This window comes from Nocardia sichangensis, assembly GCF_047200615.1.
Lineage (GTDB): Bacteria > Actinomycetota > Actinomycetes > Mycobacteriales > Mycobacteriaceae > Nocardia > Nocardia sichangensis.
The window spans coordinates 57,672-161,066 of record NZ_JBJZOK010000020.1; the positions used below are offsets into that span (position 1 = coordinate 57,672).

Sequence of the window (103,395 nt, forward strand, 5' to 3'; positions counted from 1 at the left end):
GACCGCGTGTCCGCTGCGCGAACTCGCGCGAACGCATTCCGAAGTGGTCTGCGGCGTGCACCTCGGGCTGCTCGAAGACGTCCTCCGCCGGGGCGGCGCGCAGGGGACCATCGACGTGCGGATGCATCCGTTCGTGGAGCCGGAGCTGTGCGTGGCCCGTCTGGAACTCATCGCGGCGCAGCGCGCCGAGGCCCAGGAGACCGCGAAGGTGCCCGGCGGTGACGCCGAGGCGTTCACCACGCCGTCAGGCCGTGTGGCCCCACAGCTGCGTAACGCCGATCCCAACATCGCCAAGCAGTCGGCGCAGCAGTGGTAGCCCGATGCCGATGACGCTGGACGGGTCGCCATCGATGCGGTCGACGAACCAGCCGCCGAGCCCGTCGAGGGTGAACGCGCCCGCCACCTGGAGCGGCTCGCCGGTCGCGATGTAGGCGTCCAGCTCGTCCGGCTCGGGCTTGGCGAAATGCACGGTGGTGCTGCTGCAGTCGACCGCTTCGGCGATGATCCCGCCGTCCCGCATCCGCAGCACGCAGTGCCCGGTGACGAGATCGGCGCTGCGTCCGGCCATGTCGCCCCAGCGCGCGCGGGCGACCTCGGGGGTGTGCGGCTTGCCCTGCAACTCGCCGTCCACGAGCAGCATGGAATCACAGGCCACCACAACGCAGTCGGCGGCGAACTCCGGAACCGCGGTGGCGACGGCCGCCGCTTTGGCGCGCGCCAACTCCACCACGACCCCCTGCGGAGGGGTGCCCTCGGGGAGGGCGGCGGCCACCGCGTCCTCGTCCACGGCGGAGACCCGGACGATCGGGTCGATGCCCGCCGAGCGGAGCACCTCCCGGCGGGCCGGGGACGCGGAGGCCAGGATCAGCCGCGTCACCCGCGCAGGTGGGACAGCTGTGGGAAGGAGTACGGGGAGAACGGGGAGGCGCCGCGATGCATCAGCGTCGGGTGGCCCCACAGGTCGGGCGGGCCTGCGGGCCCGCCCGGCGCGGCGCTGTTCGCGGCGGCGGACAGGACGCACACCAGCGCGGCGAGTTCCTCGTCGGTCGGCGAGCCCTTCACGACACGGAAGAACGGCTCCGGGGTGGCCTCTGCGGATTGCGCTGTCGCGGTCGAACCGGTGGACGCACCGGCCTCGTCTGCGATCGGGTCGACTGTGAGATCCAGTTCGACGGCGCTCAACACATCTTCTTCTGCCACGGTCGTCACAGTGCCAGGTCCTCTCTTCGCCCTTATCAGCGGAACTGATCAGGCTGTTCCCGTTTTCCGACAAGTTATGGATGAAGCAATCGTCCTCGGACGCACTCTTTGCTTCTCTGCAACAAGCCGGTACACGCCAGCGTAAGTGTTACCGAGGCCGATGCCCCACCCTTTGTGCGCGGCCTATCGAGGGTATCGCTCGATCACAGCGGGATGTTGCCGTGTTTCTTCGGCGGCAGGGTGACCATCTTGCGTTCGAGCAGTCGCAGCGCGGAGACGATCTGGCCGCGGGTGTGCGACGGCGGAATGACCGCGTCCACGTAGCCTCGTTCGGCGGCGACGTACGGGTTCACGAGTGTGTCCTCGTACTCGTTCTGGAGCTCGAGCCGCAGCGCATCGACGTCTCCGCCGTCTTTGGCGGCCTGCTGGAGCTGCTTGCGGTAGACGAAGCCGACGGCGCCCGAAGCGCCCATGACGGCGATCTGGGCGGTCGGCCAGGCGAGGTTCACATCGGCGCCCATGTGCTTGGAACCCATGACGTCGTAGGCGCCGCCGTAGGCCTTGCGCGTGATGATCGTGATTTTGCCCACAGTGGCCTCACCGTAGGCGTAGAGCAGCTTCGCGCCGCGCCGGATGATGCCGTTGTACTCCTGCCCGGTGCCGGGCAGGAAGCCGGGCACGTCGACCAGGGTGATGATCGGGATGTTGAACGCGTCGCAGGTGCGCACGAAGCGCGCGGCCTTCTCCGACGCGTCGATGTCCAGGCAGCCCGCGAACTGGGTGGGCTGGTTGGCCACGATGCCGACGCTGCGGCCGTCGATCCGGCCGAAGCCGACGATGATGTTCATCGCGCGCTCGGCCTGCACCTCGAGGAACTCGTCGTCGTCGAGCAGGCGACGGATCACGTCGTGCATGTCGTAGGGCTGGTTCGGCGAGTCCGGGATGATCGTGTCGAGCTCGAGGTCCTCGTCGGTGAGCGAGTCCTCGATCGCGCCGTCGATCGGGTCGGTGGCCGGGAAGCGCGGCGCCTCGGCCCGGTTGTTGCTCGGCAGGTAGGACAGCAGGTCCTTGACGTAGTCCAGGGCGTCCTGTTCGCCGGAGGCGACGTAGTGCGCCACACCGGACTTGGTCATGTGCGTGTGCGCGCCGCCCAAGTCCTCCATGGTGACGTCCTCGCCCGTGACGGTCTTGATGACGTCCGGGCCGGTGACGAACATCTGGCTGGTGCCGTCGACCATCACGACGAAGTCGGTCAGCGCGGGGGAGTACACGTGGCCACCGGCGGCCGGGCCCATGATCAGCGAGATCTGCGGGATCACGCCGGAGGCCTGGATGTTGCGGTGGAAGATCTCGCCGTAGAGACCGAGCGAGACCACGCCCTCCTGGATGCGCGCGCCAGCGCCCTCGTTGATGCCGATCAGGGGGCGGCCGGTCTTCAGGGCCAGATCCATCACCTTGACGATCTTCTCGCCGTAGACCTCGCCGAGGCTGCCGCCGAACACCGTGACGTCCTGGCTGAAGATGCACACGTCGCGGCCGTCGATGGTGCCGTAACCGGTCACCACGCCGTCGCCGAGCGGGCGGTTGTGCTCCAGGCCGAAGTTCACGCTGCGGTGGCGGGCCAGGGCGTCGAGTTCGACGAAGGAGCCTTCGTCCAGCAGGGCGAGGATGCGCTCGCGGGCGGTCATCTTGCCCTTCGCGTGCACCTTGTCGACCGCGGCCTCACCCATCGGGTGCTTCGCCTCTTCCAGCCGATTCCGCAGGTCAGCCAGCTTCCCGGCGGTGGTGTGGATATCGGGGGAACCCGCGGGACCTGATGCGGGCTGCTGCTGGACACTCGTCATGGCATCGGAGTGTAACCAGTACCAGTGCGTCTCTCTAACCCAGACGGGGGCTACCGGCGAGTAGAAAACCGCAGCTAGATCAATTTTCGGACGCAAACTTCCTGGTCGGTAGCGACGTTGGGGAGGCGGAAAATGAGTATCGCCCACCGGTCGGGTCCGGATAGCCTGAGGGCGAAACATTTTCGGCTCAGGGGAGGAGCGCGTCATGTGGGAATGGGGTAGGACTTTCGCCGAATACGCTGCCGCCGCGGCGTGGACACGGACCACGGAGACGGCTCCGAAGTACGGCGAGCCCGAGTGCTGGACCGAGACCACCGAGGGCGAGCCGGAGAACGACCGCGCGGGCATGGCGGCGCGCGACCCGCTCGTCTCCTGGTACGACCTGGCCGGGTAGCGCCCGCGCGGCGAGTAGCCTGCCGGTGTGCAGAGGCCACCGTTGGATGCAGAGCAGTTGCGGCGCAGTGCCGTCGACTCGCCGGAACTGTCGTTCTTCTCGCGGATCGACGTGGTCGAGTCGACCGGGTCCACGAACGCGGATCTGATCGCGCTGGCGGCCGATCCGGACGCCGACCACGTCGTTCTGCTGGCGGAAACCCAAGTGCAGGGCCGTGGCAGGCACGCGAGGACCTGGGTCAGCCCGCCCCGGGCGCAACTGGCGATGTCGGTGCTGGTGCGTCTGCCCGGGATCGGCCCCGCCTCGCTCGCCTGGCTGGCGCTGCTCACCGGCGTCGCCGTGGTCGACGCGCTGCGGACCACGGCGGGCGTCGCCGCGGAACTCAAGTGGCCCAACGACGTGCTGATCGACGGACGCAAGGTCGCGGGCATCCTGGCCGAGGTCGCGGCGAGCGGGGGCGGCGCGCCCGCCGTCGTGATCGGGCTCGGGCTCAACGTGAGCCTGACCGAAGAGGAACTGCCGGTGCCGCACGCCACGTCGCTGACCATCGCGGGTGCGCGGCAGACCGACCGCACGGTGCTCGTGCGGTCGCTGTTGACCGAGTTCGCCCGTCGCTTCACCGCGTGGCGCGACGCGGATTGGGCGACCGACGAACTGGCCGCCGCCTACCGCGAGCGGTGCGCCACCATCGGCACGGAGGTCCGCGCCGAACTACCCGGCGGCCGACAGCTCACCGGCATCGCCGAGGGCGTCGACGACTACGGCCGCCTGCTCATCGGTGGCGAAGCGGTGTCCGCGGGCGATGTCACGCATCTGCGCGCCCAGTACTGACCGCCTCTCCGGGCGGCCTCAGACGTGCTGGGCGACGTCGCGCGCGGCGTCCCGGGCGAGTGCGCGATCGCGCTGCTCCTCGAACTTGATCACGTCTTTGGCCAGCTGCTCCACGAACGTGCCCAGTTCGTCGCGCGCCTGCTCGCCGCGCGGCCCGAAGTCTGAGCGGTCGAAGACGTTCCACTGTTTGAGCACCGGCTCGATGACCTCTTCCAGGTGCTGGCGCAGGTCGTAGATGCCGTGCTTGGCCATCAGCACGCCGTAGCGGCGGAAGTTGGGCATCCCGGCGCCTGGCATCAGGAAGTTCGTGATGATCCTGGTGATCGCGGGCAGCGCCTGGTCGGGCACCAGGTCCAGCGCCGCGCCGCACAGGGAGCGATAGAAGATCATGTGCAGGTTCTCGTCGGCGGCGATGCGCTGGAGCAGGCGATCGGCGACGGCGTCGTTGCATGCCTTGCCGGTGTTGCGATGCGACACACGGGTGGCCAGTTCCTGGAAGGTGACGTAGGCGACGCTCGCCAGGAACCCGCCCCACCCGTCCGGCGATCGGACCCCGTTGCTCATGTGGATCATCCGGGCCTCCTCCAGGGCGACCGGATCGACGGCGCGGGTGACGACCAGGTAGTCCCGCATGGCGATGCCGTGGCGGTTCTCCTCGGCGGTCCAGCGGTCGACCCAGGTGCCCCACGGTCCGTCCTCGGAGAAGTTCTGCGCGATCTCCCGGTGGTAGGAGGGCAGGTTGTCCTCGGTGAGCAGGTTGGTGATCATCGCGACCCGGGCGACCTCACTGAGGTGCGATTGCTCCGGTTGCCAATCCACGCCGCCAAGGGCGGCGAAGTTGCGGCCCTGGCTCCACGGCACATAATCGTGCGGGTTCCAGTCTTTCGCCATGGACAGGTGCCGATTCAGGTTCTCTTCGGCGACGGGTTCGAGTTCGGCCAGGATCTGCAGCGGGGTCAGGTCTTTGGTCACGCGTTCCTCCACGGTCGGAATCGGCGATGATGGTGAGCCGGGCGTTGCGCGATACAGAGAGCCACTGCGCGGAAATAGTCACACGCAGGGTGCCGATTGTGCAGCATGACGCGCTGCGGTGTCAGCCGTTCGGGCATCTTGACGCGGTACTGTTCCTACATGGGTTATCCCGAGGATGTGCTGGCGCCCGACGAACGGTTGCTGCTGCATCGCCACCCGCATTGGAAGATGCTCTTCTGGCCGATCGTGACGCTGATCGTCGCCACCGCTCTCGCGGGTTTCACAGGGGGACTCATTTCGCAGAAGGCCACGGGCACCACCGCCTCGGCGCTGCTCATCACGGTGCTCGTGGTGTATGTGGCGATTCTGCTATGGCGTTGCGCCGTACCGGTTATCAGCTGGAAGTCGACGCATTTCATCGTCACCGACCGGCGGGTGCTGGTGCGCCAGGGCGTCATCACCCACAGCGGCATCGACATCCCGATGAGCCGGATCTCCAGCGTGCAGTTCCGGCATGGGCTGTTCGATCGGTTGCTCGGCACCGGGACGTTGATCATCGAGTCGTCCTCCTCGGAGCCGCTGGAATACGACGACATCCCCGCGGTCCAGCAGGTGCATTCGCTGCTCTACCACCAAGTGTTCGAGGTCGAACGCCATCGGGACGGGCGTGACGAGCGCTGGGACGACCGCCGCAGCTACCGGTGAGCCCGTAACCTGGGCGTATGACCGCTGTACTGCTGGCCGAGGACGACGATGCCATCGCGGCCCCGTTGTCGCGCGCGCTCGGCCGCGAGGGCTACTCGGTGACTGTCGAGAGTTTCGGCCCCGCCGTGCTGCAGCGGGCTCTGGAAGGCGGGCACGACCTGCTCATTCTCGATCTCGGCCTACCCGGCATGGACGGGCTGGAGGTCTGCCGTCAGGTGCGCGCCCGCGGCGCGGATCTGGCCGTGCTGATGCTCACCGCGCGCACCGACGAGGTGGATTTCGTGGTGGGGCTGGACGCGGGCGCCGACGACTACGTCGGCAAGCCGTTCCGGCTCGCCGAGTTGCTCGCCCGGGTGCGAGCGCTGTTGCGGCGCAGCGGAATCGGCGACGACACGGTCGAGGTGGGCGGCATCCGCCTGGAGCCGGCCGCCCGGCGCGTACTGGTCAACGGCGTCGAAATCGGTTTGGCCAACAAGGAATACGAGCTGCTCAAGGTGCTGATCGACCGGGCCGGTCAGGTGGTGGCGCGCGAGACCATCCTGCGCGAGGTGTGGGGCGACGCGGAGTTGCGCGGTTCCAAGACGTTGGACATGCACATGTCCTGGCTGCGCCGCAAGATCGGGGACGAGGGCCCCATGGCCGAGCGGCGCATCGTCACCGTCCGCGGTGTCGGATTCCGGCTGAACACCGACTGACGTGCGCCGCCGGATCTTGCGTTCCATGCTCACCGTGCTGACCCTCACCACGGTGGTGCTCGGCGTGCCGCTGATCTACACGGCGTGGTTGTGGGTGGAGGACATCACGCGCAACGACCTGCAGAACCGGCTGGACCGGATCGCGACGGAGATCATCGCGCAGGAACGCGACGGCACGGTGTCCGGCGAGCTGGACATCCGGTCCGTGGCGCCGTTGGTGCCGGAGAACGGCAGGCTCACCATCGTCTACCCGTCGCAGCGGGACAACGCCGTCCGCCGCGACGTGGGGGTGGCCGACGTGTCCGACCCGCTGGTCGAGTCGCTTTCGATGGGCAAGTCCGCTTCGCTGCGCCTGGAGGTGCCGTCCGCGCCGATGCACGCCATGCAGCGCCAGGCGGTCGCGGTGGTCGCGCTGGCGGTGCTCGCCTCGCTCGGCGCGGCGGTCTCGGTCGCGGTGGTCACCGCCCGGCGGGTGGCCGATCCGCTGCGGGACGTGGCGGCGCGCGCGGCCCGGCTGGCGATGGGGGATTTCCGGCCCGATCCGCGCAGGCACGGCATCGCGGAACTGGATCGCGTATCCGACGTGCTCGACTCGGCGACGGTGGAGATCGCCGGACGACTCCAGCGCGAACACGCCCTGGTGGCGGACGTCTCGCATCAGCTGCGCAGCAGGCTGACCGCCGTGCGGTTGCGCCTGGACGAGTTGTCCGCGCATGCCGACCCGGAGGTGGTGCACGAGGCCGAGGAGGCGATGGCTCAGGTCGATCGGCTCACCGATGCGATCGACGACCTGGTCCGCGCCTCCCGCGACGAGGACGCGGCCGACCGCGATCCGGTGCCCGTGATGGACGAACTGCGCGGTGTCGTCGCCGAATGGAAACACCCGTTCACCGAGGCGGGACGGTCGCTGACGCTCACCGGCGACGAGTCGTTGCGCGCCCCGATCACGGGTTCGCGGTTGCGTGAGGCGGTGACGGTGCTGGTGGACAACGCGCTCATGCACGGCGGCGGGACCTGCACGGTGTCGGTGCGCTCGGTGCGGCCGGGAGCCGATCGCGAGCCGCTGGTGTGTGTCGAGGTGGCTGACGAGGGCCACGGAGTGCGCGACGAGCTGGCGCCGCACATCTTCGACCGCGGTTTCTCCGCGGGCGGTTCCACCGGTGTCGGGCTGGCGCTCGCGCGGGCGCTGGTCGAGGCCGACGGCGGACGGCTGGAATTACAGCGGCGCAGGCCCGCGCTGTTCGCGGTGTTCCTCGGGTCGAAGGCCCGTCCGGCCAACTCGGTGGTGCCCGAGCCGAGGTGACTCAGCCGCGGCCGAGTTCCTCTTCCACGAGGTCGACGAATTCCGCTTCGAGTTCGCTCATTTCGTCGGGGAAGACCCAGCGGCGCATCGACCAGAAACGGAACGCCATCTGCAGCAGATTGCCGATGATGAACGCGCTGATGAAGTCGGCGACGTTCTCGACCGTGAAGCTCACGTTGGGCTGGCGCAGGTCGAAGACGTAGCTGGAAATCCACAGCGGGGTGAAGGCGAGGACGACGCCGACGCCGCTGACGGCGAAGAACAGCAGCGCTTCGTGATGACGTTCCCGCCCGCCGCGATTCTTGAACGACCATTCCCGGTTCAGGATGTAGGAAGCGATCACGGCGATGACGCCGGAAATGATCTTGGCCGTGACCGGTTTCTCCGCGAGCACCGTCCACTTGAGTATGTAGAAGATGCCGCTGTCGATCACGAACGTGGTCGCGCCGACGATCGCGAACTTGATCAATTCCCGCTGCCGGTACGCGATATCTTGCAGCGGCTTGGGGAGGACGCTGACCACGTCGTCGACGAATGACACAAGACCGGAGTGTACCGGTAGCTGTCATTTGCGCCGGACATGACAATATTGTCCGACGTGAGCGCACGTTCCTTCGATCCTTCGGCCATGCCCACCGTCACCATGATCGGCGGCGGCCAGTTGGCGCGCATGACCCACCAGGCGGCGATCGCGCTGGGCCAGCGGCTGCGCGTGCTCGCCGAGAACCCCGAGGACCCGGCCGCCCAGGTCAGCCCCGAGGTGGTGCTCGGCAGCCATACCGACCTGACCGCACTGCGCAAAGCGGCGGTCGGCTCGCACGCGCTGACCTTCGACCACGAGCACGTGCCGACCGAGCACCTGGAGGCGCTGGTCGCCGAGGGCGTCAACGTGCAGCCGCCGCCGCGGGCGCTGGTCTACGCGCAGGACAAGTTGGCGATGCGCACCAAGCTGAGCGCGTTGGGGCTGCCCGTGCCCGCGTTCACGCCGGTGACCTCGGTCGAGGACGCGGTGCGCTTCGGCGACGAGCACGGCTGGCGGATCGTGCTGAAAGCGGTACGCGGCGGCTACGACGGGCGTGGCGTCTGGATGCCGGAGTCCGCCGACGCGGCCGCGGCGATCGTCGCCGACCAGCTCGCCCGCGGCGTCCAGCTGCTGGCGGAGGCGAAGATCGACCTGAAACGGGAGCTGTCGGCGATGGTGGCCCGTTCGCCGTTCGGGCAGGCGGCGACCTGGCCGGTAGTGGAGACGGTGCAGCGGAAGGGGCAGTGTGCGGTCGTCATCGCGCCCGCGCCCGAGTTGCCGGAGGACACGGCGGCCGCGGCGGAGACGATGGCGCTGAATCTCGCCAAGGAACTCGGCGTCGTCGGCGTCATGGCGGTGGAGCTGTTCGAGACCACCGACGGCGAGCTGCTGGTGAACGAGCTGGCCATGCGCCCGCACAACTCCGGGCACTGGGGCATGGACGGCGCCCGCACCGGGCAGTTCGAGCAGCATTTGCGCGCCGTGCTCGACTACCCGCTCGGCGACACCGCGCCGCTGGCTCCGGTGACCGTGATGGCGAACATTCTCGGCGCGCCGCAGGCCCCGGCGATGTCGATGGACGAGCGGCTGCACCACCTGTTCGCCAGGATCCCTGAGGCGAAGGTGCACCTGTACGGCAAGGGCGAGCGTCCCGACCGCAAGATCGGGCACGTCAACATCCTCGGCGACGACGTGGCCGAGGTCAGGGAGAAGGCCGAGCGGGCGGCGCACTGGATGTCGCACGCGATCTGGACCGACGGATGGGATCCGCATGAGTGAGGAACTGGCCATCGCCCCCGCGGTCGGCCTGATCATGGGCAGCGACTCGGACTGGCCGACGATGGAGGCCGCCGCGGAGGCGCTGGCCGAATTCGGGATCCGTTTCGAGGTGGGCGTCGTCTCGGCGCACCGCACGCCGCAGCGCATGCTCGACTACGCGCGTTCCGCGGCGGGGCGCGGGTTGAAGGTCATCATCGCCGGCGCGGGCGGCGCTGCCCACCTGCCCGGCATGGTCGCCTCGGCCACTCCGCTGCCGGTGATCGGCGTGCCGGTGCCGCTCAAATACCTCGACGGCATGGACTCGCTGCTGTCCATCGTCCAGATGCCCGCCGGCGTGCCGGTCGCCACCGTCTCCATCGGCGGCGCCCGCAACGCGGGCCTGCTCGCCGCCCGCATCCTCGCCGCCCACGACCCGTCCCTGCGCACCCGCATGGAACAGTTCCAGGCCGGGCTCGAGCAGATGGTGCTGGAAAAGGACGACGCGCTGCGCACCAAACTTCTGGGCTGAGCGGCGCACGGTCAGCGGTCGCGCCTGCCTGCACGCAAACTTGCGACCGCTTCCACCAATCCGGCGTTCTCCAAGGACGTCCAGCACGTCTTCAGTGGTCTCCGGTGGGTTGGTGCGTGAATCGGCGATCTGCTGGATGCACGCCCAGACCACACGGTCGTCCAGATCGATCTGGTCGAGCACGAAATCATCGGGACTTTTCGCCTCGATGTGCCAGGGTTCCAGCGCGTCATCCGGAAAGTCCGCCAGGTTGGAAGTCACGATGACTTGTGCCCGAGCAGCGATGGCGGCTGCGAGGACATGCCGATCATCTGGGTCGGGGAGCTTCACCGCGTCGATCAGTGGTTCGTATCCGTAGATGCGGCAATCCGGCACGGCATCGTTTATCAATGTGCGCAGTCGGGTCAGCCGGTCCGCCGGAATGTCCGGCCGTTTCGCAGCTAGGTTGTTCAGCGCCTCGTCCAGGATGCGATCAGTCCACTTCGCCTGCACGGCACCCGATCGCGCAAGGCGGATGAGTAGATCCCGCAGTGTGTTGCCATACAGCACATTGGCGTCGTAGACCACAACGAAAGCCATGGTCAGATGCCGAGATCTCGGCCGAGTTCCGCCAATTCATCCATCGCGGCTCTGCTCTTGGCCTCGGCTCGCCGCTGGTACTGCTTCAAGTCGTCGTATCGGATCCGACGGTGCCGCCCGACCCGGCGAAAGGGAATCTCGCCTGTTTCCAACAGCGTCACGACGTAGGGGCGCGACACGTTCAGCATGTCCGCCGCCTGCTGCGTAGTGAGTTCGGCATGCGAGGGCACGACGGTGACACCACGTCCCTCGGCCGCCTGCGCCAGGATGAATGCCAACATGCTCACGGCCTGGCGGGGCAGTACCAAGGCGTCATCGCCCGGATGCTCAGGGGCCACCTGGATGGTTTGCTCGCCGGGGTGCCGCATCAGATAGTCCTTGATCCGGCGCATGGCCCGAGCTGCGACATCGGCATCGATCGCTCCTGGCTCGGCGCGCTTTGCGTCTCGGATGTTCGCCACGCTGATCACCTCCTAACCGCAGTATACGAATTAAACAAAATATTCGAAACGTTCCCCGGCATCGCAACCGAGTCGCTGGCCGGTGCCGCGGATCCGCGGCCAGCCCCCGCGATGCTGGTGCGCACCCCGCGGCGCTTGAATAGTGATCTACGTCACATGGTGTCAGGAATGTTCGGGGCTGCGGTGTCTTGTTTTCGAGCCTCTCGGAGCGAAGGAGACACCATGAGCAAGAAGATCGACGTGGTCGTGATCGGTGGCGGGTATGCCGGTGTGATGGCGGCGAACCGGCTGACGCAGCGCGATGACGTCGCGGTGACCGTGATCAATCCGCGCTCGGCGTTCGTTCCCCGGCTGCGTCTGCATCAGCTGGTGGGCGGGACGCACGATGCGGTCGTCGACTACACCGAAGTGCTGGCCGAGGGGGTCCGGCTGGTGGTCGACAGCGTGACACGGATCGACGCGGCCGGGCGCAGCGTGACGTTGGCCGAGGGGGGCACGGTCGGCTATGACTACCTGGTCTACGCGGTGGGTAGCGGCAGCGCGGGCTCGCGGGTGCCGGGCGTGGACGAGTTCGCTTATCCGATTGCCACTTTGGAGGCGGCGCAGCGGTTGCGGTCGGTGCTTTACGACACGCCGACGACGGCGGCGGTGACGGTCGTCGGGGGTGGTCCGACGGGCATCGAGACCGCTGCGGAGCTGGCGGAGCAGGGTCGCGCGGTCACGTTGGTGTGCGGCGGCGTGGTCGGCCCGTACCTGCACCCGAGGGCCCGGCGGACTGCCCGGAAGTACCTCGCCAAGTTGGGGATCACCGTGCTCGAAGGCCCTGATGCGGCGGTCACGGCGGTGACGCGGGATGCCGTGGAACTCGGTGACGGCCGCACATTGGCGAGTCGGGTGACCATCTGGGCCACCGGGTTCGGTGTGCCGGATCTGGCCGTCACCAGCGGACTGAGCACCGACGCTACGGGACGGCTGCGCACCGACGAGACGTTGACCAGCGTCGACGACGAGCGCATCGTCGCGGCCGGGGATTCGGCGGCGCCGTCCGATCTGCCGTTCCGGATGAGCGCCTATGCCGCGGGGTGCCTTGGCGCCCATGCCGCCGACACGGTGCTGAACCGGATCGCGGGTGAGAGGCCTGCGCCGATCGACCTCTCTTTCCCCGCGATGTGCATCAGTTTCGGCCGGGGCGCGGGAATCTTCCAGCTCGGCCACAAGGACGACACCGCGATGCCGCTCTACTTCAGTGGACTCGCGGGCAAGAAGTTGAAGGAATTCTCCTGCGCCGCCAGTGTCGAGCACCTGGTGAACGAAGCGCGCAAGCCCGGCTCGCATCACTGGCCCAAGGACGGCAAGCACCGGCCCCAGCTGCTGCGGGAGCAGCGCGGCGGCGCGCCGGTCGCCGCCGAACCGGCTGTGTAGCAGCGCCGGTGGTCTCCGGTCGACTACTTCGCCCGCACGGGGTGTGGCAGCGCTGTTCTCGCCGTCGCCGCCGCACCCGCCCGGCCGTCGGCGCATCGCCGGATGCGAGCGCATCGTCCGGTGTGCGCCGGACTGGGCATCGACGATCCAGCGAGTCGGATCGAAACGTCTGAGCAACAGAAGAGGACCTCATGGAAGCAGCCAGTGGAGCCGATGAGAAACGGTGGACCGACCAGAAGGCAGAAGGCCGGGACGGCGGCGACCACACCGCCGCGACGGCGACCGAGACGTTCCTCGCCCACCGCAACCTGCTGTTCACCGTCGCCTACGAAATGCTGGGATCGGTGGCCGACGCCGACGACGTCTTGCAGGAGACTTGGTTGCGCTGGGTCGGCGTCGACGCGGCGCACGTCACCGAGCCGCGCGCCTACCTGGTCCGGATCACCACCCGGCAAGCGCTCAACCGGCTGCGCTCGGTGAAGCGCCGCAGGGAGGCATACGTGGGCTCCTGGCTGCCGGAGCCGCTGCTCACCGCACCGGATGTGGCCGCAGACGTCGAGCTCGCCGAAAGCGTGTCGATGGCGCTGATGCTCGTGCTCGAGACATTGACCCCGACCGAACGGGCGGTGTTCGTGCTGCGCGAAGCTTTCGGGTTCGGCTACGACGAGATCGCGGCCGCGGTCGACAAGACGCCCGCCGCCGTCCACCAGATCGCCCACCGCGCCCGTCGCCACGTGGAAGCTCGCCGTCCACGCCGCTCGGTCACGGCGCGCCAGGCCGAGGCGGCTGCCGAGGCGTTCCGGCGCGCGCTCGAGACTCGCGACGTGCAAGGACTGCTCGCCGTGCTCGCCCCCGACGTCGTCGCCATCAGCGACGGCGGAGGTATCAAACAGGCCACGCCACGGCCGGTCTTCGGCGCCGAAAAGGTGGCGCGCTTCATCGTCGGCGGCCTCACCAAGCACGATGTCGCGCTCACCGTCGAATCGACCACGGTCAACGGCAGCCCCGCACTGGCTCTGCGCATGGACGGCGAACTGGACGGCGTCCTCGCGATGCGCGTCGAGGACACCCGTATCACCGGCCTCTACTACGTGCGCAACCCGCAGAAACTGACCCACGTCGATTCGCAGACCCCGCTCACCCTGCGATGAACACCGACCCCACCGTTCGAGGAGTAGACATGACCACGCTGGCACCGCTCGCCGACACTTTCCCGTCGCGATGGCCGACGGTGGCCGGAGCGGTTGCCCTGCTCACGGCGATCGTCAGCGTGCTGCTCGTCGCCTTCGCCTGGCCGTCGGCGCGGTCGTCGGTACACGATGTGCCGATCGCCGTCGCCGGTCCGGCCACCGCGGTCGCTCAGGTCCGCACGGCACTCGAGCAACGGCTGCCGGGCGGCTTCGAGATCACCGAGGTCCCCGACATCGCGGCCGCGGAAACGCTGATTCGCGACCGGCGGGTGTACGGGGCGATCGCCGTCGGCTCCGGTGCTCCCGAGGTCATCGTCGCCTCCGCCGCGAGCACCGCGGTCGCCCAGACCTTGCAGGGCATCGCGAGCAGCCTCGCGCAGGAGGGCAAGCCCGGCACGGCGGCCCGCGACCTCGCCGCCCTGCCCGCCGACGACCCGCGCGGCGCTGGCTTGTCGGCAGGCGCCCTGCCTCTGGTCATGGGCGGTCTGCTGGCCGCGGTCCTGCTGACCCGGCTCGTGCGCGGCACCGCCCGTCGGCTCACCGGAGCGCTCGCCTTCGCGGTCACCGGCGGCCTGGCCGTCGCCGCGATCCTGCAGTTCTGGCTCGGCTCGCTCAGCGGCTCCTACCTCGCCAACTCCGGCGCCGTCGCTTTGTCCATCGCGGCCACCGCTGCGGCCGTCCTGGGGCTGGAGGCGCTGCTCGGATACGCCGGGATCGGAATCGGCGCCGTGCTCATGATGCTCATCGGTAACCCGCTCTCGGGTACCGCGACCGCACCCGAAATGCTGCCCGGCTGGTCCGGCGCGCTCGGCCAGCTGCTGCCGCCCGGTGCCGGTGGCCGGTTGCTGCGATCCACTGCCTTCTTCGACGGTCGAGGGGCCACCCACGCCGTCCTCGTCCTGCTGGCCTGGCTCACGCTCGGCGTCACGCTGTGCCTGGTCAGCGGGCTGCGCGCACGCCGTGCCGGCACCGGCGCGGCGGGACTTCGGGGTGCCGCAACACCGGCCGACATGTCGGCGACCCTCGGCAGCTGACCGGACGAAGGGGCATGCTTCCGCACGCTGATCGGGCTGTGCGCGGACGAACAGGGTGTTCGCACCCAGCGCACCCAGCAGGGGCAGCCCGGCGACGCGATCGGCCGGGAATCCAGCACGGCAGCGTTGCGGCAACGCGCGTCGCACGCCCTGGTCACCGCGACGATCGCGGCAACGCCGGTTGGGAGCACGGTCGGTCTCGCCGAGCCGCGGCAACTGCGGTCGAGCCCCGTCGACCTGGTGATACGGCGGCGGACCGCGAAAGCTTCCGGTGTCGGGGACTCGCGCTCTCGGCCGCTGACTACGGTGTGAGGTCGTGACTACAGGGGATATCGCTCGAACGCGGGGAGGCGACGACACCGCGCATTTTCGGCTCACGGTGGTGGATCAGGCGCTGCGGTTGTTCGCCGAGAAGGGGTATGAGGCGACGACCGTCGACGAGATCGCGGAGGCGGCGGGCATCTCCCGGCGCACGTTCTTCCGGCAGTTCCGGTCGAAAGAGGACGTGATCTTCGCCGACCACGAGTCCCAGCTGGCGCAAGCGGAGGAGTTTCTGGCCGCGTCGCGAGAGGATCCGTGGGAGGCGGTGTGCTCGGCGGTGGTGCAGGTGTTCGAGCGGTTCACGCAGTGGCGGGAGATCGCGGCCCGGCGTTACCAGGTGGTCCGGCGGGTGCCCGCGCTGCGGGAGCGCGAGATCGTCACGGTGTTCCGCTATGAACGGTTGTTCACCGACTACCTGCGTGAGCGGCTGCCCGACGTCCCCGATCTGGCCCGGGTGCAGTTCACCGCCGCGGTGACGGCGACGCACAACTACCTGCTGCGCCGCATGGTGCGCGGCGAGTCGGACGCGGGCGCCGCGGACCTGCGGATGGAACTGGCCGCCATCCCGCGCGGCGCCGGGCGTACCGCGAGCGCGGACGAGCTGGTCGTGGCGGTGTTTCCCCGTGACGTCGCGCCGAAGCAGATCGCGGACCTACTGGTCCGCAAACTCGGCAACCTGTGAACCGGATCTAAGTGCGACCGATCTGACACTGAGTGCCACGTCATCTCCCCACGTAAGCCGCATCCATATGGGTATACTCGACTCATAGATGGCACTGAGTGCCGAGATGCTGCTTTTGTTCGACGGAAAGCGGCGCCGACCACCGACGATCAGGAGTGAAGGCCCCATGGCGGGAAACCCCGATTTCGACCTGTTCAAGCTCGAGGACTTCCACGACGAACTACGCGAGGCGATCCGCGCCCTCGCGGAGAAGGAGATCGCCCCGCACGCGAAGGACGTCGACGGCAACTCCCGCTTCCCGGAGGAGGCGCTGACCGCGCTCAACGCCTCCGGCTTCAACGCCGTGCACGTGCCAGAGGCCTACGGCGGCCAGGGCGCCGACTCGGTGGCCACCTGCATCGTGATCGAGGAGGTCGCGCGCGTCTGCGGTTCGTCCTCGCTGATCCCCGCCGTCAACAAGCTCGGCACCATGGGCCTGATCCTGAACGGCTCCGAGGAGCTGAAGCAGAAGGTGCTGCCGGACATCGTCAACGGCGAGATGGCCTCCTACGCGCTGTCCGAGCGCGAGGCGGGCTCCGACGCGGCAGGCATGCGCACCCGGGCCAAGCAGGAGGGTGACGACTGGATCATCAACGGCTCCAAGTGCTGGATCACCAACGGCGGCAAGTCCTCCTGGTACACCGTGATGGCGGTGACCGACGCGGACAAGGGCGCCAACGGCATCTCGGCCTTCCTGGTGCACAAGGACGACGAGGGCTTCGTGGTCGGCCCGCTGGAGCACAAGCTCGGCATCAAGGGCTCGCCCACCGCCGAGCTGTACTTCGAGAACTGCCGGGTGCCGGGTGACCGCATCGTCGGCGAGCCGGGCACCGGCTTCAAGACCGCGCTGCAGACCCTCGACCACACTCGCCCCACCATCGGCGCGCAGGCCGTCGGCCTGGCCCAGGGCGCGCTGGACGCGGCCATCGCCTACACCAAGGACCGTAAGCAGTTCGGCAAGTCGATCGCCGACTTCCAGAACACCCAGTTCATGCTCGCCGACATGGCGATGAAGATCGAGGCCGCCCGCCTCATGGTGTACACCTCGGCCGCCCGCGCCGAGCGCGGCGAGAAGAACCTCGGCTTCATCTCCGCCGCCGCCAAGTGCTTCGCCTCCGACGTCGCCATGGAAGTCACCACCAACGCCGTCCAGCTGTTCGGCGGCGCCGGCTACACCACCGACTTCCCGGTGGAGCGGATGATGCGCGACGCCAAGATCACCCAGATCTACGAGGGCACCAACCAGATCCAGCGCCTGGTGATGAGCCGCGCGCTGCTGAAGTGAGGTTCTTCTAGATCACCGGATGTTCGGGCGGAACTGAAATCGCATCTCAGGCCGTCTCCAGGCCGTCGAGGAGCACAGCCGCCCGAACATTCCGTCGATCGCATTCCGCGCCCGCTCGTAGCTCGACGGCACGAGATGGGTGTAGGTGCGCAACTTGAAACCCGAATCGTCGGGACGTCCTGATGCCTGCGCTTGGCCCGGAGTCAGCCCGATCCCAGGCGTGCCCCCTCTCTCTCGAAGCGATGCGGCCACGAGTGACACATGGTTGCGGCAAAACGCGAGTGACCTTCTCGCTGGTGTGCCACTCGTGGACGCGTGTCGCGGACTTCGCCGGGGCGATGGCGGTGGGGCGCTGTCAGGGCTCCAGGTAGAGGCGTTCGCACGGGAGCCTCGGGTAGTCGTCGGTGATGTCTGTGGATACTTCCACGGCGTCGTGCCAGTGTCGGGCGCGCCACTCCTGGACGAAAAGGCATGCGGCCGTTACGCAGGCGACGAAGTCCAGGCGGGCTCCGTGCCAGAACACCGACAGGTGCACATCCGGCTCTGACGGGATCGGGGAGACGGCGCGGTCAGGCATACGTGATCACCCGTCGACCGCGCGCGACCTTCGTGGCCACGCAATGGCGGATCGCGGCAACGACCACGCAGCCGGAGGGGCGAAAAGTCGTGTCCGGGCGTGACATCCACGCACGGAACTTGGTTCCTCGGTCTGCTGGGCTCGGTAACGCGATCATGCCGCCGTGGCGGATGATGGACACGTTCAAGCGGAACATCTCGGCGAACAGCGGCACGTCGTCCGGCAGGTCCGGCCGGATGATGAACGTCCACCGCTTCGACCGTGGATGCGACAGGATCGGCCCCAGCTCGTGGCCGTGGTCCTGCATCCACACCTTCACGTGCTGTCCCAGTACGGCGGGCATGGTTATGCCCCAGACCATTCCGGTCCGGACGATGATCCGCCCGATCTGGGGAGGGTCGACGACCGCGGGGAGTCCGCATACCTGCCGGTAGTAGTGACAGCGAGACAACGGCGTGTCTCCAAACGCTATGTGGCGCAACGAGACCTCTGCTTCATCGAAGGGGTTCAGGGTGCGCCCATAGCTCTGGTGATCCCTGGTCGGTAGCCGTGCGGGGAGCGAATTACTCTGCGGTGCGAGTGTTTCCGTCGTCCCCTGCCGGGCGCACGATCAGCGAACCACTGGACCTGTCCGATGAACTAGGTAAAGATGAGATCTCATCAGCTCGACCAGCACGTTTTTCATTCTGCAATGAGAATCGGCCCGGAGATGAGAATCCCGGGTCGCCCGGAGTGGACAGGAATCGCATGGCCGAAAGTGGTGGCTCGACCCTGCCTCGTCGTCAGCTGGGCAGGCATCTGCGAAACGGACGGGAAGCGGCGGGATTGACGTTGGCCGACGTCGGCGAACGGATGCAGTGGAGCGTCAGCACCGTGCAGCGGATGGAAGTCGGCAAGACCGAGCGCATTCGCACCGTCGATGTGGAGGCGCTGTGCAAGATCTACGACTTCACCGAGGAGTACACGAACGCACTGGTCGGGCTCGCGAAGCAGGCCAGCGTGAAGTCGTGGTGGCATGAGTTCGGCGACCTGATTCCCGAGAACTTCGATGTGTTCGTGGACCTGGAGGCCACCGCCCGGTCGCTGACCTGGTACGAACCGGAACTCGTGCCTGGGATCTTTCAAACACCCGCGTATGCGAGTGGGCTGATTCGTGCTGGCTACCCGAACGAGACACCGCTGGAACACGAGCGCCGGGTGCACCTCCGACGCAAGCGCCAATCGCTGATCACCCGCAAAACGAAACCCGTCACTGTGCATGCGATTCTTCGAGAGTCGGTGCTACGCGGGATGGTCGGTGATGAGCGCATCATGTCGGCCCAGCTCCGCCATCTGGTGGACCTCATGGGGCTGCCCAACGTCACGATCCGTGTGCTCCCGTTCTCGGCCGGATTTCCCATGGGTGTGGCCGTAGGGCCATTCGTGATCTTGAAGTCGGGGGGTGACAGCAAGCGACAGCCGAAGGAGCCTACAGTTGTCTACGTTGAGAGCTTCACGGGCGATTTGTACCTGGAGAAGCACAGCGCTGTGAACCGGTATCTCGATGCCTACCGGCGGTTCGAAAGCGCGGCGCTGGACCCGGAGCAGAGCAAGAACCTGCTCCGGCAGATAGCAAGGGAGTATGCACCGTGAATATCGACCTCTCCGAGGCGAAGTGGTTCAAGAGCAGCTACAGCGGAGCTGACAAAGCATGTGTCGAAGTGGCTTTTCTCTCGAGAGGCCACGTCGGCGTGCGAGACTCCAAGAACCCAACCGGTCCAGCACTGATGTTCTCGCAGGGCGAGTGGGACGCTTTCACCGCTGGGATAGCCCGCGGCTAATACATGTCTTTGAAGCGAGCGAACGCGCGGCGCTGGACCCGGATAGCGCTACAACCTGCTCCAACAGATAGCACGGGAGTACGAAGCCGTGAATACCAATCTCTCCGAGGCGAAGTGGTTCAAAAGCAGCCGTAGCCAGGCCGGTAAGGAGTGCGTGGAGGTTGCTTTTCTCGGCGAAGGCTTGGTCGGCGTACGCGACTCGAAGAACCCGACCGGCCCAGCGCTGGTCTTCACGCCCGGCGAGGGGAACACCTTCACCACTGGCATCACCGCCGGCGACTTCAAGCGACCCTGAACCACCATCAGCTCGCTGGCACAACTTCCGCGAGTGGCACATGGCTGTGGCAAAACGCGAGTAGATCTCTCGGTGGTGTGCCACTCGCGGGCGTATCTCGCGCCTACTTCACCAAGTCGGCGTATTCGCTGTGTTGGGTGATGTACTGCTCCACGTACCAGCAGGTGGGGATGACCGAGAAACCCGCTGTGCGGGAGTCTTTGAGGGCGTATTCGACGACTTGGGCGGCTACGCCTCGGCCTCGGAATTCGGGGAAGGTCAGGGTGTGGTGGAAGTCGCGGACCTTGGGGTTTTCGCGTTCGGCGTAGTCGGCGTACCCGGCTAGGGTGTCGTCGATGTAGATCTCGAAACGGGTATCGGCGACGTTGTGTTCGAGCCTGGTCGTCATGTCGGGGTAGAACTCCTTGTGCGTGGGGAATGTTCCGTCGCGGTGGTTACAGGATCGTGCCGGGGTTGAGGATGCCGTCGGGGTCGAGGGCGTCCTTGATGCGGCGGGTCAGGGCCATGACGTCGGGGCCGAGTTGGTCGGGCAGCCATGCCTTCTTCAATCGTCCGACGCCGTGTTCACCGGTGATGGTGCCGCCGAGGGCGATGGCGAGGTCCATGATCTCGCCGAAGGCGCGGTTCGCTCGCGCGGTGTGGTCGGCGTCGGTGGGGTCGTGCACGATCAGCGGGTGGGTGTTGCCGTCGCCCGCGTGCGCGATCACCGACACTGTGACCTCGTTGCGCTCGGCGATTTCGGCGACGCCGCTCACCAAGTCGCCGAGCCGGGGCAGCGGAACGCCGACGTCCTCGAGCAGCAGCGGCCCGAGCTTCTCCACGGCCGGGATCGCCAGACGTCGGGCGGCCGTGAACGCTTCACCCTCGGCCGGGTCCTCGGTGTGGAAAACCTCTGTCGCTCCTGCTTTCTCGCAGGCCGCCGCCATGATCTCGGCCTCGCGGTGGGCGAATTCGCCGGGGGCGTCGGAGCGCGCGACCAGCAGCGCGGCCGCCTTCCGGTCCAACCCCATCCGCAGCTCGTCCTCCACGGCGTTGATCGACACCGAGTCCATGAACTCGAGCATCGACGGCCGCAGTTCGCCGGTGATGGTCAGGATGGCCTCGGTGGCGGCGGTGAGCGTGGCGAAACTGGCGACGACCGTGCTCTGCGGCGGTTGGGCGGGCAGCAGCCGAAGCGTCAGCTCGGTGATCACGCCCAGCGTGCCCTCGCTGCCGACGAACAGCTTGGTCAGCGACAGCCCGGCCGAGTCCTTCAAACGCGGACCGCCGAGCCGCACGACGGTGCCGTCGGCGAGCACGACCTGCATGCCGAGCACGTAGTCTGTGGTGACGCCGTACTTCACACAGCACAGGCCGCCCGCGTTGGTCGCGGCGTTGCCGCCGATCGAGCAGATCTCGAACGACGACGGGTCCGGCGGATACCACAGCCCGTGCTCCGCGACCGCGCGCTTGACCTCGGCGTTCAGCAGGCCGGGCTGCACCACGGCGGTCCGGGTCACCGGGTCGACGGAGATTTCCCGCATCCGCTCGGTGGTCAGCACGATCGCTCCGTCGACGGCCGTCGCGCCGCCGGACAACCCGGACCCGGCACCGCGAGGAATCACCGGGACGCGATGCGCGCTGGCCCACCGCAGCGTCGCGGCCACGTCGTCGGTGCTGGTGGCGCGCACCACGGCCAGGGCGGTGCCCGCGCCGGGATCGCGCGCCCAGTCCTGGCGGTAGCTCGCCAGCAGGTCGACGTCGGTGAGCACCGCGCCGTCGGGGAGGGCGGCGATCAAGTCATGCAGGTCCACCACCTCACGCTAGCTCCCCGTGCCCGATATTTGCTGATCGGTCGACCGTGCGTGTGGCGAACGGAAGGCCTGGAATGTGATGTCAGCCGCCACAGTGGTATTACCGCCTACGGGAGACCAGAATGCCGACAGGGGCTTGACTGTTCGGGGCATCGAGTTCTCCTGGCGCCGCCACGTCGGGGCGCCGGCAGTCCATGCGGTTCGCCGCGGAGCACTTGGAGGGATGGAACGGATGCAGGGCGAGCAACCGAGTCGCCGGGAACTGGTCGCCGCGATGTTCTCCAGCGAGTTCGTCGAGGACGGTATAGACCCCGACGTGCTGCGCCGGGTGCACGCGGGCGAGCACGAGGAATGGCTGACCGCGCTGGACCGCTCCGGTGTCTTCGACAAGGAGACCCGCGCCGAGCTGGCCGATCTCTGGCGGCGCGAGCCCCGCGAGTTGCTGGAGGCGCTGCTGGCGGACGCGGACGATGTCGCGCGACGGCGATGCCTGGCGGCATGGGCGAGCCTGGACCACGCCGCGGACGACCCGGGCCAGGCGCAGATCGGCTGAGCCACCCCGCGGTCGCCGCCCGCTCATCTGCCGGACATCTGCCGCTGGCACGCTGGTCGCGTGCACGAGCTGTCCGAGACCGCCGACACCATCGCCGACCGGTTCACCCGCTGGTGCGAGTCGGTCGTGCACCGGCTGCCGTTCGGGCTGAACCGTCTCGTCCCGCCGACCTTCCTCGGCTTCGCGCTGATCAACAGCGGCACCTTCGCCGCCGACTTGGCGCTGCTCACCGTCCTGCACGGCTGGTTCGAACTGCCGGTGTGGTCGTCGGTGACGGTGGCATACGTGTGCGCGTTCGGGCTCAGCTTCGTGCTCAACCGCACGTTCAACTTCCATTCCCACGCGCCGGTCGGCAGGCAGGCCGCGGTGTACGTCGTGGTGGTGGTGGTCAACTACCTCGCGTTCATCCTGGGCATCGGCAGCGGGCTCACCGCGCTCGGCGTGGAGTACCACGTGTCCCGGTTGCTGGCGGGCGCGTGCGAGGCCGTCTACATGTACAGCGCCATGCGCTGGGTGGTCTTCCGCCGCGCGGTCGAGCCGGAACCGGAGCTGGCTCCCGACGCGATGTGAGGTGTCGGCGGTGGAGATGTGCTGCGGACACCTGTATCGCGACATGAGGAGGCCGCGACCCGGCTGAGTGGCCGCCTGTCTGGATGACTCGACCCCGATCTCGACCCTCGGCCGCCTGCAAGGAGAGCATGTTTATCGTCGTGTCGGACAGCGATCCCGAACTAGAGATCACGACGCCACCGGACTGATCAGCACTTCGGTGCGCGCCCCGTCGACGACGATCACGTCGTCGTCGGTCAGCGCCCAGTGCGCGACGCCTTCGGCGCGGTAGCGAGCCGCGAGTCGAGTGCAGTCGCCTTCGGGGTCGGTGGCCGAATCGATGTGCGGCACGATCCTGCGGTTCACCAAACCCAGTCCGTCCCACTGCGGTTCGACGCCGCAGGCCGGAGCGACCTCGGCCGGATCGTCCACCGCATCCAGGCCGTGCAGGTCCGGGGTCAGCACGCAGGCCCCGGCGCTGTAACCGGCGTAGACGAGCGCGTCGGCGGCGAGTAGCCGGGGCAGAACGCGATCCGCGCCGCTGCGGGCCAACTGCGCGCGCAACACGAACGTGTTTCCGCCGCGCACCCACACGAGCGGGAACTCCGCCAGCTTCCGTTCCAGCTCGGCTTCCCGGCGGACGTACTCGCGCAGGTCGAGCACCTCGGGCTGGTAGCCGAGTTTGCGCAGCGGCGCCAGGTCGCTGGTCACCGCACCCGCCCACGCCTGCGGCCAGGCGTCGCAGGCATTGGGGATCAGCGCGACCCGGCCGGGCGGCCCCGCGAGCGTGACGAGCCGGTCGTAGTGCGCGCCGAACCGGTAGCTGGACAGGAACAGTCGCACCGGCGGCTCAGATGGTGAAGGCCAGGTGGCGGACGAGGCGCTGCCCGAGCTCGTCGTCGCCCTCGACGGTGATCTCGCTCGAGTGCTCCTCGGCGCTGGTCCGACCGCCCCCGAGACGCACGAAAAGCCGAGAGTCCAAGCCGACCTCGACGGTGGCGGGTCCGTCGAACGCATCCACGTAGTTCGCCCGGCCCGCCACCTGAATGCGCAGGGTTCTGGCCAGCGGACCGGTCAGCGCGAAGGCGATCCGCGCGCCCTCCGGCGCTTCGCCCTTCTTCGCCACCACGCGCGGAATGCCGGCCGCGAACTCGTCGAAGGCCAATTCGCCGCGGGGACCGCCTTCCTCGACCCGCACCCCGAGCGCGTCGGCGATGTCGAGTTCGTGCATCCAGCAGTCGAACAACCGCACCCGCATGAACCTGCCGTAGGTCACCTGCCCGATCGGCGTGACCGTCTCCTTCTCCCATTCGGCGTCGCCCATGGCCGCGAGCGCCGCGCGCCTGCGGTCGATGACGTCGCGATAGAACGCGAGCAGGCGGGCCCCGGACAGCGGGCGCAGCCGGTCGACCCAGATCTCGTTGAGCACCGCGGTCTCGTTGCGCACGTAGGGCAGCGTGCGCACGTCGGTCTTGGCCTTGGTCGGATCGTGCGCGGGCGGCCGGTCACCCAGCAGGAAGGATTCGGTGCCGATGATGTGGGCGACGACGTCGAATACGCTCCAGCCCGGCAGCGACGACGGGGTGCGCCAGTGATCCTCGTCCAGCGGAGCGACCAGCGCGTCGATCGCCTCCCACTGCCGTGACAGCAGGTCGATCAGCGTGGCCCGATCGAACGTCTCGGTCATCCCTCGGTTTCCTTTTCCGGGCTTGTGCCCTCGTTGTCCAATGCCGCGATCCCTTCCCGGATGGCCGCGGCGGTGGATATCGGATCGTGCGGGCGGCGCAGGAGAAAGCCCTTCGCGAATCGCAGCGTGTCGCCGTGTCTGCGCGGGATCACGTGCAGGTGGACGTGCGGAACGGTCTGGAACGCCGCCGTTCCGTCGTTGAGCACCAGATTGGCGCCGTCGGCGGCGAGGCGGCTGCGCCGGATGGCCAGGGCGAGCCGATGACCGGTCCGGAAGATCTGCGCACCGAGCTCGGCGTCGAGGTCCTCCAACTCGGCGGCGTGCCGCTTCGGTATGACCAGCGTGTGCCCGCGGGCGACCGGCCGGACATCGAGAAACGCGCACAGCGTGTCGTCCTCGTACACTTTCGCCGCCGGTGCCTCGCCTGCCACGATGCGGCAGAAGACGCAGTCGTTCACACGCTGGACCATACGGCGTACGAGCCGAGCGGAACACCCCGGATCGCCGATCGGCATGACGCATGTCACTATGCCGCTGTGGGCCGGGCGTCCCACCAGGTGCCCAACCTCGAGGTTGGTAACGAACTTCTCCGTACGGTCTTGCCGTGTTCACCTGCGGAGACCACGATCACACAGCGAAAAGGAAAAACGGTGGACGCCGCTCGGCGGTCGGCGGCTCCCTCGGTGGCGACCGAGGAACTCCGGCGTCCTAGCGCGATCCGTCCGGCGTGTGTGATGGGCATCTCAGCTAGGCTCACGGCGGGCCAGGTACAGTTGCGAAGATTTGGGCGAACTTACTCATCGGTAACATCGTCCGGTCGTCTGCCCGTTGCCTGAAGCTCAGTAAGAGAAGGAAGTCTGACAAGTGGAGACAACGCAGAGCGTAGGCGATCTGTCGCCGCGCGGCGCGCGTGTCGGTGTCGTTCGCGAATCCAACGCGGGCGAGCGACGTGTCGCTTTGGTGCCGAAAATCATTCCGAGCCTGGTGAAACAGGGTGTGGAAGTTGTCGTCGAGCCCGGGGCCGGGAAAGGCGCGCTGATTCCCGACGAAGCCTATGTGGAGGCGGGTGCGTCGATCGGCGATCCGTGGTCGGCGGATGTGGTGGTGAAAGTCGCCCCGCCCAGTGACGCCGAGGTGGGCAAGCTGTCGTCGGGGCAGACGCTGATCGGTTTCCTCGCGCCGCGCAATGCCGAGAATCAGATCGGTGCGCTGAAGTCGGCGGGGGTGCAGGCGTTCGCGGTGGAGGCGATTCCGCGGATCTCGCGTGCGCAGGTGATGGACGCGTTGTCCTCGCAGGCGAATGTGGCGGGTTACAAGGCGGTGTTGCTGGCGGCGTCGGAGTCGACGCGGTTCTTCCCCATGTTGACCACGGCGGCGGGCACGGTGAAGCCGGCGACGGTGCTGGTGCTCGGTGTGGGTGTGGCCGGTCTGCAAGCGCTGGCCACCGCGAAGCGTCTTGGCGGACGGACCACCGGTTACGACGTGCGCCCCGAGGTGGCCGATCAGGTGCGGTCGGTGGGTGCGCAGTGGCTGGATCTGGGCATCGATGCCGCCGGTGAGGGCGGGTACGCCCGTGAACTCACCGACGAGGAGAAGGCGAAGCAGCAGCAGGCGCTCGAGGACGCGATCAAGGGCTTCGACGTGGTGATCACGACCGCGTTGGTGCCGGGCCGTCCCGCGCCCCGGTTGGTGACCGCGGCCGCGGTGGAGGGTATGAAGCCCGGCAGTGTGATCGTGGACCTGGCGGGAGAGACCGGCGGCAACTGCGAGCTGACCGAGCCGGGTGAGGTCGTGGTGAAGCACGAGGTGACCATCGCCTCGCCGTTGAATCTGCCCGCGACCATGCCCGAGCACGCTTCGGAGTTGTATTCGAAGAACATCGCGGCGTTGCTGGAGTTGATGCTGGTGGACGGCAAGCTCGCGCCCGACTTCAGCGACCAGGTGCTGGCGGATTCCTGCGTCACCCGTGAGCCGGACGCGCCCGAGGCGCCTGCCGAGGCGACGGGGGCAGCGGAGTCCGCCGAGGCAGCGGCTGTGTCGGAGCCGACCGAGGCGAAGGTGGAGAACTGATGTATACCGAACTTCTGGCGAATATCGCGATCCTGGTGTTGTCGGGGTTCGTGGGTTTCGCCGTGATCTCCAAAGTCCCGAACACGTTGCACACGCCGTTGATGTCGGGCACCAACGCTATTCACGGCATCGTGGTGCTCGGTGCGCTGGTCACCTTGGGCAACGTGCAGGATCCCTCGATCCTGACCCAGATCATCCTGTTCGTCGCGGTGGTGTTCGGAACCCTGAACGTCATCGGTGGTTTCGTGGTCACCGACCGCATGCTGGGCATGTTCAAGAGCAAGAAGCCCGCTGCTCAGAAGGCCGGTGAATGATGCATACCTTCGACAACGTGACCTATCTGGTCAACGGTCTCTACATCGTGGCGTTCTCGCTGTTCATCTACGGTCTGATGGGTTTGACCGGCCCGAAGACCGCGGTGCGCGGCAACTTGATCGCCGCGGTGGGCATGGTGATCGCGGTGATCGCGACGTTGATCTCGATCCGCCACACCAGCAACTGGATTCTGATCGTCGCCGGTCTGGTGGTCGGCGTCGTGCTGGGTGTGCCGCCGGCGAAGTACACGAAGATGACCGCGATGCCGCAGCTGGTGGCTGCGTTCAACGGTGTCGGCGGTGGCACGGTCGCGCTCATCGCGTGGTCGGAATTCATCAATTCCCAGGGTTTCTCGCATTTCGACGAGGAGCCGACGGTGCACATCGTGATCGGGTCGCTGTTCGCGGCGATCATCGGTTCGGTGTCGTTCTGGGGTTCGTTGATCGCGTTCGGCAAGTTGCAGGAGATCCTGCCCGGCCGCCCGATCGGGATCGGGAAGTTGCAGCAACCGTTGAACTTGTTGCTGCTGCTGGGTGCGGTGGCCGCGGCGGTGGTGATCGGTGTCGGCGCCACGGGTGAGGGGGTGTCGCAGCTGTGGATGATCGCGGTGCTGGTGCTCGCGGGTGTGCTGGGGTTGATGGTCGTGCTGCCGATCGGTGGCGCGGACATGCCGGTGGTGATCTCGCTGCTGAACGCGTTGACCGGTCTGTCGGCCGCCGCGGCGGGTTTGGCGTTGAACAACACCGCGATGATCGTGGCGGGCATGATCGTCGGCGCGTCGGGCACCATCCTGACCAACCTGATGGCCAAGGCGATGAACCGGTCCATTCCGGCGATCGTCGCGGGCGGCTTCGGTGGCGGCGGGACCGCGCCGGGCGCCGGTGATGGTGAGCAGAAGCAGGCCAAGGCCACCTCCGCCGCGGACGCCGCGATCCAGATGGCGTACGCCAACCAGGTGATCGTGGTCCCCGGCTACGGTATGGCGGTCGCGCAGGCGCAGCACGCGGTCAAGGAGATGGCTTCGCTGCTGGAGGCCAAGGGTGTGGAGGTCAAATACGCCATCCACCCGGTCGCCGGTCGCATGCCCGGCCACATGAACGTGCTGTTGGCCGAGGCGGAGGTGTCCTATGACGCGCTCAAGGAAATGGACGACATCAACGGCGAATTCAATCGCACCGACGTCGCCCTGGTGATCGGCGCCAACGACGTCACCAACCCGGCCGCCCGTGAGGACTCCTCGAGCCCGATCTACGGCATGCCCGTGCTCAACGTCGACCAGGCCAAGTCGGTGATCGTGCTCAAGCGCTCCATGAACAGTGGTTTCGCCGGAATCGACAACCCGCTGTTCTACGCCGACCACACCTCCATGCTGTTCGGCGACGCCAAGAAGTCCGTCGGAGCAGTCACCGAAGAACTCAAGGCCTTGTAGGCCAAGCGTTTCCGCGCAGTGCCCCCTCCGCTGTGGTGCGGAGGGGGCACTGTCGTAATTCGATGGACACCGTGCCCCGCCGCCCCGGATCATTCTCGAAGTGTCCGCACGTCATGAGTCTCTTCGGTTGATCGGTCCCGGGGAGCCCTCGGCCGATCCGGCCGAGCGGCTGCCGTGGACCGTCGTAGTCGATTCCACCTACTCCATCCGCGACGCGATCGATGCCCTCGCGCTCGGTCCGTTCCTGCGCGGCGATCATCCATGCGCGCGCACCGCGCAGCTGGAACGGGTGCGACCGGACGCACCGTTGCGTCCCGCCCGCGGCCGCGTGGTGCGCACCGTACGCGACAACGACAGCGGGGCCGCGCTGGTCGTGGGCCCCGGCTGGTCGCTGCGGTCGGTGCGCTGGTCGGGCGGCTCGGCGATGGTCGAGGTCACCGCCGTCACCGACGCGCTCGCGGACGAGTTGCTCGCCGAGGCCATCCGAAACGCGGCGGCGCCGCCGGAGGTGGGCGAGACCGTCGAGATGGGCTTCTGGCACATGCACAACCACGGTCCGCAGCGGCGTGCGCGCTCGATCACGGCGCCCGAGTGGTCGACGATCCGTGGCAACTACGCGGGGCAGGTCGCCACCGCGCTGGACCGCCTGATGACGCTCACCGCCGACGACGTACGCGGCAGACTGGTGCTGCTGCACGGACCGCCCGGCACCGGCAAGACCACCGCGCTGCGCGCACTGGCACGGGCCTGGGGCGGCTGGTGCCAGCTCGACTGCGTGCTCGATCCCGAGGTGATGTTCGGCAAGCCCGGCTATCTGATGGAGGTGGCCGCCGGTGTGGACAACGCCGAGGAGGGCGTGCCCCGCTGGCGGATGCTGGTGCTGGAAGACTGCGACGAGTTGATACGCGGAGAAGCGAAGGAAGCTGCCGGGCAGGGTCTCTCGCGGTTGCTGAACCTCACCGACGGCATGCTCGGCCAGGGCAGGGACGTGCTCGTCGCCATCACCACCAACGAGGATCTGTCCCGCCTGCATCCGGCGGTGACGCGGCCGGGCCGGTGCCTGGCGCGGATCGAGATCGGGCGGCTGTCCTCCGGCGAGGCGGCGGCTTGGCTGGATCGCGAGCGGCCGGGCGCGGCCACCGCGTTTCCGGACGGCGCGAGTTTGGCCGAACTCGTCTCGGCGCGCGACGGCGAGGCACGGATCGATGCCGTCGCTGTGGATGCGGTGAATCCAGGGCTGTACCTGTGAGAACTCTGGCGAACCGAAGCCTTTGCGCCGGTTGGCGAGTCGGTGCGGCGAACCGGGCGGTATCCCACACGGCGGTACGCGCACCGATCGGCTAGATTCCATGGGTTCGCCCGTCGCTTCTGTGCGCACGGAATCTAGCGAGACCCGGGGAGGGGATCCATGACCACACCACCGAATCAACCCTATCCAGGCCAGCCCGGCTATCCGCAGCAGCCGCCTGCCGGTGCGCCGCAGGGCTTTCCGGGCCAGCCGGGAAATCCCGGTCAGCCGCAGGGTTATCCCCAGCCCGGCTATCCCGGTCAGCCGCAGCCGGGCTACCCGCCGCAGGGTGGTTTCCCGCCGCAGCCGGGTTACCCCGGCGGCGCGTTCCCGCCGCCCGGACCCCCGCCCCGACAGAATCGGGGCGGGAGCGGTATCGGCAAGATCCTTGGCATACTCGGCGTCGTCCTGGTGATCGGATTGCTGATCGTGGGCGCTCGCACCGTGTTCCGCTCGGACGGCGAGAAGATCGAGATCGGTCAGTGCGCGAAGCTGTCGGGCACCACCGTCAAAGCCGAGTTCGAAACCAAGGAATGCTCCGACGCCGAAGCCAATTACGTGGTGGCGCAACGGCTCGACGGGGCGAACGCGGACTGCGCCACCAAGGATTACGCCAGCTACTACCAGACCGGCGGCGACGAGTACACGCTATGCCTGCGGCTGAACGTCAAGGAGGGCGACTGCATCGACGGCGGTTTCCTCGGCGCCAGCACCAAGGTGGCCTGCGGGTCGACGGCGGACTTCAAGATCGGCCGGATCGTGCGGGGCACCGCGGACAAGTCCGCGTGCGGAGCGAAGGCGACCGAGAACGACACCATCGTCTACCCCAAGCCCGAGCCGATCACCATGTGCCTGGCGCCGCCCAAGTAGCGGTTGGGGCTAGCTTGGAAACGATGACGAGCATCGGCGCGCGTTTGCTGCGGACCAGATGGTTCGTGCGCGCCGATCGCCGTGTTCCAGGCTCGGCTCGGCTTCCTGTTCGGCGGAGCCTGGACTTCGTGATCCGGTCAGCGTGGCGTGGCGACGACGCTCGCGTACGCGCAGCACAGCAGTACGGCGAGGATCGGCACGACCATCGCCGTGGTCAGCGACATCACGGCGGTGAGCCAGCCGATGACCGTGGGCCCGGCGAGCAAGCCGAGGTAGCCGACGCTGAACACCCGTGACATGTCGGTCGCGGCCGTGCGGGAGCCCAGATTCCCCGCCGCGCTGAAGATCTGCGGGATGCCTCCGGCGAGCCCGAGCCCGGTCAACGCCCAGCCGAGCAGCGTCAGCGGAATCCACGGCGAGACGACGATCACGGCCAGGCCGATGGCCGCGAGGAGCGAGCCGTAGCGCACCACCGCGACCCCGCCGAAGACGTGGCTGACCCGGTCGGTGGCGAACCGCCCGACCGTCATCGTGGTGGAGAAGGCGCCGAAGGCCAGGGCCGCGGTAGCGGCGTCGGCGTCCAGTTGGTCGCGCAGCTGCAGTGCGCTCCAGTCGGCGGCCACGCCTTCGGCCAAGAGCAGGGAAAAGGCGAGCACGGCCAGCGCGAGCACCTTTCGGCCGCGAGCGCGAGTATCGAGGGAGGTCGTGGCGGGAGCGCGCGATGACCGGTCTCGGTCGAGCCGGTCCGGCGACTGTGCGGTGGACGCCGCATCGGACCCTGTCGGCATGACGTCGTGCCCGGACGAATCGCCCTGACGCAGCGACACCGTCGCGTCGTGTTCCAGTGGTGCGGCGCCGAATTCGGTCGCTTGGACGGACGAGGCGACGCCGGGGGACTCCGCCGTTTCCGATGCCGTCTCCCGCAGCAAACGCGGCACCAGCGTCAGGACCAGAGCGACGCAGCCCACCGCGGCGACGACCAGGGTCACCCGCACATCCCAGCCCGCCCGGAGCGCGGCGGCTCCGAGCAGGGACCCGACCAGTCCACCGCCGGAGAACAACGCGTGGAAGGCGGCCATGATCGGACGCCGGTAGGCCCGTTCCACATGCACCGCTTGGGTGTTCATCGACACGTCCAGCGCTCCGTTGCCGAAACCGAAGCAGGCCAGCGCGAGCGCCAAGGTGAACGGCCCGGTGGCGAAGCCGGGGCCCACCACCGCGACCGACCCGAAGCACGCCGCGGCGCCGACCAACGTCCTGCTGCCGAACCGATCGGCGAGCGGACCCGCCAGTCGCATCCCGACGATGCCCGCGCCCGACATCAGCAGGATAAACATGCCCAGCGTCGATTTGGCGACCCCAGTGCGGTCGGTGACGACCGGAATGTGCACCACCCACATGGCGAGCAGGAAGCCGTTCAACGCGAAAACCGTGAATACCGCGGCACGCGCCACACGGAACTGACGATCGACCGTCGGGCTCAACACCATTTCGACGGTACCGAGAAAATCCCCACCCCGACCGGACTCGCTCGCGGAACCGGCCCAGGGCGCCGTTGACCTGGTCGTGCGGCCGTGCGGGACGCTCGACACTGCGCGTCACGTCCGCGAGCGAGTCCTTTTCACCATGTGAAACGCGTCACGATGCCGGGACATTCCGGATTCCGCTGACAGCCGTCGCCATGACGTAGTCGGCGAAATCCTTCGGGCTCCGGCCGAGCGCACGCCGCACTACCTCGGCGGGCTCGGCGTTGCGACCGTCGAGCATCGGCGCCGAACAGGCACGCCATGGCGGCGGGTAGCCCGGAATATCCGGCGCAGTCGAGACGGAACCTGGCGCACCGGCCTGTGGCCATGCGCGATCGTCTACTGTGGACGGGTGGATGCGCTCGCCAGTCTGCTCGAAGGCCCTCGCGCTCGCGGCGCGTTCCTGATGTGTTCGCTGCTGGATCCGCCGTGGTCGCTGCGTATCCAGGACGAGGCTCCGCTCACCGTGCTGTCGATGATTCGCGGCGGCGCGTGGATCGTCACCGACGAGGGCGCGCCGCGGCAGCTCGGCGCGGGGGACGTCGCGATCTTCCGTGGGCCCGCGCCGTACACGGTGGCCGACGACCCGGCGACCGAACCGCAGATCATCATCCATCCCGGTCAGGTGACGAAGACGCCACAGGGTGAAGTCCTCTGCGAGACACTGAGCCTCGGCGTCCGGCAGTGGGGAACCGACCCGGACGGCGCGACCTTGATGGTCACCGGAACCTACGAGTCCGCGGGCGCGGCCAGCCGTCGCCTGCTGCGCGCTCTCCCGCCGGTGCTGGTGTTGCGGCGCGGCGAGTTCGACAGTCGGGTGCTCGACCTACTGGTCGACGAGGTGATCAAGGACGAGCCCGCGCAGAGCGCGGTGCTGGACCGCCTGCTGGATCTGGTGCTGATCGCCGCGTTGCGCGCCTGGTTCTCCCGCGCCGACGCGCCCGGCTGGTACCACGCCTACGGTGACCCGCTGGTCGGCAAGGCTCTGCGCCTGTTGCAGCACAATCCGGCGCACGGGTGGACGGTCGCGGGCCTGGCCGAGGCGGTGGGGATGTCGCGGGCCGCGCTGGCGCGCCGGTTCACCGATCTGGTGGGTGAGCCGCCGATGGCGTTCCTCACCGAATGGCGGCTGGCGCTGGCCGCGGACCTGTTGCAGGAATCCGATGCCACCATCGAGGCCATCGCCCGTCAGGTCGGATACGGCAGCGCCTTCGCGCTGAGCACCGCGTTCAAACGGCACTTCGGGATCTCCCCGCGCGACCACCGGTTGGGCGTGACCGCCACTGAGCTATCGTCGGCCGGGTGACGCAGCAGTATCCGGTGCTCTGGCCGGTGCCGACCCGGTGGGCCGACAACGACCACTACGGGCACGTGAACAACGTGACCTACTACTCGTACTTCGACACCGCGGTCAACGCATGGTTGATGCACGCCACCGGAACCGACATCCGTGACCTGCCCGCGCTCGGCGTGGTCGCGCAGACCTCCTGCCAGTACCTCGGCTCGATCAGCTTCCCGGATCAGTTGCGGGTCGGCCTGCGCATCTCCCGGCTCGGCCGCTCCAGCATCACCTACGACCTGGCCATCTTCCGCGAGGCCGACGGCGCGCTGGAACTGGCCGCCACCGGTGTCTTCGTGCACGTCTACGTGGACGCCGAGACCCGCAAGCCGGTCGAGATCCCGGAGGTCATCCGCACCGCCGCGGCGGAACTCGTCACGGACTGACCGGCGGGCGCGTCACACGCGGCTGAGCAAGGTGAGCGGGTCCTCCAGGAATCCCGCGACAGTGGCCAGGAAGCGGGCGGCGAGTTCGCCGTCGACCATGCGATGGTCGAAGCTGACGCCCAGGGTGGTCACCCACCGGATCGCGATCTCGTCGCGCACCACCCACGGCCGCTTGCGAATCGAGCCGAGACACAGGATGGCGGCCTCGCCCGGATTGACCAGCGGGACTCCGGCGTCCACGCCGAAGACGCCGACGTTGGTGATGGTGAACGTGCCGCCGCGCAGCTCGGCGGGCGTCGCGCTGCCCGCGCGCGCGGTGTCGGCGAGCCAGCCGATCTCGCGGGTCAGGTCGCGCAGGCTCAGAGTCTGCGCCTCTTTGATGTTCGGTACCAGCAGCCCGCGCTCGGTGGCCACCGCGATACCCAGGTTGACGTAGTGCTTGGTGACGATTTCCTGAGCCGCTTCATCCCAGCAGGCGTTCATGCCGGGGAAGTCGGCGAGCGCGGCGAGCGCCGCCTCGGCGACGAGCGGCAGCGGCGTCAAGGCCAGGCCCGCGAAGGATTTCGTACTGCGTAGATGATCGAGTAGTTCCATCGAGGCGGTGCAGTCCGCGGTGACGAACGTGCTGGCCTGCGGGATGGTGCGCGCACTGGTCAGCATCGCCGCCGCGGTGCGTTTACGGATGCCGCTGACCGGGGTGCGCTCCTCGCGGGCGGACGGGCGCGCTCCGGCGTCCGCGACGGCGGGCGCGGTGGCCGGACGCGGCTGCGAGACTGGCACCGCGCCGCGCACGTCCTCGACGGTGACCGCGCCGCCTGGGCCGGAACCCGCGATGAACCACAGGTCCAGGCCGAGTTCGCGAGCCAGTTTCCGCGCGGCGGGTGTCGCCGCCGCCCGCGGCGCGCCGAGCACGGTGCCCGGTGGCTGTTCGTGAACCTCCTCCACCAGGCTCCCCGTGCCGTCGTACCGCGAGACGGCGGGTGCCTCTGCCTGGCTGTCCGCGTGGTCGGTCCGCGAATCGCCCTGCGCCTCTGCCTGGCTGTCGGCGTCGTCGGACCGCGAAACGCCGGGCTGTGCGGGAGGACGCCGCCGAGACGTCGCCTCCGCCTCAGGGCCGTAGCCGACCAAGACCGACGTGCGCCCCGTGTCGCTCGGCGTCTCTTCCGCTCCGGCCGCCTGTATGCGAATGAGCGGAGACCCGACCGCGACGGTGTCACCCGGCCGCGCCAGCAATTCGACCACGCGGCCCGCGAACGGCGACGGCAACGAGACGACCGCCTTGGCCGTCTCCACGTCGGCGATGGCCTGGTTCAGCTCGACCGTGTCGCCCTCGGCCACCGCCCACGACACCAGTTCGGCGTCGGTCAGCCCTTCGCCGAGGTCCGGCAGCCGGAATTCCAGCACGGACGCCGGAAGATCATGGCCGACCGAGTTTTCCACGCGGCACCTCTCACAACGGCGAGCCCGCCTCACGCGGCGAGGGAACGGTCGACCGCGTCGAGGATGCGGTCGGGGTCGGGCAGATGGTGCTTTTCGAGCTTAGCCGGGGGGTAGGGGATGTCGAATCCGCCGACGCGCAACACGGGCGCTTCCAGGTGATAGAAGCAGCGCTCGGTGACGCGGGCGGCGATCTCCGCGCCGAGCCCGGCGAATACCGGCGCCTCGTGCGTGACGATCAGCCGCCCGGTCTTCGCGACCGACTCCTCGACGGTGTCGAAGTCGATCGGCGAGAGGCTGCGCAGGTCGATCACCTCGAGCGCGTGTCCCTCCCGCGCGGCGATCTTCGCGGCCGTCAGCGCGGTCGCCACGGTCCCGCCGTAGGCGACGACGGTCGCGTCCGCGCCTGTCGTGCACACGCGCGCGCGATCCAGCGGCAGGCCGCCGTCGCGGTCGAGCGCGGCGAAATCGACGTCGGCCTTGTCCCAGTACCTGCGTTTGGGTTCGAAGAAGATCACCGGATCGTTCAGCGCGATCGCCGCGCGAATCATCGAGTACGCGTCGGCCGGGTTGCTCGGTGTCACGACGCGCAGCCCGGCGGTGTGCGCGAAATACGCCTCGGGTGATTCGGAGTGGTGCTCGACCGAACCGATGCCGCCGCCGAACGGGATGCGAATGGTCAACGGCGCGTTGACCTTTCCCTGGGTGCGGTAGTTGATCTTGGCCACGTGCGAGACGATCTGGTCGAACGCGGGATAGACGAATCCGTCGAACTGGATCTCGCACACCGGCCGGTAGCCGCGCAGCGCCATGCCGAAAGCCGTTCCGATGATGCCGGATTCGGCCAACGGCGTATCGATGACGCGATTGTCGCCGAAGTCCTTCTGCAACGTGTCGGTCACCCGGAACACTCCGCCGAGGCGCCCGATGTCCTCGCCCATCAGCAAGACCTTCGGATCGTCCTCCAGCGCGCGGCGCAGGCCGGTGTTGAGCGCGGCGGCGAAGGTGGTGATCATCGCGGGACTCCTTCTCCTCGTGCGGAGGGCCCGCCGGGATCGCCGGCCAGGTACTCCGCGTACGCCCTCCGCTGTTCGGTGATCAGCGGATGCGGGGTGGTGTAGACGTGCTCGAACAGTTCGCTCGGCGCGGGATCGGGCATGTCGATGGTCGCGCGGCGCACCACTGCCGCCATCTCGTCCGACCGCTGGGCAACCCGCGTGCCGAACGCGTCGTCCCAGTGGCCCTCGCGCTCGAGCAACCTGCGGATCCGGTCGATCGGATCGCGCCGCGCCCATTGCTCGGTCTCGGCGGCCGAACGGTAGCGGGTGGGATCGTCCGCCGTGGTGTGCGGACCCATCCGGTAGGTGAGCGCCTCGATGAACGACGGGCCGCCGCCGGTGCGCGCCCTGGCGATCGCCTGCCTGGTCACGGCGAGGACGGCGAGCACGTCGTTGCCGTCGACCTGCCTGCCCGGCATGCCGTAGCCGTACGCGCGGCGGGCGATCGGCGTCGCGCTCTGCACCCGCACCGGTGCGCTGATCGCCCACTGGTTGTTCTGGCAGAAGAACACCACGGGCGCGCTCCAGGTCGCGGCGAACCCGAGCGCTTCGGCCAGATCGCCCTGGCTGCTGGCGCCGTCGCCGAAGTAGGCGATGGTGGCTGTCTCCGCGCCGTCCATGTGCGCCGCGAACGCGTAGCCGGTGGCGTGCAGCCCTTGGGAGCCGACGACGATGTTGGGGTTGGTCATGTTCACCGCGTGCGGATCCCAGCAATGATGGGCGGCGCCGCGCCACAGCCGGGTGAGATCGGTGGGCGGCACGCCACGGCAGTAGGCGACCGCCGTTTCGCGGTAGCTGCAGAACACGTAGTCGTCGGGATGCAGCGCGTGCGCGGAGCCGACCTGGGCGGCCTCCTGCCCGAGCATGGGCGCCCACAGGCCGAGCTGACCTTGCCGTTGCAGCGCGGTGGCCTCGATGTCGATCCGACGGGCCACCACCATGTCCTCGTACAGCGCCCGCAGGTCGTCCGGCCCGATGTCGGCGACCAGCGCGGCGTGCTCGCGATCGAGGACGCGGCGACCGTCCGGCTGTACCAGTTGCACCGGATACTCGGATTTGCCCGGCATGAGTGATCGCCTCCTCGCCAGGTGTTCGACAGGTCGGATTGTGTCCTATCTCACAGCATCCACCCGAATGCGAACTGCGCAAGTGGTCGGCCGTCGGATGGGCAGAATGCTCAATTGCGACCCGCGCGGTGGTGTCATACTGCGTGGTATGACCAGAGAAACCGCCGGCGTGAGCCTGGACGCCACCGACGCCAGGCTGTTATTGGAACTGGTCGCCAATCCCCGGGCGACAGGTGTCGAGCTGGCTACTCGGCTCGGCCTGTCCCGCAACACCGTGCAGGCTCGATTGTCCCGCTGGGAGGCCGGTGGCGTGCTGGGCAGCTTCGAGCGGCGCGTCGAGCCGCGCGCGCTCGGCTATCCGCTCGCGGCGTTCGTCGCGGTCGTCGTGGACCAGCACCGGCTGGATTCGGTGGTGGACGAACTGGCCGAGGTGCCCGAGGTGACCGAGGTGTGCGGCATGACCGGACTCACCGATCTCACCGTGCGGGTGGTCGCGCAGGACGCCGACGACCTGTATCGCATCGCCGGGCAGATCCTCAAGATCCCCGGCGTCGAGCGGACGAACATGGCGCTGGTGATGCGCGAGCTGGTCGGTCCGCGTACCGCCCCATTGCTCGACCGCTTGGCGAAATCGGGCTGAATATCCTTGACCTCGAGTGCGATCGAGGTTTCAGGATGGCGGCATGACGCATGACGGAATGACCGTGATCGATACCATCCGGCTGCCGCTCGACGGGGCGAACGAGTACATCGTGCAGTGGCGCGAGCGCGCCGGTAAGGTCAGCCGGGCACCGGGCTTCCGTTCCGCCCGTATGCACCGCGCGACCTCCGCCGACGCGCCGCTGCCGTTGGTCATGGTTGCGGAGTGGGACAGCGTCGCCGCCAGGGACGCGGCGCTGCGCGACTCCGCGTTCCGCGCGTCGGCCCGAGCCGCCGGTGCCAAGGCCGAGGTCGTCGGCAGCGAGTACCGGGTCGCCGCCGAATATCGCTCCGCTGTGCACTCGGACGGACCCGGCATCACCTTCGTCAACGTCTTCGAACTGCCCGCCGAACACTTCGAGGAATTCCTGGCCCACTGGCGAACCAGGGCCGAGCTGATGAGCGCGGCCCCCGGCTTCCGCGACAATCGCCTGCATCGTGCGCTCGACCCCGCCGCGCGGTACACGGCGGTGAACGTGGCGCACTGGGACAGCGCCGCCGCGTGGCGCAGCGCGACGGAGAATCCGGCGTTTCAGCGGCGGCTCGCCGCCGCGCCCGGGTTCGCCACCGCGCATCCGCAGCTCTACGAGGTGGTCGCGGGCTTCCCGGCGGAAGACCGGTGATGTCCCGTTAGGGTGCGGGGATGGAGATTTCGGGCAAAGTTGCCATTGTCACGGGGGCGGGCGCGGGGATCGGGGCGGCATTGGCCGCCCGGCTCGTCGCCGCCGGTGCGCGCGTGGTGCTCGCCGACCTCGACAGTGCGAGCGCGGCGCGGGTCGCGGAGTCTCTCGGGGCGGATGCCGTCGCCGTCGGCGGAGACGTGGCCGACGAGGCGGTGATCCGCGCATTGATCGAGCGCGCCGAGGCGCAGTTCGGGCCGGTCGACCTGTACTTCGCGAACGCGGGCATCGGCGGCGGCGCGGGTCTGGACAGCACCGACGAGCAATGGGCGGCGGCGCTCGAGGTCAACGTGATGGCCCACGTCCGCGCCGCGCGGCTGCTCGTCCCCGGGTGGCTGTCCCGTGGTGGTGGTTATTTCGTCGGCACGGCGTCGGCGGCAGGGCTGCTCACCCAGCTCGGCTCGGCCCCCTACGCGGTGTCCAAGCACGCGGCCGTCGGTTTCGCGGAATGGCTGTCGGTCACCTACGGCGACCGCGGAGTGCGGGTGAGCTGCGTGTGCCCGATGGGTGTGGATACGCGGCTGCTGCGCGGCGGCCTCGTTCCGCCGGAGCACGCCGCCGAGGCGGAACTCGCGGTGAAGGCCGTCACCAGCGCGGGCGAGGTGCTGTCCCCGGAGGAGGTCGCCGAGATCGTGCTCGCCGGGGTGACCGACGAGCACTTCCTGATCCTGCCCCACCCCGAGGTGCTGAAGATGTACCGCCACAAGGGCTCCGACTACGACCGCTGGATCGTCGGCATGCGGCGCTTCCAGGCCGCGCTGCAGGCCTGAGCAGCTGCCTCGCCTTCGCTCGGCCCGGTGCGGGCTGTGGACGGACTGCGTCCGGCTGCGCCTTTTGAGCAGCTGCCTCGCCTTCGCTCGGCCCGATGCGGGCTGTGGACGGACTGCGTCCGGCTGCGCCTTTTGTGCAGCTGCCTCGCCTTCGCTCGGCCCGGCGACTAACGCAGCACTTTGCGCACCACGAGTCCCGCGAGTAAAGCCCAGAAGGCGGCGCCGATCCCCGCGAAGCCGACACCGGAGGCGGCGATCAGGAACGTCACCACGGCGGCTTCGCGGTGTTCGGAGCGCAGCGCCGCGCCGAGGGCCGCGCCCAGGGTCGCCAGCAGGGCCAGGCCGGCCACTGTTTCCAGGGTTCCGGCCGGGGCGGTCGCGATCAGCGTGACCACGGCGGCCGAGCCCAGCGCGAGCAGCAGGTACATCGCGCCCGCCGTGAATGCCGCGATCCAGCGCCGCTTCGGGTCCGGATGCGCCGCGGGGGCTGCCGCGAGCGCGGCGCTGATGGCGGCGAGATTGATCGTGTGCCCGCCCGCGGGCGCTCCGACGACGGTGCCGAGACCGGTGACCGTCATCGCCGCGCGCCAGGGCACCCGGTAGTCGAACGAGGCCAGCACCGCGGTGCCAGGGATGTTCTGCGAGGCCATGGTGACGATGTAGAGCGGGATCGCGACGCCGATCAGCGCCTGCCAGCTCCAGTGCGGCAGCGTCAGTTCCAGTCGCGGAGCCATCGCGCCGACGTCGAGATGACGGTGCTGCACGACGATGCTCACGCCGGCGGCTACCGCCGCGGTGACAAAGGCCGCGATCACCGCCCAACGCTGGGCATATCGTTGCAGCACGAGCCAGACCAGGATCACCGGCGCCACCACCGCCGGACTCGTCTGCACCGCCCGCACCGGCGCCAGGCACAGCGGCAGCAGAACTCCGGCCAGCATGGCCTGCGCTATCTCCACCGGGATCGCCGCGACCAGGGTGCCCAGCCGCTGCCAGAGTCCGGTGACGACGATCAGCACCCCCGTCACCACGAACGCTCCGATCGCGGCGGGCCAGCCTCCCGCCACCGCGCCCGTCCCGGCCAGCAGCGCCGCGCCCGGTGTGGACCAGGCCAGCGTGATCGGCATGCGGTAGCGGTAGCTCAGCGCCATCATGCCGATCGCCTGGGTGACGCACAGCGCCAGCAGACCCGACGCGGCCTGCGCGGAGCTCGCCCCGACCGCGGTCGATCCGCTCAGCACCACGGCGAACGAGCTGGTGAATCCGACCAGGGCCGTCACCACGCCCGCGCCGAGTGGCGGCGCCAGCCCCGCTCCCGCCCGTTCGGGTTCCCGCGTCGCGGTGGTCTCGGTGGTGGATACGTTCGACACCGGTCGGATATTGCCGCTGGTCACGGACGCGTGTCGCCTGCCAGTGCCCCGAAACTGGACTGACTCGAGCCGGTGTGCGGCACGGGCGAGAGTGTTCGGCGACATCGGCACATTCGGGTGCGTAGGGTGGGGAGTCGGTGCGCGAGGACGCGATTCGGGACGAGGAGCTGAGTTGAGCGCGGTACTGATCTCACCGGAGGAGCTTCGGGAAGCGTTGCCGGACAAGCGGCTTCGCCTACTGGATGTGCGATGGGCGCTGGGCGATCCGGACGGGCCGCAGCACTATCTCGCCGGCCACGTTCCCGGCGCGGTGTTCGTCGACCTGGAAACCGAGCTGGCCGCGCCGCCGTCACCCGCGCGCGGCAGGCATCCGCTGCCGGAGCCCGCGCAACTGGAGAAGTGCGCGCGCAGCTGGGGCCTGTGCGAGGGCGACCCGGTGGTGGTCTACGACGCCACCGGCGGCATGGCCGCCGCGCGCGCCTGGTGGCTGCTGCGCTGGGCGGGTGTCGCGGACGTGCGCATCCTCGACGGCGGGCTGCCCGCCTGGATCGACGCGGGCGGGTCCGTCGCGACCGGCGCGGAACCCGACCCCGAGCCGGGCGATGTCGAAGTGCGTCCCGGTCACCTGCCCGTGATCGACGCCGACGCGGCGGCCCGCTGGAAGGGCGTGCTACTGGACGCCAGGGCCAGCGAGCGCTTCCGCGGCGACGTGGAGCCGATCGACCCCCGCGCCGGGCACATCCCCGGCGCGCTGAGCGCTCCGACCGCCGACAATCTCGACGCGGACGGGCGCTTCCGCGCCGTCGCGGAACTGCGCGACCGCTTCGCCGATTTCGGATCCGGGCCGGTGGCCGTGTACTGCGGTTCCGGTGTGACAGCGGCGCACCAGGTCGCCGCGCTCGCCATCGCGGGCGTCGAGGCGGCCTTGTATCCCGGGTCGTGGTCGCAGTGGTCGAACGATCCGAAACGGCCGGTCGCGACCGGTAACTGACGCCTTACAGCCAGGCCCGGGCCAGGAGATCGTCGTCGACGACCTCGCTCGCCCGGGGCGGGAACCGGGTGGCCGCGATCGACTCGATATGCGATCCGTCGTGCCCGATCACCCACGAGCCGCCGCGCTCCTCGCATTCGGCGATCTTCGCGAAGGTGGTGAGCAGGAACGTGATCGCCTCGCGCGGGTCGGTGGTGCGGGCCAGCCGCTGGGATTCACCTGGGCGCGACAGGTCAAGCCACACCCCGCACTGCCCGTCGAGCCGCATGCCGACGATCTTGTCGGCATGCACGAAGGTGAATTTGCGCCGTTCCCACGTGGTCGTCGGTGTGAAGCTCTGCTCGAGAACCTGGAGCAGAATCGTCATGCTGCTTCCTCCGCTTCCTTGACACCAAGCTGCGGTTGTTCTGCGATGACCTGCGGATATTCCAGTATGTGCCGGTTGGGCGCAGAAATCCACAACGGTCCGGGCACGGTGTGCGCGGCCGTGTCGCACCCGCCTGCTTGGATGGGGTGATGCTGCACGGACTGTGGTCGCCGGGTGCCGGGTTGCTGCTCTGGCACGACTCGCCGGTCGCCGCGACGTCCGCCGAGCTTCCGGATCCGCTGGGCAGCGTGCTGCGCGCGTCGAAGTTCCGGCACCGGGCCGAGGTCCCGGTCGTCGAGCACGGGATCGCCGGGACCGAGCAGGTCCGCGCGCACGCGCTGGCCCCGGTCGCGGCAGCGGAGGCCCTCCGGCAGCGGTTGCCCGCCGACCTGGTGGCGGGGGATCTGCGGTATCTGGCGCATGTCGCGGGCGGCATCGAACGCTGGGTGCGCGCCGGGCGTGTCGTGCCGGACCTGCGCAGGGAGGACGGCCAGTGGTGGGTGCGCTGGCGGCTGGTCGGCGGGGAGCGGCAGCGGGCTTGGCTGGCCGAGCTGGCGGTCGCCATGCCGGAGGCGCTGCGGGTGGCCGGGCGTCCGGCAGCGCTGCTCGAGGACCTGGTCACCGAACTCACCGACCCGATCGCGCGGTCACTGGCCGACCTGCCGGACTCGCCGCATCCCCTGGTGGCCGCCCTGGTCGGCGACATTCCGCTGGACAACGGCAGCTATCAGGTCGCCGAGGTGCTCGAGGGCTGGCGGGCCAGCCTGACCGGTGACGAGCCGGAACTGGTGCTGCGTCTGCTGGAACCGGATGGCGAACTCGGTCTCGCCGACGAGTCGGTGGCGTTGTGGCGGCTGGAGGTGTGCCTGCGGCTCACCGGTGAGGCGCCCAGAACCGTTCCGCTGCACGAGGACCCGAATCTGGTCCGGATCGCGGTGGACAAGCTCGGCGCGGCCAAGCGGGCATATCCGAGGCTGCGTGACTTGCCGAGCGATCCGCGCAGCATGGATCTGCTGTTGCCCACCGAAGTGGTGCTCGACCTGGTCGCGCACGGCGTGCACGCCCTGCATGCGGTGGGGGTCCAACTGCTGCTCCCGCGCGCCTGGAGTGTCGCCGAGCCGAGCATGCGGTTGCGAGTGGAGAGCGCGGTGCCCGCCGCGGAGAGCACGGTCGGTCTGCCCGGCCTGGTGTCCTACCGCTGGGAACTCGCGCTCGGCGGCATGGTGCTGACCACGGCCGAGATGGAACGCCTGGTGCGCGCCAAATCCGATCTCGTCGAGTTGCGCGGTCAATGGGTGCAGGCCGATCACAAGGCGCTGGTCGCCGCGGCCAAGTACGTCGCCGCGCACGCCGACGACTCGCCGATCACCTTCGCGGACATGCTCGGCGAGATCGCGGTCTCCCGGGTGCCCCAGGTGCCGATCACCGAGGTCACCGCCTCGGGCTGGGCGGGGGACCTGCTCGACCGCGCTCGGCAGCCGGAAGCGGTCGCCGCGCCCGTCGGGTTGAAGGCCGAGCTGCGCCCCTACCAGGAACGCGGCCTGGCCTGGCTGGCGACCATGAGCCGGATGAGTTGCGGGGCGATCCTGGCCGACGACATGGGACTCGGCAAGACCGTCCAGGTGCTCGCCCTGCTGGTGCACGAGCGCGAGAACGCGACGTCCGAGCCGGCGCCGGGCCCGACCTTGCTGGTGTGCCCGATGTCGGTGGTCGGCAACTGGCAGCGCGAGGCCGAGCGGTTCGCACCCGACCTGCGGGTGTGGGTGCATCACGGCGCGGGCCGGCGGGTGGGCGCCGAACTCGACGAGACGGTCGCCGCCGCGGATCTGGTGATCACCACCTACGCTCTGCTGGCGCGCGACGCCGGGGAACTCGGCAGACAGCACTGGGACCGCGTCGTACTGGACGAAGCGCAGCACATCAAGAACGCGGGGACGCGGCAGGCGCGGGCGGCGCGGTCGCTGCGCGCGCGACATCGATTGGCGCTCACCGGCACGCCGGTGGAGAACCGGTTGGAAGAGCTGCGTTCCATCATGGATTTCGCGGTGCCGAAAGTGCTCGGCAGTCCGCCGTCCTTCCGCGCCCGCTTCGCGGTGCCCATCGAACGCGAGCGCGACCAGAACGCGATCAGTCGCCTGCGCTGGCTGACCCAGCCGTTCGTGCTGCGCCGGGTGAAGACCGACCCCACGGTGATCAGCGACCTGCCCGAGAAGCTGGAGATGACCGTGCGGGCCAACCTCACCGTCGAGCAGGCCTCGCTGTACCAGGCGGTCGTGGACGACATGCTGGCCAAGATCAAGGACGCGAAGGGCATGGCGCGCAAAGGCGCCGTGCTCGGTGCGCTCACCCGGCTCAAGCAGGTGTGCAACCATCCCGCGCATTTCCTGGGCGACGGGTCGAGTGTGCTGCACCGAGGGGCACATCGCTCCGGCAAGCTCGCCCTCGTCGAGGACGTGATGGACGCGGTGCTGGCCGACGGTGAGAAGGCGCTGCTGTTCACCCAATTCCGGGAATTCGGCGAGCTGGTCGCGCCCTATCTGGCCGAGCGGTTCGGCGCGGCGATCCCGTTCCTGCACGGCGGCGTGCCGAAGAAGAAGCGCGACGCGATGGTCACCGGCTTCCAGGCGCCGGACGGACCGCCGCTGATGTTGTTGTCGCTCAAGGCGGGTGGCACCGGGCTCAATCTCACCGCTGCCAATCACGTGGTCCACCTGGATCGCTGGTGGAATCCCGCGGTGGAGAACCAGGCCACCGACCGCGCCTTCCGGATCGGCCAGCAGCGCAACGTGCAGGTGCGCAAGCTGGTGTGCGTGGACACGATCGAGGAGCGGATCGACGAGATGATCAACGGCAAGCGGCAGCTCGCCGATCTGGCCGTCGGCGCGGGGGAGAACTGGATCACCGAACTGAGCACCGACGAATTGCGCGACTTGTTCGCCCTGGGTGCGGCGGCGGTGGGCGAATGAGTCCGTTCATCGACTACTCCGAGTACGGGAAGAAGCTGCCGGTGCGCGGCGGAGTGGAAGCCCGCAGCAGACGAGGCGGTTTCGGGCGCACCTGGTGGGGCAGGGCGCTGGTGGAATCGGTCGAGCGAATGGCGGAGCCGGGGCGGCTGGCGCGCGGTCGCAACTACGCCCGATCCGGCCAGGTGGTGAACTACCGGATCGAGCCGGGCGCGGTGACGGCGGAAGTGCAAGGCAGCCAACCGCGTCCGTTCACGGCGGTGTTCACCGTGCGCCCGGTGCGCGAGGACGAACTCGAATTGCTCATCGAAACCATTCGCTCGGCGCCGGGCATGCTCGCCGAGATCGCCTCGGGGGCGTTGCCCACCGGGCTGGGGCCGCTGCTGCTGCCGAGCACCGCGGCGGACCTGGATTTCACCTGCAGCTGCCCGGACCCGGGCTGGCCGTGCAAGCACGTGGCGGCGGTCTGCTACCTGCTGGCCGAGCGGCTCGACGAACACCCGCGCGAGATCCTGACCCTGCGCGGACTCGACCTGGACACGCTGATCGGGGGCATCGAGCGCGAGCCGAGACCCACCGTTTCCGACGATCCGTACGGTGAGCGCGTTTCGCTGCCGGACTTGCCCGCGGTCGAATTCCGGGCGGCGCCGGAGGATTTGGATCCGCTGCTGCTCCGTAAGGCGCTGCGGATGACTTCGGCGGACGAGACGGTCGCCGCGACCGGTCTGCGCGATCTCACCGCGCTCTATCGGCGGTTCGACCGCTGACGTTGGTTGGCACCCAGCATCGGGGCTGTCGGTTACCGCCGGTCTGTCGGGGCGGGATCGATACCGGCGGAGCGAAGGGACCGGAGACTTCCCGACGCCGGGTGCCGTTATTCAGTGTCGCGCCGCTCAACCCCGCGCGGAACTGCCCCAGCCACGCCCGGATGCTGCCCTTGCACCGCACTTGCCGCATCTCTCCCGGCGTGGCCCGATCGTCGCGGCTGGTCTCGCTTCGTCCAGAAAAGGCCGCCCACCTGCGTGAATCTTCTGTTATAGGCTGACAGCGTGGCAGGAAAGAGCCCAGCGGCCGGGTCGCCCCGCGACGACCTCGGTACTCCGGTGGATCTCCGCACACCCCCGCGCCGGGTAGTGTCGCTCGTTCCGTCGCTGACCGAGGCGGTGGCGCGCACTTGTCCGGAAGTCCTCGTCGCCGCCACGCAATGGTGCACGCACCCAGCCGATCTCGCGGTCGAGCGCGTCCGGGGGACCAAGAACCCGGATGTCCGCCGGATCGTCGAACTCGCCCCCGACCTGGTGCTGTGCAACAAGGAGGAGAACCGCCGCCTCGACGTGGAACGCCTGCGCGCGGCGGGAATTCCGGTGTGGGTTACCGAGATAGAGACCGTCGACGAGGCCATGGCCTCCCTGACCCGGCTCTGCGTGGAGGCGCTCGGCGTCGACTCGCCCGCCTGGCTCACCGAGGCCCGATCCGTTTGGGCCGCACCACCGCCCGAGCCGGCGCGCGCCGCCGTCATCCCGGTCTGGCGCGACCCGTGGATGGTGGTCGGACGGAACACCTTCACCGGCGACATCGCTCGCCGTTTGGGCCTGCGGCTGGTGCACGCCGATCGCCCCGACCGATATCCCCACGTCACACCGGCCGAATTGATCGAAGGCGTCGACCTCGCGGTACTTCCCGACGAACCCTATGTCTTCACCGAAACCGATGGGCCAGAAGCGTTTCCGGACATCCCGGTCGCGCTGGTGGAAGGCCGCGCCCTCACCTGGTACGGGCCGTCATTGGCGACCGCCCGCGATACCCTCACCGCACAACTGGCTCGGGCGGCTCAACCCAATTCGTAGTCGAACCAGATGTGGTGCGTGCCGTCGGCGTCCACGTGCAGGCCGCCCGTGCCCGTGATGCCCGCGAGGTCACCGGTGCCGCTGGCGGGCACGATCACGCAGAACTCGTTCGTGCGGTCGGCGCCGCGGGCACCGACAACCGGCTCAGTCGGCGATCCGGTACACCCGCTGCGCGGTGGTCCGGAAGACCTGCTCGAGTTCGGTCGGGCCGCCCCCGTGGCCGGTGACGGCGGTCGCGATGGCCTCGATGCTGTTCGCGATGCTGGTGACCGGCTTGTCCACCGGGAAGTTCGACCCCCAGATGAGACGGTCCGCGCCGAAGACGTCCACGGCGTGTTCGACCAGCGGACCGATCCGGTCGAGCAGCTGCGGCACCGGCGTCGGCGTGCCGCGCGGCGGGATCGGATGGCCGAGGATCGGCATCATCAGCCCGCTCACCTTCGCGACCACGTTCGGGCGCGCGGCCAGTGCGGCGAGATCGTCGCGCCACCGCACCAGCAACTGCCTGCGCAGCCCGGGATTGGTGCCGGTGTGCTTGCCCACCGCCCCGAAGATCCCCGCGGGCGTGCCGAGGTGGTTCAGCACGATCGGCACTTCGGGATAGCGTTCGGCCAGCGCGGTGACGTCGGGAATGGCATGCGAGTACACCCAGGCTTCGAACGACAGGCCGCGCTCGGCCAGCCGCGCGAAGCCGTCCAGGAATTTCTTGGTCGCGAGCTTGCCGGGCGCGTCGGTGAACGACCGAACACCGGGATCGGGATGGTGGGCGACCATGGTGCGGATACCGCGCAGTAGCGGCGAGGCGGCCGCGTGCGCGTCGAGGAGCTCCCCGAACCGGGGGTCGGCCGGATCGCCGCCCGCGAGGATCGCGCCGAGCCGTGGCGCCGCTTCCAGCGGCAGCCCGGCCACCCAGGCGGTTTCCCCGGCCTTCCCGAGCGGTCCGGGTTGCGACCATTCGACTTCGATGTGCGCGACCACCTCCACCGGCGCGTTCCCGGCGTCGGCGCGGTAGTCGAACGGAAGGTAGGGCCGCAGGTAGGCGACCGGGTCACCGACGAATTCCCGGTCCCGGCGCGGCGCGAGGCGCTTCGCGGCGTCCACCGGGACCGGCAACAGCCGGAACAGCTTCGCCAGGGCGCTGAAATCCCGGGGTGTGCCGAACGGATCCCACTGGTGGATGTGTGCGTCGATGATCCGGATTCCCGAGAGGTCCATGTCTGCCGTCCCCAACCGCGCCGAAGGTTTGCTCGGCGATTGTCACATGCCCGGCGCGCGGTGAGTTCGGAATCCGCGCCCGCCGAGTCGGCACGGCGGGTTCCGCCGGATCTGCGGGCGGACCCGGTCCGCGAGCGCGAACCGGGCCACCGGGGCATACGGCTGCTCGAAACCCGCGCGAGCGACCGGCTCAACACGGCGCGCAAAAGACTCACACGTTGCGGCGGTACTGACCTCCGACGGTGAAGAACGTGTCGGTGATCTGCTGCAACGTGCACACGCGGGCGGCGTCCATCAGCACCTCGAAAATGTTGTCGTCGGTGCGGGCGACCGCTTCGAGCCGGGCGAGCGCGGCATGGGCGGCGTCCCGGTTGCGCTGCTGGAACTCACGCACCCGGCGTAGCTGCGACTGCTTCTCCGCTTCGGTGCCGCGCGCCAGTTCCAGCTCCCGGTGCGGCTCCTCGTGGGAGTTGCGGAAGGTGTTCACCCCGATGATGGGCAGCGACCCGTCGTGCTTGCGCTGTTCGTAGCGCATCGACTCGTCCTGGATCTTGCCCCGCTGATAACCGGTCTCCATCGCGCCGAGCACGCCGCCGCGTTCGCTGATCCGCTCGAACTCGGTGAGCACCGCCTCCTCGACCAGATCGGTGAGCTCATCGATGAGGAAGCTGCCCTGTAGCGGGTTCTCGTTCATCGCGACGCCCCACTCCCGGTTGATGATCAGCTGGATGGCCAGCGCGCGCCGCACCGATTCCTCGGTCGGGGTGGTGACCGCCTCGTCGTAGGCGTTGGTGTGCAGGCTGTTGCAGTTGTCGTAGATCGCGATGAGCGCCTGCAACGTGGTGCGGATGTCGTTGAAGTTCATCTCCTGCGCGTGCAGCGACCGGCCGGAGGTCTGGATGTGGTACTTCAGCTTCTGCGACCGCTCGTTGGCGCCGTAGCGGTCCCGCATGGCCACGGCCCAGATGCGGCGGGCCACCCGGCCGATCACCGAATACTCCGGATCCATCCCGTTGGAGAAGAAGAAGGACAGGTTCGGCGCGAAGTCATCGATATGCATGCCGCGCGCGAGATACGCCTCCACATAGGTGAATCCGTTCGCCAGGGTGAAGGCCAGCTGGCTGATCGGGTTCGCGCCCGCCTCGGCGATGTGGTAGCCGGAGATCGACACCGAGTAGAAATTGCGTACGCCGTTGCGTACGAACCATTCCTGGATGTCGGCCATCATGCGCAGGCTGAATTCGGTGGAGAAGATGCAGGTGTTCTGGCCTTGGTCCTCCTTGAGGATGTCGGCCTGCACCGTGCCGCGCACCGTGGCCAGCGTGCGGGCTCGCAGGTCGGCCGCTTCGGCGTCGGTCGGCGGCCGTCCCTGCTCCGCGGTGAAGCGTTCCAGCGCCTGATCGATCGCGGTGTTGAGGAAGTAGGCCAGGATGGTCGGCGCCGGACCGTTGATCGTCATCGAGACCGAGGTGGTCGGCGCGGTCAGGTCGAAACCGTCGTAGAGCACTTCCATGTCGTCGAGCGAGGCGATCGACACGCCGGAGGTGCCGACCTTGCCGTAGATATCGGGCCGCTCGGCGGGATCGTGCCCGTAGAGTGTGACCGAATCGAATGCCGTGGACAGCCTTTTCGCCTCGGAGTGCTCGCTGAGCACCTTGAACCGGCGGTTGGTGCGGAACGGATCGCCCTCACCCGCGAACATCCGGGCCGGGTCCTCGTTGTCGCGTTTGAACGGGAACACTCCGGCGGTGAAGGGGAAGCGCCCCGGCAGATGCTCGGCGCGCAGGAAACGCAGCAGCTCACCGTGATCGGTGAAGCGGGGCAGGGCGACGCGCGGAATCGAGTTGCCCGACAGGGTCTCCCGGCGCAGCGGAGTGTGTATCTCCCGGTCCCGCACCCGGACCACCTGTTCTTCCCCGCGGTAGGACTCGGCGAGGGCGGGCCACTCGGCCAGCAGTGCGGCGTTCGCGGGGGTGAGGTCGGCGCGGGCGCGTTCGGTCAGTTCGGCCACGGCGGTGTCGTCCGGCAGTTCGAGCGCCACCTGCTCGAGTCGTTGCAGCCGTTGCGCGGCGACGACCTGCGCGGCGGTCTCGGCGTGGTAGTCGCGCACGGTCTCGGCGATCTCGGCCAGGTAGCGCACCCGTGCGGGCGGGATGAGCTGGGCGAACCTCGTGGACGCGCGGGTGTCCACCCGGGGCAGCGCGCCGGGCTCCAGCCGCAGGCCGTGGTTCGCGAGCAGGCCGGTCAGGTGCTGGTAGAGCGCCGTCACCCCGTCGTCGTTGAACGTCGCCGCGCTGGTGCCGAAGACCGGCATGTCCTGCGGCGCGGCGTGGAACTCCTCGCGGTTGCGGATCAGCTGCCTGGCCACGTCCCGCAGCGCGTCCGCGGCCCCGCGGCGCTCGAACTTGTTGATCGCCACCACGTCCGCGTAGTCCAGCATGTCGATCTTCTCCAGCTGGGAGGCGGCGCCGAACTCGGGCGTCATCACGTACATCGACACGTCGACGTGGTCGATCACCGCGGCGTCGCCCTGGCCGATGCCGGGCGTTTCGAGGATGACCAGGTCGTATCCCGCTGCCTTGCAGGCGGCCACGATGAGATCGATGTTGTCGGGCAGTTCGTGTCCGCCGCGGGTGGCCAGCGACCGGAAGAAGACGTGTTCGCCGTCGAGGGCGTTCATGCGGATGCGGTCGCCGAGCAGCGCGCCGCCCCCGCGTCGCCGGGTCGGGTCGACCGCGAGGATCGCGACCCGCACCTTGTCCTGCTGGTCCGAGCGCAGCCTGCGCACCAATTCGTCGGTGAGCGAGGACTTTCCGGAGCCGCCCGTCCCGGTGATGCCGAGCACCGGCACGGTTCGCGCCGCCGCGGTCTCGGCCAGTTTCCGCCGGTCGGCCTCCGGCAGCGCGTCCGCTTGCAGACAGGTGATGACGCGCGCCAGGGCGGCGCGCTCGCCCGCGAGCACCGCGTCGAGCACCGGCGGCTCGGCCGCGAGGTCGACGTCGCAGGCGCGGATGAGCTGATTGATCATGCCGGGCAGGCCGAGTCGCTGTCCGTCCTCGGGGGAGAAGATGGTCACGCCGGACGCGGCCAGTCGGGCGATCTCCTCCGCCACGATCACGCCACCGCCACCGCCGAAGATCCGCACGTGCTCGGCTCCGGCTTTCCGCAGGGCGTCCGCGAGATATTCGAAGTACTCGACGTGGCCGCCCTGATAGGAGCTGACGGCGACGCCTTGGGCGTCTTCGGTGAGCACGGCGTCGACCACCTCGCTGACCGAGCGGTTGTGACCGAGATGGATCACCTCCGCCCCTTGGCTCTGCAGGATGCGGCGCATGATGTTGATCGCCGCGTCGTGCCCGTCGAACAGGGCCGCCGAGGTGACGAAGCGAACGGGATGGGTGGGCGTGTAGAGCGCGCTGCTGTCGGCCACTGGGATTCCTCCGGGGATTCCATTGTCGCCCGATACTAGGACGTCAAACTAATTCTACGGTGACTGCGATCACACCGCCAGCCGATGGCGGCGGGTCGTGCGCGCTCGGTTTCATCGAACGACGGGCCCTGCGCCGACCGGTTCGCGTGGCCGATCGTGTTGTCATGGCGGCGGACTCGGACATACTGGGCGCATGGTGAGCGACGGCAAAGCGGAAGCCGCGATCGGACGGCTGGTCGCCGACGGCGTGCTGACTCGCGACCAGGCCGACGCGGTGCTCGCGGCGCTGGCCGTCGAGCGGGCCGCGGCGACCGCGCGCGGGAAGGTGCTCGCCGAGATCGCCGCGTACGTCGGCGCCGGTCTGGTGTTCGGCGGGATCGCCCTGGTGGCGGCCTCGTCCTGGGACGCGCTCGACCGGCCGGTCCGGGTCGGCGTGCTCGCCGTCGTGGCGGCCGGCCTGCTGCTCGGCGGAGTAGTGCTCGCAGGGGCGCCGTCCGGCCGCAGGAGCGCGCTGAGCGCCCGCGACAGGTTGGCGGCCGCGCTGTTCGCGCTGGGTTCGGTCGCGCTGGCCGGATCCGTCGGCACCGCGCTCGACGCAGCCGATGCCGCTTGGGTTTTCGCGTGCGCGGCGGGGGCGGGGATCGCGGTACTCGGTTATCTCGCGCTGCCCTCCGTTCTCGGCATGCTCGTCTGCGCCTGCTTCGTGCCCGCGGCCGTCGCGGGGATGTTGACCGAAGTGTTCGGTGTCGACGACACGTGGGCCTGCGTGGCGGTGTTGCTGCTCGGTGCGGGGTGGTTCGCGCTGACCAGGATCGGCGCCCTGGTCGATATCCGGGTCGGATACCTGATCGCGATCGTCACCTCCGTCGCGGCCGCGCAGAGCCTCGATATCGACGGTCGGACTTGGGCCTACGGGATCACCGCGGTGATTGCGGTGGTCTGCTTCGCGTTGTACGCGACCCAGCGCTCGGCCGTGCTCGTCATCGGGGGTGGTGTGGCCATCGCGGTGGCGGCGGGGGAGGCGGTCTCGGAATGGACCGGTGACTCGCTCGGCGCCGCGGCGGTGGTCGTGGCGATCGGCGCGATCACGCTCGCGGTGGGCGCGTTCCGGTTGGCGCGGCCACGGCGGGAAAAGGAAGCCGACCCGGCCGTTCCGGTATCGCAGGCGTAGGCCATCCGCGCGCGGTGGGGAAGAAGCCGAAAGGCTGCGGCTCCCGCGCCGGTCGTCCGTCGATACGTGGGATGAATCACATCGCGCCCTACGCCTGTCAATACTTGGACGTCCAACTATAGGATGACCGCATACCGCTCCGCGGTGTCCCGATCGCTACGAGAACAGGACTGGCATGGTTCGCGAACTCACCCATTTCATCGGCGGACAGCATGTGCCGGGCATGTCCGGCAACTTCGGCGACGTCTTCGATCCCAACCTCGGCCGGGTGCAGGCGCGGGTGCCGCTGGCGAGCAAGTCCGAGGTCGAGGCGGCCATCGCGAACGCCGAGGCGGCGCAGCCGCAATGGGCCGCGTTCAACCCGCAGAAGCGGGCGCGTGTGCTGATGAAGTTCCTGACCCTGGTGCAGGACGAGATGGACTCGCTGGCCGCCCTGCTGTCGTCCGAGCACGGCAAGACCATCGCCGACGCGAAGGGCGACATCCAGCGCGGCCTGGAGGTCATCGAGTTCGCCACCGGCATCCCGCACCTGCTCAAAGGCGAATACACCGAGGGCGCGGGCACCGGCATCGACGTGTACTCGATGCGTCAGCCGCTCGGCGTCGTCGCGGGCATCACGCCCTTCAACTTCCCGGCCATGATCCCGCTGTGGAAGGCCGGTCCCGCGCTGGCCACCGGCAACGCGTTCGTGCTCAAGCCCTCCGAGCGCGACCCCTCGGTGCCGCTGCGGCTGGCCGAGCTGTTCCTCGAGGCCGGCCTGCCCGCCGGCGTGTTCAACGTGGTCAACGGCGACAAGGAAGCCGTCGACACGCTGCTGCACGATCCGCGCATCAAGGCCGTCGGCTTCGTCGGCTCCACCCCCATCGCGCAGTACATCTACGAGACCGCCACCGCGAACGGCAAGCGCGCCCAGTGCTTCGGCGGCGCGAAGAACCACGCGATCGTCATGCCGGACGCCGACCTCGACGACGTGGCCGATCAGCTGATCGGCGCGGGCTATGGTTCCGCGGGCGAGCGCTGCATGGCCATCTCGGTGGCCGTCCCGGTCGGCGAGGAGACCGCCGACCGCCTGGTGGCCAAGCTGACCGAGCGGGTGCACAAGCTCAACGTCGGCCGCTCCGACGATCCCGGCGCCGACTACGGCCCGCTGGTCGGTCAGGACGGCGTGAACCGGGTGAACAACTACGTCCAGATCGGCGTCGATGAGGGCGCCGAACTGGTGGTGGACGGCCGCGGCCTGGTCGTGGAGGGCGCCGAGAACGGCTACTTCGTCGGTGCGACGCTGTTCGACAAGGTGACCCCGGAGATGCGGATCTACCGCGAGGAGATCTTCGGCCCGGTGCTCAGCGTGGTCCGCGCCAAGGACTACGAGGAGGGGCTGCGGCTGGCCAACGAGCACGAGTACGGCAACGGCGTCGCGATCTTCACCAGGGACGGCGACACCGCCCGTGACTTCGCCGCGCGCGTGCAGGTCGGCATGGTCGGCGTCAACGTGCCGATCCCGGTGCCGATCGCCTACTACACCTTCGGCGGGTGGAAGCGTTCGGGCTTCGGGGACCTGAACCAGCACGGGCCGGACTCGATCCGCTTCTACACCAAGACCAAGACGGTGACGCAGCGCTGGCCCGCGGGCCTGAAGGAGAGCAACGCGTTCGTCATCCCGACGATGGACTGACGCGGATGTTCGCACTCGACGACGACGAGAAGGCGATCCGCGACACCGCGCGCGGCTTCGCCGACGAATTCCTCGCGCCGAACGCGCTGGAATGGGACGAGCAGAAGCATTTTCCGGTGGACGTGCTGCGCAAGGCGGGGCCGCTGGGCCTCGGCGGTATCTACGTGCGCGAGGACGTGGGCGGTTCGGGCCTGCGCAGGCTCGACGCCGTGCGCATCTTCGAGCAGCTGGCCACCGGCTGCCCGGCCATCGCCGCCTACATCTCCATCCACAACATGGCCACGTGGATGATCGACCGCTACGGCGACGACGAACAGCGCCACCGCTGGCTGCCCCGGCTGACCGCGATGGAACTGCTGGCCAGCTACGCGCTCACCGAGCCGGGCGTCGGCTCCGACGCGGCGGCGTTGAGCACCAAGGCCGTGCGCGACGGTGACGACTACGTCTTCAACGGCGCCAAGCAGTTCATCTCCGGCGCGGGCGCCACGGACGTCTACGTCGTCATGGCGCGGACCAGTGACGCGGGAGCGCGCGGGATCTCGGCGTTCATCGTGCCCGCCGACACTCCCGGCATCTCCGTCGGAGCCAATGAGAAGAAGATGGGCTGGAACGCGCAGCCGACCCGTCAGGTGATCTTCTCCGATGCCAGGGTCCCCGCGGCCAACCGCCTCGGCGCGGAGGGCGACGGCTTCCGCATCGCGATGAACGGGCTCAACGGCGGCAGGCTCAACATCGCCGCGTGCTCGGTCGGCGGTGCGCAGGCGGCGCTGGACAAGACAGTGCCGTATCTCGCCGAGCGGCACGCGTTCGGCAAGCCGCTGCTGCGGAATCCGGCGCTGCAATTCGAACTCGCCGATATGCGCATCGAATTGGAGGCCGCCCGCACGCTGCTGTGGCGGGCCGCCGCGGCGCTGGACGCCGACGCGCCGGACAAGGTGGAGCTGTGCGCCATGGCGAAGCGCTTCGCCACCGACGCGGGCTTCGAGGTGGCCAACAAGGCCCTGCAACTGCACGGCGGCTACGGCTACCTGACCGAATACGGCGTGGAGAAGATCGTCCGGGATCTGCGGGTGCACCAGATCCTCGAGGGCACCAACGAAATCATGCGGCTGGTCGTCGCCCGCGCATTGGTAGGAGCGGCATGAGCGGTCAGGCCCGGAGGCGGCAGCGGAGCGTGACCACGCAGGGCCCCGCTCATGCCGGAAAGGACAGAGCATGAGCGGTCAGGCCCGGAGGAGGCAGCGGAGCGTGACCACGCAGGGCCCCGCTCATGCCGGAAAGGACAGAGCATGAGCGGTCAGGCCCGGAGGCGGCAGCGCAGCGTGACCACGCAGGGTCCCGATCATGTCGGAAAGGACAGAGTATGAGCGAGCCAGAAGTTCTGCTCGAACAGCGTGACGGGCTCGGCCTGATCACGCTGAACCGGCCGAAGGCCATCAACGCGCTGAACCACTCGATGGCTCTCGCCATCACCGACGCGTTGCGCGAGTGGGCCGAGGACGACGCGGTGCGCACCGTCGTGGTCACCGGCGCGGGGGAGCGCGGACTGTGCGCGGGCGGCGACATCGTCGCCATCCACGCCGACGCGAAAAGCGGTGCGAACACGGCGGATTCGGCCACCGGACAGTTCTGGCGCGACGAGTACGTCCTCAACGCCCTGATCGGTCGCTACCCGAAGCCGTACGTGGTGATCATGGACGGCATCGTGATGGGCGGCGGTGTCGGGCTCTCGGGCCACGGCAGCCACCGCGTCGTGACCGAGCGCTCCAAGATCGGCATGCCCGAGGTGGGCATCGGGTTCGTCCCGGACGTCGGCGGCACCTACCTGCTCGCGCGGACGCCGGGCGAGATCGGCACGCACGTCGCGCTGACCACCGCCCGCATGAGCGCGGGTGACGCCATCGCCGCGGGCTTCGCGGACTACTTCGTCGCCTCCGAGCATCTGCCCGCCCTGCTGGAGACGTTGCGCACGGAGAGCGCCGACATCGCGATCGCCAAATTCGCCACGGACGCACCGGAATCCGCGCTGGCCGCCGAGCAGGACTGGATCGACGTCTGCTACGGAGCCGATTCCGTGGAGGAGATCGTCGCGCGGCTGCAAGCGCACGACGCGCCGGGCGCGCGGGCGGCGGCCACCGAGATTCTGGCGAAATCCCCGGTGGCGCTGAAGGTGACGCTGCGCTCGCTGCGGGCGGCGCGCACCGCGCCGAGTCTCGAGGCGGTGCTGAACGAGGAGTACCGGGTGTCCATCGCGTCGCTGTCGTCGCACGATCTGGTCGAGGGCATTCGTGCCCAGGTGATCGACAAGGATCGTGATCCGCGATGGTCGCCCGCGACCCTCGATGCGGTCACGGACGCGCAGGTGGACGCGTACTTCGCCGAGTTGGGCGATCGAGAGCTGGGTCTGCGGACCCCGGAGGTGGCGTGATGAGCAAGCGAATCGGTTTCCTCGGCCTCGGCCACATGGGCGCGCCGATGGCGGCCAACCTGGTGCGGGCGGGCTACGAGGTGCTCGCCTTCGACCCGGTGCCCGCGGCGCGGGAGCAGGCCGGGCGCGACGGCGCGATCGTGGTGGATGCGGCCACCGAGGCCGCCGCGGCCGAGACCGTGATCACCATGCTGCCCAACGGCGAACTCGTCCTCGACGTGTACGCCGAACTGCTCCCGGTCGCCGCGCCGGGCACGCTGTTCATCGACTGCTCCACCATCGACGTGGCCGATGCCAAGGTCGCGGCCGAACGCGCCACCGCAGCGGGGCACCGCGCGCTGGACGCACCGGTCTCCGGTGGTGTCGGCGGCGCGGCGGCGGGCACGCTGACCTTCATGGTCGGCGGCGCCGCCGCGGACTTCGCCGACGCGCTGCCGGTGCTCGAGGTGATGGGCGGCAAGGTCGTGCACTGCGGCGGCTCCGGCGTGGGCCAGGCGGCGAAGATCTGCAACAACATGCTGCTCGGCGTGTCCATGATCGCGCTGTCGGAGTCGCTGGTGCTGGGCGAGAAGCTGGGCCTGAGCCATCAGTCCTTCTTCGACGTGGTCTCCACGGCTTCCGGCCAGAGCTGGGCGCTGACCAGCTACTGCCCGGTCCCCGGCCCGGTGCCGACCAGTCCGGCCAACAACGACTACCAGCCCGGCTTCGCGACGGCGCTGATGTCGAAGGACTTGGGCCTGGCCGCGAACGCGTTGCGCGACAACAACGTCGACGGGCAGCTCGGATTGCTCGCCGCCACGATCTACGACCGTTTCAACCAGACGGATGCCGGACGGGACTTCTCGGCTATCGTCACCGATATCCGTGACCGTTCCGACCAAGAGGGTGCCGAGTGAGCTTCGAGACGATTCTGCTGGAACGCAAGGGCCGGGTCGGCTGGATCACGCTGAACCGGCCGAAGGCGCTGAACGCGCTGAACGCGCAGGTCCTCGACGACGTCATCGCCGCGCTCGACGAGCTCGAGCACGACGACGAGATCGGGGCCATCGTGATCACCGGTTCGGAGCGCGCCTTCGCGGCGGGCGCCGACATCAAGGAGATGCAGCCCAAGTCGTACATGGACATGTTCCTGAACGACTACTTCGCCCGCTGGGACCGGCTGGCGCAGTTCCGCAAGCCCACCATCGCGGCGGTGGCGGGCTACGCGCTGGGCGGCGGTTGTGAGCTGGCCATGATCTGCGACATCTTGCTCGCGGCCGACACCGCCAAGTTCGGGCAGCCGGAGATCAAGCTGGGCGTCATCCCCGGCATCGGCGGCTCACAGCGCCTGACCCGCGCGATCGGCAAGGCCAAGGCCATGGATCTGGTGCTCACCGGCCGCAACATGGACGCGGAGGAGGCCGAGCGGGCGGGATTGGTCTCGCGTATCGTGCCCGCCGCGGAACTGCTCGACACCGCCCTCGAGGTCGCCGAGACCATCGCGGGGATGTCGCTGCCGGTCACCATGATCGCCAAGGAAGCGGTGAACCGCTCGTTCGAGACCACGCTCGCCGAGGGGCTGCGCTTCGAACGGCGAGTCTTCCACTCGCTGTTCGCGATCGAGGATCAGAAGGAAGGCATGAGCGCCTTCGTCGAGAAGCGTCCGGCGAAGTTCACCAACCGCTGACACCGGTTCCGCCCGGCCGGATCGCTCGGCCGGGCGGTTATCCGGTGGGGGGCGCGACGATCTTCGCGGGCACCTTGTTCCCTTCCGGCGGGGGCGCGTCCTCGTTCGTGGCGAGCAGTCCGGCGATGGTGGCGCCCAGCGCGATGGTGACCGCCGCCGCCGCGATGAGTTTGCGCCGGTCGACGGTGGCCGGGACCAGGGTGGCTCCGGCGCGTAGCCGCGCCATCCGGACGTCGCCGCCTCGTCGTTCCGCGGCGAGCAGCACGGCGCCGCGCGCGGAGACGAAGTCGGGTTCGGGGTCGTAGACGATCGGCAGGTCGATGTGTTCGGCCAGCTCGGCGCGAATGCTGGGACTGCGGGTGCAGCCGCCGAGCAGCACCATGGCCTCCGGTCGCACGCCGGTCTCGTCGATGATCTGCCGCACGAACGACACCGAGTGATGAATGCCCGCCGCGCACAGTTCGGCCAGGTCGCTGCGGGTGAGAACGGCCCGGTCGCCGGTGCCGTCGTCGATCGCGGTGACCACCCTCGCCTCGCTCAGTTCTTCGCGATGACGCCGGATGGTCGGCGTGTCGGTGAGCACGCCGTCGCGGGCCAGACGCCAGCGCAACAGCGCGTCGTAGCCGTCGCCGCCGAGGACCGTGCTGCGTTTGCTGGACAGAATCGTGTCGGTGCGGCAATCGGCGTGGGTGATGGTCAGTCCCGAGCTGCCCAGGTCGTAGAGGATCACCGTGCCGCTGTCCGGCAGTTGCCCCGTGAAGCGCAGGTAGCGCAGCTGGGCGAGCGGTTCGTCGACGATGGTCACGTCACGGCCGCCGACGCCTGCGCGGATGGCGTCGGCGTGCAGCGGACAGCGGCACGTCACCGCCGTGCCCGAGATCAGCTCGTCGCGCCGGTCGGCGGCGCCGTTCATCCGGCGGATCGCCTCGAGGACCGATTCCTCGACGCCGCCGCCCGCCCGCCGCGGCACTTCGCAGCTATCGATCGGGGGTAGGTGTGGCTGATCGGAGTGTGTCAGCATCGCGTGAGCGCCGCCAGCGCCCGCCGATACACCCAAGACCAGCACCATGATCTCCATGGTGGACCTTTTCCGTTCCGCTGCCAAGACGGCGTGCCCGGTAATTCGCCGGTTGGATGCCGGAATGTCATCCCTCGGTCGGTCGGCAGCGGTATGCGACCGACCGGTACGTCGAATTAGTCTGTGGCCGTGGCCGACCAGCGCGCCGTTCCCTCCGCGGTCTCGAAGTCGCCCGCGGCATGTCGGAATTCGGCGAGCAGTTGCAGGAGAGTGTGCAGTCGTTCCGGAGGGAGGCCGGGGAGCGCGAAGACTTTCGCGTTGAGTTCCTCGGTCGCCTTCGCCACCAATTCGCGTCCGGCGTCGGTGATTTCGATCAAGGTAGCGCGCCGGTCGCTGGGATGCGGTACCCGCTCGACGAGCTTCGCCGCCTCCAGTCGGTCGACGGTGTTGGTGACGCTGGTTGGGTGCACCTGCAAGCGAGCGCTGGCCTTCGCCATCGGCAGCGCGCCGGTTTTGCTGAAACTGAGCAGCCGGAGCAACTCATAGCGAGAGAAGGTCAATCCCGTGGGTTTCAGCGCCTCGTCCACCCGTGCCATCACGATTTGCTGAGCCCGAACCAGCGACGTCACCGCGGCCATGCCGTCGGCGACATCCCCCCAGCCGTGGCCGACCCACTGGCGGTGGGCTTCCTCGATCGGATCGTTCGGAAGCGGGCGTGGCCGAGACATGTTCCGATCATTCCATGCCACCACAGGAGGGCGGGGGCATCCGGCCAGGCTTCGGATCACCGTGAGCGCAATGGTGGGCCGGGCCGTCGCCCACGGGCACTATCTAGGGCGAGGCGGGCGTGGCTGAGTGGTTTAGGCAACGGTCTGCAAAGCCGTTTACGCGGGTTCAATTCCCGCCGCTCGCTCCAAACGTCCTCGGTGCTCGGTCACGCCACTGCCGAGCACCGAGGCGCATCAGGAAGCGGCGCGTGGTCGTGACGCGAGCCTGTTTCAGGCGGCTTGGTTCGGCTCCGAATACGCCACCGCCGATCCGATCACTTCCAGGCGAACCCGCTGCCCGGTGACGGGGGCCGCGACGCTGGCCCGGCGTACGAGAATGGGAGTGCCGGAACCGTCCAGTTCGATCGTCAGGATGACGTCGGCGCCGCGGAAGTCGACGGCGCGCACTCTGCCTGCCTCCGCCTCGTTCTCCGAAGCGACATGGGCGACAAGCTGTTCCGGTCGCAGCATGATCGTCGACGGCCCGCACGCGGCATCGCGCTGCACCGGGATCCGGCCCAGCGCGCACTTGGCCACGTCGGCCTCGACCACCGCGTCCAACAGCACGCAATCGCCGAGGAACCGCGCGGTGAACAGATCCTTCGGCGTCGCGTAGACCTCCTCCGGCGTTCCGACCTGAGTGAAGCGGCCTTCCCGCATCACCGCGACCTGCTCGGCGAAACTGAGGGCCTCCTCCTGATCGTGCGTCACCAGAATGCTGGTCATGCCCGCCTCGCGCAGCGTGTCGGCCACCGCCTGCCTGGTCGTCGCGCGCAGGCCCGCGTCCAGCGCGCTGAACGGCTCGTCCAACAGCATCACCGACGGCTTGCGCGCCAGCGCGCGGGCCAGGGCTACGCGCTGCTGCTGACCGCCCGAGAGCTGATGCGGTCGCCGGTCGGCAAAGGACGCGTCCAGCGACACCATCTCCAGCAGTTCGTGCACCCGCCCGCGGCTGTTGCGGCGCATGCCCGGCAGCCCGTAGGCGATGTTCTGGCCGACGGTCAGATGCGGGAACAGCGCACCGTCCTGGGCGACGTAACCGATGTTGCGGCGCTGCGGCGGCACCGTTACCCGTTCACCGACAACGGTTTCCGTTCCGATCGACACCGAACCCGCATCCGGCGACTCGAATCCGGCGATCACGCGCAGTAGGGTGGTCTTGCCGCACCCGGACGACCCGACCACCGCGGTCGCGGTGTGATCCGGCACGTCGAGCGTGATCCCGCCGAGCACCCGGGTGTGGCCGAAGGTCTTCGAGACATCGGCGACGACAACGCGACTCATATCCCGGCCGCCTTCCGCGAGTTGGTGAACAGCAGGTACGTCACCGGCACCGCGGCGACGATCATGATCAGGGCGTACGGCGCGGCGCCCGCGTAGTCCAATTCGCCCGACAGGCCCCAGAACCGCATCGCCAGCGTGCGGGTTCCGTTGGGCGCCAGCAGCAGCGTCGCGGTCAGCTCGGTCGCCACGGCGACGAACACCAGTGCGGCGGCGGCAGCCGCGGCCGGCGCCGCGAGACGCAGCGTGACCAGGAAGAACGTCGCGGGCCCCGATTTGCCCAGCGACCGGGACGCCTCCTCCAGGCCGACCGGCACCTGAGCGAGCCCGGCCCGCACGCTGACCAGGGCGCGGGGCAGGAACAGCAGGAGATAGGCGGCGATCACCATGCCCGCCGTCTGGTAGAGCGCGGGCGCCCACCGGATGGTCACGGTCACCATGGCCAGCGCGATCACGATGCCCGGCAGCGAACTGGTGATGTAGTTGGCGCCCTCGACCAGTCGCGCGAACGCGGAGGTGGAACGCACCGCGATCCACGCGACCGGGAACGCGCACAGGGTGGTGAGCAGTGCGGCGACCGACGCGAGTCCGATCGTCTGCCCGAGCGCGTTGCCGATATCGGTGAGATCCCACACCGCCGCGCCGCCGATGCGCAACCAGCGCCCGATGGTCCACAGCGGCACGCCCAGCGCGCCCGCCGTCACCGCGACGAGCGCGGCCAGCACCGGCAACGTGCCGACGCCCAACCGGGTTCTGGTCGCGGCGCGCGGCGCCCCGCTGCCGATCCGCGCGTAGCGCGCCCGACCGCGCAGCCCCGCTTCGGCCCCGAGCAGCGCCAGGCAGCACAGCACCAGCACACCGGCGAGCATGCTGCCTGCCGGACCGGCGAAGCTGGACTGGTACTGCTCGAAGATGGCCGTGGTGAACGTGTCGAACCGGACCATCACGAAGGCGCCGTACTCGGCGAGCAGATGCAGTCCGATGAGCAGCCCGCCACCGAGGATCGCCAAGCGCAGCTGCGGCAGCACGATCCGCGCGAACACCGCGACCGGGCCCGAGCCCAGCGCCCGCGCCGACTCCTCCACCGCGGGATCCAGGCGGCGCAGTGTGGCCGCCGCGGGCAGATAGACCAGCGGGAAGTAGGACATCGTGGAGATCACCACGCCCGCCCACAGGCCGTGCATGGTCGGAAAGACGCTCACCCAGGCATAGCTGTTGACGAACGCCGGAACCGCGAGCGGCGCCGCGAAAACCGGCCCCCACCAGGATTTCCCCGGCACGTCGGTGCGTTCGACCACCCAGGCCAGCCCGATACCGAGCGCCACGCAGATGGGCACGGTGCACACCACCAGCGCGGCCGTGTTCTCCAGCAGCTCACCGACTCTGGGCCGGAACACCAGCTCCTTCGCCTGCTCCAGGCCGGTGGAGAAGACCGTCGAAACGATGTATCCGAGCGGCACGAACGTCGCCGCCACCAGCAGCAGCGCGACGCTCGTGACCAGCGGCCCCGGCCTGCCGATCCGGGGCGCGGCGACAACGGTCGGGACTGCCACGGCTACAGCAGACCCGCTTCGGTCATCAGCTGCGTGACCTTCTTCGAGTCCAGCTTGGACGGATCGACCGCGGGGGCCTGCAGATCGGCCAGCGGCGGCAGCGCCGGGTTCGCGGCCACTCCGGCGGCGACCGGGTACTCCAGCGACGTGCCGTCGCGCAGCACCTCTTGTCCGGTCTTGCCGACGATGAACGCCAGGAACTTCTGCGCCGCCTCCTGCTTCTTGCTCGCCTTCAGCACGCCGCCGCCGGAAACGCTGACGAAGGCTCCCGGGTCCTGGTTCTTGAAGTAGTGCAGGGCGGTGTCGGCGCTGCTCTCCTTCGTGTTCGCCTGGTCGCGGTACCAGTAGTAGTGGTAGATGACGCCGCCGTCCGGGCTGCCGGAATTGACCGCCTTCATGGTGGCGACGTTGTTCGGGAACGGTGTCGCGTTCTCCTTCATGCCCTTCAGCCAGGCGCGGGTGACGTCCTCACCCTTCAGCGCCAGCAGGGCCGCCACGATGGCCTGGAAGTCGGCGCCGGAGACGCCCGCGCCCCAGCGGCCCTTCCACTGCGGTTGCGCCAGATCCAACAGCGAGGCGGGCAGCTGACCGGGCTGGACCTTGTTCTTGTTGTAGACGAACACCGTCGACCGCGCGGCGACGCCGGTCCACTTGCCGGTGGACGGGCGGAACTGCGCGGGCACCTGCTCCAGGGTCTTGGCGTCCACGTCGGCGAACAGACCCGCGTTCTCCACCAGCGCCATGGCGGGGGAATTCTCGGTGAGGAAGACGTCGGCGGGCGAGGCAGCGCCCTCGGCGACCAGCTGGTTGCCCAGCGCCGTGTCGCCGCCCTGGCGCAACGTCACCTTGATGCCGGTTTCCTTGGTGAACTCGTCGGCCCACTCTTTGGTGAGCGATTCGTGCTGCGCGTTGTAGACGGTGATCTCGTTCGCGTTGTCGGAGGAATTCGAGCAAGCCGTGCCGCCGATGGCCGTCATGGTGAGGACCAATCCAGCGGCAATCGTCTTCCATCTGACCGGCTTCATCCTCGTCCTTCCGACCGCGTTACCCGTGCATATGTTGAGCCTTACCTAAGGAAGATACCGCGTCCGACATGCGGGAACCCTGGCAGATCTGGGGATTTCTCGCTGACGCTACGTCAGCCCCGAAAAGTCGCGCAGTGCAATGTGATTGCGGTCCGCGCAGGTGCCGAGCGTGTAATCCGGCTGCAGTCCGAAGTACTCGCCGCGGGTGAGCGCGCTCCAGCGCCGGGCGTCCTCGGTGCGGGTCTTGTAGAAATTGACCATGTATCCGCCCTCGTAGAGGCGCAGCAGGCTGTAGCCGCCCGGGTACTCCTTGACCGCGGCGACCTCCAGGAACTCGACCGCGCACGGCGCGTCCGGCCTGGTGCGGCGATTACGGTGGGTGTGGCCGCTGTGTTGCAGGAAGACGCCGGGGCTGCGGGTGTAGAGCGCCTGCAACTCGGCGCTGTCGCGTCCGTCGAGCACGAAGCCGGGTCCGGCGAGGTTGGTCAGTCCGGACTCCGTCGTGACCGGGTGATGGCCGAATACCAGCGTCGGCCGGTCCGGATCGGCGCGCAGGCGTTCGGCGAGGTGATCGAACTGCGGGCGCTCGATGGAGCCGCCCGCGCCGTCGAGTTGGCTGGTGTCCAATCCCAGCACCCGCAGACCGCCGACCTCGTGTTCGACCATTTCCTGTCGTGCGGAGAAGACATCGGCCCAGCAGTCGCGGTGGTCAGCGGGCGCGGGGGCGCAACCGGCGTATTCGCCGCCGACGTGCGGCCGGTCGTGGTTGCCGCGCACGGCCAGGTAGTCGTGGCCGAGCGTGCCCCAGGCATCGAGGCGGGCCCGCACCGTGCGGGTGTCCTGCTCGGAGGCTTCGGCGGTCAGGTCGCCCGCGAGCAGCAAGAGTTCGGCTGCGCGGTCGGGACGACGCAAGTCGTCCAGCATCGCAGTCAGCATCACTTCGGGGTAGGGCGTGAGGCCGGGACCCTGCCGGAAGCCGGGGGGCAGGTCGCCCGCGATCAGCCCGCTGACTTGCTCGCCGTAGTGCACGTCGTTGGACAGTGCCAGCGTGCGCAACCTGCGGCCGGGCGGCGGGACCAGGGTGGTGAACTCGCCGCGCGCTTCCGGCGCGGCCGGGTCGGCGGTGGTGAGCGAAAGCGCCGGTGTGGCGCGCAGGCCCCCGGACCAGGCTTCGAAGCGGTAGGCGCGGCCCGGCTCGAGTCCCGCTATCTCGGCGTAGTGGAAAGGGGTCGGGTGGTCGTCGGCGAAGACCTGGGCCGGTGCGCGCGGCGAGTCGGCGGGACCGATTCGCACCTGGGCGTCGGTCTCGACGGGCAGCAGCCGACCGCCCGGGTCGGGCGCGAGCGTGGTCCAGGTGAGGATCACCGAGGTGTCGGTGATCGTCACCACTTCCAGATCCGTCGCGATGATCGTATTCGGTTGAGCGCGAACCGGTTTCGGTCGACCGGCAAGAGGGAGCAGAGCGGCGAGGCCGAGCGCGCCGAGGACGGTCCTGCGGCTGGGGCCGCAGCAACTCATGCGTGGGTGCATGTGATCAGCGCGTGCCCTCCGGGGAGCAGACCTTCCACTTGCCGTCTTCTTTCTTCAGATGCTCGGTCGTGCTGGTTTCGGTATCGGGCTGCTCGCCCGGCACCGCGACGGTGAGTTTGCCGGTGACCTTCGCGGTCGCGGTGTCCCCGGTGACGACGATGTCGTCGATCCTATCGATGGTGACTGAAACCGAGGTGCTGTCGAATTCCTTCTTCTCGCTCTCGGTCATCGCCTCGAACGCGGCGCGTTCGCGGGCGCACGCCTGTTCGGCCGCCGCGCGGAAGCCGCGCCTGTCGAGAGTCTCGTAGAAGTCGCGGATCGCGAGCTCGATCTTCTTCTCGTCCGAGGCGAGCGGACCTTTGCCCTGCGTGGTCAAGAAGATCCCGGCGATCAGCGCGCCGGCGATCACCAGCACGACTATCACCACCAAGCCGGCGATCAGGCCGGTGTGGCTCTTTCTGGGCTGTGGTGGGTATCCGCCGGGCGCGTAGCCGGGTGGCGGATAACCGGGCCCGGGCGGTGGATAACCCGGTCCGGGTGGTGGGAACGGTTGTCCGGGACCGGGTGGTGGAAAGGGTTGTCCCGGACCGGGTGGTGGGAAGGGGCGCCCGGGTTCGGGCGGTGAAGGGGGTTGCCCCGGACCCGGCGGTGAAGGCGGTTGCCCCGGACCGGGTGGCGGGGAGGGTTGCCCTGGACCCGTCGGTGAAGGGGGTTGCCCCGGACCGGGTGGCGGGGAGGGTTGCAACGGCTCCGGCGGCGGAAGGGGTTGCTCAGGTTCAGGCGGCGGGGAGCCAGGGGGCGGCTGTTGCGGCTGCAACGGTCGGTCATCCGGCGGTTGCCCGCCCGGTGGATTAGCCATGTCGTCCTCCGGTCTGCCCCCGGTGCCTGCATCGCTACGGCAAGGGCGTGCCCGGGTGACCGGAAACCAAACCAGACCGGATCGTTCGGTCAGGTGTGGAGCGGCCAGGCGGCGCTCGGCTCCCGATCCGGTCCGGCGCAGGTGTCGTCTGCGTGCTGCGTGGGTGTCGGGGGGAGGGTGCTCGGCTCTTGGTGTGGTCCGGTGCTGGTGTCGTGTTCGGGGTGTGTGGGTGTGGGCGGGAGGGTGCTCGGCTCTTGATGCGATCCGGTGCAGGCGTCGCGTCCGGGCTGTCGGCGCGGGTGTCGGCGGAACAGCAATCGGCCCGTGATCCGGGTTCTTGCGCGAGGTCGGCACTCGCGGCGTCAGGCGTCCAATGCGGCGTGCCAGCGTGCGGTGTCGGTGTACTGGTGCAGGCGCGTGATGCGCCCGTCATCGTCGACCTGCCACAGGTGCACGAACTCCGCTTCGTACTCGCGGCCGGTGGCGCGCGCCGCGCCGCGATAATGCCCGGTCACCACGACGGTGCCGTCGGTTGTCTCCTGCCACGTCTCGTCGTACGGCGCGGTGTCGAAATCTCGCGCGACCGGTCCCCAGATACCCGTCATCGCCGCGATCGGCCCGTGGAAGGCGCCGCCCGCGTCGCACGGCATGCCCGGTGCGGTTCGCGCTTCGAACTCCGGATGCAGCAGCGCCAGGATCGCCGGTCCGTCACCGGTCTGCGTCGCGGCGTAGAAACCCTTGACCACCTCGAACTTCGCCGACATGTCGTTCTCCTTCTAATATGATCGTTCTAGAACGAACATACTAGAAGCCGAGCGCTGATGGCACTGTGGCCGTCGTCATGCCGCCCGATTCGGGCCGGGTTGCCTGGTGCTTGCCGCATATGTCCGGCTAACATTCGAACATGGGTTCGATAAGCGATGAAACGCCGCGAACCGAAGGAACGGAACCCGAGCTGGTCTACCCGAACCGGACCGGCCACTACTACCGGACGCTGACCTACCCGCCGCGCCCGGTCTGGGTACGGCTGGACGCGATCCTGGTCCGCGATCCAGGGACGCCGCGCCATGTGAACGGCGCCGGGGTAATCATGCGCGGCGAGCGACCCGGAACCCTGACGCACTGGTTGCCCACCGTCGACGGCGATTGGATGGGCCGGGTGAACTACAGCATCCAGTTCGCCGACGGACGTCCGGATCTGCAGGTGCGCGACCAGTTGGTTCCCGCCTATGCGCTGCGTCCGCGGGATACCGGACAATCCGGACCGGAATCGGCTCGATCGTCACGCGGGAATGTCGCGCGACCCGAGCCGGGCTCATTGCCGTGAATTTGCCTGCCCTGCCCATATCTGCGGGATCGCTGCCAACCAGGTTTGCTGTCCAGCGCGCCGCGGCCCGAATGGGTTGTCCCGTCGATTGCCGGCCCGGTTGTCGCCGTAAGGGGCCGGTGATACGTTGCCCGGCATGGGATTTCAGTTGCCGCATCCCGAGGTGCTGTGGGCGCGCGTGACCGTCTTGGACGTGATCACCTGCGCAACGCACACCGATCGGGCCGCGAGCGGACAGGAGATCGGGCAGACGGCCAGAGTGGAAGGCGGCCGGCTGATCAACGACGACGGTGAGGGCAATTGGTTCTCGCTGGTCAGATATGCCGGTGACCGCGCGCTGCTATTCGGGAGGGACGAGGACAACGAGGTCGCCGGAACCTCCTACGATCCGCTGGCCGCGGCGCCCGCCTGGGTGCGGTCCGTGGAACCGACCACGAAGCTGCCCGGCGGCGTCCAGGGCCCGGTCAGCTTCGTGCGCTGGTGGGAGTTCGGCCGCTGGCAGCACACGCCGACCGAGCTGGACGACGGCCTCGAACTCGGCCTCAGCGCCGCCTCCGACCGGGAGGACTTCACCGGCAGCGTCATGAGCGCCGCCATTCACGCGAAGTGGGTGGAGATGGATTACGAGGCGGGCAAACTCACCGCCCTCACCGTCGACCCCACCGCCCTGCACGCCCTCTGCGACGCCGCCGAGAACGGCGCCGTCACCAAGGCGCACTTCTACTTCCTCCAGCCCGGCTTCACGGCCCCCGCCTTCACATACCTCACCAACGCGGGCGTCCTCACATCCACCGACAAACCCACCGAACCCCTGCCGTAAACGTCGCGCCGCACACGGCACCCAACCATCCGAGAAGGGCTCCCGACTACGGGGGCCTTTTCTTATATGACGGCGGCATTGGCGGCACGCGTCCACGTGTCATGCCACGACTGTCGGTGGGCTGCGTTGCAGGCGGTAGGCACCCAGCTGGTCGCGCAGCGCGAACGCGAGCGGATGTCATTCTGTTCGGCCGAGTGCCGGAACGTCGCGGCCGAGTCGGCCGCGGACAACGGCCTGCTGGTCGGGCGTTCACCTCGCGTGTATGTCGATAACCGGTTTCCGCGACGGTTCGAGGGTGGCCAGCAACGTCCGCATGACGTCGTCGCCGACCGCGACACACCCTGCTGTCGGCCTGCCGACATCGACGTGGACGAAGAACGCGGAGCCCCGCCCCGGCACGACCGGAAAGCGGTTGTAGTCGATGACCAGCGCATAGTCGTACTGCGGTTCGGTTCGCCCGAGATTCTCGCTGAGGGCGGGGTCGAACGGGCATTCACCCTCGGCGCACCGATACTTCTGGTTGTACAGCGGGCTTTCGGTGTCGGACACCCACCACCAGGTATTGGACGGATCGACCGAAAGGTAGGGAAGTTTCGCGCCCACGGCAGGCACCCGGCCGAATCCTTCGGTCAACGGAAAGGTGCCCTCCGGCGTATATGCCGCCCCTTCTCTGGCCTCCCGCGAAATCCCCTCCGCACCAACCCAAGCGGGCACAGCAAGCGTCCGCTCCCACCGCCGGAACCGCCCCCGCTGCCACAGCTCCAACGTCCCCCGGTCGGCCCCCGCCGCCGCACTCACCCAGATAACTTGACTCCCCGGAACCGCATCCACATCGAAGGGCGGCCGCTCTCTACCGGCCACAGCCCACAACACACCCCCCAGCACCACGGCAACGGCCACGAGCCCGCCCACCACAACCCGGCCTCGCCGCCCCCCACTCCCATCCAATCCCATTCACCCTCCTATGTAGACGAGCCACGAGTGGCACACGGCTGCGGCAAATGTCGAGTAGACCTCTCGATGGTGTGCCACTCGTCATCATCATCTCGGGGTTATGGCCTGCCAGTACTGAGTTCTCACCGTGTCCCAGAGGTCGAAGAGTTTCGGGAACCACTCGCGTACCTGGGCCAGGTCGGGGCGGTCCGCTCCTTCGCCGAAGTAGATCATGCCGGGGTCGCCGTTGGGGATGTCGATTATCGAGCCGTCCATCCTCATCCGGTAGGCCGGGGCCCCAGCGGCATGGTCGATGAGCGACTCGATCGCGATCTGCGACCCGCGCGCGATCCGCCAGAGGACGGTGTGGTCACCAAATGTCGTGCTGTGCAATGGTCATCCTCCCGCGCGAGGAGTCAGCGGTATCGCTCGAGAGCACCCGACGACCGCTGGCAGTGATCTGGTATCCACTGCGGCCGGCCATTCCGGTGTGCACGACCAGGCCGGCCGCCTCGAGGCGTAGTAGTGCGCGGCGAGTTCGCCTTCCGGACGCATTCGCCGTTCTCACCAGCGAGTCCACGGACAGGATTCCGCCCGGCGCGAGTGCCGCCAGCACGGCGGACTGAGCCTTGCTGAGTCGGGGGTGCGATGCCATGGGGCAGAGGATGTGCGGGAAGCCGATATCCAGGCGCGACAACGAAATCAGGTCGGCAAACTCGCGCAAATCGCCAGATCGCGTTGTGCAACGCCGCCTACGATCGGCGCGTATTGCAACTGACAGCAACCTCGGAATGCAACGACAGGGGAGCGTGCATGACAGACGGTCAGGCGGACGAAACGGGCAGCACACTGCCGCGTAGGCAACTCGGCCGATATCTGAGGGAGGCGCGTGAAGGAGCTGGATTCACGCTGGAACGGGCTGCCTCCTTGATGGAGTGGCACAAGTCGACGTTGAGCCGCCTGGAGCGCGGCTCGACGGACAGGGTCAGGACTCGGGACGTGTCAGGGCTCTGCGAGATCTATGGGCTCAACGAGGAGAGGACCGCCGTCGCCACGGGACTCGCGGAGCAGACACCCGCGAAGTCGTGGTGGCACACCTACGGAGATCTGATCCCGGCGTGGTTCAACCTGTACGTCGGGTTGGAAGCGGGCGCAGAAGCATTGGCGACATACCAGCCCTTACTGATACCTGGCCTGCTGCAAACTCCGGACTACACACGGGCTATCGACCGGCTCTATTTCACAAACGACAGTGAAGAAGAATTGGAGCGTCGTATCCAGGTTCGTGCTCAGAGGCAGCGCCTCCTCACACGCTCGCGTCAGCCCACCAGAGCATCTTTCGTACTGCACGAAGCTGTGCTGCGCACTGTAGTCGGCAATCGGCGCGTGATGGCCGCACAGTCACGACATATCGCGGATATGTGCGCACTCGAAAATGTCGAAATCCGAATTCTGCCGTTCCATACCGGACTTCCGCTCGGAGCAGCCCTACCGCCTTTCACCATCTTGGACTTCGCTCAGGATGTTCGCGGCAAGCTGACGGAGCCGCCCATCGTCTACTGCGAGAACTACACCGGCAGCGCGTACCTTGAAGGACGAGTGGATGTGCTGAAATTTCGGGAGGCATTTGCGCTGCTTCGGCGGGCTAGTCCAGACGCCCGCCCGAGCCGCGACCTGATGCGACAGATAGCAAGGGAGTTCGATTGTGAACGTTGACTTATCCGGAGCGCGCTGGTTCAAGTCGAGCCGCAGCCAAGGTGGAGCAGACTGCGTCGAGGTCGCCTATCTGGCCGGAGGCCTGGTCGGCGTCCGCGACTCGAAGAACCCGATGGGCCCGGCGCTGGTCTTCGCCCCCGGCGAGTGGGACACCTTCACCGCAGGTGTGGCCGACGGCGAGTTCGTCCGACCATAGGAGTCACCGCAGCCGACCACGAGCCTCGGGCAAAGCCCGGGGCTCGTAATCATTGCAGCGGCTAGCATTCGAAGTGCCTGCAATCCCGGTGCTGGAAAGACGGGCGATCGGGTGTCGACCACCGGGAGTTCTCGGCATCCGCGCCCGTACCAGCGTCCTGTCGATTCGAATCAGGTGTGTCCCGCGACCCATTCAGTGGGCGGCGAAGAACTGCCAGATGATCTCCGAAGCATCGAATTGGCGGCTCACCGCGCCGACCAACGCCTTGGGGAGATACTGCTCGCCGCCCGGCCAGGTGTGGCCACCGTTGGTGACCGTGTAGAGGACGACGCCGACATCGTCCGGGCACAGCGCCGTCTCGATCTTTACTGAGGTCCCGTCGTCGCCGCGTGCGGGCAACTCACTGGCGTTCGGCGGTGGACAGCCGTTCTTCCCGCGCCACAGTTGTTGCGTGGCCGCCACCGACAAGACCGGGCCGGTGCCCGTGCGGCCGTGATTGCCCGACGTCACCCGCACGACACCGCCTTCGTACGGGACGATCGGATCGGCGGTGCCATGGATCTCCAGCACCGGAAGTGGATGCGCGAGTGCGCAGTTCGTCTCGTCCGCGGTGGGAAGTGGACCAGCCACCGGCGCGATCGCGGCCAGCTTGGCGCTCAGGTGACACCCCAGATGCTGGGTGAACATGCCCCCGTTGGACATCCCGGTGGCATACACCCGAGCCGGATCGACCTCGTCGGCGGCGACCAGGTGGTCGATCAGCGCCGAGACGAACCCGACATCATCGACATCCGCTGCGCCCGCGCGTGTGTCGGCACCCCGGCCGTCGTTCCATGACCTGCCGATCCCCTCGGGGTAGACCGCGATGAATCCATTGGCGTCGGCCAGCCGATCGAAACCGCTCTTGTTCGCCATGTACCCGGCGCTACCGCCACCACCGTGGAAGACCAGAACCGCCGCGAGCCTGCCTTGCGGTGAACCCGCCGGACGGTGGATGAGGTAGTGGCGTTGCGCGCCCGCGTAGTCCAGGACGCGGTGCGGATCATCGGGTCCACTGGCACGCGAATGCGCGCAGGCGGCGGTCATGACTAGGGCCGCGCCGACGACGATGGCGGCCAACGATCTCAGCACGGCTCGATGGTAGGAGCCCCGGCACCGCGAGACCACCCACTGATGCGGCCGCATCGGTGATCCGAATAACTTCGGCGCCATCTGCACAGGATCTCGTACCTTACGAGCATGAAGGCGATGAACTACACCGAGGCGCGAGCGAACCTCGCATCGGTTCTCGACAGCGCCGCCGAGGATCTGGAAGAAGTGGTGATCACACGTACCGGGCGCGAACCTGTCGTGGTGGTCGCCCTGAGCGAATATCGAGCGCTGAAGGAGACCGCGTACCCTCTCGGCAACCCAGCTGACGCGCGACACCTCGAGCGCTCTACAGCGGAACCTCGTGGGCGAATCTTGGAGCGGTGCCGCTAGCTGTTCTCCAGGATCGAGAGGTACAAGCGTGTTGCTACGGCTTCGGCGTCCTCGGTCATGGGATCTGAGTAGGTCCGTGCTCCTGGAAGGTTGGCGGCGTACGACCGGGCGGCAGTCGCGAGGACGGACATTAGGCCGGATGAACGCTGGATTGGCGACTTCACTGCCCAGGCAAGGTGCTTCACTCCTGGTGGAAGCTCTTCTTCACACGCCAAGCGGAGGGCGAGTTTGTCAACAGTCATACCGTCGCGCGATCCGAAAAGTGCTGGGGGAGCCAATCGTTCGGCGATCTGCCACCACCGCACCGTCTGGAATACATGAACAAGCCGATCGGCATACTCATCCAGCAGCGCTGGATAGAAGTGTGGAACGAGCCGGTCATATCTGAAGTTCGCGGCTGACTCCGTTCGAATGATTCGGTCGAGCTCGTCCCTCGCGTCGAGCGACGCCACTGGATGGGTGAGTCGCTTGCCGCCACCGAGGATTGCATCCGCGCCGCTACCGTTCAAGATCGGGCCAAGTTGTGCGATCTTGTCGAAGCTTCTACGAGCGGCGAGTATCGGGATGCCTGCGGTTACCTCCCAGAGTTCCGACGTGCCAAGTCGCCGCATAGTGTCACGAGCCAGTTGGCTGATCTCTTGTGGTGTCAGGCGGATGAGGTCATGCCTTAGGCCGAGGGCTGCGGCCGCGGCTGCTGCGTTCCGTTCGTCCGATTGGCCTTCGGTCAAGATCGTGACCGCTGTCGGTTTCGCGCCGAGTGCGACCGCGACGGCTGTGACGTAGATCGAATCGACGCCGCCGCTCAGCAGCACGATCGGCGTTCCTCCGAACTTGTCGAGAACGGCAGTGATCCGCGACCGAGTTTCTTTGGCAATGAGGTGAGCGGCCTCGCGTGGATCGGTGAGTGTTCGCAAGTCGAGTCGAGGGCGTCCGATGTCTCCAAGCAGGTCGGTGACGAACTCGAGCGGTTCGGAAGTCTGCGGGGCCAGGCGGTTTGCGTCGGTCATATCCACCGTTCCAGTTGTGTCGTGTAGATGAGGCGATGCCGGTCGCCGGTCACGCTCACCATGCCGTCCTACGGGTCGATCAACCAAGACGGCGCGAAGGACGCCGAGGGCAAGCTGTGCTCGGACGGCTCACCCCGCAACCCGCTGGTCGACCGGTGGATTCAGAACCTGCGCCGCTGCGTCGGCTACGACGTGGACCCCGAAGTTCATGGCGGAAGCCGCGTCCGGCGTTTCGTACCGCGCAAGGACGTGACGGTTGAGGAGGTCTGTCAAGACTGGCTGGCAGCCTGCATTGGGCTCGGCGCACGACGCCGGCGGGATACCGGTACAACCTCGCGCCCCTGCGAGAACGGTACGGCGGGCTCCCGGTACAGAAGCTCACGCAAGCACCTGGACGACCTCGTGTCGGCGCTCGAGCAGGACGGGACGAAGACCGAGAAGGGGAAGGTCCGGCGGCCGTGGGCGGCTCGATGGTAGGAGCCCCGGCCCGCGGGGCCACCCGGTCGACTGCTCGCACGACGCTGCCGCGTGGTCGCCCTCCATCGAGATGCGTAGCTGCGAACGCGCTATCGGTGATCCGAATAACTGCGGTTCCTGTCTGTACAGGATCCTGTACATTGGGAATATGAAGCCGATGAACTACACCGAGGCGCGAGCGAACCTCGCATCGGTTCTCGACAGCGCCACCGAAGACCTAGAAGAAGTGGTGATCACCCGTGCCGGGCACGAACCTGCCGTGGTGGTCGCCCTGAGTGAATACCAAGCGCTGAAGGAGACCGCGTACCTTCTCGGTAATCCGGCTAATGCGCGACATCTCGAACGTTCAATAGCGGAACATCGGGGCGGCGGTGCCACACCTCGGGAACTGGCGGACCCAGGTGAGCACGAAGACGACGAAGAAGTTACCCCCGAGCGCAATGCATCCCGTCGCAGGGTGGCCGAGTGAAACTGACATTCACCGATTCCGCTTGGGGCGACTACCAGTGGTGGCTCGGCAACGACAAGCGTATCTTGCGCCGGATCAATACCCTCATCGAGGACATCAAACGTAACGGCTACGAAGGCATCGGTAAGCCGGAAGCGTTGAAGCACACCCTGGCTGGCTACTGGTCGCGCCGCATCACCCAGGAACACCGGATCGTGTACGCGATCGAGGACGATGCGGTCGTGATCATCTCCTGCCGCTATCACTACGAGTAATCGGACCGCGCGACGACGGGCAGCCCATCTGTCGTAGCGTCGACTGAGCACTTCTCGCCCATGAGGTTGAGACTGTTAACGAGAAAGGCCCCTGACCGGCTGGTCAGGGGCCTTCGCGTTGTGCCCTCGGCAGGATTCGAACCTGCGGCCTTCTGCTCCGGAGGCAGACGCTCTATCCCCTGAGCTACGAGGGCGGGATAGGGCTCGGTCGGGGCCGGGATGGCGGTCCGATCGGGCTGGGTCAGCCTATCGTATCGGCGGCCGTCCGCCAAAAAGGGCGGACGGCGGCGGGGTTTCGGGTCAGGGGAGGGGGGCGGCGCCCCGGGCGGTGAGCATGGTGGTCATCAGGTCGGATTCGCCGCGTTGGGTGGTGGCCATGGTTTCGGCGAGGGTGCGCACCGCCGTGGTGTCGGCGTGCTGGGCGGCGTAGTCGATCATCGACAACCCTCCCTGGTGATGACGCAGCATGAGCTGCAGGAACATCGTGTCCAGCTTGGGGCTGGTGGCCTGGCGGAGCGCGGCGAGTTCGGCGGGGGTGGCCATGCCGGGCATGGTGGACACCGGCCCGGAGTGGTGTGGCATGTCGGCACCGGAATGATCGTGGCCGCCCATCGGCTCGGTCATCCAGCCCATGAACCCGTCGACGCTCTGCGCGGGCTCGCCCCACAGCTGCAACCAGCCCTGCATGCGTCCGATCTGGCTCTGCTGGGTGGTGAGGATGTCGTAGGCCAGGCGGCGTACCTCGGTGTCGGTGGAGCGAACCAGCAGCACGCCCGCCATTTCGACGGCTTGGGCGTGGTGCGCCGACATGTCCTGACTGAAACCGACGTCCACCGGGCCCGGGTCCGGCTCCGTGGAACCGTTCAGCGGAATCCGGGCCAGCACGCCGATCGCGAAGCCGATCAGGATCGCGCCGATGATGCCGAGGATCAGCAGCGCGGTGCGCTGGCGGCGGAACTGTCCGCCGACGCCGGATGCTTCGCGGTCATCGGATCCGTCAGATGCTTCGCGTTCGGATGTGGTAGCTCGGCGATCGCCCGATCCGGCAGGTGCTTCGGGCGAGGAGGACCGGGCGGATGCTTCGCTGTCGGATTCGACGTGTGCCCTTCGATCGCCCGATCTCGAGGATCCGACACTCTCGGGCCTGCTGGCTTCCTCGATACCGGACCCTGCGGCTGTTGCCCGATCGCCGGAGCCGGCGGCTTGGAGATCGCCGGACTCGGTGACTCCGGTGCCGGCGGCTGTCGTCGGTTCGCTGGACCCGGTGGCGCTGCGATCGGCGGATTCGGGAGTGCCGGACCCTGCGGACGCGGCGCGATCCCCGGACCCAGCGGTTTTGCGATTGCCGGATCCGCGCGCCTTGCGACCGTCGGGTCCGATGGCGTCGTGAGTGCCGGACGCGGTGACTTCAGGAGCGCCGGAACCGGCGGATGCTTCGCGCCCCCCGGACTCGACGCCTCCCTGATCGCCGGCCACTACTGCCCCGCGCCAGGAGCGGGCTGCGCGGGCGCGGGCTGCGCGGGCACCGGAGCGCCGGGCACACCCGGAAGTCCGGGAAGACCCGGCACGCCGGGCACGCCGGGCAGACCACCGGGCATGCCGCCGAGTTCGGTCTGGTCCTGCTGCAAGCCCTTGCCGTCCATCGGCACCGCGTCGGGTCCGGGCGGCGTGGGATCGAACGGCGGCGGGTTGTCGGTGTCGAAGACGATCGTCGAGCAGTCCGCGCCGACCTCGGGATAGGTGTAGTTGTTCAGCCGCAGAGCTGTGATGAACTGGCCGACGCGCTTGTCGTCGGGGCTGTCCAGCTTCAACTGGTGCCCCCAGGACTGCAAGGAGACGGCGGAGTCGAGGCCGGGGTAGGGCGACATCAACGTGTACGGCTTGCCCTCGACCTTCGCCTTCAGCGTCGCGATGCCGTCGGCGTTCACCTTGTCCGGGTTGTAGGTGATCCACACCGCGCCGTGCTCGAGCGAGTGCACCGCGTTCTCCACCCGGATCGGCTTGTTGTAGACCACGCCGGTGCAGGTCGCCCACGACTGGTCGTGCGGGCCGCCGAACGGCGGAGCCTGGTCGTAGGCCACGCGCTGGCTGGAGTTGATGTGCAGCCCGGCGGGGTATTCCTTCTTCACCACGCCCGCGATCCCGTCGGACGGGTCCTTCTTCTGCGCGCTCGGCGTGTACTTCTCCAGGTCGGCCTTCTCCCGGTACTTGGGGACCAGGCTGTAAGCCAGCGCGCCGATCAATGCGATGATTACTACGGCCGCGCCGATGGCCAACCAGGGAACCTGGCGATTCTTCTTCGGAAGCTGTCCTTGCCCGCCCCGCTTGCGGGGAGCCGACAACTTCGCCGCGGCCTTGGCGGCCTTGGCCGATTTGGCGCTGGGACTGCTAGGCATCGCTCAGTGTGCTCTTTCGACGTGGATGGATCCGCTGGCTGCGCAGTGCCCACCCGAGGTGCACACCCGCCAAGACCATAGGATAGAGACTCGTGACTCCAGCTGACCTTGCAGATCTCCTTCGCTCTACCGCGGCGAAGGTGCTTGTCGAACGTGGACTGGACCCCGCGGTCCTGCCCGACGAGGTCACCGTGGAGCGTCCCCGCAACCCCGAACACGGCGACTATGCCACGAATGTCGCGATGCAGGTGGCCAAGCGCGCCGGAACCAAGCCGCGTGATCTGGCCACCTGGCTGGCCGACGCGCTGGCCGCCGCCGACGGCGTCGCCGCCGCCGAGGTCGCCGGACCCGGCTTCCTGAACATCCGTCTCGCGGCCTCCGCGCAGGGCGCGATCATCGAGCGGGTGCTCGCCGCGGGCGCCGCGTACGGCACCGCCGAGACCCTGAAGGGCACCCGGATCAACCTCGAGTTCGTCTCGGCCAACCCGACCGGTCCCGTGCATCTGGGCGGCACCCGGTGGGCCTCGGTCGGCGACGCGCTTGGCCGCATCCTGGCCGCGCAGGGCGCGGACGTGGTGCGCGAGTACTACTTCAACGACCACGGCGCGCAGATCGATCGGTTCGCCGCCTCCCTGGCGGCGGCCGCCACCGGCGCGCCGACCCCGGAGAACGGGTACGCGGGCGCCTACATCGGCGAGATCGCCGACAAGATCGTGGCCGCCACCCCGGACGTGCTGAGCAAGCCGGAGGCCGAGCGCCTCGAGCTGTTCCGTGCCGAGGGCGTCGAGCTGATGTTCGCGCACATCAGGGAGTCGTTGCACGAATTCGGCACCGATTTCGACGTCTACTTCAACGAGAGTTCGCTGTTCGCCTCCGGCGCGGTCGAGCAGGCCGTGGAGCGGCTGAAGAACTCCGGCGACCTGTACGAAAAGGACGGCGCCTGGTGGATCGCCAGCTCGGAATACGGTGACGACCAGGACCGGGTGGTCATCAAGAGCGACGGCAAAGCCGCCTACATCGCGGGCGACATCGCCTACTTCCAGGACAAGCGGGCCCGCGGCTTCGACCTGTGCATCTACATGCTCGGCGCCGACCACCACGGTTACATCGGCAGGCTGAAGGCCGCCGCGGCCGCGTTCGGCGACGACCCGGCCACGGTCGAGGTGCTGATCGGGCAGATGGTGAACCTGCTGCGTGACGGCGTCGCGGTGAAGATGAGCAAGCGCGCTGGGACCGTGGTCACCCTCGACGACCTGGTCGAGGCGATCGGCGTGGACGCGGCGCGGTACTCGCTGGTGCGTTCGTCGGTGAACTCGAGCATCGACATCGATCTGAACCTGTGGGCCAGTCAGAGCAACGAGAACCCGGTCTACTACGTGCAGTACGCGCACGCGCGGACCGCGTCCATCGCGCGCAACGCCGCCGAGTTCGATTACGACTCCGTCGCCGCCGACCTCGCGCTGCTGTCGGCCGACGAGGAAGGCGAGCTGATCCGCACCCTCGGCGAATACCCGCGCGTGGTGAGCGGTGCGGCGAGCTTGCGCGAACCGCATCGGGTAGCCCGCTACCTGGAGGAATTGGCCGGCGCGTACCACCGTTTCCAGACCAACAAGAACCTGCGCGTCCTGCCGCTCGGCGACGATCCCGTCTCGCCGACGAACGCGGCCAGGCTCGCTCTGGTCAACGCCACGCGCCAGGTCTTGGCCAACGGCTTGGGCCTGCTCGGCGTCAGCGCGCCGGAGCGCATGTGACCGTCCGGTCGACCAGAGCGAGGAAGGAAGCGAAGTTGAGCGAGCGCAGCGAGGTGGAATTATGAGCGCGCATCCCGCCGGTCCCCGGCATGCCGAGATTCCGCATGCGCCGAATCTGTCTGAGCGCCCGAGCGATCCGCGGCAGATGATCGACCTGCCCGCGAACGTCTGGCCGCGCAACGCGACCCGCGACGACGCGGGCGTGGTCCACCTGGCGGGCGTGCCGGTGTACGAGCTGGCCGAGCGGTTCGGCACCCCGCTGTTCGTGGTGGACGAGGACGACTTCCGTTCCCGCTGCCGCGACATGGTCCGCGCGTTCGGGGCGAACGCGCGAGTCCACTACGCGTCGAAGGCGTTCCTGTGCGGCGAGGTCGCCCGCTGGATCCGGGACGAGGGCCTCTCGCTGGACGTCTGCTCCGGCGGCGAACTCGCCGTCGCGTTGCACGCGGGCTTCCCCGCGGAGCGAATCGCCCTGCACGGTAACAACAAATCCGTCGCCGAGCTGGAAGCCGCGGTGTCCGCGGGCGTCGGCCACGTCGTGGTGGACTCGCTCATCGAGATCGAGCGCCTGGAGGCCGTCGCGAGCCGCGCGGGCGTGGTGCAGGACGTGCTGGTCCGGGTCACCGTCGGGGTGGAAGCCCACACCCACGAATACATTTCGACCGCGCACGAGGACCAGAAGTTCGGCTTCTCGATCGCGGGCGGCGACGCGATGGAGGCGCTCGCGCGCGTCTTCGACGCCGACAACCTGCGCTTGGTCGGCCTGCACAGCCACATCGGCTCGCAGATCTTCGAGATCGACGGCTTCGAGATCGCCGCGCGGCGCATGCTCGGCCTGCTCCGCGAGGCCATCGACAAATTCGGCATTGAGCGCACCGCACAGATCGCGACGCTGGATCTCGGTGGCGGACTTGGCATTTCGTATCTTCCGTCGGACGACCCGCCGCCGCTGGACCGGTTCGCGGCGAGCCTGCGCGAACTGGTCGCAGCCGAAGCCGAACGCGCGGGTCTGCCCACGCCGACGATCGCTGTCGAGCCCGGCCGCGCCATCGCTGGGCCCGGCACGGTGACGCTCTACGAGGTCGGCACCATCAAGGACGTCTCGCTGGACGGCGGTCTGCGCCGCCGGTACGTGAGTGTCGACGGCGGCATGAGTGACAACATCCGGCCCGCGCTGTACCAGGCCGACTACGACTGCCGTCTGGTCTCGCGGTCGTCGCAGGCCGGGCCGGTGGTCGCGCGCGTCGTCGGAAAGCATTGCGAGAGCGGCGATATCGTCATCCGGGACACCTGGATGCCCGCCGACGTCGGCCCCGGCGACCTGATCGCCGTCGCCGCCACCGGCGCGTACTGCTACTCGATGTCCAGCCGGTACAACCAGTTGACCCGTCCCGCGGTCGTCGCGGTGCGGGACGGACAGCCGCGCCTGATACTGCGCCGGGAGACGGTGGCGGACCTGCTCAGCTTGGAGGTGGAAGCGTGACGGCCAACGCGAAGAACGGCGTGTGGGGGACCGATCGCCCGATCGGGGTCGCGGTCCTCGGCATGGGCAATGTGGGCACCGAGGTCGTGCGCATCCTGCGCGAGCACACCGAGGACCTGCGTTCCCGCGTCGGCGCGCCGGTGGTGCTCCGCGGGGTGGCCGTGCGCAGCCTCGACACCGACCGCGGCATCCCCGCGGACCTGCTCACCACCGACGCGGACGCGCTGGTCGCCCGCGACGACGTCGACCTGGTGGTGGAGGTGATCGGCGGCATCGATCCGCCGCGCCGGTTGATCCTGGCCGCGCTGAATGCGGGCAAATCCGTGGTGACCGCGAACAAGGCGCTGCTGGCCGACTACACCGGCGAGCTCGCCGCCGCGGCCGAAGCCAGTCGCGCCGATCTGTACTTCGAGGCCGCCGTCGCGGGCGCCATCCCCGTGGTGCGCCCGCTGATCCAGTCGCTGGCGGGCGACCGGGTGAACCGGGTCGTCGGCATCGTCAACGGCACCACCAACTTCATCCTCTCCGCGATGGACGAGACCGGCGCCGACTACTCGCAGACGTTGGCCGAGGCCACCCGGCTGGGCTACGCCGAAGCCGACCCGACCGCCGACGTGGAGGGCTACGACGCCGCGGCCAAGGCCGCGATCCTCGCCTCGCTGGCGTTCCACACCCGGGTCACCGCCGCCGATGTCTACCGCGAGGGCATCTCGCGGATCACCGCCGAGGATCTGGAAACCGCCTCCGCGCTCGACTGCACGGTCAAACTGCTGGCCATCTGCGAGCGGGTGGACGCGGGTCCCGGCGAGCCCGGACCGGAGGACGGCGGCAAAGAGCGCGTCTCGGTGCGCGTCTACCCGGCGCTCATCCCCCGCAAGCACCCGCTGGCCGCGGTGACCGGTGCGTTCAACGCGGTGGTCGTCGAGGCGGAGAACGCCGGGCGGCTGATGTTCTACGGGCAGGGCGCGGGCGGCGCTCCGACCGCGTCGGCCGTACTCGGCGATCTGGTGATGGCGGCACGGAACAAGTTCTATGGGGGTCGCGCTCCCGGCGAATCGGTTTATGCTGAGCTACCGATCGCGCCGATCGGCGATACGCCCACCCGCTATCACGTGAACCTGCAAGTCGAGGACCGTCCTGGAGTCCTGGCCGCGGTGGCGGGCGAATTCGCCAAACACGGGGTGAGCATTTCGACCGTCCGTCAAGAAGGGCACGGCTCGGGTGCGCGCCTGGTCGTGGTGACCCACCACGCCGTGGAGTCGGCGCTCGCGGACACCGTGGCCGCACTGGCGGGAATGGCATCCGTCACATCCGTGACCAGCGTTCTGAGATTGGAAGGCACCGAAGAATGACCACAGCGTCGCGCAACGACTCCATGAGGGGCGGCGGCCGGGAGACGGGCGGGCACACGACCGGCGTCGCGCCACAGGCAGGGGTGCACTCCCGCTGGCCGGGCCTGATCGCGGCCTACCGCGACCGGCTCGCCGGCGCGGCCGACTGGGAGCCGGTCACGCTGTACGAGGGCGGAACGCCGCTGGTGCCCGCGCCGCACCTGTCCGAGATCACCGGTTGCGAGGTCTACCTGAAGGTCGAGGGCCTGAACCCGACCGGCTCGTTCAAAGACCGCGGCATGACGATGGCGATGACCGACGCCAAGTACCGCGGCCAGAAGGCGGTGCTGTGCGCGTCCACCGGCAACACTTCGGCATCCGCCGCGGCGTACGCCACCCGCGCGGGCATGAGCTGCGCAGTGCTGATTCCGCAGGGCAAGATCGCGATGGGCAAGCTGGCCCAGGCCGTGATGCTCGGCGCGAAGATCATCCAGGTGCAGGGCAACTTCGACGACTGCCTCGAACTCGCCCGCAAGGTCACCGCTGACTTCCCCAGCATCGGACTGGTGAACTCGGTGAACCCGGCCCGCATCGAGGGCCAGAAGACAGCGTCCTTCGAGATCTGCGACGTGCTCGGCAAGGCCCCCGACGTGCACGCCCTTCCCGTCGGCAACGCGGGCAACATCACCGCCTACTGGCGTGGCTACCGGGAGTACTACGCCGACGGCGTCACCGGCGGGCTGCCGCGCATGCTCGGCGTGCAGGCGGCGGGCGCGGCCCCGCTGGTCAACGGCGCCCCGGTGAAGGATCCCGAGACCATCGCCACCGCGATCCGGATCGGCGCGCCCGCCTCCTGGAACGGCGCGGTCGAGGCCAAGGAGCAGTCCGGCGGCGCTTTCCGCGCCGCCACCGACGAGGAGATCCTCGACGCGTACCGCCTGGTCGCGGCGACCGAGGGCGTGTTCGTCGAGCCCGCGTCGGCGGCCAGCGTGGCCGGTGTGCTCGCCGCACGCAAGGAGGGCTGGCTGGATGCCGGGCTCACCGTGGTGTGCACCGTGACCGGCAACGGTCTCAAAGACCCCGACACCGCGCTGTCGGGCATGCCCAAGGTGCAGCCGATCTCGGTCGATCCGGTCGCGGTCGCCGCCGAATTAGAGCTGGCCTGAGTTGAATTCGCGCGACAGCCAGGTCATGAGCGCGACGCTGCCCGCCGGTCTGACCGTGACCGCCCGGGTGCCCGCGTCCACCGCGAACCTCGGTCCCGGGTTCGACTCGCTCGGTATGGCATTGGGGATCTACGACGAAATCCAGGTGCGCACTACCGATTCCGGGCTCACCATCCGGGTCGAGGGTGAGGGCGCCGACGATGTGCCTTGGGGCCCTTCGCATCTCGTGGTCCGCGCGATCGAGCGCGGCCTGGAGTCGGCCGGGGTGTGGGCCGACGGCCTCGATGTGGTGTGCCGCAACGTGATTCCGCATTCGCGCGGCCTCGGGTCCTCGGCCTCGGCGGTGGTCGGCGGACTTGCCGCCGGGTGCGCCCTCGCCGCGAAGCTGGACTCGGCGCCGGCCACGCCTGCCGACAGATTGGTGCAGCTGGCAGCGGAATTCGAGGGGCATCCGGACAACGCGGCGGCCAGCGTGCTCGGCGGGATCGTGGTCTCGTGGACCGAGAGCGATCGCCCCGCCGACGAGGCCCCGGGCACGGAATACCACGGTCGCGTCTACCGCGCGGTGCGGCTGGAGGCGCATTCGGCGCTGCGCCCGGTCGTGCTGATCCCGGAGGAGCGCTCGTCCACCGCGCACACCCGCGGCCTGCTGCCCGACGTCGTGCCGCACGGCGACGCGGCGTTCAACGTCAGCCGCGCCGCGCTGGCCGTGGTGGCGCTCACCCAGCGTCCCGACCTGCTGCTGCCCGCCACCGCGGACCGCCTGCACCAGGCCCAGCGTGCGCCGGCGCTACCGCTGACTACCGCCTGGATCACGCGCCTGCGCACGGCGGGCATCGCGGCCACCGTCTCCGGGGCGGGACCGACCATCCTGGCCCTGGGGACCAGCGAATTTCCCGCGGAACTCCGCGAACTGGCGGCGGCCGACGGCCTGCGCGTAGTGGAGCCGGGAATCGCCGAAGGCGTCCTGATCGACTGACGGCGAGTCTGTCTTGCCGAGATTCGCAATGGACAGCTATTCTGGGCAGGTCCGTACATCGTGCGCATCAGACGCCGGTGCTTCATCAGGGCAATCGCTCCAGCAGGCTCCAGGCTCGAGCCTCCAGGCCATGGGGGTGCTGCGTAGCTGCGCAACTGGAATGATCTCTCCCCACCTTTCACCAATGGTGGAGAAGCCGCCGGTCCGGCGGGGCAGGTGATACGGCACACAGCGCCCGGACGGACGCATCCCAGTCCGGCAGAATGCCCGGGCTGCGGGACGAACCCTCGAAACAGCACACGGCGATCGAGGGAAGGAAAGGATTTCCGTGACAGATACGGACCTGCTCGCGACACCCGGCGTGGAATCGAACCCGACGGGCGAGCGCGATAGTGAATCCGGACAGATTTCGAAGATGAGCGAACACACCGACGTCGCACGATCGGGGCTGACTGGAATGTTGTTGCCGCAGTTGCGTGCGCTCGCGGGGGAGCTCGGTATCCGAGGCACCTCCGGGATGCGCAAGGGCGATCTGATCGCCGCCATCAAGGAAAATCAGGCCGCGGGCAAGGCGGCGAAGGCGGAGAAGCCCGCCAAGAGCGAGGCCAAGTCCGCGGCAACCGCGAAGGCCGACGCCCCCGCGAAGGCCGACGCCCCCGCGAAGGCCGACGCCCCCGCGAAGACCGCCGCTCCCGCTGAGCAGGCGCCGGCCAAGGCCGAGCAGGCGACCCTCGACGTGACGCCCGCGGCTTCGGCCGCGCCCAGCGAGGCTCCCGCCCCGGCGAAGACGGCCCCCGCCGATTCCGCGCCCGCCGCCGAGGCGGCGTCGTCCACGGCGACCGAGACCACCGAGGAGTCCGGCCGAGACAGCGGCCAGCGTGGCCGCGGTCGGCAGCGGCGCGGCCGTGACCAGGCGCGATCCGCGACCGATACCGCGCAGGCCGAGACGCGTACCGAGGAACCGAAGCAGGACGCCGAGCAAGGTGGCGAGCGCCGCCGCGACCGCGGCCAGAGCGACCGTGGCCAGGGTGACCGTGGCCAGGGTGAGCGTGGCCAGGGTGAGCGTGGCCAGGGTGAGCGCGGCCAGGGTGAGCGCGGCCAGGGCGAGCGTGGCCAGCAGAGCCAGAACGGCAGCGCGGGTGGCCGCGGCGGCGACGACGACGAGGGCGGTCGCGGACGGCGCGGACGCCGCTTCCGGGAGCGTCGTCGTGGGCGTGACCGCGACGGCGGCGGCGGTGGCGGCGAGACCCGCGAGCTCGAGATCCGCGAGGACGACGTCCTCCAGCCGGTCGCGGGCATCCTCGATGTGCTGGACAACTACGCCTTCGTCCGCACCTCGGGTTACCTGGCCGGGCCGAACGATGTCTACGTGTCGATGAACCTGGTCCGCAAGAACGGCCTGCGCCGCGGTGACGCGATCACCGGCGCGGTGCGCGCCCCCCGCGACGGCGAACAGTCCAACCAGCGCCAGAAGTTCGATCCGCTGGTGCGGCTGGACACGGTCAACGGCGGCGACGTCGAGGCGGCCAAGCGCCGTCCCGAATTCGGCAAGCTCACCCCGCTGTACCCGAACCAGCGCCTGCGGCTGGAGACCCAGCAGAACAAGCTGACCACCCGCGTGATCGACCTGATCATGCCGATCGGCAAGGGCCAGCGCGCCCTGATCGTGTCGCCGCCGAAGGCCGGTAAGACCACGATCCTGCAGGACATCGCGAACGCGATCGCGACCAACAACCCCGAGTGCTACCTGATGGTGGTGCTGGTCGACGAGCGTCCGGAAGAGGTCACCGACATGCAGCGCTCGGTGAAGGGCGAGGTCATCGCCTCGACCTTCGACCGTCCGCCGTCGGATCACACCTCGGTCGCCGAACTCGCCATCGAGCGCGCCAAGCGCCTGGTGGAGATGGGCAAGGACGTCGTCGTGCTGCTCGACTCGATCACCCGGCTCGGGCGCGCGTACAACAACTCCTCGCCCGCCTCGGGCCGAATCCTCTCCGGTGGTGTGGATTCCACCGCGCTGTACCCGCCCAAGCGGTTCCTCGGCGCGGCCCGCAACATCGAGAACGGCGGCTCGCTGACGATCATCGCCACCGCCATGGTGGAGACCGGTTCGACCGGTGACACGGTGATCTTCGAGGAGTTCAAGGGCACCGGTAACGCCGAGCTCAAGCTGGACCGCAAGATCGCGGAGCGGCGGGTGTTCCCGGCGGTGGACGTCAACCCGTCCGGTACCCGCAAGGACGAGCTACTGCTCAGCCCCGACGAGGCGGGGGTACTGCACAAGCTGCGCCGCGTACTGTCCGGCCTGGACTCGCACCAGGCGATCGATCTGCTGATCGACCGTCTGAAGAAGTCCAAGAACAACCTCGAGTTCTTGATGCAGGTGAGCAAGACCGCGCCGGGCGCGCTCGACGAGTGAGTAGCGGCGCCAGGTCGGCGCCGTGACAACGGCCGAAAGGGTCCCGCTGATGCGGGACCCTTTCGGCGTCCGGGGAGCGAAGAATACGAGGCCGACCGTGGCCGCGCCGCCGATGAGGAGAGCGATGATCAGCGCGCAGGGCCCGACGTCGGGATCGGGGGCGGCGGATTCCGAGGTGTGGACGTACACGGCGTTCTTCGGCGCGGGATAGTTCGGGTTCGCGGGGAGCGCGGATACACCGACGGCCACCGAGAGAAACAGCAGAACGAAAATCGCGGCCGCGATCCGGACGTTCACGGGGTCTCCTTCCTGTCTCGGCACGCCGATGTGCACCAGGTCTGCCACTCTATGAACGAATTCGTTCACATTCGTGAGTAGCGGACTACCCGACTTCAGGGTCCAGGAGGTGGCGCGGATTCGCGTGCCCGGACTTCCGGGGGCGCGAACGATGGGGGAGTACCTGGGGTGGGAACAAACCACTCGCCAGGGGCGTTTTGGGAGCGTAACGGCAGTTCTGGCATACTGAACGGTCGTTGCGTCTGCTCAGGTGAGCAGAGCTCCCGCCTAGTCGGTTCCGGTTCACGCTTCGCGTTCGCGCGGGCGACCCGGCGACCACAATCGAGAGGACATCCATGAAGGCAGGAATTCACCCGACGTATGTCGACACCACGGTCGTCTGTGGTTGCGGCAACACCTTCCAGACTCGCAGCACCAAGGAGTCGGGACACATCACCGTCGAGGTCTGCTCGCAGTGCCACCCGTTCTACACCGGCAAGCAGAAGATCCTCGACACCGGTGGCCGCGTGGCCCGCTTCGAGGCTCGTTACGGCAAGCGTGCCGGCAAGAAGGCCGACGCCAAGTAGCTTCCTCGCCGACGCCCGGTCCTGCCCCGCAGGCCGGGCGTCGGTGTTTTTGTATGGACAGCTACCAGGAGAAGGAAGCACTGTGACGCAACCGTCCGCCATCGACGACATTCTGGCCGAGTACGCCGGCTTGGAGACGCAGCTGTCCGATCCGTCGCTGCACAACGATGCGGGCGCCGCGCGCCGGGTCGGCAAGCGATTCGCCGAGCTGGCCCCGGTCATGGCCACCTATCGCAAGCTCGAGACGGCCCGCGGCGACTTGTCCGCCGCGCGGGAACTCGCCGCCGACGACGCCGCGTTCGCCGCGGAGATCCCGGATCTGGAACGACAGGTCGAGGAACTGGAACAGGCCCTCGCCGACCTGCTGGCCCCGCGCGACCCGCACGACGGCGACGACGTCGTGCTCGAGGTCAAGTCCGGCGAAGGCGGCGAGGAGTCCGCGTTGTTCGCCGCCGACCTGGCCCGCATGTACGTGCGGTATGCCGAGCGCCACGGCTGGAAGGTCGAGATCCTCGACGCCGCCCTGTCGGACCTGGGCGGATACAAAGAGGCGACGCTGTCGATCAAGAGCCGCGACGCGGCGCGCGACGGTGTCTGGTCGCGATTCAAGTTCGAGGGCGGTGTGCACCGGGTGCAGCGCGTCCCGGTGACCGAATCGCAGGGCCGCATCCACACCTCGGCGGCGGGCGTGCTGATCTACCCGGAACCCGACGAGATCGAAGAAGTGCAGATCGACGAGTCCGATCTCCGCATCGACGTGTACCGCTCCTCCGGCAAGGGGGGTCAGGGCGTCAACACCACCGACTCCGCGGTGCGCATCACCCACCTGCCTTCCGGCATCGTGGTCACCTGCCAGAACGAGCGTTCCCAGCTGCAGAACAAGGCGCGCGCCATGCAGGTCCTCGCGGCGCGTTTGCAGGCACTGGCGGAAGAACAGGCCGATCAGGAGGCCGCGGCGGGCCGCGCCAGCCAGATCCGCACGGTGGACCGCTCCGAGCGCATCCGCACCTACAACTTCCCGGAGAACCGGATCACCGACCATCGGATCGGCTTCAAGGCGCATAACCTCGACGCCGTGCTGGACGGAGAACTCGACGCGCTGCTCGACGCTCTGGGGAAGGCGGATCGCGAAGCGCGTATGGCCGCGGAATGATCGTCCTTCGGGCAGAGTCGGTGTCATGTCCACGAGCCGAGTAGCGCTGCGCCCCGTCATCAACGACGCCATCGAGACGTTACGGATCGCCGGGGTGCACAGCCCGCGGGCCGACGCCGAACATCTCGCCGCGCACGTCCTCGGCGTGGAGCGGACAAGGCTGGTGCTGACGCCGCTCGTCCCGCCCGGCAAGTTGGACGAGTACCGCGAGTTGGTCGCCCGCCGGGCACGGCGAATCCCGTTGCAGCACTTGACTGGAACGGCCGTGATGGGTGCGCTCGATCTCGCGGTGGGCCCCGGCGTCTTCGTGCCGCGCCCGGAGACCGAGTTGCTGTACGCCTGGGCGCTGGCGCAGTTGGAGGCGCTGCCGCACGATCACACGCCGATCGTCGTCGACCTGTGCACCGGATCGGGCGCGCTCGCACTGGCCCTCGCGCACGCGCGCCCCGACGCCGAAGTGCACGCCGTGGAACTCGATCCCGCCGCGCAGGTCTGGGCCCGGCGCAACGCCGACGACCGGATCGCCGCGGGCGATACCCCGATCACCCTCTACGCCGACGACGCCACCGATCCCGGCCTGCTCACCGACCTGAACGGCCGGGTGGACATCGTCGTGTCCAACCCGCCCTACATCCCCGAGGGCGCAGGTCTCGACCCCGAAGTGGCCGAGCACGATCCGTCCGTCGCCTTGTTCGGCGGCCCGGACGGATTGTCGGTAATACGCGGCATGATCCCGAACATCACCCGGCTGCTGCGCCCAGGCGGCGCCACCGCCATCGAGCACGACGACACCAACGGCTCCGGCGTAGCCGCCCTCCTCACCGCCACCGGCGCCTTCACCGACGTCGTCGAACACCCCGACTTGGCAGGCAAACCCCGCTTCGTCGCCGCCACCCACACGTGAGGGAGTCTTCCGCGCGGTTCCTCGCGTGGGCAACCGAATTCGTGTGGTCTTTCCCGGCTCCCGTGATGCCGACCACGTCCATTCCTCTGATGACAGCGTCGTCTGACGACGTGCCGCCGGATGAAGCAACGACGATGCCCTGCGCGATCCGAGACTTTTCCGGCCGCACTGGCGTGCGCGGGACGATTCGCGATCGTTCGCTATGCCGGGAACTGGGCTCAACGGATCGGCGCGGCCTCCGCACGGCACTGTGCGCTGCCGAACGGAGGGATTTGCCCTCGGCGACTATGGCGTGCGCGGCACTGTAGAGCTGGCCAACTGCAAGGCCCGCACTCGAGACGATCGCGAGCGCGCCGCGTATTGCACCGAGCCGCAAAGTCGCCTCGAGGATGCTCCCGACGCGCGGCGACAGCCGCCGCATCCCACGTGACGACTGATTTCGTAAGCACATGGGTAACTCGCCGGGCACGCCCAGAACTCGCTCGGCACCCGGCGCAAGACCTGAACGCAACTCTCGTTTCACCCCACTAGTACGGCCTGAATACGCGGAGAGGCGGGGGAGCATGCCAGGATGGTTGCCGTGAGTACCGTCTACGACTGCGCGGATCCCGACTCGCGCGCCGCGGGACTGTCCGCAGCCACCAGCGCCCTGAAATCCGGACGTCTGGTCGTGCTGCCCACCGACACCCTGTACGGGCTGGGCGCCGACGCGTTCGATTCGACCGCGGTGAGCTCGTTGCTCGCGGCCAAGCGCCGCGGCAGGGACATGCCGGTGCCGGTGCTCGTCGGGTCCTGGCACACCATCGACGGCCTGGTGTTCTCGGTGCGCGCGCAGGCGCGCGAGCTGATCCGGGCGTTCTGGCCCGGCGGTCTGAGTCTGGTTGTGCAGCAAGCGCCTTCGCTCGCGTGGGATCTCGGCGACACCCGCGGGACGGTGATGTTGCGGATGCCGCTGCACCCGGTCGCGCTCGAACTGTTGCGCGAGGTCGGCCCGCTGGCGGTGTCCAGCGCCAACGTGTCCGGGCAGCCGCCGGCGAAGACCGCAGCCGAGGCACGCGATCAACTCGGCGATCTGGTCGGCGTCTATCTGGACGGCGGCCCGGCCGAACACGCGGTCGCCTCCACCATCGTCGACCTGACCGCCGATCAGCCGCGCATCCTGCGCGTGGGCGCGGTGCCCGTCGCCGACATCGCCGAGGTGCTCGGCATGTCGCCGGAAGCGCTCAGCGGCGCCGCGCAGCTCGGATGATGGGTTCGAGCGCCGTCGTCCCGCTCCGGGAGCTGCTCGTCGTGCTGCTCATCTCCGCGGTGGTGACGTTCCTGGCCACCGGTGGGGTGCGGGTGCTGGCGATCGGCTTCGGCGCGGTGGCCGTGCCGCGTGACCGGGACGTGCACGTCAAGCCGATTCCGCGGATGGGCGGCGTCGGCATGTACATCGGTGTGGTCGCCGCGGTGCTGTTCGCCCACCAGCTGCCCGCGCTGCGCAGCGGCTTCGACTACAAACCCAACATCCCGATCGCCGTGCTGGTGGCAGCCACGATCATCGTGCTGGTCGGCATCGTCGACGACCGCTGGGGACTCGACGCGCTGACGAAGTTCGCGGGCCAGGTGACGGCGGCGGGCGTGATGGCCGTCATGGGATTGGGCTGGTATGTGATCTACAATCCGTTCAGCAACACCACGGTGGTGCTGGACGGATTGCAGGGCGGGCTCGTTACGGTCGCGGTCACCGTCACCCTGGTCAACGCCATGAACTTCGTCGACGGCTTGGACGGCCTCGCGGCGGGCTTGGGGCTGATCGCCGCGCTGGCGGTTTTCGTGTTCTGCCTCGGTCTGATGAACGAGCAGGGCGGCTCGGTCGACACCTACCCGCCCGCGTTGCTCGCCGCCGCGCTCGCGGGTGGCTGCCTCGGATTCCTGCCGCACAATTTCCAGCCCGCGCGCATATTCATGGGCGACTCCGGTTCGATGTTGATCGGGTTGATGCTGGCCGCGGTCTCGACCGGCGCCTCGGGGCGAATCCCCCTGCAGGGATACGGTCCGCGCGACATCGTCGGTCTGCTTTCTCCGCTGTTGCTGGTCGGCGCGGTGATGTTCATTCCGGTGCTGGACCTGTTGCTCGCCATTGTGCGACGGGTTCGCGCGGGCGTCAGTTTCTCGACGCCGGACAAAATGCACTTGCATCATCGCTTGCTGCAGATCGGCCATTCCCATCGCCGCGTGGTGTTGTTGATCTATTTGTGGGTCGGTGTGCTCGCGTTCGGCGCGGTCGGCACCTCGCTGATGGATCGCAGGCTGGTCGTGTTGCTGATGGCGGGCGGGCTGGTTTTCGCTTTGGTGATCACCGCTATTCCGGGGCTGCGGCGTGGGGACCCGGCGGGCGACGGATCGGCGTCCGGGTAAAGTCGGCGACTGTGAGCTTCACACCCGAACCCGTCCCCGGCCCCGACGCGCCGCTGCGGTCCGCGCTGCGCTACGGACTGATCGGCTTGGGCGTGCTGGTGGTCCTGTCGGTCGCGCTGGGCGCGGCCGTCTCGGGTGTCGCCGGCGTGTGGGGCGCGGTGCTCGGCGCCGCGATCGGCGGCGGCTTCATCCTCACCACCGCGGCCGTGGTGCTGTTCGGCGCGAAACTGCCGCCGAGCACCGCGGGGCTGGTCATGCTGGTCAGCTGGGTGGGGAAGGTCCTGGTGGCGCTGATCGTCGTCGGGATCCTGCACCGATTCGACTTCTACGACCGGGTCGTGTTGTTCCTCACCGTGGTCGGCGCCCTGGTGATCGTGCTCGGTGCGGAGACGTACGGCGTTGTCCGGCAGAAGGTTCCGTACGTGACGACGACCGACTCGGAACCCACGTCCGATACCCGCCAGTAACGAAAAACCCCCCACCCCCTACACGCTGTCGTAGATGACTTGGTAAAGTGTTGGTAAGCAAGCGACCAAGTCGGGGATCAGTGAGGGGTCACCGCCGAGATCCCCTGCATGGGCCGCTATGCTTACTGCCGTGCCGGGCTCCGAGGGGTGTTCCGGTTCTGCATGTCGACGAATGTCGCCGACACACGTACAGACGCCTGGTGGATTTCGAACCACCGCACAGCTGCTGACGAACTTCGAGCCGACCTGAGTCGACCCAAATTGATCGTCAATGTCCGATCGAACCGCGGGAATGACCGTACCCGCGGCCCGAACACGGGAGAGAACGCTGAGCGTCACCACTCTGGCGGCCGAGTTCCACGCGCCGTCGCTTACCGACTTCTTCCCTCCAGCTGTGCTGTTCGAGGGAACGCCGTTCGAACTCGATCGATTGATGCTGATCCGCATTCTGATGACGGCTGTTCTCTCGGTCGTGATGGTGCTGGCATTCCGCTCGCCCCGGATCGTTCCGCGCGGCCTGCAGAATGTCGCCGAAATCGGCCTGGTCTTCGTCAAAGAGCAGATCTGCGACGAGGTCCTCGGCAAGGAAACGGGACGGAAGTTCTTCCCGCTGATCGCGACGATCTTCTTCACGGTCCTCTTTCTGAACTTCTCGGGTGTCGTTCCGGGGTTGAACATCTCGTCGAACGCCCGAATCGGCATGCCGCTGGTGCTGGCCGTCATCGCGTACCTGGCGTTCAACTACGTCGGTATCAGGAAGTACGGCTTCTTCAACTACATGCGCAGCAGCATCGTCGTTCCGAACGTTCCCCCCGCGCTGCATGTGCTGCTGATTCCGATCGAGTTCGTCTCGACCTTCATCCTGCGTCCGTTCACGCTGACCGTCCGACTCATGGCGAACATGCTGGCCGGCCACATCATGCTGGTGCTGTTCTTCAGCGCGACCTGGTTCTTCCTGTTCGACGCCACCTCGTGGATGAAGGTGTTCTCGCCGTTCTCGCTGGTCGCGGGACTCGGATTCACGCTCTTCGAGCTGTTGGTCATCTTCCTGCAGGCCTACGTGTTTGCGCTGCTGACCGCCGTATACATCGGACTCGCACAGCACGCGGCCGATCACTGACCTGACCGACACAACTACCGGAAAACCTGCTACACCACGCCGACCGGCGGGTGAGCAACAGAAAGGGAATGGAAGACTCATGAGCCTCGCTTACCTGGCCCAGGAAGCCGCCACGAACGAGAGCACCTTCAAGGGCCTGGGCGCCGTCGGCTACGGTCTCGCCGCGATCGGCCCCGGCATCGGCGTCGGCATCGTCGTCGGCAAGGCCATCGAGGGCATCGCGCGTCAGCCTGAGCTGCAGGGCACCATCCGCACCAACATGTTCCTCGGTATCGCGTTCACCGAGGCCCTCGCCCTTATCGGTCTCGTCGCCGGCTTCATTTTCTGATTCCGATGTACGAGTCAGTTTTGCTCGCGGCGGCGGAGGGAGAGGATGTGAATCCTCTCATCCCCGAAACGTACGACATCGTCTGGTCGATCGTCTGCGTCGTCATCATCGCGGCCCTGTTCTACAAGTACGTGGTCCCGCGCCTGATGAAGACGCTCGACGAGCGCTCGGACAAGATCGAAGGCGGCATCGCTCGCGCGGAAGCCGCGCAGGAAGAAGCTCAGCTCACCCTGCAGCAGTACCAGCAGCAGCTGGCCGAGGCCCGGCTCGAGGCCGCGCGCATCCGGGAGGACGCGCGCACCCAGGGCCAGGAGATCCTCGCGCAGATGCGCTCGGAGGCCCAGGCCGAAGCCGATCGCATCATCGCGGCGGGCCACACCCAGCTGGAAGCACAGCGCCAGCAGATCCTGACGGAGCTGCGCCACGAGGTCGGCCGCACGGCCGTCGACCTGGCCGAGAAGATCATCGGGCAGTCGGTTTCGGACGAGGCCAAGCAGGCCGCCTCGATCGACCGGTTCCTCGACGAGCTCGACCAGACCGACGCAGGCATCGGGGTCGGAAGGTAACGACGCGAAAGTGAGAAGCATGTACGCAGCGAGCCGCGAGGCCAGTGCCCGGTCTCGGGAGGCGCTTCGGGCCGCTCTGACCGGAAGCGACAGTGCTGCGGCCACGACGGGCTCGGAACTGTTCGCCGTTGTCGCCGTGCTGGACGACCAGCGTTCGCTGCGTGTGGCGCTCGCGGACGTGTCGGTGCCGGGTTCCGTGCGCGCGGAACTGTGCGAGCGGGTCTTCGGCGGCAAGGTCAGCGCTGCCACGCTGGCAGTGCTGACCACCGCGGTGGCCCAGGACTGGTCGCGCACCTCCGACCTGGTGGACACCTTGGTGCTGCTCGGCCAGGAGGCGTTGCTGGAGTCGGCGGCCCAGCGTGGCCGGCTCGAAGCGGTGGAGGACGAGCTGTTCCGGCTCGGCCGGATCATCAGCGACAACCCCGAGTTGGAGCAGGCACTGTCGGATCGGTCGCAGCAGGCCTCGGCCAAGAGCGAGCTGGTCAACCGGCTGCTCGCCGGTAAGACGGAGCCCATCACCCTGACCCTGGCGGAGCAGGTGGTGACCAGGCAGCGGTCGGGCATCAGCGCCGCCTTCGACGAGCTGGCCGACCTCGCGGCGGCGCGTCGCGATCAGATCGTCGCGCACGTGCGCGCCGCGATCGGGCTCAGCGAGCAGCAGCGCGACCGGCTGGCCGCGTCGCTGCGGCGCATCTACGGCAAGGCGACCACGGTGCACATCCAGGTCGACCCGAGTCTGCTGAGCGGAGTCGTGGTGCGCGTCGGTGACGACGTGATCGACGGCAGCGCACTCGGCCGACTGGAGAAGCTGCGCCGGGCCCTGACCTAGCGCGCTTCCACCACCCCCGACATTCCAGACCCAGACAGCGAGAGCAGGAAGAACATGGCGGAGCTGACGATCTCCTCCGACGAGATCCGTAGCGCGATCGAGAGCTACACCAAGAGCTACACCCCCGAGACCTCCATCGAAGAAGTCGGTGTGGTCACCGACACCAGTGACGGCATCGCGCACGTCAGCGGTCTGCCTTCGGCAATGGCCAACGAGCTGCTCGAGTTCCCGGGCGGCGTGCTCGGCGTCGCGCTGAACCTCGAGGACCGTGAGATCGGTGCGGTCATCCTCGGCGAGTACGCCGAGATCGAGGAGGGCCAGGAGGTCCGCAGGACCGGTGACGTGCTCTCGGTTCCGGTCGGCGACAAGTTCCTCGGCCGCGTGGTGAACCCGCTGGGCCAGCCGATCGACGGCCTCGGCGAGATCGAGTCCGAGGAACAGCGCGTGCTCGAGCTGCAGGCCGCCACCGTGCTGGAGCGCCAGCCGGTCGAGGAGCCGCTGGCCACCGGCATCACCGCGATCGACGCGCTGACCGCCATCGGCCGTGGCCAGCGTCAGCTGATCATCGGCGACCGCAAGACCGGCAAGACCGCGGTCTGCATCGACGCGATCCTGAACCAGAAGGCCAACTGGGAGACCGGCGACCCGACCAAGCAGGTGCGCTGCATCTACGTAGCCATCGGCCAGAAGGGCTCCACCATCGCGGGCGTCAAGGCCGCGCTGGAGCAGCACGGCGCGCTGGAGTACACCACCATCGTCGCCGCCCCGGCCTCCGACTCCGCCGGCTTCAAGTGGCTGGCCCCCTACACCGGTTCGGCCATCGGCCAGCACTGGATGTACCAGGGCAAGCACGTGCTCATCGTGTTCGACGACCTGACCAAGCAGGCCGAGGCGTACCGCGCCATCTCGCTGCTGCTGCGTCGCCCGCCGGGCCGCGAGGCCTACCCGGGTGACGTCTTCTACCTGCACTCCCGGCTGCTGGAGCGTTGTGCGAAGCTGTCCGACGAGCTGGGCGCGGGCTCGATGACCGGTCTGCCGATCATCGAGACCAAGGCCAACGACATCTCGGCGTTCATCCCGACCAACGTCATCTCCATCACCGACGGTCAGGTCTTCCTCGAGTCCGACCTGTTCAACAAGGGTGTCCGCCCGGCGATCAACGTCGGTACCTCGGTCTCCCGTGTCGGTGGCGCCGCCCAGACGAAGGGCATGAAGAAGGTGGCCGGTTCGCTGCGCCTCGAGCTGGCGCAGTACCGCGAGCTGGAGGCGTTCTCCGCCTTCGCCTCCGACCTGGACGCGGCCTCGCTGGCTCAGCTCGAGCGCGGCGCCCGCTGGGTCGAGCTGCTCAAGCAGGACCAGTACTCGCCGGTGCCGGTCGAGGATCAGATCATCTCGATCTACCTGGTCGACCGTGGCCACTTCGACTCGATCCCGGTCGCGGACATCCGCCGCTTCAACGCCGAACTGCTCGAGGAGCTGCACCGCAGCGCCGCCGACGTGTTCAAGGCGATCGAGGGCGGCAAGGTGCTCGCCGGCGAGACGGCCGAGCAGGTCGAGGCGGCGACCAAGAAGTTCTTGGGAACCTTCCTCACCTCCGACGGCACCCCCGTGGTCAACGAGGCCGAAGCCGGCCAGCTCGACCACGAAGAGGTCGAGTCGCTGTCGGTGACCCGCAAGCACGTCGAGAAGTAACGCGGGTCGGCAAATGCGCTATTCGATCCGCGGCATGCGCGACGGGCACGAGGGTGGCAGCGACCACCTCGTGCCCGGCGGATGCCGCCCATCCCACGCAGCGAATGAAGGGAGTGTGAACCGCTGATGGCAAGCTTGCGTGAATTGCGCTCCCGCATTCGTGGTGTGAATTCGATCAAGAAGATCACCAAGGCCCAAGAGCTGATCGCGACCTCGCGCATCTCCAAGGCCCAGGCCAGGGTCGCGGCCGCGAAGCCGTACGCGGAGGAGATCACCAAGGTCCTCAGCGAGCTGGCGAGCGCGTCGAAGAACCTTTCCCATCCGCTGCTGACCGAGCGCGCCAACCCGCGCCGGGCGGCCGTGCTGGTGATCACCAGTGACAGCGGCATGTGCGGTGGCTACAACTCGAACGTGCTCAAGCGCGCGGAAGAGCTGATGACCACCTTGCGTGACGAAGGCAAAGAGCCGGTGCTCTACGTCATGGGCAACAAGGGCCTGACGTACTACGCCTTCCGCAATCGCTCGTACGTGTCGGCGTGGACCGGGTTCTCGCAGCAGCCGAAGTACTCCGATGCTTCGTCCGCGTGCCACCACCTGGTCGACGCCTTCATGGCAGGCTCCGACGGGGCGGTGCCCGCTCCGAACGGGACGGGTGACATCGCCGGTGTCGACGAGCTGCACGTCGTGTACACCCGCTTCGTCTCGATGCTGACGCAGACCCCTGAGGTGCGCCGGTTGGCGCCGATCCAGGTGAGCTACGTCGACGAGAACTTCGACCTGGGTGAGGACATCGTGTCGGATTCACCGACCGCGGACGTCCACGCGCAGTACGAATTCGAGCCCGACGCCGATGTGCTGCTGGCGGCGCTGCTGCCCAAGTACGTCAACACGCGCATCTACGCGTCGTTGCTCGAGGCAGCGGCATCCGAGTCAGCGGCTCGGCGCACCGCAATGAAGGCCGCCACCGACAACGCCAACGAACTCGCGAGCGTGCTCCAGCGCGAGGCGAACTCGGTGCGCCAAGCCCAGATCACGCAGGAAATCAGCGAAATCGTCGGCGGCGTGAACGCGCTGGCGTCGAGCTCGGACCGCGACTGAGCGCCACCAGCGGCCTGAGCGACGGGCACGTAGAAGGCCCCTCGAAGGCCGCACATCGACACGGAGAGAACCAACACCAATGACCGCAGCTGTCACTCAAGACAACACGAGCCGGACCGGCGGCGCCGCAGGCCGCGTCGTCCGGGTCATCGGCCCCGTCGTGGACGTCGAGTTCCCGCGCGGAGCCATTCCCGAGCTGTTCAACGCTCTGCACGCCGAGATCACCCTGACCTCGGTGGCCAAGACCCTGACCCTCGAGGTCGCCCAGCACCTCGGCGACAACATCGTGCGCACCATCTCGATGCAGCCGACCGACGGCCTGGTCCGCGGTGCCACCGTCACCGACACCGGCAAGCCGATCTCGGTGCCGGTCGGTGACGTGGTCAAGGGCCACGTCTTCAACGCCCTCGGCGACTGCCTGGACACCCCCGGCCTCGGCCGCGAGGGCGAACAGTGGGGCATCCACCGCAAGCCGCCGTCGTTCGACCAGCTCGAGGGCAAGACCGAGATCCTGGAGACGGGCATCAAGGTCATCGACCTGCTCACCCCGTACGTGAAGGGCGGCAAGATCGGTCTGTTCGGTGGCGCCGGTGTCGGCAAGACCGTTCTGATCCAGGAGATGATCACCCGTATCGCGCGGGAATTCTCCGGCACCTCCGTGTTCGCCGGCGTCGGCGAGCGCACCCGTGAGGGCACCGACCTGCGCCTGGAGATGGAGGAGATGGGCGTCCTCCAGGACACCGCCCTCGTCTTCGGACAGATGGACGAGCCGCCGGGCACCCGTATGCGCGTCGCGCTCTCGGCCCTGACCATGGCCGAGTACTTCCGCGACGTGCAGCACCAGGACGTGCTGCTGTTCATCGACAACATCTTCCGGTTCACCCAGGCCGGTTCCGAGGTGTCGACCCTGCTCGGCCGCATGCCCTCCGCCGTCGGTTACCAGCCCACGCTGGCCGACGAGATGGGTGAGCTGCAGGAGCGCATCACCTCGACCCGTGGTCGGTCGATCACCTCGCTGCAGGCCATCTACGTGCCCGCCGACGACTACACCGACCCGGCTCCGGCGACCACCTTCGCCCACCTCGACGCGACGACCGAGCTCTCCCGCCCGATCTCGCAGAAGGGCATCTACCCGGCCGTCGACCCGCTGACCTCGACCTCCCGCATCCTGGAGGCATCGATCGTCGGCGACCGGCACTTCCGGGTGGCCAACGAGGTGAAGCGGATCCTGCAGAAGTACAAGGAACTGCAGGACATCATCGCCATCCTCGGTATGGACGAGCTGTCCGAAGAGGACAAGGTGCTCGTCGGCCGCGCCCGTCGTCTGGAGAAGTTCCTCGGCCAGAACTTCATCGTGGCCGAGAAGTTCACCGGTCAGGTGGGTTCGGTCGTGCCGCTCGAGCAGACCATCGACGACTTCGACCGCGTCTGCAAGGGTGAGTTCGACAACTACCCGGAGCAGGCTTTCAACAGCTGCGGTGGTCTCGACGATGTCGAGGCGGCCGCGAAGAAGATCCTCGGAAAGTAGTCACCGATGGCGGAAATGTCAGTCGATCTCGTCGCGGTCGAACGACTGCTCTGGTCCGGCCAGGCGACGTTCGTCAGCGCGCAGACCACCGAGGGCCAGATCGGCATCATGGCCGGGCACGAGCCGTTGCTCGGCCAGCTGGTCGAGGGCGGCACCGTGGCGATCGTGGACACCGATGGTCAGCGGGTCGTCGCCGCGGTGCACGGCGGCTTCTTCTCGGTGACCGCGAACTCGGTTCGGGTGCTCGCCGAGTCGGCGGAATTCGCCGACGAGGTGGACGTCGAAGAGGCCCGCCGGGTGCTGGCCGACTCCGACGCCAGCGAGGAGCAGCAGCGAGCCGCTCAGGCTCGGGTGCGCGCGGTCGAGCAGAACGCGAACGCCTAGCAACAACCTGTCATCGAGAACGATCGCTGTCGGCGGTGAAGCTTCCTTCACCGCCGACAGCGTCTTTCAGGCGAGTCGGACACGGCCGGGGCATTTGTAAACTCGGGGCCGTGATTGAATGACCGCACGCGGTGTCAGCATCGGGCTCGGGGGCGAAAGCCCGCGAAACCACGAGAAGCTGGTACACCGCCAATCGAATGCCGTGGACGACACGGCGGCGGAGCGAAGGGACGTACGGCATTGCAAACCGGGATGGTTCTGCTGATCATTCTGGTGCTAACGCTCGTGTTCCTCGCCTTGGCCTCGACTTACCGCCTGATCATGTTGCGGCGCGGCGGAACTGCCGCGATCCTGCGCGTACTGCCCGCCCGCGGCGGTCAGGGGTGGCGGCACGGCCTGATCCGCTATGACGAGGATCGTCTCGTCTTCTTCAAACTCACCAGCCTGAAACTCGGCCCGGATTCCACCATCCGGCGTCAGGGCATCGAGATCGGCGATCGCCGCGGTCCCCGTGGCGACGAATACGACATCATGACCGACGACATCGCAGTGATCGCGGTGTCCGACCGCGCGGGCGACTTCGAGTTGGCCCTGGATCGCGACTCTTTGACCGCCTTCCTCTCCTGGGTGGAGTCCCGCCCCTCCGATCGCACCCGCCGGATGCCGGGGCTGTAGTTCCCGGTCCGACGGCTATCGGCGGCCCGAGCAGGCCGCGCCCGTTAGGGTTGTGCTGTGAGCGTGCATTTGACCCGGATCTACACGCGGACCGGCGATGACGGGACCACGGGATTGAGCGACTTCTCCCGGGTCGCGAAGACCGACCCACGCCTGGTCGCCTACGCCGACTGCGATGAGACGAACGCCGCCATCGGCGTCGCGATCGCCCTCGGCGGCCCGGACGAAACGATGCTCGCGGTGCTGCGACAGATACAGAACGATCTGTTCGACGCCGGGGCCGACCTCTCCACCCCGGTGGTCGCGGAGCCGAAGTACCCGCCGCTGCGGGTCACCCAGCCCTACATCGATCGGCTCGAAGCGTGGTGCGACGAGTTCAACGCCGGACTGCCTGCGCTCGATTCGTTCATCCTGCCCGGCGGTACCGCGCTGGCGGCCCTGCTGCACACCGCGCGTACGGTCGCCCGCCGTGCGGAGCGCTCGGCCTGGGCGGCGATCGAGTGCCATCCGGAGGACACCAACGCGCTGCCGGCCAAGTACCTCAATCGCCTCTCGGATCTGCTGTTCATCCTGAGCCGGGTCGCCAATCCCGGCGGCGATATCCTGTGGAAGCCCGGCGGGAAACGGCCGGGCGTCTGATCGCGTAGCACCCGAGGCGAGTACCCGAGCGATCACTGGGTATTGCCGGCAAGGTGACGAGACCACCTCGTCGATCGCAGTACGCCCATCCCGCGGCACTCGCTCCAACGGCGAAAACGTCCGGAGGCGAGGGGAGTCGTGGAGAGGCGGCACCGGAGTGCGCCGCCCCAACTATCCTTGCACCAACAGTGCGCCGAATACGCGGAGAGGCGGCATGGAACGGTTTTTGGTTACCGGCGGAAATCGACTCGTCGGTGAGGTCACGGTGGGGGGCGCCAAGAACAGCGTCCTCAAACTGATGGCCGCTGCGCTGCTGGCCGAGGGCACCACCACGATCACGAACTGCCCGGACATCCTCGACGTGCCGCTGATGGGTGATGTCCTACGCGGTCTCGGCTGCGACGTGACCATCGACGGCGGAGTGGTCGCCATCACCACGCCCGCCGAACCGAAGTATCACGCGGACTTCCCCGCGGTGACCCAGTTCCGCGCGTCGGTGTGCGTGCTCGGTCCGCTGATGGCGCGGTGCAAGCGCGCCGTCGTGGCGCTGCCCGGCGGTGACGCCATCGGCTCCCGCCCGCTGGACATGCACCAGGCCGGTCTGCGCCTACTCGGCGCGACCAGCGAGATCGAGCACGGTTGTGTGGTCGCCAAGGCCGACGAATTGCAGGGTGCGCGCATCCGCCTGGATTTCCCCTCGGTCGGCGCGACCGAGAACATCCTCATGGCGGCGGTGCTCGCCGAGGGCGAGACGGTGATCGACAACGCCGCGCGCGAGCCCGACATCGTCGACCTGTGCAACATGCTCGTCCGGATGGGCGCGCGGATCAGCGGCGCGGGCACGTCGGTGCTCACCATCCAGGGGGTCGAACGGCTCGAGCCCACCACGCACCGCGTCATCGGGGACCGCATCGTCGCCGCGACTTGGGGCATCGCCGCGTCGATGACGCTGGGCGACATCCGCGTCACCGGTGTGAATCCCAAGCACCTGTCGCTGGTGCTGGACAAGCTGCGGTCCGCGGGTGCGCGCATTTCGTTCGAGCAGGACGGCTTCCGGGTGGTCCAGGCGGAGCGTCCGCGCGCCGTGAATTTCTCGACCCTGCCGTTCCCCGGTTTCCCGACCGACTTGCAGCCGATGGCCATCGGGCTCGCGTCGATCGCGGACGGGACCTCGATGATCACCGAGAACATCTTCGAGGCGCGCTTCCGGTTCGTGGAGGAGATGATCCGGCTCGGCGCCGACGCGCGCACCGATGGGCACCACGCGGTGGTCCGTGGGATTCCGCGGTTGTCGAGCGCTCCGGTGTGGTCGTCGGATATTCGAGCCGGCGCGGGTCTGGTGCTCGCGGGCTTGGTCGCCGACGGGACCACCGAAGTGCACGACGTCTTCCACATTGATCGCGGATATCCGAATTTCGTCGAGCAGCTGCAGGCCCTCGGTGGCGATGTAAGGCGCGTCGGCGTCGCGGATTGAGTGCCGCGGCGTTCGGGTCGGTGGCGAGTTACCGAAAGCGTTCCGGAAAATGCGTGCTGACCAGGCGATTTGACATGGTGCACGCAGACACGTAACTTATTCCAAGTCAGAGCGACACGGACACCGACCCGGAGCCGAGAAGCTGAGCGGAAACGCTGAGCGGGAGGCCAGGGAAACGAGGTAGGACGAGGAGCGCCTGACGGTCACACTAGCTCGAACGAGACCTCAGTTTGCAACTGGGTTCACGGCTGAGCTAAGCTGGAAAAGTTGCTTCACCGATCAATCGGCTCAAACCGGGCGATGGTGTGTGCGTGTGTTCTTTGAGAACTCAATAGTGTGTCGATGAATGTCAGTGCCAAATATTTTTGGTTCCGGCCTTTTCACTCCCCGTGTGGAGGGTCGGACATTTAGTCAGCTAATTTCCGGCTGGCGGACA

At 68.3% G+C, this 103,395-nt stretch carries 106 protein-coding genes, 2 tRNA genes and 1 pseudogene (1 of these 109 cut by a window edge); 70 read left to right on the forward strand and 39 right to left on the reverse strand.

Annotated features, from left to right (window positions below):
* Positions 1–316: the 3' end of a helix-turn-helix transcriptional regulator gene (locus ACL03I_RS25585; RefSeq protein ID WP_355073540.1), read on the forward strand. It extends 458 nt beyond the left edge of the window; only the last 316 of its 774 coding nucleotides appear in the window; its start codon lies off the left edge, out of view; its stop codon occupies positions 314–316.
* Here the strand turns inward: ACL03I_RS25585 and ACL03I_RS25590 are convergent.
* The 3 genes from ACL03I_RS25590 to ACL03I_RS25600 all read right to left on the reverse strand — a co-directional run bounded on the left by ACL03I_RS25590 (position 245) and on the right by ACL03I_RS25600 (position 3,044).
* A complete protein-coding gene (locus ACL03I_RS25590) occupies positions 245–877 on the reverse strand; it encodes a nucleoside triphosphate pyrophosphatase (RefSeq protein WP_355073542.1) in 633 nt (210 codons plus the stop codon). The genes ACL03I_RS25585 and ACL03I_RS25590 overlap by 72 nt on opposite strands.
* Entirely contained in the window at positions 874–1,200 is a 327-nt protein-coding gene (locus ACL03I_RS25595; protein WP_379252112.1) for an acyl-CoA carboxylase subunit epsilon, read from the reverse strand. Before ACL03I_RS25595 ends, ACL03I_RS25590 begins: the two co-directional genes overlap by 4 nt.
* A gap of 203 nt (positions 1,201–1,403) precedes the next feature.
* Entirely contained in the window at positions 1,404–3,044 is a 1,641-nt protein-coding gene (locus tag ACL03I_RS25600; RefSeq protein ID WP_355073546.1) for an acyl-CoA carboxylase subunit beta, read from the reverse strand.
* Between the two features lie 205 nt (positions 3,045–3,249).
* Here ACL03I_RS25600 and ACL03I_RS25605 point away from each other — a divergent pair, with 205 nt between their 5' ends.
* A complete protein-coding gene (locus tag ACL03I_RS25605; protein WP_412807129.1) occupies positions 3,250–3,438 on the forward strand; it encodes a hypothetical protein in 189 nt (62 codons plus the stop codon).
* Positions 3,439–3,465: 27 nt separating this feature from the next.
* Positions 3,466–4,269, forward strand: coding sequence for a biotin--[acetyl-CoA-carboxylase] ligase (locus ACL03I_RS25610; protein ID WP_355073550.1), 804 nt, complete (start codon positions 3,466–3,468; stop codon positions 4,267–4,269).
* Positions 4,270–4,287: 18 nt separating this feature from the next.
* Here the strand turns inward: ACL03I_RS25610 and ACL03I_RS25615 are convergent, their stop codons facing one another.
* Complete coding sequence (locus tag ACL03I_RS25615; RefSeq protein ID WP_355073552.1) at positions 4,288–5,241, reverse strand: acyl-ACP desaturase; 954 nt, start codon at positions 5,239–5,241, stop codon at positions 4,288–4,290.
* A 159-nt stretch (positions 5,242–5,400) separates the two neighbouring features.
* Between ACL03I_RS25615 and ACL03I_RS25620 the strand changes: the two genes are divergently transcribed.
* From ACL03I_RS25620 to ACL03I_RS25630, 3 genes are read left to right on the forward strand one after another with little or no spacing between them, the layout of a single operon-like run.
* Positions 5,401–5,946 carry a PH domain-containing protein gene (locus ACL03I_RS25620; RefSeq protein ID WP_355073554.1) on the forward strand — a complete coding sequence of 182 codons (546 nt, stop codon included), beginning with the start codon at positions 5,401–5,403 and terminating at the stop codon, positions 5,944–5,946.
* Between the two features lie 17 nt (positions 5,947–5,963).
* Entirely contained in the window at positions 5,964–6,641 is a 678-nt protein-coding gene (locus tag ACL03I_RS25625; RefSeq protein ID WP_040865082.1) for a response regulator transcription factor, read from the forward strand.
* 1 nt (position 6,642) lies between these two features.
* Complete coding sequence (locus tag ACL03I_RS25630) at positions 6,643–7,944, forward strand: sensor histidine kinase (protein ID WP_355073558.1); 1,302 nt, start codon at positions 6,643–6,645, stop codon at positions 7,942–7,944.
* A 1-nt stretch (position 7,945) separates the two neighbouring features.
* Here ACL03I_RS25630 and ACL03I_RS25635 read toward each other — a convergent pair whose 3' ends face one another.
* A complete protein-coding gene (locus ACL03I_RS25635; RefSeq protein ID WP_355073560.1) occupies positions 7,946–8,485 on the reverse strand; it encodes a GtrA family protein in 540 nt (179 codons plus the stop codon).
* A 39-nt stretch (positions 8,486–8,524) separates the two neighbouring features.
* Between ACL03I_RS25635 and ACL03I_RS25640 the strand changes: the two genes are divergently transcribed.
* Positions 8,525–9,745 carry a 5-(carboxyamino)imidazole ribonucleotide synthase gene (locus ACL03I_RS25640; protein WP_412807130.1) on the forward strand — a complete coding sequence of 407 codons (1,221 nt, stop codon included), beginning with the start codon at positions 8,525–8,527 and terminating at the stop codon, positions 9,743–9,745.
* Positions 9,738–10,253 (forward strand): 5-(carboxyamino)imidazole ribonucleotide mutase, encoded by a 516-nt coding sequence (gene purE, locus ACL03I_RS25645; protein WP_195045335.1) that lies wholly within the window; start codon positions 9,738–9,740, stop codon positions 10,251–10,253. Before ACL03I_RS25640 ends, purE begins: the two co-directional genes overlap by 8 nt.
* Before the next feature lie 306 nt (positions 10,254–10,559).
* Here the strand turns inward: purE and ACL03I_RS25650 are convergent.
* A pseudogene (locus ACL03I_RS25650) lies at positions 10,560–10,832 on the reverse strand (PIN domain-containing protein); the annotation flags it as partial.
* Between the two features lie 2 nt (positions 10,833–10,834).
* A complete protein-coding gene (locus tag ACL03I_RS25655) occupies positions 10,835–11,293 on the reverse strand; it encodes an excisionase family DNA-binding protein (RefSeq protein WP_412807131.1) in 459 nt (152 codons plus the stop codon).
* Between the two features lie 222 nt (positions 11,294–11,515).
* Between ACL03I_RS25655 and ACL03I_RS25660 the strand changes: the two genes are divergently transcribed.
* From ACL03I_RS25660 to ACL03I_RS25680, 5 genes are all read left to right on the forward strand, one after another.
* A complete protein-coding gene (locus ACL03I_RS25660; RefSeq protein WP_397280133.1) occupies positions 11,516–12,715 on the forward strand; it encodes an NAD(P)/FAD-dependent oxidoreductase in 1,200 nt (399 codons plus the stop codon).
* Positions 12,716–12,906: 191 nt separating this feature from the next.
* Positions 12,907–13,866, forward strand: coding sequence for an RNA polymerase sigma-70 factor (locus ACL03I_RS25665; protein WP_412807132.1), 960 nt, complete (start codon positions 12,907–12,909; stop codon positions 13,864–13,866).
* A 29-nt stretch (positions 13,867–13,895) separates the two neighbouring features.
* Positions 13,896–14,939 (forward strand): hypothetical protein, encoded by a 1,044-nt coding sequence (locus ACL03I_RS25670; RefSeq protein WP_412807133.1) that lies wholly within the window; start codon positions 13,896–13,898, stop codon positions 14,937–14,939.
* 316 nt (positions 14,940–15,255) lie between these two features.
* Complete coding sequence (locus tag ACL03I_RS25675; RefSeq protein ID WP_355073571.1) at positions 15,256–15,942, forward strand: TetR family transcriptional regulator; 687 nt, start codon at positions 15,256–15,258, stop codon at positions 15,940–15,942.
* A 166-nt stretch (positions 15,943–16,108) separates the two neighbouring features.
* The gene (locus ACL03I_RS25680) at positions 16,109–17,266 is read left to right on the forward strand and encodes an acyl-CoA dehydrogenase (protein ID WP_355073573.1); all 1,158 of its coding nucleotides are present in this window, start codon (positions 16,109–16,111) and stop codon (positions 17,264–17,266) included.
* A 355-nt stretch (positions 17,267–17,621) separates the two neighbouring features.
* On the opposite strand, the gene ACL03I_RS25685 is transcribed toward ACL03I_RS25680, so the two are convergent.
* Together ACL03I_RS25685 and ACL03I_RS25690 are read right to left on the reverse strand one after the other, a co-directional pair.
* Positions 17,622–17,843, reverse strand: a complete 222-nt coding sequence (locus ACL03I_RS25685) for a hypothetical protein (protein WP_067803320.1) — start codon at positions 17,841–17,843, stop codon at positions 17,622–17,624.
* Entirely contained in the window at positions 17,836–18,294 is a 459-nt protein-coding gene (locus ACL03I_RS25690) for a DNA-directed RNA polymerase subunit beta (RefSeq protein ID WP_412807134.1), read from the reverse strand. Before ACL03I_RS25690 ends, ACL03I_RS25685 begins: the two co-directional genes overlap by 8 nt.
* A 296-nt stretch (positions 18,295–18,590) precedes the next feature.
* Between ACL03I_RS25690 and ACL03I_RS25695 the strand changes: the two genes are divergently transcribed.
* From ACL03I_RS25695 to ACL03I_RS25705, 3 genes are all read left to right on the forward strand, one after another.
* A complete protein-coding gene (locus tag ACL03I_RS25695; protein ID WP_412807167.1) occupies positions 18,591–19,475 on the forward strand; it encodes a helix-turn-helix domain-containing protein in 885 nt (294 codons plus the stop codon).
* Positions 19,472–19,663, forward strand: coding sequence for a DUF397 domain-containing protein (locus ACL03I_RS25700; RefSeq protein WP_412807135.1), 192 nt, complete (start codon positions 19,472–19,474; stop codon positions 19,661–19,663). The genes ACL03I_RS25695 and ACL03I_RS25700 overlap by 4 nt, the downstream gene beginning before the upstream one ends.
* A gap of 88 nt (positions 19,664–19,751) precedes the next feature.
* Positions 19,752–19,958 (forward strand): DUF397 domain-containing protein, encoded by a 207-nt coding sequence (locus ACL03I_RS25705; RefSeq protein WP_412807136.1) that lies wholly within the window; start codon positions 19,752–19,754, stop codon positions 19,956–19,958.
* Between the two features lie 103 nt (positions 19,959–20,061).
* On the opposite strand, the gene ACL03I_RS25710 is transcribed toward ACL03I_RS25705, so the two are convergent.
* Both ACL03I_RS25710 and ACL03I_RS25715 read right to left on the reverse strand, forming a co-directional pair.
* Positions 20,062–20,346: a GNAT family N-acetyltransferase gene (locus ACL03I_RS25710; protein ID WP_355073583.1), complete on the reverse strand. Its 285-nt coding sequence runs from the start codon at positions 20,344–20,346 to the stop codon at positions 20,062–20,064.
* A gap of 46 nt (positions 20,347–20,392) precedes the next feature.
* The gene (locus ACL03I_RS25715) at positions 20,393–21,751 is read right to left on the reverse strand and encodes an FAD-binding oxidoreductase (protein WP_355073585.1); all 1,359 of its coding nucleotides are present in this window, start codon (positions 21,749–21,751) and stop codon (positions 20,393–20,395) included.
* Positions 21,752–21,974: 223 nt separating this feature from the next.
* Here ACL03I_RS25715 and ACL03I_RS25720 point away from each other — a divergent pair, with 223 nt between their 5' ends.
* Together ACL03I_RS25720 and ACL03I_RS25725 are read left to right on the forward strand one after the other, a co-directional pair.
* Positions 21,975–22,304, forward strand: coding sequence for a hypothetical protein (locus ACL03I_RS25720; RefSeq protein WP_356964590.1), 330 nt, complete (start codon positions 21,975–21,977; stop codon positions 22,302–22,304).
* A gap of 60 nt (positions 22,305–22,364) precedes the next feature.
* Entirely contained in the window at positions 22,365–22,874 is a 510-nt protein-coding gene (locus tag ACL03I_RS25725; protein WP_355073589.1) for a GtrA family protein, read from the forward strand.
* 168 nt (positions 22,875–23,042) lie between these two features.
* Here the strand turns inward: ACL03I_RS25725 and ACL03I_RS25730 are convergent, their stop codons facing one another.
* Genes ACL03I_RS25730 through ACL03I_RS25740 form a run of 3 tightly spaced genes read right to left on the reverse strand, consistent with a single transcriptional unit; the run spans position 23,043 to position 24,998 of the window.
* Entirely contained in the window at positions 23,043–23,696 is a 654-nt protein-coding gene (locus ACL03I_RS25730) for a Type 1 glutamine amidotransferase-like domain-containing protein (protein ID WP_412807137.1), read from the reverse strand.
* Positions 23,697–23,703: 7 nt separating this feature from the next.
* On the reverse strand, positions 23,704–24,540 hold the full coding sequence (locus tag ACL03I_RS25735; protein ID WP_355073593.1) for a maleylpyruvate isomerase family mycothiol-dependent enzyme: 837 nt from the start codon (positions 24,538–24,540) through the stop codon (positions 23,704–23,706).
* Positions 24,537–24,998, reverse strand: coding sequence for an HIT family protein (locus tag ACL03I_RS25740; RefSeq protein WP_355073595.1), 462 nt, complete (start codon positions 24,996–24,998; stop codon positions 24,537–24,539). Before ACL03I_RS25740 ends, ACL03I_RS25735 begins: the two co-directional genes overlap by 4 nt.
* 406 nt (positions 24,999–25,404) lie before the next feature.
* Here ACL03I_RS25740 and ACL03I_RS25745 point away from each other — a divergent pair, with 406 nt between their 5' ends.
* The 5 genes from ACL03I_RS25745 (at position 25,405) to ACL03I_RS25765 (ending at position 30,512) form a co-directional block, all read left to right on the forward strand.
* The gene (locus ACL03I_RS25745) at positions 25,405–26,610 is read left to right on the forward strand and encodes a Re/Si-specific NAD(P)(+) transhydrogenase subunit alpha (RefSeq protein ID WP_355073597.1); all 1,206 of its coding nucleotides are present in this window, start codon (positions 25,405–25,407) and stop codon (positions 26,608–26,610) included.
* Complete coding sequence (locus ACL03I_RS25750) at positions 26,610–26,924, forward strand: NAD(P) transhydrogenase subunit alpha part 2 (RefSeq protein ID WP_063023007.1); 315 nt, start codon at positions 26,610–26,612, stop codon at positions 26,922–26,924. Before ACL03I_RS25745 ends, ACL03I_RS25750 begins: the two co-directional genes overlap by 1 nt.
* A 17-nt stretch (positions 26,925–26,941) precedes the next feature.
* Positions 26,942–28,354, forward strand: a complete 1,413-nt coding sequence (locus ACL03I_RS25755) for an NAD(P)(+) transhydrogenase (Re/Si-specific) subunit beta (RefSeq protein WP_355073773.1) — start codon at positions 26,942–26,944, stop codon at positions 28,352–28,354.
* A gap of 100 nt (positions 28,355–28,454) precedes the next feature.
* On the forward strand, positions 28,455–29,603 hold the full coding sequence (locus tag ACL03I_RS25760; protein ID WP_412807138.1) for a DUF5925 domain-containing protein: 1,149 nt from the start codon (positions 28,455–28,457) through the stop codon (positions 29,601–29,603).
* Between the two features lie 159 nt (positions 29,604–29,762).
* Positions 29,763–30,512 (forward strand): LppU/SCO3897 family protein, encoded by a 750-nt coding sequence (locus tag ACL03I_RS25765; RefSeq protein WP_412807139.1) that lies wholly within the window; start codon positions 29,763–29,765, stop codon positions 30,510–30,512.
* A 137-nt stretch (positions 30,513–30,649) separates the two neighbouring features.
* Here the strand turns inward: ACL03I_RS25765 and ACL03I_RS25770 are convergent, their stop codons facing one another.
* Positions 30,650–32,002 (reverse strand): MFS transporter, encoded by a 1,353-nt coding sequence (locus tag ACL03I_RS25770; RefSeq protein ID WP_412807140.1) that lies wholly within the window; start codon positions 32,000–32,002, stop codon positions 30,650–30,652.
* A gap of 388 nt (positions 32,003–32,390) precedes the next feature.
* Here ACL03I_RS25770 and ACL03I_RS25775 point away from each other — a divergent pair, with 388 nt between their 5' ends.
* Together ACL03I_RS25775 and ACL03I_RS25780 are read left to right on the forward strand one after the other, a co-directional pair.
* On the forward strand, positions 32,391–33,344 hold the full coding sequence (locus ACL03I_RS25775; RefSeq protein WP_412807141.1) for an AraC family transcriptional regulator: 954 nt from the start codon (positions 32,391–32,393) through the stop codon (positions 33,342–33,344).
* Complete coding sequence (locus ACL03I_RS25780) at positions 33,341–33,763, forward strand: acyl-CoA thioesterase (protein ID WP_355073607.1); 423 nt, start codon at positions 33,341–33,343, stop codon at positions 33,761–33,763. Before ACL03I_RS25775 ends, ACL03I_RS25780 begins: the two co-directional genes overlap by 4 nt.
* 12 nt (positions 33,764–33,775) lie before the next feature.
* Here ACL03I_RS25780 and ACL03I_RS25785 read toward each other — a convergent pair whose 3' ends face one another.
* The 3 genes from ACL03I_RS25785 to pdhA are packed head-to-tail and all read right to left on the reverse strand — an operon-like array spanning position 33,776 to position 37,325.
* Entirely contained in the window at positions 33,776–35,203 is a 1,428-nt protein-coding gene (locus ACL03I_RS25785; protein ID WP_412807142.1) for a dihydrolipoamide acetyltransferase family protein, read from the reverse strand.
* A gap of 29 nt (positions 35,204–35,232) precedes the next feature.
* On the reverse strand, positions 35,233–36,216 hold the full coding sequence (locus ACL03I_RS25790; protein ID WP_355073611.1) for an alpha-ketoacid dehydrogenase subunit beta: 984 nt from the start codon (positions 36,214–36,216) through the stop codon (positions 35,233–35,235).
* Positions 36,213–37,325 carry a pyruvate dehydrogenase (acetyl-transferring) E1 component subunit alpha gene (gene pdhA, locus ACL03I_RS25795; RefSeq protein WP_356969376.1) on the reverse strand — a complete coding sequence of 371 codons (1,113 nt, stop codon included), beginning with the start codon at positions 37,323–37,325 and terminating at the stop codon, positions 36,213–36,215. The genes ACL03I_RS25790 and pdhA overlap by 4 nt, the downstream gene beginning before the upstream one ends.
* 148 nt (positions 37,326–37,473) lie before the next feature.
* On the opposite strand from pdhA, the gene ACL03I_RS25800 reads away from it, so the two are divergent.
* From ACL03I_RS25800 to ACL03I_RS25810, 3 genes are read left to right on the forward strand one after another with little or no spacing between them, the layout of a single operon-like run.
* The gene (locus tag ACL03I_RS25800) at positions 37,474–37,965 is read left to right on the forward strand and encodes an Lrp/AsnC family transcriptional regulator (RefSeq protein WP_355073615.1); all 492 of its coding nucleotides are present in this window, start codon (positions 37,474–37,476) and stop codon (positions 37,963–37,965) included.
* A 43-nt stretch (positions 37,966–38,008) separates the two neighbouring features.
* Positions 38,009–38,647, forward strand: coding sequence for an antibiotic biosynthesis monooxygenase family protein (locus ACL03I_RS25805; protein ID WP_412807143.1), 639 nt, complete (start codon positions 38,009–38,011; stop codon positions 38,645–38,647).
* Positions 38,648–38,667: 20 nt separating this feature from the next.
* Positions 38,668–39,474, forward strand: a complete 807-nt coding sequence (locus ACL03I_RS25810) for an SDR family oxidoreductase (protein ID WP_412807144.1) — start codon at positions 38,668–38,670, stop codon at positions 39,472–39,474.
* 167 nt (positions 39,475–39,641) lie between these two features.
* Here the strand turns inward: ACL03I_RS25810 and ACL03I_RS25815 are convergent, their stop codons facing one another.
* Positions 39,642–40,781, reverse strand: coding sequence for a benzoate/H(+) symporter BenE family transporter (locus ACL03I_RS25815; protein WP_355073775.1), 1,140 nt, complete (start codon positions 40,779–40,781; stop codon positions 39,642–39,644).
* A gap of 247 nt (positions 40,782–41,028) precedes the next feature.
* Between ACL03I_RS25815 and ACL03I_RS25820 the strand changes: the two genes are divergently transcribed.
* Positions 41,029–41,835, forward strand: a complete 807-nt coding sequence (locus ACL03I_RS25820) for a sulfurtransferase (RefSeq protein WP_397280213.1) — start codon at positions 41,029–41,031, stop codon at positions 41,833–41,835.
* Between the two features lie 4 nt (positions 41,836–41,839).
* On the opposite strand, the gene ACL03I_RS25825 is transcribed toward ACL03I_RS25820, so the two are convergent.
* Positions 41,840–42,202: a hypothetical protein gene (locus ACL03I_RS25825; RefSeq protein ID WP_355073623.1), complete on the reverse strand. Its 363-nt coding sequence runs from the start codon at positions 42,200–42,202 to the stop codon at positions 41,840–41,842.
* Positions 42,203–42,351: 149 nt separating this feature from the next.
* On the opposite strand from ACL03I_RS25825, the gene ACL03I_RS25830 reads away from it, so the two are divergent.
* The 3 genes from ACL03I_RS25830 (at position 42,352) to ACL03I_RS25840 (ending at position 47,012) form a co-directional block, all read left to right on the forward strand.
* On the forward strand, positions 42,352–45,168 hold the full coding sequence (locus ACL03I_RS25830) for a DEAD/DEAH box helicase (RefSeq protein ID WP_412807145.1): 2,817 nt from the start codon (positions 42,352–42,354) through the stop codon (positions 45,166–45,168).
* A complete protein-coding gene (locus ACL03I_RS25835; RefSeq protein ID WP_364433124.1) occupies positions 45,165–45,932 on the forward strand; it encodes an SWIM zinc finger family protein in 768 nt (255 codons plus the stop codon). Before ACL03I_RS25830 ends, ACL03I_RS25835 begins: the two co-directional genes overlap by 4 nt.
* 282 nt (positions 45,933–46,214) lie before the next feature.
* Positions 46,215–47,012 (forward strand): helical backbone metal receptor, encoded by a 798-nt coding sequence (locus ACL03I_RS25840; RefSeq protein WP_412807146.1) that lies wholly within the window; start codon positions 46,215–46,217, stop codon positions 47,010–47,012.
* Here the strand turns inward: ACL03I_RS25840 and ACL03I_RS25845 are convergent.
* The 3 genes from ACL03I_RS25845 to icmF all read right to left on the reverse strand — a co-directional run bounded on the left by ACL03I_RS25845 (position 46,997) and on the right by icmF (position 51,657).
* Entirely contained in the window at positions 46,997–47,110 is a 114-nt protein-coding gene (locus ACL03I_RS25845; RefSeq protein ID WP_355073631.1) for a DUF3224 domain-containing protein, read from the reverse strand. The genes ACL03I_RS25840 and ACL03I_RS25845 overlap by 16 nt on opposite strands.
* 46 nt (positions 47,111–47,156) lie before the next feature.
* Positions 47,157–48,227, reverse strand: coding sequence for an amidohydrolase family protein (locus ACL03I_RS25850; RefSeq protein ID WP_412807147.1), 1,071 nt, complete (start codon positions 48,225–48,227; stop codon positions 47,157–47,159).
* 211 nt (positions 48,228–48,438) lie between these two features.
* Positions 48,439–51,657, reverse strand: a complete 3,219-nt coding sequence (gene icmF, locus ACL03I_RS25855; protein ID WP_412807148.1) for a fused isobutyryl-CoA mutase/GTPase IcmF — start codon at positions 51,655–51,657, stop codon at positions 48,439–48,441.
* A 193-nt stretch (positions 51,658–51,850) separates the two neighbouring features.
* Here icmF and ACL03I_RS25860 point away from each other — a divergent pair, with 193 nt between their 5' ends.
* The 6 genes from ACL03I_RS25860 to ACL03I_RS25885 all read left to right on the forward strand — a co-directional run bounded on the left by ACL03I_RS25860 (position 51,851) and on the right by ACL03I_RS25885 (position 58,597).
* Positions 51,851–52,828: a DUF2157 domain-containing protein gene (locus tag ACL03I_RS25860; RefSeq protein ID WP_412807149.1), complete on the forward strand. Its 978-nt coding sequence runs from the start codon at positions 51,851–51,853 to the stop codon at positions 52,826–52,828.
* A 175-nt stretch (positions 52,829–53,003) separates the two neighbouring features.
* On the forward strand, positions 53,004–54,503 hold the full coding sequence (locus ACL03I_RS25865; RefSeq protein WP_412807150.1) for a CoA-acylating methylmalonate-semialdehyde dehydrogenase: 1,500 nt from the start codon (positions 53,004–53,006) through the stop codon (positions 54,501–54,503).
* A 5-nt stretch (positions 54,504–54,508) separates the two neighbouring features.
* On the forward strand, positions 54,509–55,648 hold the full coding sequence (locus ACL03I_RS25870) for an acyl-CoA dehydrogenase family protein (protein WP_412807151.1): 1,140 nt from the start codon (positions 54,509–54,511) through the stop codon (positions 55,646–55,648).
* A 218-nt stretch (positions 55,649–55,866) separates the two neighbouring features.
* Entirely contained in the window at positions 55,867–56,931 is a 1,065-nt protein-coding gene (locus ACL03I_RS25875) for an enoyl-CoA hydratase/isomerase family protein (RefSeq protein WP_412807152.1), read from the forward strand.
* Positions 56,931–57,827: a 3-hydroxyisobutyrate dehydrogenase gene (mmsB, locus tag ACL03I_RS25880; RefSeq protein ID WP_356969401.1), complete on the forward strand. Its 897-nt coding sequence runs from the start codon at positions 56,931–56,933 to the stop codon at positions 57,825–57,827. The genes ACL03I_RS25875 and mmsB overlap by 1 nt, the downstream gene beginning before the upstream one ends.
* Positions 57,824–58,597, forward strand: coding sequence for an enoyl-CoA hydratase (locus tag ACL03I_RS25885; RefSeq protein WP_355073647.1), 774 nt, complete (start codon positions 57,824–57,826; stop codon positions 58,595–58,597). Before mmsB ends, ACL03I_RS25885 begins: the two co-directional genes overlap by 4 nt.
* Positions 58,598–58,634: 37 nt before the next feature.
* On the opposite strand, the gene ACL03I_RS25890 is transcribed toward ACL03I_RS25885, so the two are convergent.
* Together ACL03I_RS25890 and ACL03I_RS25895 are read right to left on the reverse strand one after the other, a co-directional pair.
* Positions 58,635–59,666: an Hsp70 family protein gene (locus ACL03I_RS25890; protein WP_355073649.1), complete on the reverse strand. Its 1,032-nt coding sequence runs from the start codon at positions 59,664–59,666 to the stop codon at positions 58,635–58,637.
* 125 nt (positions 59,667–59,791) lie between these two features.
* Positions 59,792–60,343, reverse strand: a complete 552-nt coding sequence (locus ACL03I_RS25895) for a MarR family winged helix-turn-helix transcriptional regulator (protein ID WP_355073651.1) — start codon at positions 60,341–60,343, stop codon at positions 59,792–59,794.
* A gap of 113 nt (positions 60,344–60,456) precedes the next feature.
* Between ACL03I_RS25895 and ACL03I_RS25900 the strand changes: the two genes are divergently transcribed.
* Positions 60,457–60,531, forward strand: a tRNA-Cys gene (locus tag ACL03I_RS25900).
* Positions 60,532–60,613: 82 nt separating this feature from the next.
* Here ACL03I_RS25900 and ACL03I_RS25905 read toward each other — a convergent pair.
* The 6 genes from ACL03I_RS25905 to ACL03I_RS25930 form a co-directional block, all read right to left on the reverse strand.
* Positions 60,614–61,666 (reverse strand): ABC transporter ATP-binding protein, encoded by a 1,053-nt coding sequence (locus tag ACL03I_RS25905; protein WP_412807153.1) that lies wholly within the window; start codon positions 61,664–61,666, stop codon positions 60,614–60,616.
* Positions 61,663–63,216 (reverse strand): ABC transporter permease, encoded by a 1,554-nt coding sequence (locus ACL03I_RS25910; protein ID WP_412807154.1) that lies wholly within the window; start codon positions 63,214–63,216, stop codon positions 61,663–61,665. The genes ACL03I_RS25905 and ACL03I_RS25910 overlap by 4 nt, the downstream gene beginning before the upstream one ends.
* Positions 63,217–63,218: 2 nt before the next feature.
* Complete coding sequence (locus ACL03I_RS25915) at positions 63,219–64,241, reverse strand: iron ABC transporter substrate-binding protein (protein WP_355073667.1); 1,023 nt, start codon at positions 64,239–64,241, stop codon at positions 63,219–63,221.
* 108 nt (positions 64,242–64,349) lie between these two features.
* Positions 64,350–65,627: a metallophosphoesterase family protein gene (locus tag ACL03I_RS25920; protein WP_412807155.1), complete on the reverse strand. Its 1,278-nt coding sequence runs from the start codon at positions 65,625–65,627 to the stop codon at positions 64,350–64,352.
* A gap of 148 nt (positions 65,628–65,775) precedes the next feature.
* Positions 65,776–66,630, reverse strand: a complete 855-nt coding sequence (locus ACL03I_RS39565; RefSeq protein WP_459561388.1) for an Rv0361 family membrane protein — start codon at positions 66,628–66,630, stop codon at positions 65,776–65,778.
* Between the two features lie 362 nt (positions 66,631–66,992).
* Positions 66,993–67,394 (reverse strand): nuclear transport factor 2 family protein, encoded by a 402-nt coding sequence (locus tag ACL03I_RS25930; RefSeq protein ID WP_355073672.1) that lies wholly within the window; start codon positions 67,392–67,394, stop codon positions 66,993–66,995.
* Positions 67,395–67,534: 140 nt separating this feature from the next.
* Between ACL03I_RS25930 and ACL03I_RS25935 the strand changes: the two genes are divergently transcribed.
* Together ACL03I_RS25935 and ACL03I_RS25940 are read left to right on the forward strand one after the other, a co-directional pair.
* Positions 67,535–67,957, forward strand: coding sequence for a hypothetical protein (locus ACL03I_RS25935; protein WP_355073673.1), 423 nt, complete (start codon positions 67,535–67,537; stop codon positions 67,955–67,957).
* Between the two features lie 136 nt (positions 67,958–68,093).
* A complete protein-coding gene (locus tag ACL03I_RS25940; RefSeq protein WP_355073675.1) occupies positions 68,094–68,777 on the forward strand; it encodes a hypothetical protein in 684 nt (227 codons plus the stop codon).
* Between the two features lie 249 nt (positions 68,778–69,026).
* Here the strand turns inward: ACL03I_RS25940 and ACL03I_RS25945 are convergent, their stop codons facing one another.
* The 3 genes from ACL03I_RS25945 to ACL03I_RS25955 form a co-directional block, all read right to left on the reverse strand.
* Complete coding sequence (locus ACL03I_RS25945) at positions 69,027–69,575, reverse strand: L,D-transpeptidase family protein (RefSeq protein ID WP_412807156.1); 549 nt, start codon at positions 69,573–69,575, stop codon at positions 69,027–69,029.
* Positions 69,576–69,818: 243 nt separating this feature from the next.
* Positions 69,819–70,103, reverse strand: a complete 285-nt coding sequence (locus tag ACL03I_RS25950) for a hypothetical protein (RefSeq protein ID WP_412807157.1) — start codon at positions 70,101–70,103, stop codon at positions 69,819–69,821.
* On the reverse strand, positions 70,081–70,365 hold the full coding sequence (locus ACL03I_RS25955) for a DprA-like winged helix domain-containing protein (RefSeq protein ID WP_412807168.1): 285 nt from the start codon (positions 70,363–70,365) through the stop codon (positions 70,081–70,083). Before ACL03I_RS25955 ends, ACL03I_RS25950 begins: the two co-directional genes overlap by 23 nt.
* 158 nt (positions 70,366–70,523) lie before the next feature.
* Between ACL03I_RS25955 and ACL03I_RS25960 the strand changes: the two genes are divergently transcribed.
* Both ACL03I_RS25960 and ACL03I_RS25965 read left to right on the forward strand, forming a co-directional pair.
* Positions 70,524–71,426 carry a helix-turn-helix domain-containing protein gene (locus ACL03I_RS25960; RefSeq protein ID WP_412807158.1) on the forward strand — a complete coding sequence of 301 codons (903 nt, stop codon included), beginning with the start codon at positions 70,524–70,526 and terminating at the stop codon, positions 71,424–71,426.
* Positions 71,416–71,622: a DUF397 domain-containing protein gene (locus ACL03I_RS25965; protein ID WP_355073680.1), complete on the forward strand. Its 207-nt coding sequence runs from the start codon at positions 71,416–71,418 to the stop codon at positions 71,620–71,622. The genes ACL03I_RS25960 and ACL03I_RS25965 overlap by 11 nt, the downstream gene beginning before the upstream one ends.
* 192 nt (positions 71,623–71,814) lie before the next feature.
* Here the strand turns inward: ACL03I_RS25965 and ACL03I_RS25970 are convergent, their stop codons facing one another.
* Entirely contained in the window at positions 71,815–72,753 is a 939-nt protein-coding gene (locus ACL03I_RS25970) for an extracellular catalytic domain type 1 short-chain-length polyhydroxyalkanoate depolymerase (RefSeq protein WP_412807159.1), read from the reverse strand.
* Between the two features lie 108 nt (positions 72,754–72,861).
* Here ACL03I_RS25970 and ACL03I_RS25975 point away from each other — a divergent pair, with 108 nt between their 5' ends.
* Complete coding sequence (locus ACL03I_RS25975) at positions 72,862–73,104, forward strand: type II toxin-antitoxin system Phd/YefM family antitoxin (protein ID WP_412807160.1); 243 nt, start codon at positions 72,862–72,864, stop codon at positions 73,102–73,104.
* Here ACL03I_RS25975 and ACL03I_RS25980 read toward each other — a convergent pair.
* Positions 73,101–74,111 (reverse strand): asparagine synthase-related protein, encoded by a 1,011-nt coding sequence (locus tag ACL03I_RS25980; RefSeq protein WP_412807169.1) that lies wholly within the window; start codon positions 74,109–74,111, stop codon positions 73,101–73,103. The genes ACL03I_RS25975 and ACL03I_RS25980 overlap by 4 nt on opposite strands.
* 60 nt (positions 74,112–74,171) lie before the next feature.
* On the opposite strand from ACL03I_RS25980, the gene ACL03I_RS25985 reads away from it, so the two are divergent.
* The 3 genes from ACL03I_RS25985 to ACL03I_RS25995 all read left to right on the forward strand — a co-directional run bounded on the left by ACL03I_RS25985 (position 74,172) and on the right by ACL03I_RS25995 (position 75,311).
* Positions 74,172–74,588, forward strand: coding sequence for a hypothetical protein (locus ACL03I_RS25985; protein ID WP_412807161.1), 417 nt, complete (start codon positions 74,172–74,174; stop codon positions 74,586–74,588).
* A gap of 148 nt (positions 74,589–74,736) precedes the next feature.
* Positions 74,737–75,057 (forward strand): type II toxin-antitoxin system Phd/YefM family antitoxin, encoded by a 321-nt coding sequence (locus ACL03I_RS25990; protein ID WP_412807162.1) that lies wholly within the window; start codon positions 74,737–74,739, stop codon positions 75,055–75,057.
* A complete protein-coding gene (locus ACL03I_RS25995) occupies positions 75,054–75,311 on the forward strand; it encodes a Txe/YoeB family addiction module toxin (RefSeq protein ID WP_412807163.1) in 258 nt (85 codons plus the stop codon). The genes ACL03I_RS25990 and ACL03I_RS25995 overlap by 4 nt, the downstream gene beginning before the upstream one ends.
* A gap of 121 nt (positions 75,312–75,432) precedes the next feature.
* Here ACL03I_RS25995 and ACL03I_RS26000 read toward each other — a convergent pair.
* The 3 genes from ACL03I_RS26000 to ACL03I_RS26010 all read right to left on the reverse strand — a co-directional run bounded on the left by ACL03I_RS26000 (position 75,433) and on the right by ACL03I_RS26010 (position 77,707).
* Positions 75,433–75,505 (reverse strand) — tRNA-Arg (locus ACL03I_RS26000).
* A 106-nt stretch (positions 75,506–75,611) separates the two neighbouring features.
* Complete coding sequence (locus ACL03I_RS26005) at positions 75,612–76,247, reverse strand: DUF305 domain-containing protein (RefSeq protein WP_062976440.1); 636 nt, start codon at positions 76,245–76,247, stop codon at positions 75,612–75,614.
* A 539-nt stretch (positions 76,248–76,786) separates the two neighbouring features.
* Entirely contained in the window at positions 76,787–77,707 is a 921-nt protein-coding gene (locus ACL03I_RS26010) for a DUF3105 domain-containing protein (protein WP_397280197.1), read from the reverse strand.
* 92 nt (positions 77,708–77,799) lie between these two features.
* On the opposite strand from ACL03I_RS26010, the gene argS reads away from it, so the two are divergent.
* The 23 genes from argS to murA all read left to right on the forward strand — a co-directional run bounded on the left by argS (position 77,800) and on the right by murA (position 102,959).
* Positions 77,800–79,458 carry an arginine--tRNA ligase gene (gene argS / locus ACL03I_RS26015; RefSeq protein WP_355073686.1) on the forward strand — a complete coding sequence of 553 codons (1,659 nt, stop codon included), beginning with the start codon at positions 77,800–77,802 and terminating at the stop codon, positions 79,456–79,458.
* Between the two features lie 61 nt (positions 79,459–79,519).
* On the forward strand, positions 79,520–80,941 hold the full coding sequence (gene lysA, locus ACL03I_RS26020; protein ID WP_355073688.1) for a diaminopimelate decarboxylase: 1,422 nt from the start codon (positions 79,520–79,522) through the stop codon (positions 80,939–80,941).
* Complete coding sequence (locus ACL03I_RS26025) at positions 80,938–82,293, forward strand: homoserine dehydrogenase (RefSeq protein ID WP_355073690.1); 1,356 nt, start codon at positions 80,938–80,940, stop codon at positions 82,291–82,293. The genes lysA and ACL03I_RS26025 overlap by 4 nt, the downstream gene beginning before the upstream one ends.
* A gap of 23 nt (positions 82,294–82,316) precedes the next feature.
* Complete coding sequence (thrC, locus tag ACL03I_RS26030) at positions 82,317–83,438, forward strand: threonine synthase (protein ID WP_356969450.1); 1,122 nt, start codon at positions 82,317–82,319, stop codon at positions 83,436–83,438.
* Between the two features lie 25 nt (positions 83,439–83,463).
* Positions 83,464–84,417 (forward strand): homoserine kinase, encoded by a 954-nt coding sequence (gene thrB, locus ACL03I_RS26035; RefSeq protein ID WP_356969432.1) that lies wholly within the window; start codon positions 83,464–83,466, stop codon positions 84,415–84,417.
* Between the two features lie 328 nt (positions 84,418–84,745).
* Entirely contained in the window at positions 84,746–86,836 is a 2,091-nt protein-coding gene (gene rho / locus ACL03I_RS26040) for a transcription termination factor Rho (protein WP_412807164.1), read from the forward strand.
* Positions 86,837–87,468: 632 nt separating this feature from the next.
* On the forward strand, positions 87,469–87,699 hold the full coding sequence (gene rpmE / locus ACL03I_RS26045; RefSeq protein ID WP_039796334.1) for a 50S ribosomal protein L31: 231 nt from the start codon (positions 87,469–87,471) through the stop codon (positions 87,697–87,699).
* A gap of 82 nt (positions 87,700–87,781) precedes the next feature.
* Positions 87,782–88,852 (forward strand): peptide chain release factor 1, encoded by a 1,071-nt coding sequence (gene prfA / locus ACL03I_RS26050; RefSeq protein WP_355073695.1) that lies wholly within the window; start codon positions 87,782–87,784, stop codon positions 88,850–88,852.
* 25 nt (positions 88,853–88,877) lie between these two features.
* Complete coding sequence (gene prmC / locus ACL03I_RS26055; protein WP_355073697.1) at positions 88,878–89,756, forward strand: peptide chain release factor N(5)-glutamine methyltransferase; 879 nt, start codon at positions 88,878–88,880, stop codon at positions 89,754–89,756.
* 580 nt (positions 89,757–90,336) lie between these two features.
* The gene (locus ACL03I_RS26060) at positions 90,337–91,005 is read left to right on the forward strand and encodes an L-threonylcarbamoyladenylate synthase (protein WP_412807165.1); all 669 of its coding nucleotides are present in this window, start codon (positions 90,337–90,339) and stop codon (positions 91,003–91,005) included.
* On the forward strand, positions 91,002–92,159 hold the full coding sequence (locus tag ACL03I_RS26065) for a glycosyltransferase family 4 protein (protein WP_355073701.1): 1,158 nt from the start codon (positions 91,002–91,004) through the stop codon (positions 92,157–92,159). The genes ACL03I_RS26060 and ACL03I_RS26065 overlap by 4 nt, the downstream gene beginning before the upstream one ends.
* A gap of 11 nt (positions 92,160–92,170) precedes the next feature.
* Positions 92,171–92,626: a hypothetical protein gene (locus ACL03I_RS26070; RefSeq protein WP_355073702.1), complete on the forward strand. Its 456-nt coding sequence runs from the start codon at positions 92,171–92,173 to the stop codon at positions 92,624–92,626.
* Positions 92,627–92,897: 271 nt separating this feature from the next.
* Entirely contained in the window at positions 92,898–93,746 is an 849-nt protein-coding gene (gene atpB / locus ACL03I_RS26075; RefSeq protein WP_355073704.1) for a F0F1 ATP synthase subunit A, read from the forward strand.
* A 79-nt stretch (positions 93,747–93,825) separates the two neighbouring features.
* Positions 93,826–94,074, forward strand: a complete 249-nt coding sequence (locus tag ACL03I_RS26080; RefSeq protein WP_039796339.1) for an ATP synthase F0 subunit C — start codon at positions 93,826–93,828, stop codon at positions 94,072–94,074.
* A gap of 5 nt (positions 94,075–94,079) precedes the next feature.
* Complete coding sequence (locus tag ACL03I_RS26085) at positions 94,080–94,640, forward strand: F0F1 ATP synthase subunit B (RefSeq protein WP_355073706.1); 561 nt, start codon at positions 94,080–94,082, stop codon at positions 94,638–94,640.
* Between the two features lie 19 nt (positions 94,641–94,659).
* Positions 94,660–95,469, forward strand: a complete 810-nt coding sequence (locus tag ACL03I_RS26090; RefSeq protein WP_355073707.1) for a F0F1 ATP synthase subunit delta — start codon at positions 94,660–94,662, stop codon at positions 95,467–95,469.
* 54 nt (positions 95,470–95,523) lie between these two features.
* Entirely contained in the window at positions 95,524–97,161 is a 1,638-nt protein-coding gene (atpA, locus tag ACL03I_RS26095) for a F0F1 ATP synthase subunit alpha (RefSeq protein WP_355073709.1), read from the forward strand.
* A gap of 126 nt (positions 97,162–97,287) precedes the next feature.
* Positions 97,288–98,259 carry a F0F1 ATP synthase subunit gamma gene (locus ACL03I_RS26100; protein ID WP_355073710.1) on the forward strand — a complete coding sequence of 324 codons (972 nt, stop codon included), beginning with the start codon at positions 97,288–97,290 and terminating at the stop codon, positions 98,257–98,259.
* A 79-nt stretch (positions 98,260–98,338) separates the two neighbouring features.
* The gene (atpD, locus tag ACL03I_RS26105) at positions 98,339–99,787 is read left to right on the forward strand and encodes a F0F1 ATP synthase subunit beta (protein WP_355073712.1); all 1,449 of its coding nucleotides are present in this window, start codon (positions 98,339–98,341) and stop codon (positions 99,785–99,787) included.
* A gap of 6 nt (positions 99,788–99,793) precedes the next feature.
* Complete coding sequence (locus ACL03I_RS26110; RefSeq protein ID WP_355073713.1) at positions 99,794–100,171, forward strand: F0F1 ATP synthase subunit epsilon; 378 nt, start codon at positions 99,794–99,796, stop codon at positions 100,169–100,171.
* Between the two features lie 252 nt (positions 100,172–100,423).
* On the forward strand, positions 100,424–100,846 hold the full coding sequence (locus tag ACL03I_RS26115; protein ID WP_039796346.1) for a DUF2550 domain-containing protein: 423 nt from the start codon (positions 100,424–100,426) through the stop codon (positions 100,844–100,846).
* 57 nt (positions 100,847–100,903) lie between these two features.
* Positions 100,904–101,485, forward strand: coding sequence for a cob(I)yrinic acid a,c-diamide adenosyltransferase (locus tag ACL03I_RS26120; protein WP_355073715.1), 582 nt, complete (start codon positions 100,904–100,906; stop codon positions 101,483–101,485).
* Between the two features lie 214 nt (positions 101,486–101,699).
* On the forward strand, positions 101,700–102,959 hold the full coding sequence (gene murA, locus ACL03I_RS26125) for a UDP-N-acetylglucosamine 1-carboxyvinyltransferase (protein WP_355073717.1): 1,260 nt from the start codon (positions 101,700–101,702) through the stop codon (positions 102,957–102,959).
* The last annotated feature ends 436 nt before the right edge of the window (positions 102,960–103,395 follow it).

Excerpts from the sequence above, each read along its gene's own strand:
- ACL03I_RS25985 (WP_412807161.1), top strand. The coding sequence starts at position 74,172 with ATGCCGTCCTACGGGTCGATCAACCAAGACGGCGCGAAGGACGCCGAG.
- ACL03I_RS25685 (WP_067803320.1), bottom strand. The coding sequence starts at position 17,843 with ATGCCTGACCGCGCCGTCTCCCCGATCCCGTCAGAGCCGGATGTGCAC.
- ACL03I_RS25710 (WP_355073583.1), bottom strand. The coding sequence starts at position 20,346 with ATGACGACCAGGCTCGAACACAACGTCGCCGATACCCGTTTCGAGATC.
- ACL03I_RS25895 (WP_355073651.1), bottom strand. The coding sequence starts at position 60,343 with ATGTCTCGGCCACGCCCGCTTCCGAACGATCCGATCGAGGAAGCCCAC.
- thrB (WP_356969432.1), top strand. The coding sequence starts at position 83,464 with ATGAGCGCGACGCTGCCCGCCGGTCTGACCGTGACCGCCCGGGTGCCC.
- ACL03I_RS26115 (WP_039796346.1), top strand. The coding sequence starts at position 100,424 with ATGGTTCTGCTGATCATTCTGGTGCTAACGCTCGTGTTCCTCGCCTTG.
- ACL03I_RS25750 (WP_063023007.1), top strand. The coding sequence starts at position 26,610 with ATGTATACCGAACTTCTGGCGAATATCGCGATCCTGGTGTTGTCGGGG.
- ACL03I_RS25600 (WP_355073546.1), bottom strand. The coding sequence starts at position 3,044 with ATGACGAGTGTCCAGCAGCAGCCCGCATCAGGTCCCGCGGGTTCCCCC.
- ACL03I_RS25825 (WP_355073623.1), bottom strand. The coding sequence starts at position 42,202 with ATGACGATTCTGCTCCAGGTTCTCGAGCAGAGCTTCACACCGACGACC.
- ACL03I_RS25940 (WP_355073675.1), top strand. The coding sequence starts at position 68,094 with ATGGGATTTCAGTTGCCGCATCCCGAGGTGCTGTGGGCGCGCGTGACC.
- ACL03I_RS25835 (WP_364433124.1), top strand. The coding sequence starts at position 45,165 with ATGAGTCCGTTCATCGACTACTCCGAGTACGGGAAGAAGCTGCCGGTG.
- ACL03I_RS25930 (WP_355073672.1), bottom strand. The coding sequence starts at position 67,394 with ATGTCGGCGAAGTTCGAGGTGGTCAAGGGTTTCTACGCCGCGACGCAG.
- mmsB (WP_356969401.1), top strand. The coding sequence starts at position 56,931 with ATGAGCAAGCGAATCGGTTTCCTCGGCCTCGGCCACATGGGCGCGCCG.
- rpmE (WP_039796334.1), top strand. The coding sequence starts at position 87,469 with ATGAAGGCAGGAATTCACCCGACGTATGTCGACACCACGGTCGTCTGT.
- ACL03I_RS25670 (WP_412807133.1), top strand. The coding sequence starts at position 13,896 with ATGACCACGCTGGCACCGCTCGCCGACACTTTCCCGTCGCGATGGCCG.
- atpA (WP_355073709.1), top strand. The coding sequence starts at position 95,524 with ATGGCGGAGCTGACGATCTCCTCCGACGAGATCCGTAGCGCGATCGAG.
- ACL03I_RS25935 (WP_355073673.1), top strand. The coding sequence starts at position 67,535 with ATGGGTTCGATAAGCGATGAAACGCCGCGAACCGAAGGAACGGAACCC.
- ACL03I_RS25770 (WP_412807140.1), bottom strand. The coding sequence starts at position 32,002 with ATGGTGTTGAGCCCGACGGTCGATCGTCAGTTCCGTGTGGCGCGTGCC.
- ACL03I_RS25805 (WP_412807143.1), top strand. The coding sequence starts at position 38,009 with ATGACGCATGACGGAATGACCGTGATCGATACCATCCGGCTGCCGCTC.
- ACL03I_RS25720 (WP_356964590.1), top strand. The coding sequence starts at position 21,975 with ATGGAACGGATGCAGGGCGAGCAACCGAGTCGCCGGGAACTGGTCGCC.
- ACL03I_RS26090 (WP_355073707.1), top strand. The coding sequence starts at position 94,660 with ATGTACGCAGCGAGCCGCGAGGCCAGTGCCCGGTCTCGGGAGGCGCTT.
- ACL03I_RS25905 (WP_412807153.1), bottom strand. The coding sequence starts at position 61,666 with ATGAGTCGCGTTGTCGTCGCCGATGTCTCGAAGACCTTCGGCCACACC.
- atpB (WP_355073704.1), top strand. The coding sequence starts at position 92,898 with ATGTCCGATCGAACCGCGGGAATGACCGTACCCGCGGCCCGAACACGG.
- ACL03I_RS25735 (WP_355073593.1), bottom strand. The coding sequence starts at position 24,540 with ATGACCGAGACGTTCGATCGGGCCACGCTGATCGACCTGCTGTCACGG.
- thrC (WP_356969450.1), top strand. The coding sequence starts at position 82,317 with ATGAGGGGCGGCGGCCGGGAGACGGGCGGGCACACGACCGGCGTCGCG.
- ACL03I_RS25695 (WP_412807167.1), top strand. The coding sequence starts at position 18,591 with ATGGCCGAAAGTGGTGGCTCGACCCTGCCTCGTCGTCAGCTGGGCAGG.
- ACL03I_RS39565 (WP_459561388.1), bottom strand. The coding sequence starts at position 66,630 with ATGGCTAATCCACCGGGCGGGCAACCGCCGGATGACCGACCGTTGCAG.
- ACL03I_RS25875 (WP_412807152.1), top strand. The coding sequence starts at position 55,867 with ATGAGCGAGCCAGAAGTTCTGCTCGAACAGCGTGACGGGCTCGGCCTG.
- ACL03I_RS26080 (WP_039796339.1), top strand. The coding sequence starts at position 93,826 with ATGAGCCTCGCTTACCTGGCCCAGGAAGCCGCCACGAACGAGAGCACC.
- ACL03I_RS25915 (WP_355073667.1), bottom strand. The coding sequence starts at position 64,241 with ATGAAGCCGGTCAGATGGAAGACGATTGCCGCTGGATTGGTCCTCACC.
- ACL03I_RS25870 (WP_412807151.1), top strand. The coding sequence starts at position 54,509 with ATGTTCGCACTCGACGACGACGAGAAGGCGATCCGCGACACCGCGCGC.
- ACL03I_RS26100 (WP_355073710.1), top strand. The coding sequence starts at position 97,288 with ATGGCAAGCTTGCGTGAATTGCGCTCCCGCATTCGTGGTGTGAATTCG.
- pdhA (WP_356969376.1), bottom strand. The coding sequence starts at position 37,325 with ATGCCGGGCAAATCCGAGTATCCGGTGCAACTGGTACAGCCGGACGGT.
- ACL03I_RS25810 (WP_412807144.1), top strand. The coding sequence starts at position 38,668 with ATGGAGATTTCGGGCAAAGTTGCCATTGTCACGGGGGCGGGCGCGGGG.
- ACL03I_RS25860 (WP_412807149.1), top strand. The coding sequence starts at position 51,851 with ATGGTGAGCGACGGCAAAGCGGAAGCCGCGATCGGACGGCTGGTCGCC.
- ACL03I_RS25830 (WP_412807145.1), top strand. The coding sequence starts at position 42,352 with ATGCTGCACGGACTGTGGTCGCCGGGTGCCGGGTTGCTGCTCTGGCAC.
- ACL03I_RS25865 (WP_412807150.1), top strand. The coding sequence starts at position 53,004 with ATGGTTCGCGAACTCACCCATTTCATCGGCGGACAGCATGTGCCGGGC.
- purE (WP_195045335.1), top strand. The coding sequence starts at position 9,738 with ATGAGTGAGGAACTGGCCATCGCCCCCGCGGTCGGCCTGATCATGGGC.
- prmC (WP_355073697.1), top strand. The coding sequence starts at position 88,878 with ATGTCCACGAGCCGAGTAGCGCTGCGCCCCGTCATCAACGACGCCATC.
- lysA (WP_355073688.1), top strand. The coding sequence starts at position 79,520 with ATGAGCGCGCATCCCGCCGGTCCCCGGCATGCCGAGATTCCGCATGCG.
- ACL03I_RS25850 (WP_412807147.1), bottom strand. The coding sequence starts at position 48,227 with ATGGACCTCTCGGGAATCCGGATCATCGACGCACACATCCACCAGTGG.
- ACL03I_RS26010 (WP_397280197.1), bottom strand. The coding sequence starts at position 77,707 with ATGCCTAGCAGTCCCAGCGCCAAATCGGCCAAGGCCGCCAAGGCCGCG.
- ACL03I_RS25890 (WP_355073649.1), bottom strand. The coding sequence starts at position 59,666 with ATGGTGCTGGTCTTGGGTGTATCGGCGGGCGCTGGCGGCGCTCACGCG.
- ACL03I_RS25640 (WP_412807130.1), top strand. The coding sequence starts at position 8,525 with ATGACAATATTGTCCGACGTGAGCGCACGTTCCTTCGATCCTTCGGCC.
- ACL03I_RS25955 (WP_412807168.1), bottom strand. The coding sequence starts at position 70,365 with ATGGCATCGCACCCCCGACTCAGCAAGGCTCAGTCCGCCGTGCTGGCG.
- ACL03I_RS25790 (WP_355073611.1), bottom strand. The coding sequence starts at position 36,216 with ATGATCACCACCTTCGCCGCCGCGCTCAACACCGGCCTGCGCCGCGCG.
- ACL03I_RS25990 (WP_412807162.1), top strand. The coding sequence starts at position 74,737 with ATGAAGCCGATGAACTACACCGAGGCGCGAGCGAACCTCGCATCGGTT.
- ACL03I_RS25765 (WP_412807139.1), top strand. The coding sequence starts at position 29,763 with ATGACCACACCACCGAATCAACCCTATCCAGGCCAGCCCGGCTATCCG.
- ACL03I_RS25605 (WP_412807129.1), top strand. The coding sequence starts at position 3,250 with ATGTGGGAATGGGGTAGGACTTTCGCCGAATACGCTGCCGCCGCGGCG.
- ACL03I_RS25800 (WP_355073615.1), top strand. The coding sequence starts at position 37,474 with ATGACCAGAGAAACCGCCGGCGTGAGCCTGGACGCCACCGACGCCAGG.
- ACL03I_RS25975 (WP_412807160.1), top strand. The coding sequence starts at position 72,862 with ATGAAGGCGATGAACTACACCGAGGCGCGAGCGAACCTCGCATCGGTT.
- ACL03I_RS25625 (WP_040865082.1), top strand. The coding sequence starts at position 5,964 with ATGACCGCTGTACTGCTGGCCGAGGACGACGATGCCATCGCGGCCCCG.
- ACL03I_RS26110 (WP_355073713.1), top strand. The coding sequence starts at position 99,794 with ATGGCGGAAATGTCAGTCGATCTCGTCGCGGTCGAACGACTGCTCTGG.
- ACL03I_RS25980 (WP_412807169.1), bottom strand. The coding sequence starts at position 74,111 with ATGACCGACGCAAACCGCCTGGCCCCGCAGACTTCCGAACCGCTCGAG.
- ACL03I_RS25680 (WP_355073573.1), top strand. The coding sequence starts at position 16,109 with ATGGCGGGAAACCCCGATTTCGACCTGTTCAAGCTCGAGGACTTCCAC.
- ACL03I_RS26085 (WP_355073706.1), top strand. The coding sequence starts at position 94,080 with ATGTACGAGTCAGTTTTGCTCGCGGCGGCGGAGGGAGAGGATGTGAAT.
- murA (WP_355073717.1), top strand. The coding sequence starts at position 101,700 with ATGGAACGGTTTTTGGTTACCGGCGGAAATCGACTCGTCGGTGAGGTC.
- ACL03I_RS25620 (WP_355073554.1), top strand. The coding sequence starts at position 5,401 with ATGGGTTATCCCGAGGATGTGCTGGCGCCCGACGAACGGTTGCTGCTG.
- atpD (WP_355073712.1), top strand. The coding sequence starts at position 98,339 with ATGACCGCAGCTGTCACTCAAGACAACACGAGCCGGACCGGCGGCGCC.
- ACL03I_RS26065 (WP_355073701.1), top strand. The coding sequence starts at position 91,002 with ATGATGGGTTCGAGCGCCGTCGTCCCGCTCCGGGAGCTGCTCGTCGTG.
- ACL03I_RS25665 (WP_412807132.1), top strand. The coding sequence starts at position 12,907 with ATGGAAGCAGCCAGTGGAGCCGATGAGAAACGGTGGACCGACCAGAAG.
- ACL03I_RS25960 (WP_412807158.1), top strand. The coding sequence starts at position 70,524 with ATGACAGACGGTCAGGCGGACGAAACGGGCAGCACACTGCCGCGTAGG.
- ACL03I_RS25660 (WP_397280133.1), top strand. The coding sequence starts at position 11,516 with ATGAGCAAGAAGATCGACGTGGTCGTGATCGGTGGCGGGTATGCCGGT.